Source organism: Pseudomonas sp. NPDC087612 (assembly GCF_044743505.1).
Taxonomy (GTDB): domain Bacteria; phylum Pseudomonadota; class Gammaproteobacteria; order Pseudomonadales; family Pseudomonadaceae; genus Aquipseudomonas.
The window spans coordinates 169,597-284,939 of record NZ_JBIUWO010000001.1; the positions used below are offsets into that span (position 1 = coordinate 169,597).

Below are 115,343 nucleotides of genomic sequence, written 5' to 3' on the forward strand. Positions count from 1 at the left end.
CGAGGGTGTTGACCACCGCGCCATGGCTGAGCATCACGCCCTTGGGCGTGCCGGTGGAGCCGGAGGTGTAGATGATGTAGGCCAGGTCGCCAGCCTGCACCGCCAGCGGTTCGCGCGGCGGCCAGTGGCTGGCGGCCGTGAGGCTGTCGATGGCAATGCGCGGCAGCGCAAGGCCTGCAGGCAAGGCTTCGGTTTCCAGGCAGATGAGCGCAGCAATTTCGGCATCGCGCAAAATGGCTTCGCGGCGCAGGGCCGGTTGGCGGATGTCGATGGGCACATAGGCCGCGCCCATCTGGTTGATGCCGAGCACGGCCATCAGTTGCCAGGCGCTCTTGGGCAGCATCACCGCCACCCGCGCCCCGGGGGCAACATCAAGGGCCTCCAGCGCCGCGCGCACGGCGTCGGCGTGCCGGGCAACCTGACGATAGCTGTAAACGCCGTCGCGATCGCTGATCACCGGCGCATCCGGGCTGCGCAACGCCTGACCGGCAAAGCCGCTGGCGATGTTGCGGTCCTCGGCTTTCACCGCCGACAGATGCGTGACCCGCTGCTGCGCCAAGACGATGTCGCCGCGCTGCTGCCAAAGCTGTGCATCCGCAGACAGGCGCTGCAGCAACGCGACATAGGCCTCGAACATCTGCGCCGCCATGCCGTCTGGCAGGACGCCGACGCGTACGTCCCAGCCAATCTGCAAACCGTCGTACTGGTCGCTGACCTGGCAATCGATCCACACCTGGGGGGTCTGGCTGATCATGTAGCTCGGCGGCTGCAACAAGCGCCCGCTATCCCCCAGCAGGCGCTCGACGCTGCCGATGCCGCTGGTGAACACCACCGGCATCAGGTCGGCGCCACGGCCCTGGACCCGTGCCAGTTCGCGCAACACCTCGACCCCGGTAAAGCGGCTGTGGTCGAGGTCGTCGAACAACTGCGCGCCGATGCGCCGTGCCCGCTGGACGAAGTTGGCGCCACTGGCGCCATTGACCTGCAACAGGCTCAAAGCGGTGAAGTCGCCCAGCACCTGGCCCAGTTGCGGGTGCAGGTCCGGGCGGTTGAGGACGGTGAGGTTGAGGCAAAAATCGGCGCTCTGGCTCCAGCGCCCAATGACCTCGGCGAACGCCGCCAGGGTCACCCCGGCCGCACTCAAACCCTGGGCGCTGGCCAGGGCACAGAGCGCATTCCACTGGGCCACGCTCAAGCTGGCATGGTGGTGCTGGAAGCGCCGCGAGGTGATCCCGGCGTCATCGCTCAAGGGCAGGTCCGGACGCCCCGGCAGGCTCTCCAGGCGCGCCAGCCACCAGGCCTTGTCGCTCTGCCAGGCGGCGCTTTCACGGCTCTGTTGTTCATGCTGCAGGTAGTCGCGAAAGGTCGCCTCCAGCACCGGCCAGTGCCGGTTTGGCTCCAGGTAGCGCTGGCTCAGTTCTACCAGCAGCAGTTGCAAGCTGGCGTAGTCGATCAGGGTGAAATCCACCGAGCAATGCAGAACCGCGCGATCGGCGCCCAGGCTCAGTTCCGGCAGCAGGACCGGCCACTGGTCGAGGGCATGACAGGCATGATCGAGGCGCTCGCGTACCTGCTGCAGGTGCGCATCGAAGGCTTGCGCCGAAGCCTGGCGCAGGTCATGCAACGGCAGGCATTGCCAAGGCACCTGGGCCTGCACGCACTGACGGCTGTTGTCTTGCACCACCGCACGCAGCATCGGGTGGCGCTGCACCAGGGCGTTCCAGGCCTGGTTCAGTTGCTCGCTGTCGACAGTAGCCGGCCAGGGGTATTCAACATACAAGTGGCAGGCATTGCCGCCATAGTCGAAGGCCGGATTGCGCCCCAGCACGTAGGCGCCCTGTACCGCGCTCAGGGCAAAAGGTTGCAGCGCCTGATCGGGTTGCGAGCGCCATTGCGAACGTGGCAACAGATGGTCCATCAACGCCTCGCGCTGGGCGCGGATACGTTCGGCCAGGGCCGGGTCCAGCGCCCCTTGCGGCGCACGAAAATGCAACTGGCCTTCAGTAGCCCAGAGTTCGATCTGGCGCTCACGGCAGATGTGCAACAGGTCATTCAGGCTCATAGCACGCCCTCCTCGACGCTGGCGCTGCTGGCCAACAGGGCGGCCATGCCAGCCAGGGTCGGCTGCAGGTAGAAGTCGCTCATGCGCAGGCTGATGCCCAGTTGCTCGCGCACGCTGGCCAGCAGCCGGGTCGCCAGCAGGCTGTCGCCGCCGAGGCTGAAAAAACTGCCCTGGGCGCTGCGCACCGGGCGTCCCAGCACCGCCTCCCAGCACCCGGCCAGGGGTTGTAGCGCAGGATTGAGCTCGCCCTCCTCTCTGCTGGCCGGCTGTTGGCGCTGCAGCGCTTGCATCATGCAGGCTTGCAGGCGCTTGCGGTCGATCTTGCCGTTGGCGTTGAGCTCCAGGCGCGGCAGGCACCAGAGGTGTTCGGGGCGCATCGCTTGCGGCAGGCGTTGTTGCAGCCAGTGCTGCAGACTGTCGGCGCTCAGGGCATCGGCCGTGGCGCTGGCGCTGAGCAACAGCATCGCCGGGTTCTGCCACAGGCTGTGCAGCTCGGCAAAGCCACTGCGGCCAAGCAGCTGGGCGATCTGCGCAGGGTCAGCCAGCACTGGCCTGCGGCTGTCGAGCAGCGCTGCGCTGACCAGCCTCAGCGGCGAGTCACGCAACAGCTCGGCGAGCAGCAGGCGCCCGCCCGGCTTGAGCAGCGCCTGGGCCAGGTTCAGGCAGTCAGCCGGCTGCGCATAGCTGTGCAAGGCGGCGAAGCTGATCACCAGGTCGTACTGCGCGCACTGCTCGACGGGCAGCAGGCCATCCACCAGCAGTTGGCTGGCAACGCCCGGGCGCTTGCCGGCAGAGGCGGCCAAGAGGCCGGGGCTGGTCTCGAACAAGGTCAATTGCAAGTCAGAGTGGCTCAGGTGATCGAGCCATTGTTCGAGCAACTGGCCACCGCGCACGTCCAGCACCGCGACCTTCAGCGGCCCGGCCTGGGCGCTGCACTGCTGCTGCAGCGCCTGGCTCAAGGCATCGAGCAACTGGCGCCCGGCCGGCAGGTTAAGGGCCATGGCCTGGGGCGCCAGCAGCGGATCGAACAGCACCTGGGCAGCGCCACCCTCGACCGCCAACAGCGACTGCAGCGAAGCGACCATGGCCTGCAGGTCGGCCTCGCGCCAGCCCAGTTGCGCCAGGGCATCACCGAGGCTCATGGCTTGGCTGGGTTGTTCGCCCAACCACTGGCGCCAGGTGTCCAGCAGCGCCGGCGCCGGCAACGCTTGGCCATTGAGCAGGCGTTGCAGCAGCTCGGCGCTAACCCGTGCTTCAGCTTGCAGGGTGTCGTCCAGCATTGAGCGGCCTTGCAGGGCATCCGTGGCCACAGTCACCGGCGCCGGGCTGCTCACCAGCACCGCGCCAAGGCTGGCGACAGTGCCTGGCAGTACCGCCGCGCAGGCGTTGTCGATCAAAGGATGGGCACTCAGCGCCGCCTCGATCTCGCCCAGTTCGATGCGTTGCCCACGCACTTTGACCTGCTGGTCGATACGGCCGAGAAACTCAATGGTGCCGTCGCCCCAAAAACGCCCGCGATCGCCGGTGTGGTACCAACGCCCGCGCTCGTCGCTGCGAAAACGCTGGGCAGTCAATTGCGGGTCGTTGCGATAACCACGGGCAAGGCTGGCGCCGCCGATCAGCAATTGCCCGACCACCTGCTCGGGCACATCGCGGCCGCTGTCGTCGACCACCCGATAGGCCTGGCCGGCCAGAGGTTTGCCATAGGGGATCGAGGTCCAATGACCCGGCACCTCGTCGATGCTGTGCAGGTTCGACCAGATCCCGGCCTCGGTGGCCCCGCCCAGGCCATACACCCGGCACTGCGCCGTGGCATGCCGGCGCAGGCGCGCGGCAAGGTCCAGGGCGATCCAGTCGCCGGACAGCAACACCGCCCGCAGGCTCTGGTAGTGGCAGTCGCTGGCGGCAATGCCCAGGGCCATTTCCAGCAACGCCGGCGCCGAGTTCCACAGGCTCACCCGGTGCTCGGCAATCAACTGCGCCCAGCGCGCCGCATCGCGGGTTTCTTCGGGCTCCAGCAACACCAGGCGCGCGCCCTGCCCCAGCACTCCGAACAGGTCGAACACCGACAGGTCGAAATCCAGCGCTGACACTGCCAGCAGGCAGTCGTCGCGGTCGATGCCAAGTTCGGCCTGCAGCGCGTCGATGGTATTGATCGCCGCGCCATGGCTGACCTCGACACCCTTGGGCACACCGGTGGAGCCGGAGGTGTAGATCACATAGGCACTGGCCTGCGCCGCCACCGCCCGCGGCGCTGCCAATGCTGCGCACTGTTCCAGCTGCGCCAGGTTGAGCCAGCGCAATGACGGGCTATGCGCCGTGGGCGTTGGTGCTTGCTCCGCAATCACCAGGCTGATGCCCGCCGCCGATTCAATCAGGCTACGGCGCGCTGGCGGTTGCGCAGTGTCGACCGGTACATAGCAGCCACCTGCCGCAAGCACGCCGAACACCGCAACGATCTGCCCGAGCCCGCGCGGCAGGCAGACTTCCACCGCCTCGCCCTGGCGCATGCCGGCCTCCAGCAAGCCGGCAGCCACCCGCAGCGCGCGCGTGGCCAGTTCGCCGTAGCTGCAACGCTGGGCGCCACAGATCAGCGCCAGGTCATCCGGGCGCTGGCTGGCGTGGCGGAAAAAGTCGTCCAGCAGGCCGCGCCCCGGGGCCAGCGCCGGTACGCTGTTCTGGCGCTCGCGCCGGGCCTGTTGCGCCAGCGGCAGGAGCACCGGTTGCGGCAGGCTCCAGTCACTGTCGGCAAGGCGCTGCAGCAATTCGATGTAGGCCTGGAACATCGCCGCCAGCACACCCTCGGCGAACAGTTCGCTGATGCTGTCCCAGGCCAGCAACAGGCCGTCGTCAACCCGGTACAGCTGGTGGTCGAGCCATACCTGCGGGGTTTGCGAAAGCATGTCGTCGAGGTCGCCAAACACCTGGCGAAAGCTTGCCGGAACAAACCCCGTCTCGTTGAGGTTGCTGGAAAACACCACCGGCGCCGAGCGCGGATGGCCCTGGCGACGGCCTTCGCGCAACACTTCCAGGGCCGCAAAGGCCGAACGGTCGATGGCGCCGTGCAGGCTGCGCTGAAACTCGCGCACCGCCTCGGCGAAGGGCAACTGCGGCGCGTCCTGGCATTCCACCAGCAGCAAGGTGGTGAAGTCGGCGATCGCCCGGTCGATGTCCGGATGGTCATCATGGCGGTCGAACAACGGCACGTTGAGCAAGAACTTCGACTGCCCGCTCCAGCGCGCCAGCACTGCGTTGAAAGCAGTGGCGAACACACAGGACAAGGTCAGGCCATGGTCGCTGGCCTGGCGCTGCAAACGCTCGGCTTCAGCGGCGCTTAAGACAAACGCCTGGCGACTGAAACGCGGTTCGCGGATTGACTCAGGGGCGCAGGCCAGCGGCAGCGCCGGGCCATCGGGCAATTGCGCCAGGCGCTGGCACCAGTACTCGCGGTCGCGGCCGTAAGCCTCGGCGCGCCGTTGCTGGCGGCGGCTCAGGTAGTCGGCAAAGTGCAGGGTCGGCGGCGCCGGCAGCAACGCCGGCGTTTGGTAAGCCTGGCCCAGTTCGGCCATCAGCAGGCGCAGGCTTTCTACGTCGGCGGCCAGCAGGTCGACACTCAGCCAGACCCGGTCGCGGCCACCCGGCAGTTGCACCAGGCCCACCAGCATCACCTGCCCCGCCTCCACCGCCAGGCACTGGTGCGAGCGCCAGCGGCGCAGTTCAGCCCAGGCCTGCTGCGCGTCATGGGGCGAATGCTGACGCCAGTCCTGGTGGTCGAAGACCTGCGCGGTCGGCGCCGCCAGGATCTGTTGCTGGCCGTCGTTGAAACGGGCGCGCAGCATCGGGTGGCGACGTTGCACCAGGTTCACCGCCGCTTCAAGGCGCTGCGGGTCGATGCTCTGGCAGTCGAACTCGAGCCAGGCGTGACAACTGATATTGCCCAGCACTTCGGCGGCGTCCCGGCCCAGCCAATAGGCTTGCTGCACGGCGCTGAGGCCGAAGCTCTGCGCGCCAGCCGATGCTGGTGCAACGCCAGGCGCCCGCGCAGCTTGCAAGGTTTGCCCGTGCAGCAGCGCCAGCCAGGCGGCCAGGCTCGGTTCAGCGCTCAGCTGGGCAAACTCGACCTGCAGGCCGTGGCTGCGCAGGCGCTCTTGCAGGTACATCAGGCGGATCGAATCAAGCCCGCAGCCGAGCAGGTTCTGCTCGTCGCCCAGGCTGTCGATTTCAGCCACCGAGGCGCCCAGCAACTGGGCGAGGTGTTCGATCAGCCAGAGGCGCAACGGGTTGGCCGAGGGGGTGTCTGCTGTTGTCAGCTCGCGCATGAAAAGCTTCCTGTAGCCCGTAAGAATAAAGTCTGCGTGGCTCACCAAGATGCAAGCCATTATCAAATGAGACTTTATCGCAGGTGGGTTTTCAGGAAGCGCTCAAGGCTTTAGATGCACAGGCCTTTTTATTCGATTCAGAGTCAGCGCGCGTCAGCGGATCTCGCTGGGCGATACGCCATAGCGTTTGCGAAAGGCAATGGAAAAATGCGCCGGGCTGTAGCCCACGCCATAGGCGACGGTCGAAACGTTGCTCTCTTCATCGCTGAGCATGCGGTGCGCTTCGCTCAGGCGATGCTCGTGCAGGTAGCCGAACACACTGGTGCCAAACACCTTGCGAAAGCCTGCGGTGAGCTTGCGCGGGCTCATGCCGACATGGGCGGCCAGGGCATTGAGGCTCGGCGGCTCGAGCAGCGAGCGCACCAGCAGGTCACGGGCGGCGTGCACGCGCTCGACATCCGAGGCGGTGATGCGCAGTTTCTGCTCTGGCTGGGCGCGTTCATCCAGTAAAAACTGGGCACTGAGCGCGGTCAGCTCGAGGGCCTTGCCACCCAGGTACAGCGAGCGGCTCGGGCCCTGCATCGGGCAGGTGGCGATCTGCGTGGCCAGGGCCTGCATTGCCCGCGGCGCCGGGCGCACCATCATGTAGGGGTCGCCGCCCCTGGCCGCCAGCAGCTTGCGCGGGGCCATGCCCAGGTGGCGGTCGAGCGACTCCAGGTCGAGCTGGACGATGGTGTAGCGCAGCGGCGTCGAGGTGCCGTAGATCTGCGACGAGGTGAACTCGCCGTCATTGACGATGGTGCACAGGCTCGGGCCACGGATCGATTGCTCGGCGTGCCCGGGGATCCGGCAGGACAACTCGCCGCTCTGCACCAGGATCAGCTTCAGACCGCGCTCCAGCGGGTCTTCGACCCAGGCCTCGCTCTCGGACCAGAGGGTGCCGGTAACCAGGGTCATGTGCGGTTCCAGGTAGACCGTGCCGGGCTGGTTGCCCTTGGGTTCGGCCTGCTTCTCTGGGTGAGTGGGGGCGATGATCGTAATAGTCATTGGGTTTTCCCTTTTCCTGAGGCCATTACGTGGGGCCTGACCTGAAATAACGGGAGGTTTGTAAACCCTCAACCTCCCTGTTTGAAGCCACTGCGTATTTCATCTAATGAAAAAGTCGCGGCACCGAAAGCCTTGGCGTTGAGAAGCGCTCGGCGAAGGATAATGATAATAGATCTCATTAAGCCATTTGTAGCCAATTATTTCTACAAATAGGAGATTTCATGTCCTTGAACACTTCGACGTCCCTGCCAGATGCCGTAGGCGACGCTCCCGACTGGCCGCCGGCCTTTGCCCAGCGCTACCGCCAGGCCGGCTACTGGCAGGCGCAGACCTTTGCCCAGGCCCTCGACACCGCCGCGGCCCGCAACCCGGCTGCGATCGCCATCAGCGACGGCGCCCTGCATTTGAGCTACGCCAGCCTGGCAGAACGCTGCCAGCGCCTGGCCGGCGGCTTGCGTGCCCTTGGCCTCAACGCCGGTGACAACGTGGTGGTGCACCTGCCCAATGGCAGCGCCTTTGTCGAAGTGTGCTTTGCCCTGTTTCGCCTCGGCGCGCGGCCGATCCTGGCCCTGCCCGCTCATCGTCAGCACGAGATCGGCGGCTTCTGCAGCTTCGCCCAGGCCACGGCCTACATCGGCTGCGATCAGCTCGAAGGTTTCGACTGCCGGCAGATGGCGCGCCAGTTGCGCACTGCCAACCCGCACCTGCGGCATGTGCTGATCGACGGTGACGCCGAAGAGTTCATTGCCCTCAGCACGCTGTACGGCGGCGAAGCAATGGAGCAGGACGCCGGCGATCCCGAGGCGGTGGCCTGCTTCCAGTTGTCGGGGGGGACCACCGGCACGCCCAAGCTGATTCCGCGCCGGCACGCCGAATATCTCTACAACGTGCGCGCCAGCAGCGCGGTCTGCGGGCTCGACGCGCAGACCGTGTACCTTGCCGCGCTGCCCATGGCGCACAACTTCACCCTCTGCTGCCCCGGGGTGATCGGCACCTTGCTCGCCGGTGGCCGGGTGGTGTGCAGCCGCCGCCCCGATCCGGACACCTGCTTCGCCCTGATCAGCGCCGAGCGGGTCACCGTCACCGCCCTGGTGCCGCCGCTGGCCATGCTCTGGCTCGACGCCCAGGCCCAGCGCCAGGCCGATCTGTCGAGCTTGCGACTGCTCCAGGTCGGCGGCGCGAAGCTGCTCAGCACTGCTGCGGCGCGGGTCAAGCCGGTGCTCGGCTGCACCTTGCAACAAGTGCTGGGCATGGCCGAGGGGCTGCTCTGCTACACCCGCCTGGACGATCGCGAGGAATTGCTTCTGCACACCCAGGGCCGGCCACTGTGCGCCGATGACGAGCTGCGCATCGTCGACGAACAGGGCCAGCCTGTACCCGACGGTGTAGTCGGCGAGCTGCAAGTGCGCGGCCCCTACACCATTCGCGGCTACTACCGGCTGCCCGAACACAACGCCAAGGCCTTCACCGCTGATGGTTTCTATTGCAGCGGCGACCGCGTGCGGCGCACCGCCGAGGGTTACCTGGTGGTCGAGGGGCGGGACAAGGACCAGATCAACCGCGGCGGCGAAAAGGTCGCCGCCGAAGAAGTGGAAAACCTGCTGATCAACCATCCCCAGGTGCATGACGCGGCGCTGGTGGCGATGCCCGACGCGGTGCTGGGCGAGTCCACCTGCGCCTTTATCGTCGCCCGCGATCCGGCGCCCTCGGCGTTTGGCCTCAAGCAGCACCTGCGCAGCCAGGGCCTGGCCGCGTTCAAGGTGCCAGACCGCATCGAGTTCGTGGCGCAGTTCCCGCAGACCGGGGTCGGCAAGGTCAGCCGCAAGGACCTGCGCGCAACCCTGCGCCAGGCCTGGCTCGATGCCAACTGTGGGAGCGTCGCCTCGTGATGGCCGGGCTGTTGTCCCAGGGCGAGCGCTGGGTGCGCCCGTATCGATTGACGCCGATGCCGCGCTGGCGCCTGGTGTGCTTTGCCCATGCCGGCGGCAGTGCGAGTTTTTTCCGCGACTGGGCCAACGCCCTGCCCGCCGATATCGACCTGTTGGCCATCCAGTACCCGGGCCGTGAAGACCGCTTCGGCGAAGCCTGCCTGAGCGACATGACCAGCCTGGCCGAGGCCGCGAGCGTTGCGCTGCGTGGCTATGCCGACCGGCCGCTGGCGCTGTTCGGCCACAGCCTCGGCGCGGCGGTCGCCTATGAAGTGGCGGTGCGCCTGGCGCAGCAGACAATCGCCGTCGAGCAGTTGTTCGTCTCCGCCCACCCGGCGCCGCAGTGCCAGCGTGGCGGGCGGTTGCACAGCGGCCCCGACCAAGCGTTGCTCGACGATGTGCGGCGGCTGTCGAGCCGGCCCAACCCGCTGCTCGAAGACCCGGCCCTGTGCCAGATGTTCCTGCCCAGCCTGCGCCATGACTACCAGATCGTCGAAACCTACAGCCGCGCCGCGCCGCAGCCGCTCAACAGCCGCATCACCGTGTTCTACCCCGAGCAGGACCCGGAGATCGACCTTGACGAAGCCCTGGCCTGGCAAGCCGCCAGCCTCCAGCCACTGCACCTGCAGCGCTGGCAGGGCGAGCACTTCTACCTCATCGAGCAGCGCCAGGCGCTGCTCGATGCCCTGGCGGCCAGCCTGCTCGGCCGTCGCCCGCTGACATCACCTGCCCTTGAGGAAGCCCTCTGATGAAATCCCCTGACGCTTGTGAAGGCCTGCCGGACATCCGGATCGCCATCGATTCACTGGACCACCAGATCATCGAACTCATGCGCCAACGCATGGCTTACGTCAAAGCCGCCGCCCGCTTCAAACCGACCGAAAACAGCATCGCCGCGCCCGAGCGCGTCGCCCAGATGCTCCCGCAACGGCGCCAGTGGGCCGAGGACGCCGGGCTCGATGCACACTTTGTCGAAACCCTGTTTGCCCAGATCATTCATTGGTACATCGCCCAGCAAGTCGTGCACTGGCGCAGCATGAGGGTGCCCGCATGAAAGCCCTGACCCGACTGGAAGAGCACCTCGGCGAGCTGACCCAGGTGTTCGAGCAGGCCCGCCAGCGCGCGGTGCTGCAAGCTGAGCCGGTGCTGGCCAGTTACGCCCTGGCGATCGATGCGGTGGACCTGCTGGAGCTGTTTTGCCGGGTCGACCAGCCCTGCGCCGAAGCCGTGTTCTGGCGCGCCGCCGATGGCGGCAGGAGCCTGTTCGGCTGGGGCGTGGCTGCAGAGCTGAGCGGTGCTGGCGAGCAGCGTTTCGCCAGCGTTGACCAGCAGTGGCAGCACTGGCTGCGCAGCGCGGTGATCCACGGCCCGCAGCCGCCGCTGCTGTGCGGGGGGTTTCGCTTCGACCACCAGGTCCAGGCCAGCAGCGCCTGGCAGGGGTTTGGCGACGCCTCGATGCGACTGATGACCTTGCTGCTGATACGCGACGCCGACGCCTGCTGGCTGCTGTGCCAGCAGTTGGTCGGCCCTGCGGACACTGCCCAAAGCCGCTGCGAGCAGGTGCTCAATGAGTGGCACGGGCTGATGGATCGCTACCTGTCGTCGCCGGTTGTCACGCCGCCCGCGCAGCACCGCCGCGACCAGAGCCTGCCGCGCGCCTGCTGGGAGAGCAAAATCGTCCAGGCCCTGGACGCGCTACGCGATACCTCGATGAAAAAGGTGGTGCTGGCGCGCGAAGTGCTCAGCGAGTTTTCCCGGGCCGTCAGCCCGGGACGCACCCTGGCGCGCCTGGCCAGCAACGATCCGGCGGCCTACCTGTTCGCCTTTCGCCGCCAGCAAAGCTGCTTTATCGGCGCCTCGCCGGAACGCCTGGTCAAGCTCGACGGCGGCCGCCTGCAGACCCTGGCGCTGGCCGGCACCAGCCGCCGCGACCCCGACCCGCAACAAGACGCGCAACTGGCACAGGCGCTGCTGGACTGCGAGAAAAACCGCCACGAACATGCACTGGTGGTGCAGATCATCGAAAGCGGCCTGGCGCCGTGGGCAAGCCAGTTGCAGGTACCGGCGACCCCGTCGGTGCAACGCCTGAGTCGGGTCCAGCACCTGAGTACAGTGATCGAAGGTCGCCTGCGCCCGCAAACAAGCCTGCTGCAAGTGGTCGAAGCCCTGCACCCGACACCCGCCGTCGGCGGCCACGAGCGCCAGCAGGCCATGGAGCATATTCGCCACTGTGAAGGTTTTGACCGCGGCTGGTACGCCGCGCCCCTGGGCTGGCTGGACGCGCGGGGCAACGGCGAATTCATCGTCGGCCTGCGCTCGGCGCTGTTGAACGGCGAGCAGGCCCGTCTGTTCGCCGGTTGCGGCATCGTGCCCTGCTCGGACCCGGCCAGTGAATACGAGGAGACCTGCATCAAGCTTGCGGGGATGCAGTTGGCGTTGCAGGCGTGAGTGTGAGTTTGTGAGCTTATCCATTCGCTCTGGCGTTGCTGATGGCCCCTTCCGCCCTTACGGTGGCCTACTTTTCTCTTGGGGAAAGTAGGCAAAACCGCTCGCTCCAGCATACGGCCCTACGCTGCGCTTCGGGTCCCCTCGCTACGGCACCTTCCGGGGCATCGCGGCCTACGACTTGCTACGCCAAGTCTACGTCTCGCGTCTTCGGCTAACGCCGAAGGTGCTACGCACTGCCCCTACAGGCACCTACGCTCGGCCTCCTGAAGTCGCGAAGTTACGGGCGCCGCCTGCACTGGCGTATCTTCGAAGTCAGGTTTGCTGGAGCCAAGCTGATACCAGCCTCGCTACACCAGAATTGCGTTAAGCCCCTATAATTGAGTTGACCGGTAGCCAACCCGGGCACAGCCCCCTTCGGCGATCCGGACTGCCTCTGACATGAACACTACCCTCTTCACCACCTGCCTGCTCGCCCTCTGCCTGGCACTCACGGCCGGTTGCTCGAGCAAACCCAAGGCCAAATACCTGGCCGCCAACGCCGGTTCCAACTGCCACGCCAAAGCCGTGCCCACAGCCGGCGAAGGCGGCCTGGCGTGGGGCCCGACCTTGCAGATCGCCCGGCAGAAATCCATGAACAACTGCATCCGCTACGCCGGGCGCTCCGGCGGCCAGCCCAGGACCTGCAAGGTGGTGCTGGCCGAGTGCAAACGCTAGGCTTTGTACGAAAAGTGCCTGCGCGACGATCATGCGGCGTTGAGAACAGGCTCGGAATGCTCATTTACAACTCGTAAACTCCGCTTCCTCGCCTGTTCTCGCCTTGCCTGATCGCCGCTCGGCGACTTTTCGTACAAACCCTTGCCCCTCTGTAAGCCATACGCTATATAAATTCTTATATAGCGTTGTCAATTTGCTCGCCTGGCTCTAGTATCGGCGGCGTTCTGCCGTTGCGCGTACCCGCTTGATCGATGCGATCAGACGGCTCCGGGGAGGGAGCTGTCGGTCGTTTTGCGCCACGCGCTATATAAAATAATATATAACGATACCAACCAAGGAGCGTCATGACCCCGTTCGCCCCCCGTACCCTGCTGCTCGCCCTGGCCGCCATCAGCGCCGAGGCTGCCGTGGCCGAGCAGAAGAAAACCTTCAGCCTCGGTGAAATCCAGATTTGGGCCCCGCAGGATGAGGCGCTCGCCACCGGCAGCAGCGTCGTCGAGCTCGAAGACATGCGCCTGCATGACCGCGAGACCGTCGACCGCGCCCTGGCCCTGGCGCCTGGGGTCAACCTCGCCTACATGGGCGGGCGCGCCGAGCAGGTGGTGTACGTGCGCGGTTTTGACCGCCTGCAGGTGCCGGTGTATATCGACGGCATTCCCACCTATGTGCCCTATGACGGCAACATCGACCTGGGACGTTTCACCACCTACGACCTGTCGCGCATCGAAGTGGCCAAGGGTTTCGCCTCGCTGCTGTACGGCCCCAATACCCTGGGCGGGGCGATCAACCTGATCACCCGGCGGCCCACCGAAACCTTCGAAGGTGAAGTCGGTGGCGGCCTGGAGCTGACCGACCACGGCAACGTCAACGCCTATCGCAGCTACGCCAACCTGGGTTCCAACCAGGGCAACTGGTGGATGCAGGGTGGCGTATCGTATGTCGACTATGACTACACGATGCTGCCCGACGACTTCGAGCCAACCAACAACCAGCAAGGCAAGGGCCGTCGGGAAAACAGTAACAAGCGCGACGGCAAGTTCAGCTTCAAGCTCGGCTTCACCCCCAACGATACCGACGAGTACGTGCTCGGTTATGTCCAGCAGGAAGGCCGCAAGGGCCAGCCGCCCTACGCCGGCGACCTGCCCGCCAGCGGCCAGCGCAAGCGCTGGTGGGAGTGGCCGCAGTGGGACAAGACCAGCCTGTTCCTGGCCACCAACACCCGCTTCGGCGAGCACGGCCTGAAGACCCGGGTGTTCCGCGACACCTTCAAGAACTCACTGGAAAGCTTTGTCTACAACAACGGTATCCATGGCGCGATGCAGCCGGGGTTCCCGAGCAAATACGATGACGAGTCCACCGGTTTCTCGGTCGAAGGCGACCTGGCCCTGAGCACCGGCAACCGCCTGGGCATCGCTTATCACTTCAAGGAAGATGTGCACCGCTCGCGCGATGGCAGCGACCCGCAAACCCACTTTCGCGACCAGACCCAGTCCATCGCCCTGGAAGATACCCTGCGCCTGAACGACATCTTCAGCGTGGTCGGCGGGGTGTCGTACAACTACCGCAAGAGCCTTGAGGCCGAAAACTTCGGTACCAGCGCCGCCTCGCCCCGGGTCAAGACCCTGTATGACGAGCCGACCGGCAGCGACGATGCGGTCAACAGCCAGTTGGGCCTGTTCATCAACACAGGTCCCTTGCTGGACATCGACCACAACGGCCAGGTGCGCCTGACCGTGGCGCGCAAGAGCCGCTTTGCAACCATCAAGGACCGCTACTCGACCCGCTTTGGCACGGTGATCCCCAGCCCCGATCTGAAGTCCGAACGCGCCACCCACTACGAGCTGGGCTACAGCGGCGCGATCAGCCGCCAATGGACCCTCGACACGGCGCTGTTCGTCAGCAACATCGAAGACTCCATCCAGCAGGTCACCGTCGCCCCGGTCGCCGGTTGCGCAGCGCCCTGCGGCCAATACCAGAACATCGCCAAGGCGCGTAACCAGGGTGTCGAACTGGGCCTGCGCGGCGATCTGGGCAACTGGGAGTTCAACACCAGCTACACCTACCTCGATCGTGAAAACCGCAGCAATCCCGAGCTGCGCCCGATCGATACACCGCGCCACAACCTGTTCGCCTCGGCCAGCCTGAACCTCGACGCCTGGCGCCACACCGCCAGCGTCGAAGCCGCTTCGCGGCGTTACAACATGTCCGATGGCAGCCAGATGAGCGGCGGATACGCGGTGTACAACCTCAAAAGCGGCTATCGCTTGAGCAATGACGTGCGCATCGAAGCGGGCATCCGCAACCTGTTCGATCGCCTTTATGAATACAGCGAGGGGTACCCGGAAATTGGCCGCAGCTACTTCGTACAGTTCAATGTGCCGCTCTAAGGCCTGGCTGCTGGCGCTGCTGCTGGGCGCAGCCAGTGCCCAGGCGGGCGCGCCGCAGCCGCTGGTGGTGCTGACCAGCTACCCCGAGGAGATGATGACGCGCTTCGAAGAGGCCTTCGAGCGCGCCAACCCTGATTATCGCCTGCAGATCCTCTGGCGCCAGGGCTTCGATGCCCTGCCCTATCTGCGCCAGGCCGACCAGGGCGGGGTCGATGTCTACTGGGCACCGTCGCCGGGCAACTTCAAGCGTCTGGCCCAGGACGCCGGCTGGCAGCCGCTAGGGGTCGAGCTGGACGGTTTGCCGCCGCGCATTGGCGGCATCGCCCTACGCGACCGCGCGGCGCGCTACCAGGCCACGGAGCTTGCCGGTTACGGCTTTGCCATTAACCCGGAAGAACTGGCCAAGCTGAACATGCCTGCCCCGCAAGACTGGCCTGACCTGCTCGATGCCCGCCTGCGCGGGCGCGTCGCCTTGCCCGACCCTGCGCGCGTCGGCTTTGCCCCAGTGCTGCTGGATATCGTTTTGCAGGCCTATGGCTGGGATCAAGGCTGGGCGCTGTGGAGCGAGCTCGCCGGGCAATCGCGGCTTGTCAGTCGCGGCGGCACCCTGGTCAGTGACGAGGTCGCCAGCGGGCGTTCGGCAGTGGGTGTGTCGATCGACTTTTTCGTGGCTTCGGCGGTGAGTAACGGCGAAGCGGTCGAGTTTGTCTACCCGGCCCACGGCGGGCTCAACCCGGCGCATATCGCCATCCCTCGCCAGGCCAGGCAGGTCGAGGGAGCGCGGGCCTTCGTGCGCTTCGTGTTGTCGCCTGAAGGGCAACGCCTGCTGGCCGACCCGGACATTCGCAAGTTGCCGGTGCGCCCCAGCATTTATGCCGACTTGCCGGCGGGCTATCACGACCCCTTCGCCGCCGCCCGCCAGGGCGCCTATGCCTACACCGACGACAGCTCGCGCGAGCGCCTGGCGCTGATCACCTCGCTGTTCGAGCAATGGCTTGGCCAACCCCATGAACGCCTCGCCGTGTTGTGGGCGCGGGTGCATGCCGGTGAAGCCCAGGGCCGCGACCTGACCGCGGTGCGCGAGTTTCTCAGCGTGCCGCCTATCGACGAAGAGCAAGCGACGTCGGCGCCGTTGCTGGCACTGTTTGCCCAGCGCCAGGACCATGGCATGCAGCGCCAGCCGGCGAGCGACCAGGATGCCCTCGGCCGCGAGGAAATCGCCTGGCAGTTCCATAGCGCCCGGCAACAGGCGCAAGCCGAGCGCCTGCTATCGGCTATGGGCCTGTGAAGCGCGGTATCTGCTTGCTGATAGGCGCGCTGCTGAGCCTGCCCGCCAGCGCCGCCGTCAGCCGTGAAGCCTTCGCCCAGCCCTTGCCGGGGCTGGACGATGCGCAGCAACTGGAGCGTTTTTTTCACGGCCGCAGCCTGTTCCGCCAGGCCTGGGTGGTGGCGCCTTCACGGGACGAAGCGGTCGATGGCCTGGGGCCGCTGTATAACCGCATCAGCTGCATTGCCTGCCACCCCAAGAATGGTCGCGGGCAGGCACCTGCCAGTGAACAGCAACCGCTGCGCACGATGCTGGTGCGCCTGTCGCTACCCGGGCACGATGCCCACGGCGGACCGCTGCCACATCCGGTCTATGGTGATCAGCTCAGCGAATCGGCTGTTCCCGGCGTGGCCGCAGAAGGCCGGGCGCAGGTGCGTTGGCGCGAGCAGATGGTCACCCTGGCCGATGGGCAGCAGGTCAGCCTGCGCTCGCCCCGGTTGCATTTTAGCGAACTGGCCTACGGTCCGCTGGGTGAAGTGCGCACCTCGATGCGGGTCGGCTCGCCAGTGTTCGGCCTGGGCCTGCTCGAAGCCATCGAGGTCAGCACCCTGCAGGCACTGGCCGACGCGCCCAAGCCCGATGGCGTCAAGGGCCGCGTCAACCAAGTTTGGAGCGTCGAGCGCCAGCGCCTTGAGCCCGGGCGCTTTGGGCTGAAGGCAAACCAGCCGGACCTGCGTCAGCAGATTGCCGGTGCCATGCACGGTGATCTGGGGATTACTTCGCCGCTGTATTCCGAACAGAACTGCACGCCGTTGCAAACGGCCTGTCGCCAGGCCGCCAGCGGCGGCGAACCGGAGCTCGATGCTGTGCAACTGGGCGACCTGCACTTCTACCTGGCCCACCTGGCGCCACCGCCGCGCCGCGACCGGAGCAAACCCGAGGTGCAACGTGGCGAGCAGTTGTTCAGCCAGGCTGGCTGCGCACAGTGCCACCGTCCGCACCTGAGCACGGGCCAGCATCCGCTCTACCCGCTGTTGCCTGCGCGGCAGATCGAGCCTTACAGCGACCTGTTGTTGCATGACATGGGCCCGGGCCTGGCCGATGGCCGTGACGATTACCTGGCCACCGGCCACGAGTGGCGTACCCCGCCGCTGTGGGGCCTGGGCTTGCTCGAACGGATCAACCCCGGCGCCGGCTACCTGCATGATGGCCGGGCGCGTACGCTTGAGGAGGCGGTGTTGTGGCATGGTGGGGAGGCGGCAGTGGCGCGGGAGCGCTTTGCAGGCTATTCGCGGCAGGAGCGCCAGGAGTTACTGGAATTCCTGCGTTCACTGTAGAGGTGCAGTGCCCTTGAGAGCCCTCGCCTCACCCGGAGAAAATTAAGCCGGTCTCGGCCCCGACACAGGTGTTCATAACATTGGGCATCAACACACTGATGGAAAGAAAATTTCTCAGGCTCATCGGTTCAGGTTTGATTCTACCGTTTCCATTCCCATATCCTGCGCGCCATGCTGGGCATGGCCCGATTATTATTGCTGCTAATTTTCGACCCTGCTCATCCGCGTACGCTCATGCCATTGCGATAGCCATTCAGGTACCGGGATGAGCGCGCTATCAAGATAAGAGGACAGGTACTTGTGGTTATCCATCAACCTCACCGGGTCTTTATAATCCTGAGCGGTCAAGAGCAAGGTACGCCAAGCCGTCGCAGCGATGTCCTGCATTTGCCGTACCTGCTGCGCAGTGTAGGTTTCCATTTTCTGGGTGGGCATGATGCGACTTGCCAACATAACCAGATAATCAACTACGTTCTCCGTGAAATCAGCCCGCGCCGTAACCGCCGATGGCACGTCCTCGAACAGTTGGCACAGCCGGCGGCATCCCGCCGGAGTGTAGAGTGGTGAATCCTCAGAGGTTAACCGCCAGTACAAAGAACCGTGTTGATTGCCTGACTGCACCTGCGCACGGGCCACTCCCCTGGCTTGGATAAACGCCTGCAGAGTGCTGTCGATTACCTCAGAATCTAATGACCGCGCCAGTTTATCGATGAACTGAAGTTGGCGCTGGCTCGTCCTTTTTTCCAGCGAATGCCGATAGAGCATCTCCTGCATCCACTCGAACAGCTCGATCTTGTTACGACACCCCTCCAGCGCACGTTCGAGCAACTGCTCTTCGCGTTGCACAAAGTCCAGAGGCGCCGATGCTGACATGAAGGACGTTCTGCTCAACAACGTATTACCCCATAGGCGCGTGAAGGCATCGAGGCTCTGGCAACTTTCCTGGATCGCCGGATCACTCATGCGCCAGCTGGTTTCAAGTAACGAAAGCTGCTTATGAGCCGCATCGGTAAAGGACCGACGCAACCCTTCACTGTGCTGATCGACCATTTTGCGTGAAGCATCCCCGTAGTCAGCCAGAACCTTTTCGAGAAATTCACGGGCCACATCACCTGGCCGCTTGAAGGCAATGTCAACGCACTGTCTGATAAATGCAGACACCTGCTCGGCCTCTTCTTGTGCGTTCCATCGCCGAAGAAAGTCCTGATATTCCTTGTCAGTGAAAACGGGCTCGCTGATCAGCAACTTTGCCTGTTTTGCCAGCAACGTTGCGGGCACGCGCTCACACAGCAAGAGGAACTCTTGAACCTTGCGCTGCAATGCCTCGAAACCCACCTCGTCTGCCTTGATGGATTCAGCTGCAAAACTGTCTTTTTTTGCTTTCAAGCCACTCTCTGCAGATTGCAAAGCCCTCGCAAGTGCACGTTCGGTTGCCGGCGCTTCATGGCGCAAGATGGTTTGTAAAACAATGACTTCCCAGCGTAGCTCGTGGCTGGCGTGCCTTCCTGCCACCTCCCGGTACAAACAGAGTTCCCGGACAATCGCTTTCGCCAACCGCGGGTTACCCGGCATACAGTCAACGACCCTGGCATAGGCCGGCCTGGGTATGAACGCCAAGTTCTGCTCATACAATGACCAGGCCAGGCTTGCTGCCTGCTCGGCCTCTGGTTCCGGCAAATGGAAGCGAATATCAATGATTTTTTCCAGAAACCGCTGGGCATCAGGGCCGAAGGCTTGCGAATGATCCTTGAGCGCTTTGCTGACAACCTCCAGGTCAAACGCCAGGACAAAGACGAACCTTGGCCAGTCCAGCAGCTCTTTCAAGCTCATCAGTACGCTGGGGATCAATTTGGGGTCGATGCGGTCGAGGTCGTCGATAAATACCAGCACCTGAACCGAATGCAGTTCAGCCTGCAAAGCACGCAAATCCTCGGCACCTGGTTGCAGACATTTTGGTAGCCTGGCGAGCAACTTGTGCACTCCCCCGACTGCGGCCGTTGTGACCTCTGCGCCAGGCAGGAGCTTCACCCCCGCGTCGATAACGACCTTCACGACATCGGCCATACCGCCCAGTTTCGCAGCGGCGTCTTTGGCCCATCGGGCCAGCCTGGGTACTTTGATCCGCTGTTTACCCAGCTGGCCAAGCAATGCCTGGTAAAAACTGCCGATCCCGCCTTGCTCGGTGGCATTCCACGCTGAAAATCGCACAATTACCCATTGCCTATCTGCCTGACAGCGTCGGCGATTCTCTTGCCCAGCCTGGCGCTCAATGAAATTCAGCACGCTGGTCTTGCCACTACCCCACCTGCCGCACAAAGCAATTCGTGTCGACCATGCGGGTGTTGCGCTGGCGGCGCGCAGTACCGATCGGGCGATGCTCCAGCGATCGAGCAAATCGTCTTCGCGCCGTTGCGCGGCTCTGTCGTGGCCTTCAACTGCACCTTGTACTTCACGCGTTGGCATTGCTACTCCTATCCCTGCATGGCCTCTAGCCATCAATCGCCAGGAGCATACCCCCGAAACGCTGCCCTTACACTCCTCATATCATTCCCAATGATAATAACCTTCGCCCCATTCGATTCGTCGTTGATAGTTTCAAATCGCAGAATCCGCCCACTATCAATAAATTGGCGGACTCCCCATGGAACAGTCACTCAAACCTTTGCGTTACCCCCTTGCTCTATTGGCTGTATTGGTGATGAGTGCCTGCGGTCGCACCCCGGAGGCCGTGCAGGCGCCGGCGGCGGCCAAGGTCAGCGTGGCCAAGGTGCTGGAACAACCGATCAACGAATGGGACGAGTTCACCGGCCGCCTGGAGGCGCCGGAAACCGTCGAGGTGCGTCCGCGCGTCTCCGGGCAGATCGACCAGGTGGCCTTCACCGAAGGCGCCCAGGTGAAAAAAGGCGATCTGCTGTTCCAGATCGACCCGCGTCCGTTCCAGGCTGAGGTCCGCCGCCTCGAAGCCCAACTGCAACAAGCCCGCGCCACCGCCATCCGCAGCGAAAACGAAGCCCAGCGCGGCGAGCGCCTGCGCAGCAGCAACGCGATTTCCGCCGAGCTTGCCGAGTCGCGCACCAGTGCCGCTGCCGAAGCCCGCGCCGGCGTTGCCGCGATCCAGGCGCAACTGGACCTGGCGCGCCTGAACTTAAGCTTCACCCGCGTCACCGCGCCGATCAGCGGCCGGGTCAGCCGCGCGCAGTTCACCGCCGGCAACATCGTCACGGCTGACGCAACGCCGCTGACCAGCGTGGTCTCCACCGACAAGGTCTACGCCTACTTCGACGCCGACGAGCGCGTGTACCTCAAGTACACCCAGCTGGCGCGCGACGGCCAGCGCGGCCAGAGCACCCCGGTGTACCTGGGCCTGTCCAACGAAAACGGCAACCCGCACCTGGGCCAGATGAACTTCGTCGACAACCAGGTCAACCCCAAGACCGGCACCATCCGTGGCCGCGCGGTGTTCGACAACCGCGACGGGCAGTTCACCCCGGGCCTGTACGCACGCCTGAAACTGGTCGGCAGCGCCACCTACTCGGCGGTGCTGATCAACGACGAAGCGGTCGGTACCGACCTTGGCAAGAAGTTCGTGCTGGTCATGGACAAAGACAACAAGGCCGCCTACCGCGCCGTCGAGCTGGGGCCGAAACTCGAAGGCCTGCGCATCGTGCGCAACGGCCTGAGCAAGGATGACCGCATTGTCGTCAAGGGCCTGCAACGGGTACGCCCGGGCTCGCCAGTCGACCCACAGGACACGCCAATGGCCAGTGACGCGACCATCGCCGCCCTCGCCCAACAACGTCAGGCGCTCGAAGCCAGTATCCAGGGCAAAACAGTGGCCACCCCCAGCGTAAAACTCGCCAGTGCCTCGGCACCGCGCGGTTAAGGGATCAGTCCGATGAATTTTTCCAAGTTTTTTATCACCCGGCCGATCTTCGCCGCGGTGCTGTCGCTGCTGATTCTGATCGCCGGCAGCATCTCGCTGTTCCAGCTGCCGATCAGCGAATACCCGGAAGTGGTACCGCCCACCGTGGTGGTGCGTGCCAACTTCCCCGGCGCCAACCCGAAAGTGATCGGCGAAACCGTCGCCGCGCCGCTTGAGCAGGCGATTACCGGGGTCGAGAACATGCTCTACATGTCCTCGCAGTCCACCGCCGACGGCAAGGTCACTCTGACCGTCACCTTCGCCCTCGGTACCGACCTGGACAACGCCCAGGTTCAGGTGCAGAACCGCGTGACCCGCACCCAGCCCAAGCTGCCCGAGGAAGTTACGCGTATCGGTATTACCGTCGACAAGGCTTCGCCCGACCTGACCATGGTCGTGCACCTGACCTCGCCGGACAACCGTTACGACATGCTCTACCTGTCCAACTACGCCATCCTCAACATCAAGGATGAGCTGGCGCGCCTGGGCGGTGTCGGTGACGTGCAACTGTTCGGCATGGGCGACTATTCGCTGCGGGTCTGGCTCGCCCCGAACAAGACCGCTTCGCGCAACCTCACCGCCAGCGACGTGGTCGCCGCCATTCGCGAGCAGAACCGTCAGGTAGCCGCCGGTCAACTTGGCGCGCCACCCGCACCCGGGGCCACCAGCTTCCAGCTGTCGGTCAACACCCAGGGCCGCCTGGTCAGCGAAGAAGAGTTCGAGAACATCATCATCCGCTCCGGCGCCGATGGTGAGATCACCCGCCTGAAGGACATCGCCCGCGTTGAGCTCGGCTCCAGCCAGTACGCCCTGCGCTCGCTGCTGAACAACCAGCCGGCCGTGGCCATCCCGATCTTCCAGCGCCCAGGCTCCAACGCCATCGAGATCTCCGACGAGGTCCGGGCGAAAATGGCCGAGCTGAAGAAGGACTTCCCTGAAGGCATGGACTACAGCATTGTCTATGACCCGACGGTATTCGTTCGCGGTTCGATCGAGGCGGTGGTCCACACCCTGTTCGAAGCGCTGATCCTGGTGGTGCTGGTGGTCATCCTGTTCCTGCAGACCTGGCGCGCCTCGATCATCCCGCTGGTGGCGGTTCCGGTTTCCTTGATCGGTACCTTCGCGGTAATGCACCTGTTCGGCTTTTCGCTCAACGCCCTGTCGCTGTTCGGCCTGGTACTGGCCATCGGTATCGTGGTGGACGACGCCATCGTCGTGGTGGAAAACGTCGAGCGTAACATCGGCCTGGACCTCAAGCCCCTGGAAGCCACGCAAAAGGCCATGGGCGAAGTGACCGGGCCGATCATCGCCACGGCGCTGGTACTGTGCGCGGTGTTCGTGCCGGCGGCGTTCATTTCCGGCCTTACCGGGCAGTTCTACAAGCAGTTCGCGCTGACCATCGCCATCTCCACGGTGATCTCGGCCTTCAACTCCCTGACCCTGTCGCCGGCCCTGGCCGCGGTACTGCTCAAGGAGCACCACGCACCCAAAGACCGCTTCTCGAAAGTGCTCGAACGCCTGCTCGGTGGCTGGCTGTTCGGCCCGTTCAACCGCTTCTTCGACCGTGCCAGCCATGGCTATGTCGGCGCTGTCGGCCGGGTCATCCGCAGCAGCGGCATCGCCCTGTTCGTCTATGGTGGCCTGATCATCATGACCTGGCTGGGCTTCTCGTCGACGCCTACCGGCTTTGTACCGGCGCAAGACAAGCAGTACCTGGTCGCCTTCGCGCAGCTGCCAGATGCCGCCAGCCTTGACCGCACCGAGGCGGTGATCAAGAAGATGAGCGAGATCGCCCTCAAGCAACCGGGCGTGGCTGACTCGGTGGCCTTCCCGGGCCTGTCGATCAACGGTTTCACCAACAGCCCGAACAGCGGCATCGTCTTCACCCCGCTCAAGCCCTTCGATGAGCGCAAGGACCCGAGCCAGTCGGCCGCCGCGATTGCTGCCGCGCTGAACGCGCAGTTCGCCGATATCGAAGACGCCTACATCGCGATCTTCCCGCCGCCGCCGGTACAGGGACTGGGCACCATCGGTGGTTTCCGCCTGCAGATCGAAGACCGCGGCAACCTGGGTTATGAAGCGCTGTACAAGGAAACCCAGAACATCATCGCCAAGAGCCACAACGTGCCGGAGCTGGCCGGGCTGTTCACCAGCTACCAGGTCAACGTGCCGCAGGTCGATGCTGCCATCGACCGCGAGAAGGCCAAGACCCACGGTGTAGCGATCAGCGATATCTTCGACACCCTGCAGATCTACCTGGGTTCGTTGTACGCCAACGACTTCAACCGCTTTGGCCGCACCTACCAGGTCAACGTCCAGGCCGAGCAGCAGTTCCGCCTTGAAGCCGAGCAGATCGGCCAGCTCAAGGTGCGCAACAACCAGGGCGAGATGATCCCGCTGGCGACCTTCATCAAGGTCAGCGACACCTCGGGGCCGGACCGCGTCATGCACTACAACGGCTTCATCACCGCCGAGATCAACGGTGCCGCAGCACCGGGCTACAGCTCCGGGCAAGCGGAAAAGGCCATCGAGAAACTGCTCAAGGAAGAACTGCCCAACGGCATGACTTTCGAATGGACCGAGCTTACCTACCAGCAGATCCTGGCCGGTAACACCGCGCTGTTCGTCTTCCCGCTCTGCGTACTGCTGGCCTTCCTGGTGCTGGCCGCCCAGTACGAAAGCTGGAGCCTGCCGCTGGCGGTGATCCTGATCGTGCCGATGACCCTGCTGTCGGCGATTACCGGGGTGATTCTGTCCGGTGGCGACAACAACATCTTCACCCAGATCGGCTTGATCGTACTGGTGGGGCTGGCGTGCAAGAACGCCATCCTGATCGTCGAGTTCGCCAAGGACAAACAGGCCGAAGGCCTCGACCCGCTGGCCGCGGTACTGGAAGCCTGCCGCCTGCGCCTGCGGCCGATCCTGATGACCTCGATCGCCTTCATCATGGGTGTGGTGCCGCTGGTGTTCTCCTCCGGCGCCGGTGCTGAAATGCGTCATGCCATGGGTGTGGCGGTGTTCTCCGGGATGATCGGGGTGACCTTCTTCGGTCTGCTGCTGACGCCGGTGTTCTTTGTTCTGATCCGCCGTTACGTGGAACGCAGCCAGGCCCGCAAAGCGGCGCGTGCGCTGAAGCTGGAGACTCATGCATGAACCGCAGTGTGAAATTCTTTATGCCCAGCCTGCTGGTGCTGGCCCTGGCCGCTTGTGCGGTGGGCCCGGACTACAAGGCCCCGGACACCGCGGCGGCGCAATTGAGCGCGGCCAACGAACCGAGCGCCAAGGCCACCTTCGACCGCAGCCGCTTTGAAAGCATCTGGTGGAAGCAGTTCGACGACCCGGTGCTGAACAAACTGGTCAGCCAGTCGCTGGACGGCAACCGCGAACTGCGCGTGGCCTTCGCCCGCCTGAAGGCGGCGCGGGCGATTCGCGACGATGTCAGCAACGACGCCCTGCCCACCGTCACCAGCCGCGCCAGCGCCGACCTGGGCAAGGGCCAGGTGCCTGGCCAGACCGAGGACCGGGTCAACAGCGAACGCTATGACCTGGGCCTGGACATGGCCTGGGAGCTGGACCTGTTCGGCCGCATCCAGCGTCAACTGGAAGCCAGCGAAGCCGAGCAGGATGCCGCCCAGGCCGACCTGCAGCAACTGCAGGTGAGCCTGATCGCCGAACTGGTCGATGCCTATGGCCAGCTGCGCGGTGCGCAATTGCGCGAGAAGATCGCCTTGGCCAACCTCAAGACCCAGCAGGATTCGCGGGGTATCACCGAAACCTTGCGTGACGCCGGGGTCGGTAACGACCTTGATGTGGTGCGGGCCGATGCCCGCCTGGCGGCGGTCGAGGCCAGTGTGCCGCAACTGCAGGCCGAACAGGTACGGGCGCGCAACCGCATCGCCACTCTGCTCGGCCAGCGCCCGGACGCCCTGGCGGTTGACCTGTCGCCGACGCAACTGCCGGCCATCGCCAAGGCGCTGCCGGTGGGCGACCCCGGCGAGCTGCTCAAGCGCCGCCCGGATATCCGCAGCGCCGAGCGCCAGTTGGCAGCGGCCACGGCCAACATCGGCGTGGCCACCGCCGACCTGTTCCCCCGGGTCAGCCTCAGCGGCTTTCTCGGCTTTACCGCCGGGCGCGGCTCGCAACTGGGCTCCTCGGCCGCCAAGGCCTGGGCCCTGGGCCCGAGCATTACCTGGGCGGCCTTCGACCTGGGCAGCGTGCGCGCCCGCCTGCGCGGCGCCAACGCCGATGCCGAGGGCGCCCTGGCCAACTATGAGCAGCAGGTATTGCTGGCCCTGGAAGAGTCGGAAAACGCCTTCAGCGACTACAGCAAACGCCAGCAACGGCTGCTGGCCATGCTGCGCCAGAGCGAAGCCAGTCGCAAGGCGGCCGACCTCGCCTCGATTCGCTACCGCGAAGGCACGGTCGACTACCTGGTGCTGCTCGACGCCGAACGCGAACGCCTGAGCGCCGAAGATGCCCAGGCCCAGGGCGAAGTCGACCTGTACCGCGGCATCGTCGCCATCTACAAGGCCCTCGGTGGCGGCTGGCAGGCCGAAAGCGTGGCTGCGGCGAACTGATTCAACGGCTCCTTTGGTTGGTTTCTGACCGGCCTTTTGCCCCGCTTGCGGGGCTTTTTTATGGCCGATCGCGGGGCAAGCCCGCGATATCTGTAGGAGCGGGCTTGCCCCGCGATAGGGACCCACCCCCTTTTACATTTGACGCCACCGGCCCTGGTGACCCAAGCTCAAGCCTTTGCAGCCGCGACACGCTTCGGATTCACCATGTCGAAACAGCGCCAGTACACGCTTATCAGTCTGACCCTGCTCATCATCCTCGGCCTGGGTGGCTATTTCTGGCGTGACGACAGCCCGGCGCCGACGCCTGCCCTCAAGCACAGCTACACCAAGGCCCTGACCATGGCCCATGACGGCCAGCCCGGCGCCGCCCGGGTGCTCTACCAGCAACTGGGGCGCAATGACCTGTCGCCGATCCGCCGCGCCAGCCTGTACGCCGAACTGCCCAACTACCCCTCGCCGCTGGCATTGAAACTGGCCAGCCGCGACCTGCAGCATGACGAGCCGCTGGTGCGTCGCGCGGCCATCGCCAGTATCCAGACGATGCTGCCCGGCGCCCAGCGCAGCCTGGTGCTCGGGCCGTTGCTCGATGATGAGGAGCAAAGCGTACGCTTTGCCGTGGTCGATGCCCTGCTGGGGCTCAGCGCCGATGACATCGGCCTGTACTTCGGCCCGCTGCAAGAGGTGCTGGAGCAGTATCAGCAGGTGCTGGCGCAGCGCGACGACGATGCCAGCGCGCAGTTGCACCTGGCGCAGCTGTACCTGCATGAAAACAGCTACCAGGAGGCCGCGCAGGCGCTTGAGCGCACCTTGCAGCTGGCGCCGGACAACCTCGAGGCACTGGCCGCGCAGGTGCAGTTGCTGGAGCGCCAGAACCAGACCGACGCCTCGCGCCAGGTGCTGGCCAAGGCCCTGCAACAACGTCCCGACTCGGCCTTTCTACAACATGAACTGGGCCGCTGGCTGCTGCGCCACGGCCAGGACGAATACGCCCTGCTGGCCTTTGCCCGGGCCCTGGAGCTGGAGCCGGACAACAATGACTACCGCTACACCCTGGCCACCAGCCTGCATCAGTTGGAGCAGGTCGACGCCGCGCAAAAGCAACTGGAAACCATCCTTGCCCGGCAACCGGCCAACCGCAAGGCCCGGGTGCTGCTGATCGAGTATTGGAAAGAGACCGGCCAGTTGCAGAATGTGCAGGTGCTGCTGGCCCAGCTGGAGCAGCAGAACCCCGACGATCCGTTGGTGCAGCAAGGCCTGTAGGTTTGCGAACGACCGTCTGACAACCCGGTTGAACCCCTCAACCCAGCCTGTGGTCCAGAGATAGTGCGAACACGGCAGGCACCGGCGGTGCTTGCCTGAGCGTTATCAAAGGAGAACACCCGTGGGCGACGCGTTAGCCAATGCCGAACGAGCGCTGATCCTGGCCCCGGCCCAGCTTAGCCAGCTGGCCCAGCGCCTGCTCGACCAGGCCGGCATCCAGGCGCTGCAAGCGGCCAGCATGGAAGACCTGGGCCTTGCCCTGGAGCAAGGCGTGGGCCTGGCGATCATTGCCGACACTTGCCTGGACGGCAGCGTACGCTCGCCTTTGCACCTTTACCTTGGCAAGCAGCCGGTTTGGTCGGACTTGCCGGTGGTGCTTCTGACGGGGCCGCCAGTCCAGGGCCAGAGCCCGCCGCAAAGCCAGCACGCCGCGCTCGGCAACCTGTTCCTGCTGCAGTATCCATTCGAACCCGACAACCTGCTGGCCCTGACCCATTCCTCGTTGCGCGCGCGGCGGCGCCAGTACCAGGCACGCAACCAGGGCCAGGAACTGGAGCGCCAGAGCCAACGGGTCGAAGAGCAATTGCGCCAGTTGCGCGAAGAAGAACAGTACCTGCGCCAGGCGCAGAAAATGGAAGCCATCGGCCAGCTCGCAGGCGGCGTCGCTCATGACTTCAACAACCTGCTGACTGGCATCGGCGGCAGCCTGGAAATGATCGGCAAACGCCTGCAGCAGGGTCGCCACGACGCCCTGCCCGCCCTGCTCAGCCTCAGCCAGGCGGCGGTCAAACGCGCCGCCAGCATGACCCACCGCCTGCTGGCGTTTTCCAGCCGGCAATCGCTCGATGCCCAGCCCGTGGAAGTTGCCACCCTGCTCACGGCCGAGCGCTTGCAGCCGTTGCTTGACCCGCAGATCAAGCTGCAACTGCATATCGAGGCGGATCTGTGGGCCGTGGAAGCCGACCCGGCGCAGCTGCAGGAAGCCCTCGGCAACTTGCTCAGCAACGCCCACGACGCCATGCCCAACGGCGGGCGCCTGACCGTCAGCGCCAGCAATCAGCGCCAGGACGGCAGCCTGTTCGGTGGCCACTCGCTGGCCGCTGGCGACTATGTGCTGATCAGCTTCAACGACAATGGCTGTGGCATGCCGCAAAGCACCCTGGACCGCGCTTTCGACCCGTTCTTCACCACCAAGCCAATCGGCCAGGGCACGGGCCTGGGGCTGTCGATGGTGTATGGCTTCAGCAAGCAGTCCCAGGGCCATGTGGCGTTGCAAAGCCGCATCGGCCACGGCACCCGGGTCGATGTCTACCTGCCGCGCCACGCCGCTCCCAACCGTGAAAGCGAAGAGCCAGCAACGCCGGCGCTGCCTTGCAGCAATACCCAGACGGTGCTGATCGTCGAGGACGACCCCGCGGTGCGTCAGTTGGTGCATCAGGCGCTGAGTGACCAGGGTTACCCGTGCAAGGTGGCCGAGGATGCCAATGTCGCCCTGGCCATTCTGCAGGCCGGAGAAGCCGTCGACCTGCTGGTCAGCGACGTCGGGCTGCCAGGCATGAACGGTCGGCAACTGGCGGAAATCGGCCGGCAACTGCGCCCGCAACTCAAGGTGCTGTTCATCACCGGTTACGCCGAAACCGCGGTGGCCCGCGGCGGCTTTCTTGACCCCGGCATGCAGATGATCTGCAAACCCTTCGAGTTCGCCCAGTTGACCGCCAAGGTCGCGCAGATGCTTGGCAAGGGCAGCACCTCATGAGCCAGGTGCACCCCAGCACCGCCCTGGCGGCGGCGGCCGTGCAGCGGGTGCGGGTGCTGACGGTCAATGCGCACAAGGGCTTCAGCGCGCTTAACCGTTACTACGTGCTGCCAGAACTGCGTGAGGCGGTACGCAGCGAAAACGCCGACCTGGTGTTCCTCCAGGAAGTGCTCGGCAGCCACCGCCAGCACGCTCTGCGCCACCGCAACTGGTCGGATGTACCGCAATATGAGTTTCTTGCCGACAGCCTCTGGCCAGAATTCGCCTACGGCCGCAATGCGGTGTATCCGGACGGCGAACACGGCAATGCCCTGCTGTCGAAATACCCGATCCGGCGCCACGCCAACCTCGATGTCAGCGTCCATGGCACCGAGCAGCGCGGCTTGCTGCATTCGGTACTGGCCTTGCCCGCCGAGTGCGAGCTGCATACCGTCTGTGTGCACCTGGGCCTGGACGAGCGCCAGCGCCAGCAGCAGTTGCACCTGCTCTGCGAATTACTGCACAGCCTGCCGAACGACGCGCCGGTGATCGTCGCCGGCGACTTCAATGACTGGCGCCAGCGCGCGGATGCAGTGCTGGCCGAATGCGGCCTGAATGAAGTGTTCAGCCAGGCCCATGGTCGCCCGGCACGCAGTTTTCCGGCGCGCTGGCCGCTGTTGCGCCTGGACCGCATCTACCTGCGCAATGCCCGCGCACAGGCGCCCAAGGTCATGGCGCGCAAGCCCTGGACCCACCTGTCCGATCACCTGCCATTGGCAGTGGAGGTGCTCTTGTGAACAGCCAATGGCGACCTGACAACCAGGTGCAACTGCTGATCAACGGCGAGGACTATTTCGCCAGCGCCTTTGCCGCGATCGAGCAGGCCCGGGCGGAAATCCTCCTGGAAACCTTCATCATCTTTGAAGACAAGGTCGGCAAGCAGTTGCAGCAACTGTTGATCGCCGCCGCCCGGCGCGGGGTAAAGGTCGAGATGCTGGTCGACGGTTATGGCACCGCAGACCTGAGCCTTGACTACCTGCGCGAGCTCAGCGACGCCGGCGTGCATTTGCAGGCCTTCGACCCGAGCCCGAAACGCCTGGGCATGCGCACCAATCTGTTTCGCCGCCTGCACCGCAAGATCCTGGTGGTCGATGGCGAGGTCGGTTTTGTTGGCGGCATCAATTATTGCGCCGATCACCTGGCCGATTTCGGACCGATGGCCAAGCAGGACTACGCGGTACAAGTGCGCGGGCCGATCGTCGCCGACCTGCAGCGCGCCACCTTGACCCTGCTGGAGCAACAGAGCGCGCTCAAGCCCGGAACCCGGCGCTGGTGGCAACGCCGGGTGCCGATCGCCGCCGACAGCGAACAGGCAAGCATGACCCTGTGCATCCGCGATAACCAGGATCACCCCAACGACATCGAACAGCACTACTTGCGGGCGCTGAACGGCGCCCGCGAGCGGATCACCATTGCCAATGCCTACTTCTTTCCCGGCTACCGCCTGCTGCGGGCGATCCGCAATGCCGCGCGCCGGGGCGTGAAGGTTACCCTGGTGCTGCAGGGGATGCCCGACATGCCCTGGGTGCGTTTGTGCTCGCGCTTGCTGTACAACTACCTGATCCGCGACGGCGTGCGCATTTTCGAGTACTGCGAACGGCCCTTGCATGGCAAGGTGGCACTGGTGGACCGGCACTGGTCGACGGTCGGCTCAAGCAATCTCGACCCTTTGAGCCTGGCCCTGAACCTTGAGGCCAACCTGGTCATCCGCGACCAGACCTTCAACAGCCGCCTGCATGAACACCTGCAGGAGCTTACCGCCCACCGCTGCAAACCGGTGAGCCTGCAGCGGGCACTGCGTGGCTACTGGTGGCGGGCGCCGCTGATCTTTTTGACCTTTCACTTCATCCGCCGATTTCCGGCCGTGATCGGCTGGCTGCCGGCCCATGTACCACGGCTCAAGCCGCTGTATGACGGCGAGCAACCTGCGGGCAAGCCGACATGAGCAAGCAGCACAAGCACTGGCGCCGTGCCCGCCAGGCGCTGACCCTGGCGTTCTTCATCCTGGTGCCGGTGCTGCTGTTCAGCGTGCTGAAAAACCTCGACTGGCAAGAGGTGTACCAGGCCCTGGCCTCCTATCGCTGGCGCACCCTGGCAATGGCTGCAGGCGTAACCCTGTGTAGCTTTGCCCTGTTCAGCAGCTTCGACCTGCTCGGGCGCTACTACACCGGGCATCATTTGCCGGCGCACCAGGTGTTGCCGCTGGCGTTCGTGTGCTACGCCTTCAACCTCAACCTCAGCGCCTGGGTCGGCGGCATCGCCCTGCGCTACCGTTTGTACAGCCGCCTCGGGCTCAAGGTCGCGACCATCACCCGGATCCTCAGCCTGGGGCTGTTGACCAACTGGGCAGGCTATTTCGCGGTGGCCGGCAGCTTGTTCGTCTGCGGGCTGCCGAAGTTGCCAGCGGGCATGGAGATCGGCAATACCGGCCTGCGCCTGATCGGTGCAGCGTTGTTATTAGCGGTCATCGCTTACCTGCTGGCCTGCGCCTTCGCGACTCGCCGCACCTGGCACTTTCGCAAGCAGCAGATCACCCTGCCAGGCATTCGCCTGGCAGCGTTGCAAGTGGTGATGGGCGCTCTGAACTGGTCGTTGATGGCGCTGGTGGTGTTCATCCTGTTGCCCAAGGGGGCTAGCTACCCGACCGTGCTGGCGGTACTGATGATCAGCAGCATTGCCGGGGTCATTACTCATATTCCGGCCGGGCTTGGGGTACTCGAGACGGTGTTTTTGACCCTGCTGCAAGGCACCTACGGCAAGGGCACGCTGCTCGCGGCGCTGATTGGCTACCGGGCGATCTACTTTCTGTTGCCGTTGCTGGTAGCCACGCTGACCTACCTGATGCTCGAGCGCCTGGCCAGTCAGCGCGCCAGCGGGGAAAGTTCGCAAACCACCGGCTGAACCGGCTCGAGCATCTGGTGTACCTGGTACACCAGGTCTTGCAAGGCGAAGGGCTTGGTCATCAGGGCGATGCCGGGCTCCAGCACCTCCTGGTCGGTCACTTCCTGTTCGGCGAAGCCGGTGATCAACAGCACCTTCTGCTGCGCCTGCAGCATGCGCAGGGCATTGGCCACCTGACGGCCACTGAAGCCGCCCGGCAGGCCGATATCGGTGATCAGCAAGTCAACTGTGCCCAACTGGCGATACTGCTGCAGCGCGCTGTTGGCGTCAGCGGCGGTAAACACCTCGAAGCCCTCCTCCTCCAGCGCCTCCTTGATCAGCAAGCGCAAGGTACTCTCGTCGTCGACCAGCAGGATGCGTTCGCCATTGGCGCGTGGGTAGCACTTGCGCCCCGGCTCGCCGGCCAGCGGCTGCGGCAGCTCGCCCACATAGCGCGGCAGGAGGACCTTAACCCGGGTGCCCTGGCCAGGGCTCGAATCGATCCACACCCGGCCCCCTGACTGACGGACAAAGCCATAGACCATCGACAAGCCAAGCCCGGTGCCCTGGCCGACCGGCTTGGTGGTAAAGAACGGGTCAAAGGCCCGTGCGACGATATCGGCGTTCATGCCGTGGCCGTTGTCCTGCACCTGCAAGGCAAAGTAATCGCCCGGCCCCAGGCTGTCTTCGCCCTCCAGGGCCAGCTCGTGACGTTCGTTAGCGGTGGTGATGCGCAGGCAGCCACCGGCGCCCATGGCATCGCGGGCATTGATGCACAGGTTGATCAGGGCATTTTCCAGCTGATTGGCATCAATCAGTACCCACCAGGGCGCCGGCTCCACCTGGACCTGCAGATCGATATGGCTACCCACGGTTTGCTGGATCAGGTGTTCGATGTCCTGCACCAGTTGGTTGACGCAGGCGGGCTTGGGGTCGAGCGCCTGGCGCCGGGAGAAGGCCAGCAAGCGGTGGGTGAGCGTGGCGGCGCGCTTGGCCGCACCCCGAGCGGCATCAAGGTAGACCTGCAGATTATCCACATTACCCTGGGCAATACGTCGCTCGAGCAACTCCAGGCTGCCGCTGATGCCGGTCAACAGGTTATTGAAGTCATGGGCCATGCCGCCGGACAGTTGCCCGATGGCTTCCATCTTCTGGCTCTGGCGCAACAGTTCTTCAGCATGGCGCAGCGCCTCTTCGCGCTCGCGTTCCTGGCTGATGTCGGTGCCCACGGCGGTAAAACCAAGCTGCGAGGGTACCGCTGCCCAGTTGAACCAGCGGTAGTGCCCATCCTTGTGGCGCAAGCGGCTGATGGTGTTCTCGGTGCGCTGGCCGGCGCGCAGGCGCTCGACCAGCGAGGCGACTTGCGGTTGGTCGTCGGCATGCAGCAAGTCCATGATCGAGGTGTCCAGCACCTCGTCTGCAGCCCAGCCAAGGATCTGGCTCCAGGCCGGGTTGACCGCACTGATGCGCAAATCCGGCAGGACAATCACCATGATGTCGCCGGACAAGTCCCAGAAATGGTTTCGATCAGAGGTGCGCTCCTGCACCTGGCGCTCGAAGGTATTGGCCAGGTGACGCCACTGCTGCGCCGATTCGACGCTGGCGGTGGTTTCGATCACCGTGTCGAGAAAGCCGGCCACCGCCCCGCGCTCGTCTCGAATGGGGCTGTAGCAGAAGGTGAAATAGGCTTGCTCGAGGCTGCCGTTGCGATTGATCATCAACGGGAAGTTCTCGATGAAGATCGCCTCCCCCGACAGGGTACGGAAGACCAGCGCGCCGATGTTCTCCCAGGCCTCGCTCCACACCTCGTCAAACCCGCGTCCCAGTGCCTCGGGCTTGGCCCCGAGGATCGGCTTGAAGGCATCGTTGTAAATGGTCACCAACTGCGGCCCCCAGACCAGGCAACCGGGGAATTTGGACGCCAGCAGCATGTCCACGGCAATGCGCAAGGGCGCCGGCCACAGGTACAAAGGCCCCAGGGCGGTACTGGCCCAGTCGTGGTTACGCACCTTTACACTCATTGATCCTGGCATGGGCAAGCTCGGCTGACGGTGGGGGCCTGAACAATCGGACCTAAACGCCGATATCTTCGTTCCAGAGTTCGGGGCTGTCCTTGATAAAAGCGCGCATCATCTTGACGCAGTTATCATTGTGCAGCACCTGCACATCGACGCCGCGGGCCTTGAGCAGCGCTTCCTCGCCCATGAAAGTCTGGTTTTCACCAACAATCACGCGCTTGATGCCATACAGCAGGATCGCCCCGCTGCACATCGGGCATGGCGACAAGGTGGTGTACAGGGTCGCCTCGCGATAAACCCTGGCCGGCTGGCGGCCGGCGTTTTCCAGAGCGTCCATTTCGCCGTGCAGGATCGCGCTGCCCTCCTGGACCCGGCGGTTGTGGCCACGGCCGATGATCTGGTTGTTGTGGACCAGCACCGAACCGATCGGTATGCCGCCTTCTTTGCGGCCCAGTTGGGCCTCATCGATAGCAGCCTGCATGAACGCATCTACGTCCTGGTTCAAAGTGCTCATCCGTTGGTCGACTCCTGTAGCGATACTGGTTTTCCTCGCAGGCTAGCATACCGCCAGCAGGGAATGGCATCCATGCCAGTCGCTACTATGCTGAACAGGTTTCTCCTCTGCGACCTGGGCAGTCCGGGTCCGTTCCAGTATAGGGAGCGTTGCGATGAGCAAGAAAATACTGGTGGTGCTGACCAATACGGCCAAATACCCGACGCTTAAGCGCGCCACCGGATTGTGGCTGGGCGAGGCGGTACACTTTGTCGACAAGGTCGAAAAGGCCGGCTACAAGGTCGATTACCTGAGCCCCGCCGGCGGCTACGTGCCGGTGGACCCGCACAGCCTGCAGATGGCCGCGGATATCGACTGGCAGTGGTACCAGGACAAGGCGTTCATGAACCGTTTGGGCAAAACCCTCAACCCCGGGGAGGTCAAGTCCCAGGACTACAGCGCCATCTACTACGCCGGCGGCCATGGGGTGATCTGGGACTTTCCAGACAACAGCGAGCTGCAGGACCTGGCCCGGCGCATCTTCGAGGCCGGCGGCGTAGTGGCCTCGGTGTGCCATGGCGCGGTTGGCCTGCTCAATATCAAGCTCAGTGATAACACCTTGCTGGTCAAGGACCGCGAGGTCACCGGTTTTTCCGATACTGAAGAGAAACTGGCCGAACTGGACAAAGTGGTGCCTTACCTCACCGAAACCGAGCTCAAGGCCCGCGGCGGTTTGTACCGCAAGGCAGAAGAGCCGTGGCAGGCCTTCGCCATCGCCGACCAGAAAGACGGACGCTTGATTACCGGACAGAATCCCGCCTCCGGGGGCGCGGTGGCTGACCTGGTGGTGGCCGCACTGAAAAAGCGCTGAGGCGCCTACTTGGCTTGCCGATAGGTACTTCGCCGAGGGTAAACGCGGCCTACATCCGCCGCTGATTGCGCTCTTTATGCTGACGAGTGTCACCCGACCAGGAAGGTCGGGCTCTTGTTCAGCATAGAGGTGCACTCATGGCTCCAACCCGTCTTGCCGGCCGCAGCCTGCTCGAGTTTCTGATAACCCTGCTGATCGGCCTGGCGCCCGTGGCCTGTGGCCTTCTGGTGTTGGCCCTGCAGGTCGAGCGCAAGCAGGAAGAAACCGCCGAGGTGTCTGTGGTCGAGGCTATCTATGCTATCGACCGGGTCTTCGATGCCATGCACGGCTCCAGCAATGCTGTGCTCGGGTTGGTCGGGCAACCCTGCGAGAAAATCCTCCCGACTCTGCGCCAGGAAGCGCTGAGGCAGCCAAGCGTGCGCTCGCTGGTGCTGACCCGGGAAAACCGTGCCTACTGCAGCACCCTGCTCGGCAGCATCGACACGGCAATCGACCCGGGCAGCTACTTCAACCAGCGCCTGCGCCTGGACTCGCGCAACGAAATCACCCCGGACATGCCGGTGCTGCACTACCGCCTGCAGGAATATCCCATGGGCGTCATCGCCATCAGCGATGCGCGCTCCCTGCAAACAGAACTGCAGGGCTTCAAGAACGCCATTGTCCTGGCCCTGCAGTTCGGCAGCGATTTTGTCTGGGCAACCGGCAGTGGCAGCGCCGAGCAGGTACCCAACCATGAAGAAGACAGCCAGCGCATGGTCTCGGAGAAGTACGGCTACACCGTGCACGCCGGCTACCCCAATGGCCATACCCGCAAGATGCTCAGCCAGGCCATGAGCTCTACCGCGCCGTCATTGCTTTTGGTCGGCATTATCACCTCCGCCGTGGCCTACTGGGGGCTGTTCAGGCAACGACGGAAACCGGCGTGAGCTCCATCATGAAAAAAGGCCATTGAGCGTTTGCTCAATGGCCTTTTTCAGTGGCAGGGCAGATCAGTCGGTACTGAGTACACCACGACGGACCTGGTCACGCTCGATCGACTCGAACAGGGCCTTGAAGTTGCCTTCGCCGAAGCCATCGTCACCCTTGCGCTGGATGAACTCGAAGAACACCGGGCCCATCAGGGTTTCAGAGAAGATCTGCAGCAGCAGGCGCTTGTCGCCGGCATCGGAAGAGCCGTCAAGCAGGATGCCACGGGCCTGCAGTTCGCCGACCGGCTCGCCATGGCCCGGCAGACGCCCTTCGAGCATCTCGTAGTAGGTGTCTGGCGGCGCGGTCATGAAGCGCATGCCGAGCTTTTTCAGGGCATCCCAGCTCTCGAGCAGGTTGTCGCTGAGGAAGGCCACGTGCTGGATGCCCTCGCCGTTGAACTGCATGAGGAACTCTTCGATCTGCCCGGCGCCCTTGGACGACTCTTCGTTCAGCGGGATACGGATCATGCCATCCGGCGCGGTCATGGCCTTGGAGGTCAGGCCGGTGTATTCGCCCTTGATGTCGAAGTAACGGATTTCGCGGAAGTTGAACAGCTTCTCGTAGAAGCCGGCCCAGTAGGCCATGCGCCCGCGGTAAACGTTATGGGTCAGGTGATCGATGATCTTCAGGCCCGCACCGACCGGGTGACGATCGACACCTTCGATGAAGTTGAAGTCGATGTCATAGATCGAACTGCCTTCCTCGAAACGGTCGATCAGGTACAGCGGCGCACCGCCAATGCCCTTGATCGCCGGCAAACGCAGCTCCATCGGCCCGGTTTCGATCTCGACCGGCTGGGCACCCAGCTCCAGGGCGCGGGCGTAGGCTTCGTGGGCGTTACGCACACGGAAGGCCATGCCACACACCGACGGACCATGCTCGGCGGCAAAGTACGAGGCGACGCTTTTCGGCTCGTTGTTCAGGATCAGGTTGATACCGCCCTGGCGGTACAGGTGCACGTCCTTGGAACGGTGGGTAGCCACCTTGGTGAAACCCATGATCTGGAAGATCGGTTCCAGGGCGCCTGGGGTCGGCGATGCGAACTCGATGAATTCAAAGCCCATCAGGCCCATCGGGTTTTCAAAGATATCAGCCATGCTCGTTTCCTCATCATCAAAGCGGGTAAATAACGGTCGTTAATTGCTATCGATGTCGAGCAGGCGTGGTGGCGCGCAAGAGATGCCCCTCACACTTCTGGCGAGGTAGTCACCATAGATCAGCTTGAACCCATGACACTTCATATGGACCCATTCTCGGCGGGTTGATTCCCCGAAGGTGGAGAACCTTATTATTGTATGCGTAACGGGATTCTACAGTGCGTAAACCGTTTTGTCCGCACTTTAGTTGACGCCCGAGCGGCGACGAACGGCTATCCTAGGCACACAGCCGTTTTCATTCCCCCGCTTGTACAGGTTAGCCGCCATGCCGCTCACGGTAAAACGCCCCGGACGCTGGACCCTGCGTGCCCTGCTGCCCTGGGCGGTTGGCGCCCTACCGGTGCTGTGCGGGCTGCTGATCATGCACCTGCAGGCCCAGCGTGAGCTGGACGCCCGCAGCCGCGCCACGGCGCAGCAGGTGGTGGCCCAGGTAGAGCTGATCCTCGACAACATTTCTGGCGCGGCCAGGTCGTTGCTGCCCTTGGCCGGAATGCCGTGCATGGAAGAGAAACTGGCCCTGCGCGACCAGGTCACCCGCCGCTCGTTCGTACGCTCGACCAACCTGGTGTACCGCAACGAGCTGTATTGCAGCTCGCTGTTCGGCCCCTACAGCGAACCGGTCAATGCCAGCGACTATGTCGACGGCAAGCTCTGGCTGATGAACGGCAACTCGGTGACTCCTGGCCACCCATTGCTGGTGTATCGGGTCTATGAAGGCGAGCGCGGCGCCATCACTACCGTCGATGGTGACCACCTGCTGACCGCCCTGCGCCTGATCGGCCCGCAGACCCAGTTGCTGCTACAGGTGGGCCGTTACTGGATGGGCAAGGACGGCGTGGTGCATGAAGGGATCGCCCCCGCCGCTGAGGTCGCGCCAGTGCGCCTGACCTCCAGCCACTACCCGTTCTCGATCCACAGCGGTTATGCGCCAGGCAAGGTCGGCCAGGTAATGCGCGATGAATACCCTGCCCTGTTCGGCCTGCTGGTGTTTCTCGGGGTGATTGCCGGTACCGTATGCCGCTGGATGCTGCGCCGTGCCAGCTCCCCACGGGCCGAGCTGCAGCGGGCCATGGAAGCCAACGAGTTCTTGCCGTACTTCCAGCCGGTGGTGCGCAAGGGCGACTACCGCTGGGCCGGCGCCGAAGTGCTGATGCGCTGGCAGCACCCGCGCGACGGTCTGGTGCGCCCCGACCTGTTCATTCCCTACGCCGAGCACAGCGGCCAGATCGTACCGATGACGCGCATGCTCATGCAGCGCACTGCGCAATTGCTGGCGCCGCATGCCGCATTGATGGGCGAGGGTTTTCATGTCGGCATCAACATCACCGCCGATCATTGCCAGGACCTGGCCCTGTACGACGACTGCCGGGCCTTTCTCGGCGCCTTCCCGCCTGGCCGGGTATTGCTGACCCTGGAGCTGACCGAACGCAAGCTTATTGCCCCCAGCGAAGTTACCCAGACGCTGTTCGGCAAACTCCACGAACTGGGGGTGATGATCGCCATCGACGACTTTGGCACCGGCCAGTCCAGCCTCAGCTACTTGCGCCAGTTCAAGGTCGATTACCTGAAGATTGACCAAAGCTTCGTCGCCCTGATCGGGGTCGATGCGTTGTCGCTGCACATTCTCGACAGCATTATCGAACTGTCGGCCAAGCTTGAGTTGGGCATCGTCGCCGAAGGCGTCGAGAACGAAACCCAGCGCGATTACCTGGCGCGCCACAATGTCGATTTCCAGCAGGGTTACCTGTTTGCCCGGCCGATGCCGATCGAGGACTTTGTCGCCGCCCTGGCAGCCCAGGCCGAAACCGCGCCGCAGGTCGCGAAGGTTGCCGGTTAGGCCTGCGCCCTGAGATCATGGCGGGTTCCCCGCTCTGTTTTCTTCTGTAACCGAGGCATTTGTGTCAAAAGGCATCATTACATCGGTCACGGCCTCGTTCCTGTTTGCCGTGATGTACTACTACACCTCGCTGCTCACCCCGCTCGATGGCGAGGAGGTGTTCGGCTGGCGCATGCTCCTGACCTTGCCCTGCGTTACCCTGTTCATGCTGTTTACCCGCGACTGGCCGCTGGTCACCGGCTTGCTCGCGCGGGTTAGGCGCACGCCGCTGCTGTTGCTCGGCCTGCTGGGTACTTCATCATTGATGGGCGTGCAGCTCTGGCTGTTCCTCTGGGCGCCGTTGCACGGACGCAGCCTGGAAGTGTCGCTGGGCTACTTCCTGTTGCCGCTGACCATGGTCCTGACCGGCCGCCTGGTGTATGGCGAACAATTGTCGCGGCTGCAGAAACTCGCGGTAGCCTGTGCGATGACCGGTGTCGGCCATGAGCTCTACCAACACGGCAGCTTTGCCTGGGAGACCTTGCTGGTCGCCGCAGGCTACCCGCTGTACTTCGTGCTGCGGCGCAAATGCGCGACCGATCACCTTGGCGGTTTGTGGGCCGACATGTGCCTGCTGCTGCCGGCGGCGCTGTACTTTGTCATCCAGGGGCCGCTGTCAGCCGAGGACCTGGCCGCGCATCCGGGGCTGTACGGCCTGATCCCGCTGCTTGGGGTGATCAGCGCCCTGGCGCTGATCTGCTATGTGCTGGCCAGCCGCCTGCTGGCCTTCAGCCTGTTCGGCCTGCTCAGCTATGTCGAGCCGGTGCTGCTGGTGGCCGTGGCCCTGCTGCTGGGCGAGACCATCGGCCCCGACCAGTGGCTGACCTACCTGCCGATCTGGCTGGCGGTGCTGGTATTGATCGCCGAAGGCGTCAGGCACCTGCTGCGTCAACGGCGGCGTTCGGTGTAAGGCGCACCTGGCGCACGCGGCGCTCCTCCACCGCGACCACGGTCATTTGCCAGTTGTTCCACACCAGGCTGTCGCCGACCATCGGCAAGCGATCGAGCAGGCTCATGACCAGGCCGGCGAGGGTCTGGTAGTCCTCGGTGGGCTTGGCGGCAAAACCGGTGCGTGCCTGGATCTGGCTGAGGTTAAGGGCGCCGCTGACGACAAAGCCGTGGCCGTCCTCGACGATGCCCGGGCCTTCCACCTCACTGGCATCGGGCAGTTCACCGGCGATGGACTCAAGGATGTCGGTCATGGTCAGCACCCCGGTGAAATCACCGAACTCGTTGACCACGAAGGCTATGTGCGTCGACTGGTTGCGCATCTGCTCCAGGGCGTTGAGGATGCTGAAACTCTCCAGCAGGTTCACCGGCGCCCGGGCCAGGCTCTCGAGGTCAGGCTGATTACCGGCCAACAGTTCCTTGAGCAGCTCCTTCTTGTGCACGAAGCCCAGCGGTTCTTCGATACGCCCGTCTCGAATCAACGGCAGGCGCGAGTAGGACGAATGCATCAGTGCGGTACGAATCACCTCGGCCGGCTGCGCCAGGTCGATGGCATCGACCTCGGCACGCACCGTCATCACTGTCTTGATCGGCCGCTCGGCCAGGTTCAGCACGCCGCTGATCATCACCCGCTCGCGGCGGTCGAACAGCACCTGTTCTTCGCCACCTTCGACCAGATCGGCAATCTCCTCGCCGACATCATCGGCCTCGACCCGGCGCCCGCCCAAAAGGCGCAGGACCGCGTGGGCAGTGCGCTCACGCAGCGGCCGGTGTTGCTGCAGGCTGCGCTTGCGCCGCGCCCGGGCCAGCTGGTTGAACAGCTCGATCAGAATCGAGAAGCCAATGGCCGCGTACAGGTAGCCTTTCGGAATATGAAAGCCCAGGCCCTCGGCGGTGAGGCTGAAGCCGATCATCATCAAGAAGCCCAGGCACAGCATGATCACCGTCGGGTGATTGTTGACGAAGCGGGTCAACGGCTTGCTGGCAACGATCATGATGCCGATGGAGAAGATCACCGCGATCATCATGATCGACAACTCTTCGACCATGCCCACGGCGGTGATCACCGCGTCGAGGGAGAACACTGCATCGAGCACCACGATCTGCGCGACGATCGGCCAGAACGCGGCATGGCGCACACTGCCGGTGTTCTGCGCAACGTGGCCTTCGAGGCGCTCGTGCAACTCCATGGTGGCCTTGAACAACAGGAACACACCACCGAAGAGCATGATCAGATCGCGCCCGGAGAAGCTCTTGCCGAACACCTCGAACAGCGGCGCGGTGAGGGTCACCATCCACGAGATACTGGCCAGCAGGCCCAGACGCATGATCAGCGCCAGCGACAGGCCGATCACCCGCGCACGGTCGCGCTGATGGGGCGGCAGTTTATCGGCGAGGATGGCGATGAACACCAGGTTATCGATACCCAGTACCAGTTCCAGCACAATCAGCGTGGCAAGGCCCAGCCAGGCCGTGGGGTCGGCTAGCCATTCCATGGGCGATCACTCATGTGCGAGAACGGACGGGAAACGTCACAAGGACGGGAGAATGGCCGGGACGGCCGGGTACTGGGAGGCTCCGAGAACGAAGTCATATCAACCTGAAATCAATTGGGGATGTGATCCTACAATTTCAGCAGGCTTTTCTCACAGCGCGAAACTATTTCAAATTCTGTACCCGCCCGTTCCCACAACTGCCTAGATCAACCCACCACCATCGATATCAATGACGCTGGCGGTCATGAAGCCGTTCTCCATGGCCAGCAGATACCCGGCCGCCACTTCATCCGCCGCCCCCACCCGTCCGACCGGCAGGCCCGCGCCGGCGCGGGCGAACATCGCCTGCCGCGACTCGGCGTCCATCCCGGCGTAGGCTTCGGTTTCGGTCAGCCCCGGGCTGACAACATTGACCCGGCGTGGCGCCAGCTCCTTGGCCAGTTGCCTGGCCAGGGCTTCGAGCGCCGCATTGAGGGTGGTCTTGATCATCTGCCCGGCGACGAACTTGCGTGACAGCAACCCCGAGGTCAGGCTGATGCTGGCGTGCGCAGAAAGGTGCGGCAACGCCAGCTGGATCGCCTGCAAGGCGCCCCAGAACTTCACCTCGAAAGCCTCGCGCGCCAGTTGCAGGTCGCTCTGCGCCAGGGGCCTGGCCTGCACGGCGGGGCCAGCGCTGATAACCAGATGATCGACGGTGCCAACGCCGGCAAACAGCGCCTGCAGCGCCCGGGTATCGGTGATATCGGCAACACATGCCTCAATCCCCTCGCCCGGGCTTACCGCCTGGCGGCTGGCAACGATGACCCGTGCACCACGTGCCCTGGCCTGGCGCGCTACCGCCGCGCCGATACCGCTGGCGCCGCCGAGCACCAGCACGGTCTGGTGCAACAAGGATTGATGAGCGTTGTACATGATGATCACTGCCTGTGCTTGAAAGTGATTACATCTTGCTCTGCGAGCAATCAGGGAAAAACCAGGCTGTACGCCAAGCACCTGTAACCATTGCTTGAAGATATCCAGGGTAATTTTCTTCAATACCCGGCCATTCGCCGCGCCTTAGGCTGTGTCGGTCTTCCACTGCTGGATACCCCTCATGAGCCTGATGTTATCAATGGCCGCCTTCGCCCTGGCCGCCTCAATCTCCCCCGGCCCGGTCAATATCGTCGCCCTCAGCGCCGGCGCCCGCCACGGCTTTCGCGCCAGCTTGCGGCATGTCAGCGGCGCAACCCTCGGCTTTATTCTGCTGCTGGTGCTGATCGGCCTTGGCTTGCACGAGTTGCTGCGCCATTGGCCGGCCATGACCCAAGTGTTGCACTGGGCCGGCGTGGTGTTCTTGCTGTACATGGCCTGGAAACTGGCCAGCGACAACGGCGAACTGGGCGCTGGCGGCGCTACGAGCGCACCCTCGGTGCTCGCCGGTGCCACCCTGCAATGGCTCAACCCCAAGGCCTGGCTGGCCTGCGTGGCCGGCATCGGCGCCTATGTCGGCGAGGGCGATAGCAGCCGGTTGTGGCAGTTCAGCGCGATCTACCTGGTAATCTGTTTTCTGTCGATTGCCAGCTGGGCCTGGGCCGGCAGTGCGATCAGCCACTCCCTGAGCAATGCCCAGCGTATGCGCCGGTTCAACCGCTGCCTGGCACTGCTGTTGCTGGCTAGCGCGCTGTACCTGCTAGTGGGCTGAACGATAGTGCCCAGGCGTCGCCGCCAGGTGGCGCTTGAAGGCACGCTGCAAGTGCGCCTGGTCGGCAAAACCTGCCTCCAGTGCCACCTCGGCAATCAACCGCCCGCGGCGCAACTGGGCACGGGCATACTGCACCCGTTGATCGAGCAGGTAGCCATGGGGCGTCAAGCCGAACTGCTGCTTGAACGCACGGATCAGGTAGGACGCGGACAAGCCGGCAGCGCGGCTGATGTCTTCAAGGCGCAAAGGCTCGGTGCAGTGCGCGCGGATGAATTCGGCTGCGGCCAGCAGGCGCGGGTCGCCCTGGCCCAGCGCGCTTGCGCTTTCGCCCAGGCGCAGGCGCAGTGCGCTGCAAAACACTCGCAGTGCCGCCTCTTTGCCAACTGGCGGCTGCTGCTCATCCAGCAGCACGGCAAACAGCTGCAGCAAATCATCGAACAGCCCCGCCTCGGTGCTGCTGACAGCCGCCAGCGGCGAGAAACCCAGGCCCTGCAACCAGGCCCAGTCGATGAACAGCATCAAGTAGGACCAGTGCTCGCCCTCGATAGGGTTGCAGGTGTGCACCACTCCGGGGTTCATCAGCACCACGGTGCCGGCAGCCACTTGCTGCTGGCGATCGCCACTGATGTAGGTGCTGCGCCCTGCGGTAATCGCACCAATCGAGAAACTCTCGTGCGAATGCGCCGCGTAACAGACCTTGCGACCATCGGCGACGCTGCGCACTTCAACGAAGGGCAGCGCCGGGTCACGCCAGAATCGCGAATTTGCGTGCATAGGCTTCAGCCCTCGGCGTCGTGCACCACCACCAGCAACTGGGCCTGCACCGGCCCCAACGAACGCAGGCGGTGCGGGGTCTGGGCGTTGAAATACAGGGCATCGCCACGCTCGAGGATCACCCGCTCGTTCATGAAGTCGACCTCGACCTGGCCTTCATGGACGAACAGAAACTCCTCGCCAAGGTGCTCCTTGAACGAGGCATCGCTGAACTCCGGCGGCGGGCTGATGATGAACGGCAGCAGGCTGCGGCTGCCGATCTGCTTGGCCAGCACCGAATAACCCGGCCCCTGCCCCGACACCGCCTGGCGTTCATGGCTGCGCACCAGGCTGTAACGGGCCTGGCCTGGCTGGTCTTCGGCAAACAGCTCCTCGACATTGACGTTCAAGGCACGCGCCAGCTTCAACGCTGCAGCGATGGAGGGCGTATTCAAGCCGCGCTCGACCTTGGACAGGTAACTCTTGGTCATGCCAGCCGTTTCAGCCAGCGCCTCCAGGGTAATACCCAGTTTTTTTCTCAACAGTTTCAATCGGATAGACATGTGACGCGATTTTCCCAATGCCATGGGCAAGTATTTTCTTGCTAATGACACCTTGTGTCATATAGCCTTGATTGTGTCATGCGGTTGACCACCCCGTCACCTTCCAAGCAACCGGGGCGGGCCAGCCGTGACACTCCATCACGCCACCGAGGATAGCCCCATGGCCAAGACAATGGCACTCCCCAAGGACCAACTGATCCAGCAGGCCCTTAAGCAGATGCAAGGCTCGCTTGCCGATAATACGTGGACTGTGCGCGAAAAGCTGGCACTGACCTGCCGGATTCTGTTCGACAACGGCCACGACTCCGGCCTGGCCGGGCAGATCAGCGCCCGCGGCCCGCAGCCAGGCACCTTCTACACCCAGCAACTGGGCCTGGGTTTCGATGAAATCACCGCCAGCAACCTGTTGCTGGTCAACGAAGACCTGGACGTGCTCGAAGGCCAGGGCATGCCCAACCCGGCCAACCGCTTCCACAGCTGGGTGTACCGTGCCCGCCCGGATGTGCACTGCATCATCCACACCCACCCGACCCACGTCGCCGCCCTGTCGATGCTGGAAGTGCCACTTGAGGTCTCGCACATGGACCTCTGCCCGCTGTACGACGATTGCGCGTTCCTCGAGGCCTGGCCCGGCGTGCCGGTGGGCAACGAAGAAGGCGAGATCATCAGTGCCGCCCTTGGCGACAAGCGCGCCATCCTGCTGTCGCACCACGGCCAGTTGTCGACCGGTGCCAGCATCGAGGAAGCCTGCGTGATTGCCCAGTTGATCGAGCGCGCCGCCAAGCTGCAACTGCTGGCCATGGCCGCCGGCAGCATCAAACCGATTGCCCCGCAACTGGGCCGCGAAGCCCATGACTGGATCTCCCGGCCCAAGCGCCACAGCGCCGCCTTCAACTACTATGCGCGCCAATGCCTGCGGGTACATGGCGACTGCCTGAACTGAACCAAGCCTGTCACTGACCTTGCGGAGTAGATTTCATGTCCAAGACTTTTCACGGCATCATCGGCTACACCATCACCCCGTTCAGCGCCGACGGCGAACAGCTTGACCTCGAGGCCCTGGGCCGCTCGATCGAGCGCCTGATCGAGGGTGGCGTTCACGCCATTGCGCCACTGGGCAGCACCGGCGAAGGCGCCTACCTGAGCGATCTGGAATGGCAGCAGGTAGCCGCCTTCAGCCTGCGCCAGATCGCAGGGAGAGTACCGACCATCGTCAGCGTCTCCGACCTGACCACCGCCGGTGCCATTCGCCGCGCGCGCTTTGCCCAGGAACACGGCGCCGATGCGGTGATGGTGCTGCCGGCCGCCTACTGGAAGCTTACCGAGGAGGAGATACTCGAGCACTACCGGGCCATTGGCGCCAGCATCGAGCTGCCGATCATGCTCTACAACAACCCGGCCACCAGCGGTACCGACATGTCGGTGGAGCTGATCCTGCGCATCGTGCGCGAGGTCGAAAATGTCACCATGGTCAAGGAGAGCACCGGCGACATCCAGCGCATGCACAAGCTGCAGCTACTGGGTGAAGGCAAGGTGCCGTTCTACAACGGCTGCAACCCGCTGGCCCTGGAAGCCTTCGTGGCTGGCGCCAGCGGCTGGTGCACCGCCGCTGCGAACCTGATCCCGGCCCTCAACCAGCAGCTTTACCAGGCCGTCCAGGCCAACGACCTGGGCACAGCCAAGGCGGTGTTCTACCGTCAATTGCCGCTGCTGGAGTTCATCCTCAAAGGTGGCCTGCCGGCAACCATCAAGGCCGGTCTGGGCATGACCGGTTTGCCGGTGGGTGAGCCGCGGCGGCCGGTATTTGCCCTCGACAACGCAGGTCAGGCGCACTTGCAACAACTGCTCAAACAAATGCTGTAGGACGACCGTAACAACCCGGCACTGCAACAGTGCCGGGGACCGGTGCAGAGTCACCCAGCAGTTCCGGAGAAGTCCGACACTGCTTGAAGAAAGCCCATCTGGGGCTGTTGTCCTGCCGTTTCTATCATCGGCTGCTCTAACCCATGACAGGACAGTCACCATGAGCACCCGACGTTTTTCAGGCTTTACGCTGGGCGTACTCGCCTCGGCCGTATTGATTGCCAGCACGGCATTCGCCGCCCCGCTAACTCGCGACAATGGCGCCCCGGTGGGCGACAACCAGAACTCGCAGACCGCTGGCAGTACCGGCCCCACCCTGCTGCAGGACGTGCAGTTGATCCAGAAGCTGCAGCGTTTTGATCGCGAGCGGGTGCCTGAGCGTGTGGTGCATGCCCGCGGTACCGGTGCCCATGGCGAGTTCACCGCCAGCGCCGATATTTCCGCACTGACCCAGGCCAAGGTATTCACCCCGGGAGAGCGAACCCCGGTGTTCGTGCGTTTCTCTTCGGTGGTGCACGGCCTTCATTCCCCGGAAACCCTGCGCGACCCGCGCGGCTTTGCCACGCGTTTCTACACCACCGATGGCAACTGGGACCTGGTCGGCAATAACTTCCCGACCTTCTTCATTCGTGATGCCATCAAGTTCCCGGACATGGTTCACGCCTTCAAGCCCGACCCGCGCACCAACCTTGGCAACGACGCGCGCCGCTTCGACCTGCTCTCGCACATGCCCGAAGCCACCCGCACCCTGACGTTGCTCTACTCCAACGAAGGCACGCCGCTGAGCTACCGGCACATGGATGGCAACAGCGTGCATGCCTACAAGTTCGTCAACCGCGACGGCGAAATCACCTACGTGAAGTTTCGCTGGAAAACCCTGCAAGGGCAGAAAAACCTGACCCCTGGCGAAGTGGCCAAGATTCAGGGGCATGATTTCAGCCACATGACCAACGACCTGGTCAATTCGATCAATCGTGGTGATCATCCGAAGTGGGACCTGTACATCCAGACGCTCAAGCCCGAGCAGCTCGCCGGTTTTGACTTCGACCCACTGGACCCGACCAAGATCTGGCCAGATGTGCCTGAGCAAAAAGTCGGGCAGATGGTGCTCAATCGCAACGTCAGCAACTTCTTCCAGGAAACCGAACAGGTGGCCCTGGCGCCGTCCAACCTGGTGCCGGGCATCGAGCCCTCGGAGGACCGCCTGCTGCAAGGCCGGCTGTTCTCCTATGCCGACACCCAGATGTACCGGGTCGGCGCCAATGCCGCCGGTTTGCCAATCAATCAGCCCAGGGTCAGGATCAATAACGCCAATCAGGATGGTGCCCTCAACAGCGCGCGTAGTGTCAGCGGGGTCAACTACGAGCCCAGCCGCCTGATGCCACGCCCCCCGACCGAGTCGGCACGTTACAGCCAGCAACCCTTGAGCGGCAGCACCCAGCAGCAAGGCATCGAGCGTCAGCAGAACTTCAAGCAGGCCGGCGAGCTGTTCCGCTCCTATAGCGCCAACGACCGCCGCGACCTGATCAATAGCTTCGGTGGCTCATTGGCCAGCAGCGACGACGAAAGCAAGCACCTCATCCTCGCGTACCTGTACAAGGCCGACCCTGCCTATGGCAAGGGCGTGGCCAAGGTTGCCGGTGGCGACCTGGTCAGGGTCAAGCAACTGGCGGCGCAGCTGCGGGACTGAGCATGCGCTGGCGGTAACTGCCCGGGCTTTCGCCGGTCCACTTCTTGAACGCCCGGTGGAACGCACTGGGCTCCTGGAAGCCGGTGTGCTCGGCGACTTCGGCAATACTCAGGTGCGTCTGGCGCAGGCACTCGAAAGCCATGGCCCGACGCACTTCGTCCTTGATCTGCTGGTACGAACGGCCTTCGCGCTCCAACTGGCGGCGAAAGCTGCTGGGGCTCAGGCCCTGGCGTTCGGCCATGGCCAACAGGGTCGGCCACTGGCCGTATTGGCGAGCGCGCAGGTAACGGTACACCTGGGCCACCTGGCCATTCTGGTTGCGGTAGCGAATCACCAGCCACTGCGGTGCGCTGCGCAGGAAGGTCTTCAGCGCCGCCAGGTCCTGAACCACCGGCAAGCGCAAGTACTCGGCAGCAAACTCGATCTCGGTACGGCCACTGCCCAACTGTACATTGGCGCCCCACAGCAACGGGTCATCGTCCTGGGCCGGGCGCGTGTCGGCCAGCGCCGTTCGATCGATGACCACGCGTCGCCCGACCAGCCAGCACGCCAGGCTGATCACCAGGGCGAGAAAGGTTTCCTCGGCGTAGACCCGGGTCAGCGGATCTTCGATGCCAGTGCGCAGGCTGATCACTGCGCGCCCACCCTTGATCGTCAACTGCCCGCGGATATCACGCAGGAACAACGCAAAGTTGTTCAGGCACTGGCGCAGCGCCCTTTCCAGGTTCGGTTCCTGGATCAGCCCGCGGCAGATCAGGGCAAAGCTGCCCAACGGCATGCCATGGCTGTCGAGGTTGAAGAATTCGTCATCAAGGGTTTCGATCAGCAGCAACCACAGGCGTGCAAACGCGGGCGCCGGCACCCGTGCACCAGGCGCTTGGAGCACCACCGGGTCGATTCCGGCCTCGACCAGCAGCGCCGCCGCTCGCGCCGGTTGCGCGCGCAGGGCATGGAGCATGGTATGGACGAAATAGACGGCGACTGTATCGTTTTCCCGCATGGCGGATTCCGCAAGGGTGTGGCAAAAAATACCAGTGTCACTGGACAGTTATGGCATAGGCCCGTACGCAGGCTTTGCCTAGACTCGAAGCCAACCTGAAGGTGGCTGCGGGCAGCATTCTGGCAGACGCCGGGCCTGCCCCGCCACGCTTTCGCACACTGGAGTCGATCATGAATACCCCGGACATCTATGTAGTCAGCGCAGTACGCTCGGCCATCGGCAGCTTCGGCGGCGCCCTCAAGGACCTGCCACTGGCGGACCTGGCCAGCAGCGTGACCCGTGCCGCCATCGAACGTGCAGGCGTTGCCCCCGAGCAGATTGGCCATGTGGTCATGGGCAACGTGATTCCGACCGAGGCGCGCGACGCCTACCTTGCGCGGGTAGCGGCCATGAACGCCGGCATTCCCAAGGAAACCCCGGCGTTCAACGTCAACCGCCTGTGTGGCTCGGGCCTGCAGGCCATTGTCTCGGCGGCGCAAAGCCTGCTGCTGGGCGACGCTGAAGCAGTGGTCGCCGCTGGCGCCGAATCCATGAGCCGCGGCCCTTACCTGCTCCCGCAAGCCCGCTGGGGCGCACGCATGGGTGACCTGCAGGGCATCGACTATATGCTCGGCATCCTTCACGACCCGTTCGCCGGCTTTCATATGGGTATCACCGCGGAAAACGTCGCCGAACGCAATGGCATCACCCGCCAGATGCAGGACGAACTGGCCCTGACCAGCCAGCGCCGCGCCGCCCGCGCCATCGCCGAGGGCCGCTTCGCCAGCCAGATCGTGCCGATCGAGATCCCCAGCCGCAAAGGCCCGGTGCGTTTCGAGGTGGATGAACATGTGCGCGGCGAAGTCACCGCCGAGCAACTGGCCGGCATGAAGGCGGTGTTCAAGAAGGACGGTACGGTCACCGCCGGTAATGCCAGCGGCCTGAACGACGGCGCCGGCGCCCTGGTGCTGGCCACAGGTGACTTCGTCAAGCGCCACAACCTGCAGCCGCTGGCACGCCTGGTGGCCTACGCACACGCCGGCGTCGAACCTGAGCTGATGGGCCTGGGCCCGGTACCGGCGACCCGCAAGGTGCTCGACAAGGCCGGCCTGAGCGTTGCCGACCTCGACGTGATCGAATCCAACGAAGCCTTTGCCGCCCAGGCCTGCGCGGTTGCCGGTGAACTGGGCTTCGACCCGGAAAAGGTCAACCCCAACGGCTCGGGCATCTCCCTCGGCCATCCGGTCGGCGCCACCGGGGCGATCATCGCCACCAAGGCCATTCATGAACTGCAGCGCATCCAGGGCCGCTACGCCCTGGCAACCATGTGCATCGGCGGCGGCCAAGGTATCGCCATCGTCTTCGAACGCGTCTGAGCAAGGATTTAAAAGTGAGTATTCAGAACATTGCAGTAATCGGCGCCGGCACCATGGGCAATGGCATTGCCCAGGTCTGTGCGGTTGCCGGTTACCAGGTCACCTTGATCGACGTTTCCGACGCCGCCCTGGAGCGCGGCCTGGCCACCCTGCGCAAGAACCTCGAGCGCCAGGTCAGCAAGCAGACCCTGGCCGCAGAAGATGCCGAAGCCGCCGTGGCACGCATCCGCACCAGCACCGACTACGCGCAACTGCAACAGGCCGAACTGGTGATCGAGGCGGCCACCGAGAACCTCGAGCTCAAGCTGCGCATCCTCAAGCAGATCGCCGCCAGCGTCAGCGAGCAGTGCGTGATCGCCACCAACACCTCGTCGCTGTCGATCACCCAGTTGGGCGCGGCGGTCAGCCAGCCGGAGCGCTTTGTTGGCGTGCACTTCTTCAACCCGGTGCCGATGATGGCCCTGGTCGAGATCATCCGCGGCCTGCAAACCAGTGACGCCACTTACGCCAAGGCCCTGGCCCTGACCGAAAAGGTCGGCAAGACCCCGATCAGCGCCGGCAATCGCCCCGGCTTTGTGGTCAACCGCATCCTGGTGCCAATGATCAACGAGGCGATCTTCGTGCTCCAGGAAGGTCTGGCCAGCGCCGAAGACATCGACACCGGCATGCGCCTTGGCTGCAACCAGCCGATCGGCCCGCTGGCCCTGGCCGACCTGATCGGCCTCGACACCCTGCTGGCGATCATCGAAGCCTTCCACGAAGGTTACAACGACAGCAAGTACCGCCCTGCTCCGCTGCTCAAGGAAATGGTTGCCGCCGGCTACCTGGGGCGTAAAAGCGGTCGCGGCTTTTTCACCTACTAGGGAGCCCTGCCATGGACGCCGCTTTGCGTTGTGCGAACTTTGAAGAGCGGCGTGACAAGGCCCTGGAGCTGTTCGCCGAGAAGGGTTTCGGCCAGGTCAGCATGCGCGAACTGGCCGCCCACCTGGGCCTGACCGCAGGTTCCTTGTACCACCACTTCCCGAGCAAGCAGCACTTGCTGTTCGACCTCATCGAGGAGTTGTTCGAGGAGCTGCTGGCCACCCTTAACCCGGGGCGGCGCAGCCAGCAGCAGACCCTGGGCGAGGTGATTGCCGCGCACTGGAGCCTGCATGCCGAGCGGCCGCTGCAGTTTCGCCTGGCCGAGCGTGACCTGTGCTGTTTGAGTGTCGAGCAGCAAGCGCGCATCGGCCAACTGCGTCAACAGTATGAAAGCGCCCTGCTGCGCCTGCTGGCGCCCAAGGCAACTCTGCACGGCAAGGCACTGCAAGCCACCGCCCATGTCATCGCCAACCTGCTCAACAGCCTGCCCGGCTGGCTGCAAGCCTCGCAACTGCCCCAGGCCCAGGGCCTGGCGCTGATGGAAAGCATGCTGCTGGGCGGAATCGAGCGGACCCTGCGCGGTGAAAGCCTGAACTCGATGGCCTGACTTACCAGGCGCCATAGGGGATACCGTGGGCGTCGATGTAGGCTTGGGATTCGGGTTCCAGGGGTAGGTAGCCAACGCTGGAGCGCCCCAGGTCCGGTCCCAGTGGCACTATGCGACCGACCGTTCGAGTCACCTTGATGCGCTCAAGGCAAACTCCACGCAGCCAGGTTTGGGCGACACCGCCAGGGGCCAGGCCGATGGTCACGTATGTACGGTAGTTATCGATGACTCGATCATTCAAACGACAATAGGCGCGCTCGGGTTTCAACATGCTGTGGCGCGTTGCCTCAGGAATCTCAATGACTACTTCGTAGGTCTGTGCTTCGGCCAATGATTGCCAGCGAACATAAATCAACTTGGGCAGATCACTGCCCGATACATATTTTCCCGACCCCACTCCCGTGCGCGTTGACCAACCATCCTCAGGCCTGAATGTAAAATCCATTCTGGCGTTCCCGCCCATAACTCGTCTGAACCCGCGGTCCTTGATGTCCAGCACATCGGCAGTCTCAATCCACACGGCCATGTGGGTAGGCGCCACAAAACCCAAGTACCATGGGCCAGCAGGCAGCCGAGTACTGTCTTGACCTGCACACCCTGCAAGCAGCAAAGCAGTGAGCAGCAGCACGACTCGCCAGGTACTACTCATTGGGTAATACCGTGCGTTGACCGTTTGCATTCGGCCTATGGATAAACACCACTTCTGTGCTGTCGCGTACTTGATAACCCAGGGGGTTCCAATGGCTGGACAGATGAATGTATCGAGTACGCAATAATGTCTCTTCATCAGGGGTGAGCCCAGTACTGGCCCGATCGCCTAGCGCATAAGCGGTCAGTTTCGCTGCAATCCCCTGAAGCTCATCGGGCAAGTCCGGTTGATCACCAATTTCATGGAACGGCACACCACTTCGTATGCCAAGTTCGCGCATAATGCGCAAATAGACCCACGATAAATCGGCAAACACATCGCGCTCACATCGAATAAAGGCAAATACACGCTTGTACGGGTGTGCGTCTCGATTGGGAATAAAGGGCAGGTCCACCGACCATGTAACTATGTTCATTTGCAACTTCAGGCGTTCCCACTTCGAGCGATTGCGCAAGTAATCTTCCTGTACTTTTAGATAGGACTGGCTCCGTACGTTGGCCAGGCTACGTAGCTCGACACTGCTACGCGGCCTGGACAGCAAGACTTTTTCTCGCATACGTGGCAGGTAACCTCCACCGACATCAGAGTGCGCACCAGGCACCTCGATATCATTATCGGTTCGGGTCAGAGGGAAATTTTTGCGCCACTCATCCCTTGCCACCAGTTGTACGACCTTATGGGCAACACCTGCCTTGAGGCCCATTTCCACACCAGAGTAGTTAGCGTTCGCCGGACTGAAGTTACCGCGAAGAACCGCAACAATCGCTGCAACAGAATCAAACAGGCCAATAAACTGAATGTTCAAATGACGTTTTGAGTTCCAGTCGAAGTCATCAGAAAGTTTGACGCGCACCGGCCAGCGTGCAGCCAGACCGCCGCGCTTGCCCCTGTGAAGACTGTTAGCAAAGTGCCTCGCCGCGGCGGCGCCTCGGCTGAAGCCAAACAGGTCAAATTGCAGTTCGGATACTTTTGCCTGAGGATTTTCATCAAACCAAATGTTGACCTGATTCAAGACCTCGGCGTGTGCCTGTTCTGCCCGAGCAATCACCCCTGTCCCGTATCGACCGGTTGCCTGAGAAAGAGCGGAATCCTTGCCCCCGCTCGTAGTGCCGACCCCTTCGATATAGACCTTGAGCACCACCTGGCGCCTGCCCTGCTGTTCATCACCCCACACCCGATCCTGATACAACTCATACAACCGCGCGACATTGGTCATGTCATTGCCGTAGCTGTCATCCGGCACACTCCCCTGGCCGTCATAGCCATACCTGGCGCAATGGCGACGCACTTCCTCGGCCTCCTCTGCCAGCTCTACATCGCGGGCAAAACACTGGGCGACGGTGGCGCTGTTGGCGAGGTTGTTACCCGTGCCATCAAAGAACACGCCAATACGCAGGGTGACGCCATTGTCTGCCTCGACCTCTTCCTCCTCTTCTTCGAGGGCAATAGCGGGCGGTAGCGTTCGCCCGGTGGTGGTCAGGCCCATGCGTGCGCGCCGCTGGCTGGCAATCAGCGTGTGGCTGCCATAAGGGCAGGCGCAACGCACCAGGTGACCTTCGCCGGCCACCGCCTGGCCGCTTACCCGGTAGGCCGGGTTGCCCTGGGCAATTTCGCCGGTACGCTGGCAGCGAGGGCAATACACCGGGTCGCCCATGCGGGCGATGGGCCGACCGCCAAGCGGGTGCTTTGCGCAGCCATTGCGTACTTCACCACCGGTGCTGGTGGCGTCTCCCTTGCGAACAATAAAGCGCATGCGCCGACTCCCTGTGGCGACTTACAAGGGTGCTATCGGACGCTTTTTTACTCGGCGGGGAATATCAGCCACCCATGCTGGATGGCGTGGGAAGAGTCAGCAGGCTCCTAGCGCAATTGCTCCTGAATCTGCTCGCGCAAGCTGTTCAGGTCGAACGGCTTGGCCAGGATCGGCGCCTTGAAGGCGATCGGGCTGCCTGATTCGCGAATTTCCGCAGGGTAGCCACTGATGAAGATCACCTTCAGGTCCGGGCGCATCTTCACCGCAGGTTCGGCGATCTGCACCCCGGTGATTCCTCCCGGCAAACGAAAATCGGTGACGATCAGGTCCAGGTGCGGCTTGCTCGCGAGAATCTTGAAAGCTTGCTCACCGTTCTCCGCCACCAGCACGTGGTATCCCTCGCCCTTGAGGTAGTCCTCGAGAATCATGCGAATCACTGGCTCGTCTTCGACCACCAGTACTACGTCTTGCGCATCTTCACTCATGCCAATGCCTTGTTCGATAAAATATTCAGCTGTTTGGCTATACGACCCCGGCCTCAGGCAGAGGTTGCCTGGTGCCGGTCATTTTCCCGCAGCGATTGCGGCAGCGGCAGACGCACGGTAAAGGTCGCGCCCGCACCCTCAATGCTGTGCACGCTGATGCTGCCGCCATGGGCCAGCACAATCTGCTCGGAGATATACAGGCCAAGGCCCAGGCCGGCGCTGCTCTGGCTGGAGGCAACCCGCTCGAACTGCTGGAAAATCCGCTGCTGGTTGTGCTCGCTGATGCCGATGCCGTGGTCGCGCACTTCGACGCAGGCCATGCCGCCTTCCTCGAAGGTGCGCACCTGCACCGGGCTTTTCGCCCCATAGCGCAGGGCGTTGGTCAGCAGATTGGCGACCACCTGCTCGATGCGAAACTCGTCCCATACGCCGGCCAGCGGCACGCCGGCGTTGAACTCGATATGCGACTCGGCAGCTGCGGCCTGGGCCTGGAAGTTCTCGATCAAGCCGCCGACCAGTTGCCCGAGGTCGAACTGGCTTGGGCGGATCGACAGCTTGCCGGTGCGGATCCGCGACACGTCGAGCATGTCTTCGATCAAGCGGATCAGGCTGTTGATCTGCCGCTCGTCGCGCTCGACCATGGCGCGCATCTTGTCCAGGGTAAAGGCATCGGCGTTGTCCTTGGCCAAGTGCAGCTTGCGCAACTGGGTTTCCAGAATCAGGCCGTTGAGCGGCGTGCGCACCTCATGGGAGACGATCGACATGAAGTCATCGCGCATGCGCACCGCGTGCTCAAGCTCCCGGCGGGTCACCTGCAACTGGGCCAGCAGCAGTTCCTGCTCTTCGCGGCTGCGCTCCAGGGCTTCCAGTTGCTGGCCGAGGGCCTTGCGCTGGCGGAACAGGTCGACGAACACCGCCACCTTGCTTTTCACCGCCAGGCTGTCCAGCGGCTTGTGCAGGAAGTCCACCGCGCCGCTTTCATAACCTTTGAAGGCATAGTTCATTTCGCGCCCGGCGGCGCTGACAAACACGATGGGGATGTTCTTGGTCTTCTCGGTGCCGCGCATCAGTTCGGCCAGCTCGAAGCCGTTCATGCCGGGCATCTGCACGTCAAGAATGGCCAGGGCGAATTCGTGTTCGAGCAGCAGCGCCAGGGCCTGGTCGGCGGACTGGGCCTGGTGCACCTCGCGGTCTTCGCCTTTGATCAACGCCTCCAGGGCCAGGAGGTTCTCCGGCAGGTCGTCGACGATCAGCAGTTTTGCTTGTATGTGCCTTAGCATTCTGGGGCTTCCAGGCTGGCGAGCAGTTGCCCGATGCCATTCAAAGGGAGTATGTAGTCGGGCCGATGCAGGGCCAGCGCCGCACGCGGCATGGTCGACACTTGCGCTTCAAGCGGGTCCTGGACAATGGTCCGGCCGCCTTGGCGCTTGATGCAGGCAAGGCCGCGGGCACCGTCCTCATTGGCACCGGTCAGCAGCACGCCAAGCAGGCTCGCGCCGTAGGCATCGGCGGCCGACTCGAAAAGAAAATCGATTGAAGGCCGGGAAAAATGCACGCGCTCTTCCTGGCTCAACGACAGGCTGTGGTCGCGCTCCACCGACAGGTGGTAACCGGGCCCGGCCACATAAATGGTGCCGGGGGCGATGTCTTCCTTGTCGCGCGCTTCGCGCACCGGGCGCTTGAGCCTGCGGGCAAGGACCTCGGCCAGGTGGCTGCGCCGGTCATCCGGCAAGTGCAGCACGCACAGCAGCGGAATGCGAAACGCCGGCGGCAAGGCATGAAACACCGTGAGCAAGGCACTGACGCCGCCCGCCGAAGCGCCCAGGGTAATCGCCTGAACGCCGTTCATGATTTGCGGTAGATCCGTTCGGGCTTGACCAGTGCCTCGAACTTGTCGGCATAGGCCGAAAAGTCCAGGGTTTCCTTGCTGCCCAGCACCAGGAAGCCGCGATGGCACAACGACTCGTGAAACAGGCCAAACGCGCGGTCTTGCAGGGTCTTGTTGAAGTAGATCAGCACGTTGCGGCAGGAGATCAACTGGGTTTCGGAGAACACGCTGTCGGTGGCCAGGCTGTGGTCGGCGAAGGTCACGTTGTCGCGCAGGCTGCTGTCGACAATGGCATTGCCATAGGCCGAAGTGTAGTAGTCGCTGAGCTCGCCGCGCCCGCCGGCCTTGCGGTAGTTGTCACCGTACAGGCGCATGTTGTGCATGCTGTAGATGCCCTGCTTGGCCTTCTCCAGGGAGCTGGGGTTGATGTCGGTGGCATAGATGATGGTGCGCTCCAGCAAGCCTTCTTCACGCAGCAGGATGGCCATCGAATAGACCTCCTCACCGGTGCTGCAACCGGCGATCCAGATCTTGATCGACGGCCAGGTACGCAGCAGCGGCACCACTTCCTGGCGCACTGCAAGGAAGTGCTCGGGGTCGCGGAACATCTCGCTGACCGGGATGGTCAGGAACTGCAGCAACTGCATGAACATGCCCGGGTCGTGCAGCACCCGCTCCTGCAGGGCCGAGACGGTCTTGCAGTCGAACTGGCGCAATGCGTGCTGGATCCGGCGCTTGATCGAGGCGCCGGAGTAATCACGAAAGTCATAGCTGTACTTGAGGTAGATCGCCTCGATCAGCAGCCGTATTTCAATGTCGGTGTTGCGTTCGATACTCAAATTCGCTCCAGTTGCGGCAGCCAGACACGGATCAGCGAGAACAACCGGTCAAGGTCGATGGGCTTGGCCAGGTAGTCATTGGCCCCGGCCTGCAGGCAACGCTCCTGGTCATCCTTCATCGCCTTGGCGGTGACGGCGATGATCGGCAGCTTGCGCCAGCGCGGGTCCTTGCGGATCAGGCGGGTGGCTTCGTAGCCGTCCATCTCCGGCATCATCACGTCCATCAGCACCAGGTCGATGTCCTCGTGCTGCTCCAGGCGCTCGATGGCTTCGCGGCCATTGCGCCCGATCTCGACAATCGCGCCCTTGTGTTCCAGAGCGCTGGTCAGGGCAAAGATATTGCGCACATCGTCATCCACCAGCAGCAGCTTGCGGCCCTCGAAGACCTTGTCGCGGCTGCGCGCGGTCTTGAGCATGCGCTGTCTTTCATGGGACAGCTTGGATTCGACTTTGTGCAGAAAAAGCGTCACTTCATCGAGCAGCCGCTCGGGCGAGCGCGCGCCCTTGATGATGATCGAGCGCGAGTACTTGAGCAGGTCGGCTTCTTCTTCGCGGGTCAGGTTGCGCCCGGTGTAGACGATCACCGGCGGGAACGCGCGGATGTCGTCGTCGGACATGCGCTTGAGCAGCTCATTGCCGAGCATGTCCGGCAGCTTGAGGTCGATGATCATGCAGTCGTAGATATTCTCGCGCAGCAGGTCCAGGGCCTGCTGGGCCATGCCCACCGCGGTGATCTCGATGTCTTCGTCGCCGATCAGGCGGGCAATGCTTTCGCGCTGCAGGTCATCGTCCTCGACCAGCAGGATGTGCTTGAGCTTCTGGGTCAGCTTGGCTTCCAGGCGCGCGAACACCTGCTTGAGTTCTTCGCGGGTGGCAGGTTTGACCGCGTAGCCGATGGCGCCCATGTGCAGCGCCGCCTCGACCCGGTCCTCGACCGAGATCACATGCACCGGAATGTGCCGGGTGCTGGCCTGCTCTTTAAGGCGCTGCAGCACGGTGAGACCGGAATGGTCCGGCAGGCGCATGTCCAGCAGCACCGCATCGGGAATGAAGCTCGCCGCCAGTTCAAAGCCCTCGTCGGCAGCCTGGGCCACCAGGCAGCTGTAGCCCAGTTCGTGGGCCAGGTCGAAGAGGATACGGGCAAAATTCGGCTCGTCTTCGATCACCAGGATCAAGCGGTTGCTGAACGGCGCCTTGTCGCGGTCGTCGGCAAAGCTCGGCGCCGGGCGTGCTAGCGGCGCAGGCGCAACGGGTGCGGGCAACGGCGCGCTGACCAGGCGCGCTGGCTGATGAACGATCTGCACCGGGCTCTGATCGACAATCGGCTCGTAGCGCTCCGGCAGGACCAGGCTGAACACACTGCCCTGGCCCAGGCTGCTGTCGACACTGATCTGCCCGCCCAGCAACTGCGCCAGGTCACGCGAGATCGACAGGCCCAGGCCGGTGCCGCCATACCGGCGGTTGGTGGTGCCATCGGCCTGGTGGAAGGCTTCGAAGATGCTCTGCTGCTGGTCGGCGGCGATGCCGATGCCGCTGTCGCGCACCGAGAAAACAATGCCGGCGCCGGGCTGCCAGCCGATAGTGAGGCTGACTTCGCCGCGTTCGGTGAACTTCACCGCGTTGGACAACAGGTTCTTGAGGATCTGCTCCAGGCGCTGGCGATCGGTGTACAGGGTCGCCGGCACCTGCGGCTCGACCGACACCGTGAAGCTCAGCTGCTTTTCGCTGGCCAGCGGCTCGAACAAGTTGCGCAGGCCTTCGCTCAGGCGCGCCACGTGGGTGGTTTCCGGGCGCACTTCAAGCTTGCCGGCCTCGACCTTGGCGATGTCGAGAATATCGTTGATCAGGTTGAGCAGGTCGTTGCCCGCCGAGTAGATCGACTCGGCAAACTTGACCTGCTCGCCGGTGAGGTTCTCTTCGCCGTTCTCGGCCAGCAGCTTGGCCAGGATCAGCGAGCTGTTGAGCGGCGTGCGCAGCTCGTGGGACATGTTGGCGAGGAACTCGGACTTGTACTTGCTCGAGCGCTGCAGCTCTTCGGCGCGCTCCTGCAGCTCGACCTGGGCCTGGTTCAGTTCACCGTTCTTGCGGTCCAGCACATCGCGCTGCTCGGCCAGGGCTTCGGTGCGCTCGGCCAGTTGCTCGTTGGTCTGCTCAAGCTCGGCCTGCTGGGTTTCCAGGTGCGCCTGGGACTCCTTGAGTACCCGCGATTGCTCTTCGAGCTCTTCGTTGGCGGTTTTCAGCTCTTCCTGCTGCACCTGCAGCTCTTCGTTGAGCTGCTGGGTTTCGGCCAGCACTTCCTGCAGGCGCTGGCGGTAGCGGGCGCTCTCGATCGAAGTGCCCATGTTGCCGGCCACCAGCTCGAGGAATTCGATGTCGCGTTCATCCAGGCTGCGCAAGAAGCCCAGTTCGACCACGCCGTTGATCTGCCCGTCGTTGCTGGTCGGCATCACCAGCACGCTGCGCGGCAAGCCCTGGCCCAGACCGCTGCTGACCTTGAAGTAGTCAGCCGGCAACTCGTCCAGGCGCAACAGGCGCTCCTGCATCACCGCCTGGGCCAGGATGCCTTCGTGGCTGGCGACCCGTTGCTCTTGCCCGGCCTGCTCGGCCGACATACCGTAAGTGGCCACCCGGCGCAGGCCGCCGTGCTCGTCACGGGCGTACATGGCGCCGACAGCACTGCCCAGGTACCCGGCAAAAAAGCGCAGGATGTTGTTGCCGAGCATCGGCAGGGTCAGTTGCCCCAATACCTGGCCGGCCAGCTCGGTCTGCCCGGTACGCAGCCAGGCCTGGCGTTCCAGGCGCTGGTTGGCCCGTTGCTGCGACTCAAGGCTGCTGGCGTAGCTGCCCGACAGCGCCAGCAGGTCGCGGCGCCCCAGGTAGGCCAGCAGGCCGCTGAGCAGGATGACAAACACCAGGTATGCCGAAATCGATACGATGGTGGTGGTATTCACCGTGTCGTTACGGGCCACCCGTAACTGATGCTCCATGGCAATGAACGCGTCGAATTCCTTGCGGATTTCGTCGGTCAGGCGCTTGCCCCGTCCGGAGCCGACGGCCTCGCGGAAATTACCGTTGTCGCGGCGCAGGCTGATCATGTTTGCGGCGAAGGTGTTCCACTCATCCTGCAGGCCCAGCAGGCGCTGCAGGCGGTCAACCTGCTGCGGGTTGTCGGCCACCAGTTGTTCCAGGCCCTTGATGCCGGCAATCACCTGCGGCTTGGCCACCTCATAGGGGTCGAGAAAGCGCTCCTCGCCGGTGATCAGGAAGCCGCGCATGCCGGTTTCCATGTCGATCGACAGTTTCACCGTCTCGTTGGCGTTGTTGATCACCCGGTCGGTGTGTTCGACCCATTGAATGGCCGACAGCAGGTAGCTGATGATCGTCACGAACACCACCGCACTGAGCAGCCCTACCCCCAGAGGCAGGCCGATGTTGCGGGTCAGCAGCTTGCGAAAGCTGCGCTGATCGATTGAGGCTGGTTGAATCATCTCAAGACGCCCGAGCTAAGGAAGCAAACGAAAGAGTGTGGCGGAATTTTCGAGTAATCGTTCTATTTTCCGCGGGAACGGCCATTCTGCCAGCCCTTCCTACTCCGAGTCTAAACGCCTTTGGCCATTCTGGCAGGGCATTTAGCCAGCATTTGAGAGGTGTCGCGCGCAAACGTTCCCTGCTTTTTCAATGACCGCTATGCTGTTCATTCGGGAGGCTTTTTTCAGCGCAGAGGGAACTTCAGGGCGTGCCCGGCTTACAGATAATGAACAGACTTTTGTACAGGAATACCGCCATGCCGCAGACATCCCCGCCCCTGCTCGTCGTTGAAGATGACGATATCGTGCGCATGCTGACGGTCGAGGTGCTTATAGAGCTGGGCTATCAGGTGCTGCAGGCTGCCGATGCAGAAGCGGCACTGAGGGTTTTGAAAGACCCGCAACAATCCCTGGCCTTGATGCTCACCGATGTCGGCCTGCCGGACATGAACGGCAAGGACCTGGCCGTCAAAGCCCGGGAACTGCGGCCGGAGCTGCCGGTGCTGTTTGCCAGCGGCTATGGCGACGTTGACATACCGCTCGGCATGCACCAGATAACCAAGCCGTTCAGCATCGACCAGTTGCGTGACAAGGTGCAGGGTATTCTCCAGGCCATTTAGGGCACCTACCGGCCCGCCCGGAATCTGCTTTAATACGCACCTTTTTTGCCAAGGTCCCCGATGCCCATGCCCGCCCCTGCCCTCAACGTCCTGGTCATCGGCTACGTGTGGCCCGAGCCGCGCTCCTCAGCCGCCGGCTCGCACATGATGCAGATCCTTGAAAGCTTCGTGCAGCGCGGTTGGCGCGTCACCTTCAGCAGCCCCGCAGCCATTGGCGAGCACAAGGCCGACCTGGCGAGCCTGGGCATCGGCGAACAGGCCATTGCCCTCAACGACAGCAGCTTTGACGCGTTTGTCAGCGAACTGGCCCCGGACGTGGTGCTGTTCGACCGTTTCATGATGGAAGAGCAGTTCGGCTGGCGCGTCGAAAAACATTGCCCCAACGCCCTGCGCGTGCTGGAAACCTCCGACCTGCAAAGCCTGCGCGATGCCCGCCAGCAACTGCTGCGCCGGCGCCTGATCGAAGGCCTGGACCCGAATGACTTTCGCGCGCTGTTCAACACTTCCGGCCCCGACCTCTATCGGCAGATGGCCAGCGCCGACCTGACCCTGCGCGAACTCGCCGCCATTTACCGCAGCGACTTGAGCCTGATGATTTCCGATGTCGAGATCGACCTGCTGATCAACGGCTTCGGCGTGCCCGAGCACTTGCTGCACTGGTGCCCGCTGATGCTCGACGCCCCCAGCGAGCCGTTCAAGCCATTTGCCGAGCGCGCACATTTTCTCAGCATCGGCAACTTTCGCCATGCGCCGAACTGGGACGCGGTGCTGTGGATGAAGAACAGCCTGTGGCCGATGATCCGCCGGCGCCTGCCCCAGGCGCAGCTGCACATCTACGGCGCCTACACCCCGCCCAAGGCCACGGCGCTGCACAAACCCGCCGAGGGCTTTCACATCATGAACTGGGCCGAAGACGCCCTTGAAGTGATGAGCAACGCGCGCATTTGCCTGGCGCCGCTGCGCTTTGGCGCCGGGATCAAGGGCAAGCTCACCGACGCCATGCAGTGCGGTACCCCCAGCGTCACCACCCCCATCGGCGCCGAAGCCATGCACGGCGCCCTGCCCTGGCCAGGGGCAATCGCCGAAACCGCCGAAGGCCTGGCCGAAGCCGCCGCCGCCCTGTACAGCGATGAAGCACGCTGGAACCGCGCCCAGCAGGACGCGCTGCGCTTGCTCGGCGCACGCTACGACCGGCGCCAGCACGCCAGCGCCCTGGTCGAGCGCATCGAGTACGCCCTGGCCGACCTCGACCAGCACCGGCTGTTCAACTTCACCGGCGCCATGCTCCGACACCACCAGCACAAGAGTACCCAGTACATGTCGCAGTGGATCGAGGCCAAGAACCGCCTGGCTACAGCGGCCGACGCAGCAGATAAGTGTCCATGATCCAGCCCTTGCGCGCCCGTGCCTGTTCACGGGCGGCGATGATCTGCGCCTTGACCTCCAGTAGCGGCCCGGCAATCAGGACCTGATCGGCGCTACCCAGGTAAGCGCCCCAGTAGATATGCAACTGCGGATCGTCCAGCGCGGCAAAGGCGCACTGGCCGTCGAGCATCACCACCAGGTTGTCGATGCACGGCTGTTCAGCCAGGCGCCGGCCAGGCAGCACGGTCAGCGGCTCGCCGATACGGTTCAAGGGAATACGGTGAGCGGCGGCCAGGGCCTGGACGCTACTGATGCCGGGGATCACTTCCAGCGCCAAAGCCACGCCACGGGCCTGGACCAGGTCGAGAATACGCAGGGTACTGTCGTACAGGGTCGGCTCGCCCCAGAGCAGGAAAGCGCCGCATTCGCCGTCAGCCAGTTCGTTTTCGATCAGGTTGGCGTACAACGCCGCACGCTGCTGGTGCCAGTCCTCGACGGCGCCAACGTAATCGCTGGCAGCGCCATCGCGCAGGGGGTCTTCGACCTGCACCAGGCGATAGCCGGGCTTATCGATGTAACACTCGAGAATGTGCTTGCGCAGTTGCAGCAATTCGTCCTTGACCGCACCCTTGTCGAGCACGAAAAACACCTGGGCCCGGTTCAGCCCGTCGATGGCTTGCAAGGTGATCTGGCGCGGATTGCCCGGCCCGATGCCGATCAACAGCAGTTGTTTCATTGCACGTCGCTTCCATGATTCAGCCAGCCTTCATAGTCGGCTGGCCGAAGCACAATGGCAACGTACTGCGCGTTAGAAAATCGAGAAGTTGTAGCTGACGATCACCCGGGTTTCGTCCATGTCGCGGGCATACTTCTCATAGTTGCTGCGGTAGGTGGAGTTACGCAGTCGCACGCTGACATCCTTGAAGGTGCCGCTCTGGACCTGGTACTTGAGTTCGCTGTCGCGCTCCCACTCCTTGCCCTCGGCCAGGCTGCCCGGGACCTTGATATGGTCGCCGTTGATATAGCGGGTAAAAAAGCTCAGGCCCGGCACACCCATGGCCTTGAAGTCGTAGTCGTAACGCAGTTGCCAGGAACGCTCCTGGGCCGCCGCGAAGTCGTTGACCTGGGCGTAGTTGACCAGGTACGGGTTGCTGCCATCCAGGTACGGCATGGCGTTCTCGCCATACATGCGCTGCCAGCCGGCACTGACCTTGTGACCACCAAGGCTGTAGCCGAGCATACCGCTGAAGGCGCGGTGATCGATGTCACCGGCGCGGGCACGGCCAATGTCATCGCTTTTTATCAGGCGCAGGTCGGCCGACAGGCTGCCGACGCTCAGCGGCTGGCTGGCCACCAGGCCGAAAAAGTGCTGGCGGTAGATGTTTTCAAGTTTGCCTACCTGGTATTGCGCACTGAGGCGGTCATTGAACTTGTAGTCGATCCCGGCCATGTCGAAATGATCGGCCGTGGTACCACAGGCGTAGCGCTTGTTCTTGCAGTGAACACGAATGTCCTCGCGGTCGGTCGAGTCCCGTGCGGTGTACTTGTCCAGGCGCGCCACGGTGAACTTCAGGTCCTTGAATTCTTCGGAACTCAGCATCGCGCCCTGGAACATCGTCGGCAACAGGCGGCCGTCGTTGTACTTGAGCAGCGGCATGTCCGGCATCATCGAACCGACCTTGAGCACAGTCTGCGAATAACGCATCTTGCCGGCTACGCCCATCTTCGCGTACTGGTCTACCGAACCACGCGGATCATGTCCGCTGGAGGGCAACAGACCACTGTTGCTATCGGCCGGACTGGAGTCGAGTTTGAAGCCGAGCATGCCGATGGCATCTACACCAAATCCTACAGTGCCTTCGGTATAACCAGACTGCACATTGAGAATAAAGCCCTGGGCCCACTCTTCGCGTTTCGACGCGCCCTGGTCGGAACTGGTATGACCATCGCGAAAGTCACGATTGAAGTAGACGTTGCGTGCTTCGACTTTGGCGCTGCTGTCTTGAAGAAAACCAGCGGCCTGTGTCGAGACAGCAGCAAACATCGCGAGCAGGCCGACAAGGCTGCGCCCGGGCGCGAGAGGGTATGGGGCAAACATGAGAAGCGAAATCCGAAAGAAAGGCAAAAAACAACCGGCGCCGATCCCGGCGCCGACAATGCTCCCAGCGTCGATGGCAGTCGACGGTGACCGATCATGGTCTCGCAACCGCTCTATTGCGGGCCATTGGACCATGGTCTAAGGCCGCTGGCGGAATATTGACTAGTTCTTTGGTCAAGGTCGGGTGGCAATTAAGAAAGTTCCATAACACACAATATAAAAGTTTAATGTTTACCCACTGCGCGACGACTACTACACTCTTTATTAGTGCGATGTTGTGCCCAACCCGGTGGCGGCTGCGTTATACAGAATGTTGCTATCTACACGCATGCCGGGCCACTGCAGACTTAAAGGAGTGATGACAGTGTCCAGACTTGCAGAGTTCCGCGCCGCCGAAAAGGCCCTTCAGGAACAAATGGCGCAATTGGAGGCGCTGAAAAAGGACGCCGGCCTGAAGCGTGAAATCGAGTTCGAGAAGAAACTTGTCGACCTGATGAAACACTACGACAAGGGCCTGCGCGATATTGTCGCGATCCTCGACCCGAAGGCTACCCACAAAGCCTCGCCCAGTGCACCGAAACAACGCCGTGCGCGGGTGGTAAAGGTTTATGAAAACCCGCACACCGGCGAGTTGATCGAAACCAAGGGTGGCAACCACCGCGGCCTCAAGGCCTGGAAGGAGCAGTACGGGGCCAAGACTGTCGACAGCTGGTTGCGCAGGTGAAAAAACCCTTCACACTTTTTTCACATCGACTGGCTCAGGATGAAGACTGCTAACGGACTAGCGCCCCATACGCCCGCTTCGGCGGGCTTCTAATTCTTGCGCCCCGCCCCACAAAGGCGGGGCGCAAATCGTTTGCGCAATCGCTTCAGTTCCGTATCATGACGCCCTGACTGTTTTGCTGGCAGCGCTGTTGCCAGCCTCAAATGCGGAGAGCCCATGAGCCTGAACCATCTCGACACCCTCCCTGGTGTCACCGCGCAACCGGATGCCGCGACCCACAAATTCGTTTTCAACCACACCATGCTGCGGGTCAAGGACGTTGCCAAGTCCCTGGACTTCTACACCCGCGTGCTGGGCTTCAGCCTGGTCGAGAAGCGCGACTTCCCCGAGGCCGAGTTCAGCCTGTACTTCCTCGCCCTGGTCGACAAGGCGCAGATCCCGGCCGATGCTGCCAAGCGCACCGAGTGGATGAAATCGATCCCGGGCATTCTCGAGCTGACCCACAACCACGGCACCGAAAACGACGCCGGGTTTGCCTACCACAACGGCAACACCGACCCGCGTGGCTTCGGTCATATCTGCATCTCGGTGCCGGACATCCGTGCTGCCTGCGAGCGTTTCGAGCAACTGGGCGTCACCTTCCAGAAGCGCCTGAGCGACGGCCGCATGAAGCACCTGGCATTCATCAAGGACCCGGATGACTACTGGGTCGAGATCATCCAGCCGACCGAGTTCTGATCCTTCTCGCCGGTTCCCACGGTGTGCGCCAGAGCTGTGGGAGCCGGACTTGCCGGCGATCGAGCGCGCAGCGCTCGCAGCCAACTATTACACCTGCAAATCACGTATTACGGTCTAGCTTGCGAGGATCACGCCCCATCAACGGATTGCTGCCGGCGTTTCGCTGAAGCTGACGTTCGTCGGCCCGGATCCAACCGCGCCGCTGCTGTGGTATACCCGAAAAAGCACCCTGACTGAGGCGCTTTCGATACCACAGCAGCGAGGTAAGGACGATGAAAACCCTTCAATGCGAGCATCGCAACCACACCATCACCGCCAGCGTCGAAACCCACCCCGGCATCCCCACGCCCTATAACGCCGGCTGCCTGATCACCGATCCCGAAGGCCACACCAGCCGGCGCTTGTCATTGCCGGTGAAGATGGCCTACCTGGCCGACCTGGAAAACGCCCAGCATGCGGCGCTGGCCCACGGCAAGTGGCTGGTCGATCAGCAACTGGACAGGCGCCAGCAGCGGTTCTGAGGCACCTTCACGGTTCGGCCGCCTGGGCCACGAAGGCGGCCCAGGCCTCTTCGGTCAAACCCAACGCCAGGTTCGCTTCTGCTTGCTCGCGGGCACTGGCCAATGCCCGCATGCGCTGAAGATAATCGTCATCGCGCAGCTCGCCCTGGCTGTCCATGATCGCCTCCAGCTGGTTGCGATAAGGCAGGTCGAGGGCTTCGAACTGCGCCTTGTGTTGCGCCTTGAGGTAGTCGAGCCAGAAGTCCCGGGTACTGATGAACTGCTGCAACGCCTGCGTCTGTTCAAGACCCTCGATGCGCTGGCGGGCGCTGGCGATCTCGCCCTCGTCAAGCGGCGCCAGAGCCGCAGACAACATGCTCTGCGGCTTGCTCGGCAAGTCCAGGGCCTCGCCCAGGGCAATGCGGTAGGCCAGGCTCAGCTCGACGACATCGACAACTGCACCCGCGTTTGCTCGCGCCTGCGCCTGCTCGGTAACCAGCAGGTCCAGTTGCTCCTGGCGAAACAGCCGCCGGCCCAGGCTCAATAGCCGCTGTGCCAGAGGCTGATCGGTCGCCAGGTGCGAGGCGATGTACACCGACGCGCGGATTTCCAGGGTGGCAAAACTGAGGGTAACGCTGTCACCGCAGGTGATCGGTGAGGCCGCAAGCTCGAACAGCGACTCACGTAATTCGGGCGCTTTGCTGGCAGCATCGAGCAAAACCCATACTCGTTCCCCCAGGTCAGCAGGCGTGCGCTGAAACTCGGCAGTGGCGCTCAGGTCTGCGAGCAGCCTGAACAAACCTGTCGCCTGCGGTTCGTCGGCCAATGCCTGCCAGGTAGTCAGCGCCTGGGCGCTGTCGCCGGCCGGCGCCGCTTGCAGCCACAGGCGCCGCGCCTTGCTCACTGGCGACTGATGACTACGGCGGCTGGCCAGGCGAATACCGGTGCGCTGCTGGTACTGCTCAAGCTGTTCAAAGGTTGCCTGCGACAGCGGGTTGTCATGCAGCGCCAGCCCGCGGTTGATCCAGCCCGGGGCGTCGAGCACCGCTTGCGGCAGGCTGTCGATCTGGTTGTTGCGCAGGTCCAGGCGGTAGCCGTGATAGCGGTTCAACAGCCCGTGCGGCCAGGCTTGCAGCCCGGTGTTGCGCAGTTGCACCTCCTCCAGGCGCGACAAACGTTCAAGGTCCAGCAAGGGTCCCACAGGATTGTCATTGAGGTTGAGGATGCGCAGTTGCGACAGCCCGGCCAGTTGCCGGGCCGCCTGCTGGTCGAGTTCGATGTGATTACCCGGTGCCAACAAGCGCGCCAGCGCCGGCATAGCACTCAGGGCGTCGGGCAAACGGGTCAGGGCGTTGTTGCCCAGGTTCAACTCGCGCAAGCGCTTGAAGGGCAGCAGGAAAGCCGCCGAGGCGTCGCCCAGGCCCATGTTGTGCAACTGTAGATCGACCACATGGTCAAAATTGACCTCGGCCGGCCAGCCAGGCAAGTCGCCGGTGTACAGCCCTTCAAGGCTCAGGCTGTAACCGATGACGCTGTGGTTGGACCAACATTTGGGCGACAGCTTGCGCCAGGCACGGCGGATCAGCAGCGCCGCCTGCTGACGGCTGCGGCGCAGGGCCTGGCCCGCTTCATCGGCGGCTACTGACTGGCTCCAGGCCCGCAAGGTGCCGTCGAGCAACTGGTATTCACGCTGATAGGCTGTGATGCGCGCCGCGACGTCGACACCTCTGCGCTGCAGTGCGTCGACAAAGGCATCGGCGTCGGTATCCGAGAGCCCCGGGTACAGCTGGCGGATATCCCGCACCTGGGCCGCGCGGCGCCCACCGAACAGGCCGCGACCACTCAAGGGATAGCCGATACGCCCATCGGCCAAGCGCTGTGGCGGGTTGAACCAGGGGCGTTGCCTGGGCGTCGATTGCAGCCACTGCCCAACCTTGCCGCGGTGCAGATGCAACAGCTCGCCAAGGCGGCTGCGCAGCGGCGTGTCCAGCGCCGCCTGTTCAGAGGCAGACAGCGCGTTGCTCAAGGCACTGAACAGATCAGCATAAAACTCGCCAGCGTGCTCCCCAGCCTGACGATACAGCTGATATCCCGACTCCAGCCTGACGATCTGTACGCGACGGCTGCCGGTCGCTGCCGCGGCCGGGACGAGTCTGGGCCCTGACAGGCTGCCTTCGAACACCTCGATAGCCAACGCCTGCGGCCAGCCGGGCAGTTGCCCAAGCAAGGCCAGGATCAACCTGTCGCTGTCGCGGCTGCGCACCGATTGCAAGTACAGCCCTTCGACGGCGCGGCTGATCCGTACATCGTGCAACGGCGCCCGTATGCGGTTGGCCATCGCCAGAGGCACCCGCCATTGCTCCACCAGGCGACCTAGTTCAGCGTCACTGGCCGCCTCGAGCAGATCACCGACGAGGCTGCTGGGCAGCTCGGGAAAATCCACCTGCACCACGGATTCGGCGATGCCCGCCAGGCGCGTACGCAGGCCATAGCAATGGCTGAACAGCGCCTGGCGCAGCATCCTTGCGTGCCGGGCCAGCACCCCCGGCGCAGTGCTGGCGGTAGTGTCAGCGGGCAGGCGCGACACCAGGTAGTCACGCATCTGCGCCTCTGTGGTGTCCAGCGGAGCCCCTGCCGCAAGTTGCTCGATAAAGCGCTCGATGTCCTGATCCAGACGCCAGCGCAACAGGCAGTCGCGCAGCAGGCCTGGAGCCGCCAGGTTGTCAAGGTGCAAGCGGCGTAACTGCCCGCCATCAAGGCCGCTCGTGGTCAGAATCTGTTCTTGCGCCGGCTCCGCCAGCGTTGCCAGCTCAGGTAGCAGGCGCTTGAGCATGAACCGCGTGTCTTGCCACTGCAGCGGGTTCTCCCCGCCATGGCGCCACCCTCCCCGAGCGTTGCCCTGCAGGACCGGCGAATAGCGTTCGCCCCCCTCGGGATGGACGATGCGCCATTGCCCCAGAGCGCTGTCGTGCTGCACTGCGTAAACCCGGTCGTCCAGGGTGAGATAAGGGCCCGGGTCGCCGCCAATGAGCCCTTGGGCATCAGCCGTGTCCGGTTCGATCCGGGCCTGGTAACCCGCCAGGTCGGGCTTCCACAAACGCGCCTGGCCTTGCCGGTTACTGACCGGTACCAACGCCTCGATGAAGGCTGCGTGGCGCAGCGCCTTGCTCACCAGGTGCACGCCGGCGCCAGCGGCCGCAAACAACGCCAGGTTCTCGACCACGTCGGTCAGGTGTTCGAGGGCCTTGTCGCTGTCGCCCTGCAGCCAGTCCTCAACCCCCTCGAACAGTTGCGAGGTCAACTGCGCTGCAGCCACGCCGAGCATTACCGCGCCCAGTACCGGCACAAACAAACCGGCAACATTGAGCAACAACAGGCCGGCGTTCTCGTAGGCATGCAGGCGTTCCACCCGCTGTTTTTCATCTTCGTCATCGGTAGGCACGGCCAGGGTGCGCGCATCGTTGCGGATCTTCGCCAGCTGTTGGCTGGCAAGGGTACTGAACAACGGCCCGGCGAAGGCTGACAAGCCCATGCTTATTGCCAGCGGCGCTCCCGCCGCAGCGCGCTGGCGCTGCTCACCCAGGGTCGCGGCAAATGCCAGTTGCTCGGCCTGGGGCACGAAGCGCGTGAACCAGCGCGCGTAGCCGGGCGATTTCAAGCGCACTCCCAACTCACCCAGCATATCTTCCCGGGCACTGAACTGAACCAACGGACGTTGTGGGTCACCGGGGATGTACAATAGCCAGTTCAGTTGGCCAAGGCGCACCACACCCGGCGATGTATTGAAGGCCGACTCCGGCAGTAGCTCGAAGACCACCATGCCATTGAGCCTCACCCCACCCAAACGCACCTGCAGGGGGCGGATGACCGGGTCATCGCCCGGCTGCAGAAAATCTGCATGAATATGCTGCAGGAGTGCCGTGAAGCCGTACTCATCGAGCGCGCCACTGAGTACCGCGAGCAACGCGGCGACTTCCAGGTCGTGGTAGTAACTGCGCCGCAGCATTTGCGTGAACTCGTCGGTCAGCACCTGATCCAGATGCAGCTGGTAGCGGCCACCCAGGTCGAGTGTGCGGCACAGTGCGGCGAAAGACTCGGGAGTCAATTGCGTCGAGGCGGCCAGCGGTTGTGCAAACTGCAGCCGCGCTTTGCCGGCAAGCCCACCGCTGGCCGCCTCGGCGGCGCTGAAGTTCTGTAGCGCAGCCTGCAGCAGGCTGTGACTGGAGACCACTGCCGTCGAGCCCTGACGCGGTAAAGAGAGCAAGGTGGAGGTCAGGCTCAGGTGCCGAGTATGGACAAAATGGTTGAGCTCGACATCCAGGTTGGCACCGGTGTGTGTCCGCAGTTGCTGGCGCAGCAAGCTACGGGCAAAGCCGTCGAGCGGCTCAATGGTCGAGAGCACCGCAGCAACCCTGGTGCGTTGCTGCTGGCTTAGTTGCAGCGCCCGGCTCAGGGCCCGCAAACGCTGTGCCGGCGCCTGTTGCAGCCAAGTGGGCAGATAGTCGTGCACCTGGCTGTCAATGCCGGGCGCCTGTCCCTGATGGTTAGACGCGATCATTGCTGCGCCTCCTGCGCCAGGGCACGGCGGGTCAGTTGCAGGATCAGCTCGGCACGCGCCGCTTCGCGTGCGGCGCCAATGTCGTTGCTGCGCTGCAGGTATTGCTGGTCGGTGAGTTCGCCCTGCATCGCCGCCAGATCCTCCAGTTGCTGGAAAAATGGCTGGTCTACCGCCTCTAACGCGTGCTGCTCATGTTGCTTCAAAAACCTGACCCAGAAGTCTCGCGCTGCTACCGAAGCCGCCAGGCGTGGCGAGCGCTCGGCCAGGCGGACCTGGTCGCGCATGGTGTTCAAGGCATGCCGATCGACGCCAGCGACAAAGCGATAAGCCATGCTCCGTGGCTGCCCGACCAGTTCCAGCTCGTCGGCAAGCCCGGTGCGAAAAGCCAGCAGGACTTCGATTTCGTCCGGGGCCATGCCCATCGAGCGACGCAGCTGGATTTCCTCGGCGCTCAAGCGATCCACTTCATCCAGGCGAAACAGCGAACGGGCCAGGATCAGCAACGGTTGCTGGCGACTGGCCCCGCTAAGGCCGCGGGTCGCGGTGAGTTCATGGGCGCGCACCTCCAGGGTGCTGAAGTTCAGGGCGACGCTGTCCGAGCAGCTTCGCGGCGCGCGGGCCAGGGCGAACAGTGCTCTGCGCAAGCGGGTGTGCCGATAGCAGCAATCGAGCACCTCCCAGACGCGACGCGTGAGGTCCTGGCGCCGACGCCTGAAGTCAGCCGTCTCACGCAGGTCACCGAGCAGGCGAAACAGGTCAGCCGAGCCTTCCTCGCCCTGCAGTACCCGCCATTGCTCGGCGCGCTGCACGCGTACCTCATCTTGCGACCCAGTCAGCCACTCCTCCTGCAGGTTGTCGAACCGCGCATGACTGAAGCCGGCGACCGCCGGCAGCAACCCGGCGCGTTCGAACGCCAGCAAGCGTTCACGGCTCTCGGCGTTGAGCGGGTTGTCGTGGAAGTTGATGCGTTCGAGGATGCGCCGCGGCGCGTTGAACAGGCCCTCCTGCAACACCACAATGGGGTTCTCGCGCAGGTCGGCGCTCTCCAGCGCCGGGCGGCTGAGCAAGCCGGCCGGGACCGTGGTGATGGCAGTATTGCGCAGGCGCAACAAGCGCAAGCGCGACAAGGCGGTCACATCCGGCGGGGACGCCAGCGGATTGTGATCCAGGTCGAGCACCTCCAGGCGGCCCAGCGATGCCAGCAGACGATTGTCGGCAGGGGTCCAGGCAATCCGGTTGTGACTGAGGTTCAGCCAGGTCAGATGATTCAACCCGTCAATGCCTTCAGGCACTCGGGCGAGATCAACGTGCACCACATCCAGCCAGCGCAATGCACTAAAGCGCTGGAGAAAGCCTGGCGGCAACTCGGTGATCTGCAAGTCATTGAGGGTAATCTCCGCCACATGAGCGAAGCTGATGCTCTCGGGAAGCTGCGGCAATGCACCTATCGGCTCGTGCTCGAGCAGCAGGCGATAGTCGGCGCCGCGATTGCGCACCCGCGCCGTCTGCCGGCGCCAGCAACGACGCAAGCGCGCGGCGACCCGTTCGCGGGCCGCGCCGCGGATCGGGTCGGCCGCTTGCCAGCTGTAGAGGGTTTCGTTGAGGGTTGCCAGCTCCTGATGCAGCGCCTGCAAGCCGCTCCACAACTCGCGGCCAGACACCCGCAACTCGGTGAGGAACTCGCCAATCTCGGCGTCGCTGAACGTGGGGTACAACTCACGCACGGCGCGATTGACTGCCTGCCGCCCGCCCACCCCACGCCCGCTCAAGGGGTAACCAATGCGCCCGTCGGCCAGGCGCTGCGGCGGGTGAAACCACTGCCCCGGCTCGCTCAGGCCGATAATGCCAGCCACCTCCTCGCGTCGCGCACCGCTCAGGGCCGCCAGCGTAGCGCTGCTGGCCCGGCCCGGGCTCTGCAGGTGGACAGCTTCCAGGGCGCGGTTGATGCGCACTTCGCGCATCAGCAGGCGAGCCTCTTCCAGCATCGCCAAGGGCACTTTCGAGGTGTCCAGCAGGCTCTGCAGGTGATCGGCCCGGGCGTGGCTGCAGATCTCTTCAGCGACCACCAGCGGTAGCCCGGGAAAGTTGCGCTGGAGGATCTGCGCCCCGGCGCTCGGCTCCTGGCGCGAATGGGCATAGAGGAAGTCGAAGGCGTCGGCACGGCGTTGTTCAAGGTGCCTGGACAGGCGCGCGAGCAGTTGCTGGCGCTCGCTCAGGCCCTCGCCCGGGCTTGTCAGCAACGTCAGCTTGTCAGTCTCCTCCAGCGCCAGCAGAACCTGGTCCAGCCAGTCGCCACTGGCCGAAGGCACAGGGCTCAATTCGATGGTCCGCGGCGACGTCGGTGTTGCCTGGCCGAAGCGCTCCTCGCCCAGGGTCACCAGCAGTTGTTCTGGCCAGCCGTCAAGGGTGGTCAACGCCCGCAGCAGCACAGGCGCCGGCTGGCCGACGTTACCCACGCTCAGGCTACTGAGCGTTGAAGCAAGCTGATGATCGAGCCGAACTCGCTCAAGGGCATCGACCAGGGTCGCCGGTGGCGCTTCACCGTGCACCTGCCACTGCCTGATCTGTGCTTGCTGGGTGCCGGTGATTGCCAGCACCCGCTGCAGTTGCGCGTCCGAGGCCTGCTGCCATTGCCCGCCGAAGCGCTTGAGCATTGCCTCACTGCCCTGCCAGTGCTGCGGGCTGTCCCAGGCTGGCCGCCAGCCCGTGGCGCCGACCGTCTCAAAGCGATGGGCGAAGGCATTGTCCCGGTACGTCTGCAGGTCGGGGTTCCACAGGCGCTGACGCTGGTCGGCCAGTTCGACCGGCACCAGGCCATCGACAAAACCCGACCGCTGCAGCGCCTTGACCAGCACCTTGCCGCCCGCCAGCAGCAAGGCGTTGGCCGCCAGGTTTTCCGCCACCCCGAGCATGTGGTTCATGGCGCCTTCACGGTCGCCCTGCTGCCAGTCTTCATAGCCGTGATAAACCTCGCCCAGCAGCTGCGCGACGGCAACCCCGAGCATCACTTCCCCGAGCCCGGGGACAAAAAAGGCTGCCAGGTTGGCCAGGGTCAGGCCAATCTCCTGGTACTCCTGCAGGCGCTGGCTGCGCTCTGTGCGGTCTTCATCATCGGTGGGCACTGCCAGTACTCGGGCGTCATCCTCGATTTTTGCGATGCGCGCAGCAGACAGCGTGGCCAGCAGTGGCCCGGCAAAGGCAAAGTGACGACCATCAAGCTCGATCGCCGAGCCCGCCGTGGCTTGCCTGAGCAGCCGCGTCAGGGTGATCACGAATGTCGCACGATCGCGTTCGCTGACAAAGCGTTGAAAGAACTTCCCGTACCCTGCTTGCGCAAAGCGTGTGGCAAGCGCCGAATACGCCGCACTCCACGAGTTGTAGTGTTTGACCGGGTGCAGCGGATCATCCGGCACATACAAGACCACCCCCAGAACATCGGAATAGCCATTGGGATCGAACAGTTGCTCGCGCATCTCAAACGCCACCACCCCGACCAGACGCTTGCCCAGCAGATTGAGGTGGTGGGGAAAACTGCTCAAGGTGGCATTGGGCACCAGCGGCCTGAGCGCCAGGACGCGCAACAGACAGTCATGGCTGGCGGCGTCGAGGTCGCCCTTGATCCAGGCCTGGTTGAGGGCGACGGCCAGGCCGCTGCGGGTAGCCTGCTCCAGGGTCTTGCTTACCTGCCTGGCCACCTCGCCAGCAGGGCTTAGCAGCGCCTTGAGGTGAGCCTGGTACTGGCCACCCAGGTCCAGTTCCCGGCACAGGCTGGCGAACGCTGCCACCGACAGCGGCTGCACTACGCCCTTTTCGTCGATGATCGCGGTCAGTTCGTCATGGCTACCCTCCACCGTTTCTTCAGCCGCAAAATTGTGCAGCGCGGCATGCAATAGGCTCTGGTAAGTGGTCTGCACGCGAAAAACCGGCGGCAGTGACGCTTGCGGCAATCCTTCGAGGACACGCCGAACCAGGCGCAAGCGCCAGGTGCGCACATCTACCCGTTGGGCAAAGCGCGCACTCAGCGCTGCGCTCAACAGTGGCGCGGCAAAATCTTCAGGAGACTGCAGCGAGTCCAGCAGTGCCTGCATCGGCACCTGGGCGCGCTGACTGTCGCCCATGCTCTGCTGCAAGGCTTGCACCGCGGCCAACGGCGCATCCCGTAACCAGCCTGGCAGGCGCTGGGCGATAAAGCTGTCGATCGAGGCATCGTCGTGGTCGTTCATGCTGACTTCCTGGTGTTGGAAAAGTCAGCAGCAGACCCTGGCCAAGGTCTGCGCGGGTGCTATTTAAGTAGTGTGGCCCGCTGCGCTGCGCCTTCGTTGTCGGCCGGCGACGCCAACCCGTAGTCACCCTGCTCGTTCCAGTCGTCACCGAACATTTCTGCCGGGTGCATGGTACGGTCGGCGCCGTTGCCGCAAGCCAGGGCATTGGCCGCGCAGTAGCGGTCACAGCCCCAGCAGATGCGCTCGGGGTGCTTGGGGCTGACAGGAAAGGGCTTGGCCATGAAGTGCCTCAGGCGGCAATGGGCGAGCGTTCACGCTAGCGCCCAGTGCCGGGCTTGCCCTTGATACAGATCAAGGGCGCTGATCCAGACGGGCATCAAACCTTGAAGCGCGCCACGGTCTGGCTCAGGCTGCCGGCCATCTGCGCCAGGTCCTGGCCGGCGCTGTCGGTGTGTTGCGCCCCCAGCAGCACCTGTTCGGACAGGTTGCGAATGCCCACCAGGTTGCGGTCCACCTCGCGGGCTACCAGGGCCTGCTCTTCGGTGGCGCTGGCGATCATCAGGTTGCGCTCGTTGATCTGCGAAATCGACTGGGTGATCGCCTCCAGTGCTTCGCCGGCACGCTGGGCCACATCCAGGGTGGTGTGCACCAGCTCGCTGCTGCTGAGCATGGCGGTCACCGCTTCGCTGGTGTCCTGCCGGATGTTGCCGATCATCTGCTCGATCTCCTGGGTCGACACCTGGGTACGATGGGCCAGGGCCCGCACCTCGTCGGCGACCACGGCAAAGCCGCGCCCGGCATCACCGGCGCGGGCTGCTTCGATGGCGGCGTTGAGCGCCAGCAGGTTGGTCTGTTCGGCGATGCTGCGGATCACATCCAGCACCGTGCTGATGTCCTGCACACGCCCGGCCAGTTGCTGGATGCGCGCGGAGGTATCGCTGACGCCGTCGGCCAGGGTGCTGATCGAGGCGACCGTCTCGCGTACCTGTTCACGGCCACGCTGGGCGGTTTGTTCGGAGACCTTCGAGGCTTCGCTGGTACTCACCGCATTGCGCGCTACTTCGTCCACCGCGGCGGTCATCTCGTTGACCGCGGCTGCTGCCTGTTCGATTTCCAGGCCCTGCAGCTGCAGGCTGCTGCTGGTCTGGCTGCTGACCGCGCTGAGTTCCTCGGAAGAACTGGCGACGCGCTCCACCGAAGCTGCGATGTGCTTGACCATGCTGTTCAGGCTCTGCTGCATCTGCTGCATGTTAAGCATCACGCTGCCGTCGGCACTGCCATGGGTCGGCACGGCGATGGTCAGGTCGCCCTCGGCGATCCGGCTGAGCACCCGTGCGGCGGTATCCGGCTCGCCGCCCAGCGGCCGGGTGACGCTGCGGGTCACCAGCAGCGCAGCGGCGATCACCGCCAACAGGCACAGCACGACCAGGCCGAGCATGTTCAGCCGGGCGTCGTTGTACAGGGCCTGGGCAGCCTGTTCGCGCTCGACGAAGATCTGCCCCTGCAAGGCCATCAGGCTTTCCAGGTGCTGGTATACCTCGTGCTCGGCGGGTACCACGTTTTGCTTGAGCTGGGTCATTGCCGCCTGCGCGTCACCCTGGCGGATCAGTGTCTGTACCTGGGTAAACGCCGCGACATAGGTTTCGCGGCTGGCTTTCAGCGCCGCGTAGGCGGCCTTGCCCTCGGGCAGGTAGAACAGCGGCTCAAGCGTTGCCAGGGCCTGGCTGATGCGCTGCTTGGTGGTGTCGATGGCCTGCTGCACCTGCAGGTTGTCCTTGTCGAGCAACAGGTCGCGGGTGTTGCGTGCGTTGTCGCGCACCCCGGTGGCGATGACCATGATCGGTTCGATCTTCGGCCAGTCCTGTTTGACGATCACCACCGCCTGCTCTTTGAGCGTGGCCAGGTCATGCAATGCATAAAAGGCCAGGCCCAGAAGCGCCAGGGGCGCGATGGCAAAACCAATGAGGATACGTTGTGCTGTGGTCAATCTGGTCATTTCAAAGCCTTACTAGTCGCGTACTTCAAACGCGGGAAACAGCGTGTGGAGGGTGTCCCACAGCTCGGGTAGCAATCTGTGTGCCGAAGCACCGGGCAGCTGCGGGTCGAGCATGCGTGCCGTGCGTACCCGCTGCACGACGAAGCGTTGGACCCCAAGCGCATTCAAGCGCCGGGCCAGGGTGAGGAGTCGCGGTGGATCGATCAGGTGCCAGTGCACCGTGGTGCGGCATTCGTAGTCGACGCCGCTGGCCAGCAAGTAATCCAGGCTGCGCCAGTTGGCCTGGCCACTGCCGCGCACGCCGGTAACCAACTGGCAGTCTTCGGCCAGCGCCTTGACGTCAAAGCCGACCCAGTCGGCCCCAGGCAATGCCCGGGCAAACGCCTCGGGCTTGATCCCGGCACTGTGCAGGCCGATGGCAAAACCCATGGCCCGCACCTGGGCCATGGCCTCGGGCAGGCTGTCCTGCAAGGTTGCCTCACCGCCGCTGAACACCACGGCATCGAGCAGGCCGCGGCGACGCTGCAAAAACGCCAGTACCTGCGCCCAGGGCAGTTCATCACGGCCCCGGGGCGGGATCAGTTGCGGGTTGTGGCAGTAACGGCAGCGCCAGGCGCAGCCCTGGCAGAACAGCACACAGGCGAGCTTGCCGGGGTAATCGAGGGTGGTCAGGGGCACCATGCCCCCGACCCGCAGCGCTCGGCTCATGGATGCCCGGCCGTTGCCGCGCCCTCATTGAAGTGCAGCCGCTCGTGGTGCTCGGACTGTTTGCCGGGGTTGAACGCCGACACCGGGCGGTGATAGCCCATGACCCGGGTCCAGACTTCGCACCGTTGGCGTTTCGCCGTCGGCAGGGTTTGCTGTGCAGTCATGATGAAGCTCCTTGCTGTTGAGGGTAAAACGGGTCAATGCACGCTGCCCTGCTGCTGGGCCAGCAGCAGCGCTTCGTCGCACTTGGGGCAGAACTCGTGTTCGCCATCCAGGTAGCCATGCACCGGGCAAATGGAAAACGTCGGGGTGATGGTCAGGTACGGCAGCCGGAAGCGCTCCAGGGCCCTGCGCACCAGTTGCTTGCAGGCCTGGGCCGAGGAGATCCGCTCGGCCATGTACAGGTGCAGCACGGTGCCGCCGGTGTACTTGCATTGCAGCTCGTCCTGCAGTTCCAGGGCCTCGAACGGATCGTCGGTATAGCCCACCGGCAGTTGCGAGGAGTTGGTGTAGTACGGCGCCTGGCTGCAGCCGGCCTGGAGGATGTCGGGGAAGCGCTTGAGGTCTTCCTTGGCGAAGCGGTAGGTGGTGCCCTCGGCCGGGGTGGCTTCGAGGTTGTACAGGTGGCCGGTTTCTTCCTGAAAGCGCACCAGGGTGGCGCGCACATGGTCCAGCAGGTTCAGGGCGAAGCGCCGGCCCTGGGCGGTGTGCAGGCCCATCTGCTCGTCGCTGAAGTTGCGCAGCATCTCATGCAGGCCGTTGACGCCGATGGTCGAGAAGTGATTGCGCAGGGTGCCCAGGTAGCGCTTGGTATAGGGGTACAAGCCCGCATCCATGTGGTGCTGGATCACCTTACGCTTGACCTCCAGGCTCTCCATGGCCAGCTCCATCAGCGCATCCAGACGCTGCAACAGGCCGCTGATGTCGCCCTTGTACAGGTAGCCCAGGCGCGCGCAGTTGATGGTCACCACCCCCAGCGAGCCGGTCTGCTCGGCCGAGCCGAACAGGCCGCCGCCACGTTTGAGCAGTTCGCGCACATCCAGTTGCAGGCGACAGCACATCGAGCGCACCTGGTTGGGCTGCATGTCCGAGTTGAGGAAGTTCTGGAAGTACGGCAGGCCATAGCGCGCGGTCATGGCGAACAGGCGCTCGGCGTTGTCGCTGTCCCAGGGAAAGTCGTGGGTGATGTTGTAGGTCGGGATCGGGAAAGTGAATACCCGGCCCTTGGCGTCGCCGGCCTGCATCACTTCGATGTAGGCACGGTTGAGCAGGTCCATCTCCGCTTGCAGCTCGCCGTAGGCAAAGGGCATTTCTTCACCGCCGATCACCGGGATCTGCTCGCGCAGGTCCTGCGGGCAGACCCAGTCGAAGGTCAGGTTGGTAAACGGCGTTTGCGTGCCCCAGCGCGACGGCACATTGAGGTTGTAGATGAACTCCTGGAGGGCCTGGCGCACCTCTTCATAGCTCAGCCGGTCCTTGCGCACGTAGGGCGCCAGGTAAGTGTCGAAGGAGCTGAAGGCCTGGGCCCCGGCCCACTCGTTCTGCAGGGTGCCGAGAAAGTTGACCATCTGCCCCAGGGCGCTGCTCAGGTGTTGGGGCGGGCCGGCCTCGACACGCCCGGGCACGCCATTGAGGCCCTCGTGCAGCAGGCTGCGCAGCGACCAGCCGGCGCAGTAGCCGGCGAGCATGTCGAGGTCGTGGATATGCAGGTCGGCCTCGCGGTGGGCGCGGCCGATGGCTTCGCTGTAGACCTCGTCGAGCCAGTAGTTGGCAGTGACCTTGCCGGAAACGTTGAGCACCAGGCCGCCAAGGGAGTAACCCTGGTTGGCGTTGGCCTGCACCCGCCAGTCTTCGCGGTTGAGGTATTCGTTCATCGAGGTGGCTACTTCGACCAGGGTCTTGCGGTCACGGCGCAGGCGTCCGTGCTGTTCGCGGTAGACGATATAGGCGCGTAGCGAAAGGAAATGCCCGGCGTCCATCAGCACCCGTTCGACCCGGTCCTGGACCTGCTCGACGTGCAGTTTCGAATAGCCCTGCAGATGCGCCAATACCGCGTCGAGCAAGCCCTCAGCCTCGGCTTCGGCATATTCGCCAGTGGCCTTGCCGGCGGCGATCAACGCCTGGCGGATCTTGTCGGCGTCGAAGGCCACCTGGCTGCCATCGCGCTTGTGCAACCGCTTGTGCCCCACCCTGATCAGCGTGCTGTGCATTTTCCCTCCGGACACTACATATAGATGTTTATTGATTTGAAAACACAATATGCAGTGCAGGCTACGGGTAAAGCGGATGAAAGAAATTGATCGATATCAAGGTTGCCAGGTTGTGCAATCAGCCTGGGCTGCTGCGCAGCCATCGCTGGCAAGCCAGCTCCCACAAAGTTCGGTGTACACAGTCCCTGTGGGAGCTGGCTTGCCAGCGATGAGGCCAGAACAGCCAGCCTCACCCGCCGCTCATGTTCATGAAGCGCAACATCTGCACCTCACCCTGCGCATCGAACTCATGGCGCAACGGCTTGCGGCGCAACGCCTGTTGCAGCGCGCTGACAATCGGCTGGTCATCCAGCGGATAGCGCCGCAACAAGCCGCGCAGATCCAGCGAATCCTCTTGCCCCAGGCACAGCAGCAAGCGCCCTTCCACGGTCATCCGCACCCGGTTGCAGCTGGCGCAGAAGTTGTGGCTGTTGGGCGAGATAAAACCGATGCGCGTTGCCGGGTGCCGGGCCAGGCGCACATAGCGCGCCGGCCCGCCGCTGTGCTCGGCGCTGTCGAGCAAAGCGTGGCGGCTGGCAATCAGCGCCCGTACCTCGTCGCTGGCGCAAAACGACTCAGCGCGCGCACGGCCGACCTCGCCCAAGGGCATTTCCTCGATGAAGGTGATGTCGATGCGCTGGTCGATGGCGTACTGCAGCAGCGCCAACACCTCATCGAAGTTGCGCCCCTTCATCACCACGCAATTGAGCTTGATGCCTTCGAAACCGGCCTCGCGCGCCGCCTCGATGCCGCGCAGCACCTGATCCAGATCGCCCGTGCGGGTAATTGCCCGAAAGCGCTGGCCATCGAGGCTGTCGAGGCTGATGTTGATGCGCTTGACCCCGGCCTCTACCAGCGGCCGGGCCAGGCGCTGCAGCTGCGAGCCATTGCTGGTCATCACCAGTTCACGCAGGCCGGGCAAGGCGGCAATGTCACGGCACAGCTCGACGATACCCGGGCGAATCAGCGGCTCGCCGCCGGTCAGGCGGATCTTGCCCACGCCCTGGCCGACGAACAGCGTGGCCAGGCGCCGCAACTCTTCGAGGGTCAGCACCTGCTGGCGCGGCAAGAAGGTCATGTGTTTGGCCATGCAGTACACACAGCGAAAATCACAACGATCGGTCACCGACATGCGCAGGTAATCGATCTGCCGCCCGAAGCCGTCCTGCATCACAGTGCTCATCAGCGTCCCCTTATTGCACCAGCGGTGAATCGGCGCCCTGCAGGCGGATGCCACGAATATCGGCGGCGCCGATCAGGGTTTGCAGGTACTGCACCAGCGCCTTTTGCCACACGCCCTGCTGCAACTGGGTGCGGATCGCCGTGGCCACTGCCTCGTAGGGCAAGGCCTGGCCTTCGATGCGCTGGTCGACACTGACCAGGTGCCAGCCGTAGCGGCTTTCCAGCGGCTTGAGCGCGAGGCCCGGCGCCAGGGTGAACAGCTGGCGCTCAAGCTCCGGCACCGTCTGGCCCTTGCTGATCTGCCCCAGCTCCCCCCCCTGGGCCTTCGACGGGCAGGCCGAGTACTTTTGCGCAAGCTCGGCGAACTGCTCGGGGAACTGCAACAGCCGCTCGTGGAGGATCTCGGCCTGCACCAGGGCCAGGCTGCGCGCCTCGGCATCGTCCGGCGCGCATTCGAGCAGGATGTGCCGCACCGCGAGCAGCGGCGCGCTGTGAAAGCGCCCGCGGTTGCTGTGGTAGTAGCGCAGGCAGGTGGCTTCGTCACAGCTGGGCACCTGCACTTCGCGCTCCAGCAGTAACCGCGTGGCCGCTTCCTCCTGGTTCTCGCCGGCGCCCACCTGCAGCGCCAGCCCCAGTTCGGCGACCCGCTGCTGCATCAGCTCGCGGATCACCAGGGCGCGGGCGGCCATGTACACGGCCTCCTCGCGATCGCTGGCCGGGTGGTATTGCAGCTCCTGGGCCAGGGCCTGCTGGCTGATGACCACGTCATTGACGCTGATGACCGGCCACTGCTGTTCACTGCTGGCAATCAGTTGCGCTTCGCTTGCGTGCGTCATGGCGACCTCCTCAGGCTTTCTGCCGGACAATTTGATAGCGCCGGCCCAGGTACCACACCGGCGCGCTGACGATGTGCACCAGGCGGGTGAAGGGGAACAGCACGAACAGGGTCAGGCCCAGCAGCACGTGCAGCTTGTACACCAGGCTCACCGGGGCAATTGCCGCCGCCGCTTCAACCGGACGCAGCAGCACTGTGTTCTGCGCCCAGTCGGCGAGCATGACCATCACCGAGCCGTCCATATGGCCGGTGGAGGCGACGATGGTCAGCAGGCCGAGTACCAGTTGCGCGAGCAATACCAGCAAAATCAGGATGTCCGAGGTGCTGGAGGTGGCGCGTACCCGCGGCTCGGTCAGGCGCCGGTGCAGCAGCATGATCAGGCCGATCAGGCACAGCAGGCCGAAGAACCCACCAGAGACCATCGCCAGCAACTGCTTGTGCTCGGTGCTGATCACATGGTGATAGACCGACGCCGGGGTCAGCAGGCCGACGAAGTGCCCGGCCAACACGAACAGCACGCCGACATGGAACAGGTTGCTCGCCACGCGCATGCCGCGCTTGTCGAGCATCTGGCTGGAGCCGGCCTTCCAGCTGTACTGCGAAAGGTCAAACCGTGCCCAACTGCCGAGCAAGCAGATCGCCAGGGCGACATAGGGATAGACCCCGAACATCAACAGGTTCCACTTAGACATTACCCACCTCCCCGGCCGGCGCAGCGGCCTGGCCTTGATGCTGAAAATCGACCCAGTGCAGCGGTACCGCGCTTTCTTCCCGGGCCTTGCCCGGGGCGCTTGGCAGTGAGCTGCAACGCTCTTGCTGCTCGGCCTTGAGAAAGTCCACCGCCTCCTCTTCCCAGATCTTGTCCAGGGCTTCGAGAGAATCATCGCGTTGCTCGGCGGCGACTTGCTCGCGCAAATCAGCCACCGCCTGGTGCGGCTCGGCGCCGGCAATCTGCAGCAACGCGCGAAAACAACTGGCGTAGGCGCTCTCGCGCTCCTCCAGGCGTGCGGCAAGCAGCGCCAGCAGGTGCGCGACATCGGCCAGGCCCTCGCGGGCCTCGAGGTCTTCGCGGGTCGACAGGTATTCCAGGTACAGCGGGATGTAGTCCGGCAGCTCCTTGACGCCAATGGCAAAGCCCGCCGCTTGGTACTGGGCGAGCATGTCGACCATGGCCTGGCCACGGTCGCGGGACTCGCCATGCACATGCTCGAACAACAGCAGCGACAACGAACGGCCACGGCCAAACAACGCGCCGTAATGCTCCTGGCCATCCATCAGGTCGTTGTTGCAGATCAGCTCCAGCAGCTCGAACAGCGCGCCGCGCTGGCGCGGGCTGATTTCCCGCGCCTGGATGATCGCCTGCTCCAGCTCGTCGCGGCCGGCCACCAGGGCTTCGTTCGGGTAATCGAGCAGCAGCGAAATCACTTTAAGGATGCGCATGCTCATTCCTCCCACAGCTGTACGGTTTTGAGGATGTCGCGGCGGTTGGCCTTCTTCGCCCCGAACAGGTTGGTGTCGGAGCTGCCGCTGCAACCGCTGCCGAAGCTGAAGCCGCAACCGGAGCGCTCGGCGAAGGCGTCGCTCATGGCCTCTTCGCGGTGGGCACTCGGTACCACGTAACGGTCTTCGTAGTTGGCGATGGCCAGGTAGCGGTACATCTCCTCGACCTGGTTGACGCTCAAGCCGACGTCCTCCAGCACCTGCAAGTCCTGGACGCCTTCGACCTGCTCGGCACGCTTGTAAGCGCGCATGGCCAGCAGGCGCTTGAGGGCGCGTTTGACCGGCTTTTCGTCACCGGCGGTGAGCAGGTTGGCCAGGTAGCGCAATGGGATACGCAGGCTGTCGACGTCCGGGATTACCCCGTTCATGCCCACGGTGCCGGCAGCTGCGGCGTTCTGGATCGGCGACAGCGGCGGCACGTACCAGACCATCGGCAAGGTGCGGTATTCCGGGTGCAGCGGCAGCGCCAGCTGCCAGTCGACGGCCATCTTGTACACCGGCGAGCGTTGCGCGGCATCGATCACCGACTGCGGTACGCCGTCCTCCAGGGCCTGGCGGATCACCGCCGGGTCGTTGGGGTCGAGGAAGATCTCCAGCTGTTTCTCGTACAAGTCGTGCTCGTTGGCGGTGCTCGCCACTTCCGCGATGCGGTCGGCGTCATACAACAGCACGCCGAGGTAGCGGATACGGCCCACGCAGGTTTCGGCACACACGGTGGGCATGCCGGCTTCGATGCGCGGGTAGCAGAAGATGCACTTCTCGGATTTGCCGCTCTTCCAGTTGAAGTAGATCTTCTTGTACGGGCAGCCACTGATGCACATGCGCCAGCCGCGGCATTTTTCCTGGTCGATAAGGACGATGCCGTCCTCTTCGCGCTTGTAGATCGCCCCGCTCGGGCAGGACGCCGCGCACGCAGGATTGAGGCAGTGCTCGCACAGGCGCGGCAGGTACATCATGAAGGTGTTTTCGTACTCACCGTAGATGTCGGCCTGGATCTGGTCGAAGTTCTTGTCCTTGCGCCGCTTGGCGAACTCGGTGCCGAGGATCTCCTCCCAGTTCGGCCCCCATTCGATCTTTTCCATGCGCTTGCCGGACACCACCGAGCGCGGCCGCGCGGTCGGCTGGTGCTCGCCCAGGGGCGCGGTGTGCAGGTGCTGGTAGTCGAAGTCGAACGGCTCGTAGTAGTCGTCCAGGCTCGGCAGATCGGGGTTGGCGAAGATGTTCGCCAGCACCCGGAACTTGCCGCCGATGCGCGGGTTGATCGAGCCGTTGGCGTTGCGCTGCCAGCCGCCCTTCCACTTGTCCTGGTTTTCCCACTCTTTCGGGTAGCCGACCCCGGGCTTGGATTCAACGTTATTGAACCAGGCGTATTCCATGCCTTCGCGGCTGGTCCAGACGTTCTTGCAGGTGATCGAACAGGTGTGGCAGCCGATGCATTTGTCCAGGTTGAGGACCATGCCGATTTGTGAACGGATCTTCATGACAGTGCTCCTTATTCCATCTCGGTCGGCAGCGGACGGGGCAGCTCATCGCCGCGCGAGCCGTCGAGCCAGTCGACCTTGGCCATCTTGCGCACCACGACGAATTCGTCGCGGTTGCAGCCGACCGTGCCGTAATAGTTGAAGCCATAGGCCTGTTGCGCGTAGCCGCCGATCATGTGGGTCGGCTTGAGCACCACGCGAGTGACCGAGTTGTGGTGGCCGCCGCGGGTTTTGGTGGTCTCGGCGCCAGGCACGTTCACGATCCGTTCCTGGGCGTGGTACATCATCACCATGCCCTCCTTGACCCGTTGGCTGACCACCGCCCGCGCAGTCAGCGCGCCGTTGGCGTTGAAGCACTCGATCCAGTCGTTGTCCTCGATGCCGGCCTTCTTCGCATCAATCTCCGAGAGCCAGACGATCGGCCCGCCACGGCTCAGGGTGAGCATCAGCAGGTTGTCGCTGTAGGTGCTGTGGATGCCCCACTTCTGGTGCGGGGTGATCCAGTTCAGGACGATCTCGGTCTCGCCGTTGCTGCGCTTGTCTTTTACCCCGGCGATGGTGCGGGTGTTGACCGGTGGCCGGTAGCTCATCAACTGCTCGCCGAACGCCTGCATCCACGGGTGATCCTGGTAGAACTGCTGGCGGCCGGTGATGGTCCGCCACGGGATGTTCTCGTGGACGTTGGTGTAGCCGGCGTTATAGCTGACGTGATCGTCCTCGAGCCCCGACCAGGTCGGGCTGGAGATGATCTTGCGCGGCTGCGCCTGAATGTCGCGAAAGCGGATCGCTTCGTGGGCCTTGGACAGCGCCAGGTGGCTGTGGTCGATGCCGGTGAACTGCGACAGCGCCGCCCAGGCCTTGACCGCCACGTGGCCATTGGTTTCCGGGGCCAGCGAGAGAATCACCTCGGCGGCGTCGATGGCAGTGTCGATCTTCGGCCGGCCCTGGCTGATGCCTGCCTCGACTTCGCGGTAGTTCAGCTCACCGAGAAACTTCACTTCTTCATCGGTGTTCCAGTTGATGCCCTTGCCGCCATTGCCGAGTTTTTCCAGCAGCGGGCCAAGCGAGGTGAACTGCTTGTAGATGTTCGGGTAGTCGCGCTCGACCACCTGCAGGTTCGGCGCGTTCTTGCCCGGCTGCGGGGCGACGCCGGCGGTTTTCCAGTCGGTGCCGCCAAACGGCTGGGCCAGCTCGCCGACGCTGTCATGCATCAGCGGCACGGTGACCAGGTCCTGCTCGACGCCCAGGTGCCCTTCGGCCATGGCCGAGAAGGCCTTGGCGATGCCCTTGTAGATCTCCCAGTCCGAGCGCGATTCCCAGGCCGGGTCAATGGCCGCCGACAGCGGGTGGATGAACGGGTGCATGTCCGAGGTGTTCATGTCGTCCTTCTCGTACCAGGTTGCGGTCGGCAGGACGATGTCGGAATACACGCAGGTCGAAGACATACGAAAATCCAGGGTAGTCACCAGGTCGAGCTTGCCGATGGCGCCGTCGTCGACCCATTCGGCCTCTTGCGGCTTGCAGTCGCCGACCTGGCCGATGTCTTCGTTCATCACCCCGTTGCGGGTGCCGAGCAGGTACTTGAGCATGTACTCGTGGCCCTTGCCCGAGGAGCCGAGCAGGTTGGACCGCCAGATGAACATGTTGCGCGGGAAGTTGACCGGGTTGTCCGGCTGCTCGCAGGCAAAGCGCAGGCTGCCTTCGTGCAGGCCCTTGACCACGTAGTCCTTGGGCGCCATGCCGGCTGCGGCGGCGTCGCGGCAGATGTGCAGCGGGTTGGTGTTGAGCTGCGGCGCACTGGGCAGCCAGCCGGCGCGTTCGGCGCGGATGTTGTAGTCCAGGGCGTGTTCGGGGAACTCGCGCTTGTCGGCCAGCGGCGAGAGCACGTCGTGCATGCTCATCTTCTCATGACGCCATTGCGAGCTGTGGGCGTAGAAGAAACTGGTGCCGTTCATCTGCCGTGGCGGCCGGCTCCAGTCCAGGCCGAAGGCCAGCGGCAGCCAGCCGCACTGCGGACGCAGTTTTTCCTGGCCGACGTAGTGGGCCCAGCCGCCGCCGGTCTGGCCGACGCAACCGCAGAGCATGAGCATGTTGATCAGCCCGCGGTAGTTCATGTCCATGTGGTACCAGTGGTTCATCGCCGCGCCGACGATGATCATCGAGCGGCCACGGGTCTTGTCGGCGTTGTCGGCAAACTCGCGGGCGATCTGGATGGCTTTCTCGCGGCTGACGCCGGTGATCTGCTCCTGCCAGGCCGGGGTGCCGGGCACGCTGGCGTCGTCGTAGTCGCGGGCCACATTGGCGCCGCCCAGGCCACGGTCGATGGCAAGGTTGGCCGCCGACAGGTCGAACACCGTGGCCACCTTGACCTGGCTGCCGTCGGCCAGGGTCAGGCTGCGCACCGGCACGCGGCGATACTGCACGGCGTCGCCGGCGACATGCTGGAAATGCTCGTGGCTCTCGCCGGCAAAGTACGGGAAGGCCACTTCGGCGACGTCGCCACCGATCAGGCTCAGGGTCAGGTCGATCTCGCGGCCTTCGCCGCCTTCACGGGCAAGGATGTTCCACTTGCCCTGCTCGCCCCAGCGGTAGCCGATCGAACCCTGGGGCGAGACCAGCTCGCCGTCGGCGTCCAGGGCAATGGTTTTCCACTCGGGGTTGTTGTCCTGGCCAAGGTTGTTTGCCAGGTCCGAGGCGCGCAGGAAGCGGTCCGGCTGATAGCCGTTGCCCGGCGCGGTGCCGAGCATCGGCTTGAGCAGCACCAGCACCGGCAGGTCGGTGTAGCGCTTGGCGTACTCGGTAAAGTAGGCGCTGGGCCGGTCGAGGTGAAATTCCTTGAAGATCACATGGTTGAAGGCCTGGGCCAGGGCGGCGTCGGTACCCTGCTTGGGGTTGAGCCACAGGTCGGTGAGCTTGGCCACTTCCGAATAGTCGGGGGTGATGGCCACGGTCTTGGTGCCTTTGTAGCGCACCTCGGTAAAAAAATGCGCGTCGGGGGTGCGGGTCTGCGGAACGTTGGAGCCCCAGGCGATGATGTAGTTGGAGTTGTACCAGTCGGCCGATTCCGGCACGTCGGTCTGCTCGCCCCAGACCATCGGCGAGGCCGGCGGCAGGTCGCAGTACCAGTCGTAGAAGCTCAGACAGGTGCCGCCCAGCAGCGACAGGTAGCGGGCACCGGCGGCGTAGCTGACCATCGACATCGCCGGGATCGGCGAGAAGCCCACCACCCGGTCGGGGCCGTATTGCTTGATGGTGTAGACGTTGGCGGCGGCGATGATCTCGGTGACTTCATCCCAGCTGGAACGAATGAAGCCGCCCATGCCGCGCTTGCTCTTGTAGCTGTCGGCCTTGGCCTGGTTCTCGACGATGCTGGCCCAGGCTTCGACCGGCGCCAGGCTCTGGCGCGCCTCACGCCACAGTTTGAGCAGCGGCTTGCGGATCTTCGGGTACTTCAGGCGGTTGGCACTGTAGATGTACCAGCTGTAGCTGGCACCCCGCGGGCAGCCGCGCGGCTCGTGGTTGGGCAGGTCGTTGCGGGTACGCGGGTAGTCGGTCTGCTGGGTTTCCCAGGTGATCAGGCCGTTCTTCACGTAGATCTTCCACGAGCAGGAGCCGGTGCAGTTGACCCCGTGGGTGGAGCGCACGATCTTGTCGTACTGCCAGCGCGAACGGTAGACGTTCTCCCAGTCGCGCGACTCTTTGCGAGTTTCGCCATGACCGTCGGCGAACTCGCCCTGCTTGCGATTGAAGAACCGCAGTTGATCCAGTAAATGACTCATGGTGCTTTCCTCTCAGGCTTGCGGCTGCGGGGTTCTGCGCCCCGCCCGGGCAAGGTGTGAATTCGGGGTTCTGTCAGCAGGGGGTCGCAGCGCCTTTGCGTGCGTACCACCACCAGGTCACGACGATGCAGCTCAGGTAAAAGCCGACGAACAGGTAGAAGGCCATCTGCGGGCCACCGGTCAGGGCCATGGAGGTGCCGAAGGTCTTGGGGATGAAGAACGCGCCGAAGGCGCCCATCGCCGAGCTGAAGCCCAGCACTGCGGCCGATTCCTTGCCGGCGTTCTTCAGCGCCTGTTCGCGGGCAGCGGCGCCTTTGCCGCTGGCGGCCTGTTCGTGCAGGGAGCGAAAGATCACCGGGATCATGCGGAAGGTCGAACCGTTGCCGATGCCGGTGGTGATGAACAGCAGCATGAACATGCCGAGAAAGCCGTAGAAGTTGCTGCTCTCGCCCTGGGCGGGGATGAACGCCAGCACGCCGAAGACCATGACGATCATCAGCACGAAGTTCCACAGGGTCACCCGTGCGCCGCCGAGCTTGTCGGCCAGCCAGCCACCGAGCGGGCGCACCAGGGCGCCAACCAACGGGCCGAGGAAGGCGAAGGTCAGGGCGTTGACCTGCGGGAAGGCGGTCTTGATCAGCAGCGGAAAGGCCGCGGAAAAACCGATGAACGAGCCGAAGGTTGCCAGGTACAGCCAGCACATCAGCCAGTTGTGCTTGCGCTTGAAGATCACCGCCTGCTCGCTGAACGAGGCCTTGGCGCTGGACAGGTCGTTCATGCCGAACCAGGCCAGCACCGTGACCAGGACAATGAACGGCACCCAGATGAAACCGGCGTTCTGCAGCCACAGCTGACCACCATCGGCCAGCATCTGCGGCTGGCCACCGAGGGCGCCGAACAGGCCGAAGGTGATCACCAGCGGCACACAGAACTGCATCACCGAAACGCCGAGGTTACCCAGCCCGGCGTTCAGGCCCAGGGCAGTGCCCTGCTGCGACTTGGGGTAGAAAAAGCTGATATTGGACATGCTCGAAGCGAAGTTGCCGCCGCCAAAGCCGCACAGCAGCGCGATGATCACGAACACGCTGTAGGGGGTGTTCGGGTCTTGCACGGCAAAGCCCATCCACAGCGACGGTGCCAGCAGCGAGGCGGTGCTCAGGGCAGTCCAGCGCCGGCCGCCGAAGATCGGCACCATGAACGAGTAGAACACCCGCAAGGTCGCCCCCGAGAGCCCGGGCAAGGCGGCCAGCCAGAACAACTGGTCAGTGCTGAAAGTAAAGCCGATGGCATTCAGGCGCACGATCACCGTGCTCCACACCATCCACACGGCAAAGGCCAGCAGCAGTGCGGGGATCGAGATCCACAGGTTGCGGGTGGCGGTCTGCTTGCCGCTTTGCCCCCAGAACGCGGGGTCTTCCGGGCGCCAGTCGTGAATCACCGGGCCTTGGTCAGGCTGTTTAAGAACCGACATGGTCTTCTCCTTGGGCAATGCTGGAAAACGGGGGCGTTACGGCTGCGGGCTGTCTGCCCAGCAGCGGGCGCTTGCGGATTTCGCTGAGGTACATCCAGGTGAGCGAGACCCAGACCACGCCGTACATCAACATGAAGCAGGAGGAGCGCACGCCGGTGAGGTCGACCAGCGCGCCGAACAGGATCGGCAGAATGAAGCCGCCCAGGCCGCCGGCCAGGCCGACAATGCCGGACACCGCGCCCATGTTGTGCGGGTAGTCGTTGGCGATGTACTTGAACACCGAGGCCTTGCCGAAGGCGAAGGCGATGCCCATGACGAACAGCAGCACGGTGAACAGCGCAGGGTTCAGGCCGATGTGAAAGTCCAGCGGGCCGTTGATGGTCTGCACCTGCAGCTGGGTTTGCGGGTACGAGAGCAAGAACAGGCAGATCCAGCTGACCCACAGCACCCACCAGGTCACGCTCTGCGCGCCCCAGCGGTCCGACATCCAGCCGCCGACGGCGCGCAGCACGCCACCCGGCAGTGAGAAGCAGGCGGCCAGCAGCGCCGCGCTTTGCAGGCTGAAGCCGTATTCCTGGACGTAGTACTTGGTCATCCATAGCGCCAGGGCCACGTAGCCGCCGAAGACGATCGAGTAGTACTGGCAGTAGCGCCACACCGCAGGCTCGGCCAGGGCCTTGAGCTGCTCGCCAAGGCTCGCGCCGCTGGCGCTGCGATGGGCCTTGTTGTCGGCACTGAGCAACCAGAACAGCAGCGCGGTAATGAACAGGATGGCGCTGAACACCTTCGGCACCAGCTGCCAGCTGCCGGCGGCAATCAGTGCCGGGGCGAGGAACTTGGTGACCGCGGCGCCTGCGTTGCCGGCACCGAAAATGCCCATGGCCAGGCCCTGGTTGTCTTGCTCGAACCACTTGGCAACATAGGCGATGCCCACCGAGAACGAGCCACCGGCCAGGCCGACGAACAAACCCAGGACCAGGAACTGCCAGTACGCCGTAGCGTGGCTGATCAGGTACAGCGGCAGCACGCAGGCGAGCATCAACAGGAAGAACACGCTGCGCCCGCCAAAGCGGTCGGTGAGCATGCCCAGCGGCAGGCGCACCAGCGAGCCGGTCAGTACCGGGGTGGCGGCCAGCAGGCCGAACTGGGTTTCGTTGAGCTGAAGCAGGTCCTTGATCGGCACGCCGAGCACGGCAAACATCATCCAGACCATGAAGCAGACGGTGAAGGCCAGCGTACTCATGCCCAATACCAGGCCTTGGCGTATTCGCGGTTGAGTCATCTCGGGTCTCCAGTCAGGTAGCCATGGCCGGCAGACTAGAGAGGCAAACCCCGATAAAACTTGACCCCGATCAAAGAAGCCCTGGCGCCCCTGGGCCTATGCTTGTACTGCCTACCTCCAACGAGGTAGCGCCGAAAAACCTCTAAACCCTTTGTTTATCAGGGCCTTGTCAAGTTTCTCAGCGCCATCGCAAGAAATCTGACAGTTGCAAACTCTTTAGAGGTAGAGCGCCAGGGAAGGCTGCGAAACGATCAGCTGCAACACCCTGGAGTGCTCCATGTACCGCTTTCCACTCATCGCCCCCGGCCGCCGTCCATGATCGGCTGGCTGCGCAGCTCGTTGCCCGCGCGCGCCGGCCTGGCGGTGATCCTGATTGCCGTGCTGGCCCTGGCCAGCTCGCTCAGCGCCGGCCTGATCGCCTGGTTCAGCCAGGGCGATGCGGCGGCGATCAATACCGCAGGCTCGGTGCGCATGGAGACCTACCACCTGAGCTGGAAGCTCGCCGCCGGTGCCGAGCCTGCCGAGCTTGAGCGCATCCGCGACAGCCTGCAGCAACGGCTCAACAGCCCGGCCCTGCAAGCGGTGCTCGAAGACGGCAAGAACCTTGAACTGCAGGCCAGCTACCAGCGCTTGCAGGACTACTGGCAGCACACCCTGTTGCCAGCCTTGCAGCGCGACGACGCCGCCACGTTTCAGGCCAGCACCCTGCCCTTCGTCAACCAGCTCAACCAGTTCGTCAGCCTGCTGCAGCGCCAGAGCGAGCATAAGCAGGGCTGGCAGCAAGTGATCCAGGGCGCGGCGCTGTTCACCACCATGATCGTCCTGCTGTTCGGTCTGTATGAACTGCAATACAACGTCATCACGCCGTTGAAGGAACTGGTCGATGCCACCCAGCGCTTTCGTCGCGGCGAGTTCCAGGCGCGGGTCAATCACCAGTCGGCAGACGAGCTCGGCGAGCTGGCTACCAGCTTCAACGCCATGGCCGAAACCATCGAGCAATCCCATCGCACCCTGGAAAGCCAGGTGCAGCAGAAAACCCTCAACCTGCAGCAGGCCAACGCCGCCCTTGAACTGCTGTACCAGAGCAGCCGCAGCCTGGCCACGCGGCTGGCCAACGCCGAGGGCCTGGATGAGCTGATCCGGCGCTTTCAGCAGCGCTTGCCGGGCCTGCGCCTGTCGCTGTGCCTGCAAGGCCAGTTGCAGGCCCCGGCCCAGCAACTGCTGGCCCTGCATGGCGCCGCCAGCCGCAAGATCTGCGCCAGCAGCGACTGCGCCAGTTGCCAGCGCCACCAGCGCACCCTGCGCCATACCTTCAGCATCAGCAACCAGGGCAGCACCCTCGGTGAGCTGAAGGCACACTTTATCGACGGCCACGAGCCGCAAGCCTGGGAAACCGAGCTGATCCAGGCCCTGGCCAACCTGATCGGCACCTCGCTGTCGCTCAAGCGCCAGCGCGAACAGGACCATCGCCTGGTGCTGCTCGAAGAACGCGCGATCATCGCCCGCGAGCTGCACGATTCGCTGGCCCAGGCGCTGTCGTACATGAAGCTGCAGGTCAGCCGCATGCAAACCCTGATGCGCCGTGGCGAGCCGGTGGCAACGCTTGAGAACGTCACCGCCGAGCTGCGCGAAGGCCTTAACAACGCCTACCGGCAGTTGCGCGAACTGCTCACCACTTTCCGCTTGCAGATCCATGACGCAGGCCTGGTGCAGGAACTCAAGGACACCGCCGAGGAGTTCTCCCGCCGTGGCGAGTTCCAGGTGCACCTGCACGTCGACAGCCTGGCCTTCGAGCTTTCGGCCAGCGAACAGATCCACATTCTGCAGATCACCCGCGAGGCGCTGTCCAACTGCCTGCGCCATGCCCATGCGCAGAACGCCTGGCTGCAATTGCGCCAGCACGGCGAGCAGGTCTGCCTGTCGATCGAGGACGATGGCCGTGGTTTCAACGCCACCCACGACCTGCGCGAACACCACGGCCTGAACATCATGGACGAGCGGGCGCGCAGCCTGCGCGGCCAGTTGCAGATTGTTGGCCGGGCGCCGCAAGGCACCCGGGTACAGATGGAATTTCGCCCGGAATTTCTCGGGCACTTGAACGAAGGTAACCCTGTATGAACCCCTCCCCGCGCTACCGGATACTGCTGGTCGACGACCACCCGATGATGCGCCATGGCATTCGCCAGATGCTTGAACTGGAAGACGACTTCGAGATCGTCGGCGAGGCCAGCCACGGCGAACAAGCCCTGGCCCTGATCGCGCCGCTGCAACCTGACCTGCTGCTGCTGGACAACAACATGCCGCAGATGAACGGCATCGAAACCCTGCGCCATCTGCGCAGCCAGGGCTTTGCCGGCAAGGTGCTGCTGTTTACCGTGTCCGATGCCGAAGACGATATCCGCGCTGCCCTGCGCCTGGACGCCGACGGCTACCTGCTCAAGGACATGGAGCCGGAGCTGTTGATCCAGTACATCCGCGATGCCATGAACGGCGCCCTGGTGATCAGCCCGGGGCTGACCCGGGTCATGGCTCAGGCCCTGCGCTCACCGCCGCGCCAGGCCGACGTCGAGCTCACCGAACGCGAACGCCAGGTGCTGAAAACCATCGCCAGCGGCTACAGCAACAAGGTCATCGGCCACAAGCTGGGGATCACCGAAGGCACGGTCAAGGTGCATGTGAAGAACCTGCTGCACAAGCTCGGCCTGCGCTCGCGGGTGGAGGCGGCGGTATGGGCCCTTGAACACCTGCGCCACAGTGCCTGAGGCGGCGACTGCCCCTTTGGAGGTAGACCGGCAGAGGCATAGGCCGCCGGCGCCACGGGTTCTACCATAGGCGTCAGCGGAGGTACGCCATGCTGACCCACCCTTCTAGCGTTCTGCTTTTACGTCGCCATCACCTGTTCAGCCAACTGCCGGAGAAAGTCTTCGAAGCCGTCTGCAGCCTGGCCATGCTCCGGCGCCTGGGCTGTCATGACACGCTCATGCACCAGGGCGACCCGGCCAAGCGCTTCTTCTTGCTGGTCAGCGGCCAGATCAAGCTGTACCGGCTCAGCGCCGAGGGCCAGGAACACCTGGTGGAGATCATCCAGCCGGGCCAGACCTTTGCCGAGGCGCTGCTGTTCAGCCAGGCGCGCAGCTACCCGGTGACGGCCACGGCGCTCAAGGATTGCCTGCTGATCAGCATCGACGGCGGCCACTACCGCAATGCCCTGGAAGACCAGCCGCAGGTGTGCCTGGCGATTCTGGCGAGCATGAGCATCCACCTGCATCAGCGCCTCAAGGACATCGACACCCTGACCTCGGCCAGCGCCAGCCGGCGGGTGATCAATTTTTTGCTGCAGGAGTGCGACCCGGACAGCGGCCGGGTCGAGTTGCAAGTGTCCAAGCGCCTGGTGGCCTCCAAGCTGGGGATCCAGCCGGAGACCTTTTCGCGCACCCTGCACCGCCTGGTGGAACGCGGCCTGATCGCCATGGAGCGGCGCAGCATCCAGATCCTCAACACCGATGATCTGGCCGGCTACACGGGCTAGCCCGCGCGCCGGCGCTGCCCAGAGCTTGCCGCCAGGCCCTTGCCGGCGCGTTCCAGGTTGCGCCACAACCACACCGGCAGCACCTCGGGGTCGAGGCTGTCGATCAGGTTTTTCAGGGTCAGGCCCAGCTCGGTGTCGCCCTCGATCACCAGGCGGCGGCGAAAGAACAGGGTGTCCGGGTCTTCCTGCCGGCTGGCCAGCAACAGGAACTCGCGCCAGTTGCCGCGAATGGTCACATCGGCCCTGGCCCGCTCGGCGATCTGCAGGCCCTCGCGGTTGCGCGTCAGGTACCAGGTCAGGTCGAGGTCAGGGATGCGCAGGCACAACCAGCGCCCGCGCAACAGGTCGAACTCGCCGTCGCGCAAGGGCTCGGCCAGGCAGCGGTTGAGCGCCTGCTGCAAGGCCACGCGCTGGATCACAAAGGGCACCTTGCGCACCAACGGCAGGACCTTGTCGGCGCCTTTGAGCAGCCATTGCGTACGGTTCAGCACAGGCCCACCTCCTCGACCCGCAACATGCCCGCCTGGCCATGCCAGTAGCCGTTGCAGCCGTCGACACAGAGCGGCGGCGCCTCGCCCTGGCGCACCCGGGCAAAGGCCTCGATCACCTCGGCCATGCCCTGGGCGCGCGGGCTCAGGCGCAGCAGGTCGGCGCCGCAGGCTTGCAACCCGGCATAGTCGGCCAGCAGGTTGGTGGCTTCGGCGGACATGGTCTGGATGCCGTTGAGGGTGAACAGCGCCTGGCCTTCCTGGCTGCTCAGGGCCAGGCCATCGGGGTAGTTGATGCAACAGAACTGGCAGTCATCCTTGGGCCGGTTTTCCGCCCGCGCGGTAAAGCAGCGCGCCGAATAGGCCAGCGGCAGGTGGCCATAGGCGAAGACTTCGACCTCGGGCAGTTCACGGCCCAGTTCAACGGCCTGGTCGAGCACCGCGCGAATCAGTGCTGCCGAGCACTCTACCGGCGGCACCCAGCGGATCATCCCGCAATCGAGCAGCTTGGCCAGGGCATGGCCGTTATAAAGGTTCAGCGCCGGCCCGGCCACGAACGGCAGCTTGCGCTCGGCCAGGTACTGCACCGCGCCCATGTCGTTAGCCTCCACCAGCAGCTCGCCGTTGTCGCACAGGCGGCGCAGGCTGGAGAGCTCGGACGCGGCTTCGATCAGGGTCAGGCTCGACAGCACGATCTGCGCCGGGCTGCAGGCCTGCAGCTCGCGGCCCAGGCCCAGCCAGTGGTCGAGGTTCATCGCCCGGCGTTTCGAGCAGACGGTTTCCCCCAGGTAAATCACATCCAGGGGCAAAGCCGACATTTCGCTGTAGAAACGCCCCAATTGTTCCTTGTCCCAGTAGTACAACACGGGTCCCAGGCTGAGCTTCATGTGCAGTCCCTCATTGCCATGATCGATGGTAAGCACCCAGGGTGGTCTGGCTGCCTTCGGACAAACCGGCCAGCACCTGGCGCCACTGCGCCTTGACCGTGAAGCGTTGCGGCGCCAGGCGGTGGGCGTCGAGCGCGGCGCGCCAGACCTGGGTGACCTGCTCGACATACGCCGGGCTGCGCTGACGGCCTTCGATCTTGACCGCCTCGACGCCCATGGCGGCGAGCTCTGGCAGCAGGTCGAGGGTGTCGAGGCTGGTGGGCTCTTCCAGGGCGTGGAAGCGCTTGCCACCGACCATAAAGCGGCCCTTGCACAAGGTCGGGTAGCCGGCGGGTTCGTCAGCTTGATAGCGGTCGATCAGCACCTCGCTCAGGCGCGCGCTGAGGCCATCGGCATCTTCGCTCCAGCGCACCGCCTTGGCCGGCGAACACACGCCGCACAGGTTCGGCGACTCGCCGGTGATGTACGAGGACAGGTGGCAGCGCCCTTCGGCCATGATGCACAGGCTGCCGAAGGCGAACACCTCGATCGGTACCGTGGTGCTGGCAGCGACCTGACGCACCTGGGCCAGCGACAGCACCCGCGGCAGCACGGCGCGGCGAATGTTGTAGTGCTGGGCGTAGAAAGCCAGGGCGCTGGCGTTGGTGGCCGAGCCCTGGACCGAGAGGTGCAGGTTCAGCTGCGGGTGGCGCTCGGCGGCGTAGCCGAGCACCCCCGGGTCGGCGGCGATCAGGGCATCGACACCATGGTCGGCGGCGCGGTCCACCGCCCGCTGCCAGCGCTCCCAACCCAGCGGTTGCGGGTAGGTGTTGACCGCGACATAGAGCTTGCGATTGTGCTGGCGGATATGGCCGACGGCGGCGTCGAACTGCTTGTCGTCCATGTTCAGGCCGGCGAAATGGCGGGCGTTGGTGTCATCGCGAAAGCCGACATACACCGCATCGGCGCCTTGGCGCACCGCGGCTTTGAGCGCAGGCAGGTTGCCTGCCGGGCAGACCAGTTGCATGGGTTTTCCTCATCAAAGAAACCTATCTCCACTGGCCTGCGCGGTTGACACAGGCCCGGAGCACTGGAAAAAGCGCTGCCAGTCTAGCCAGCGCCTCCAGCAGAACCTTGACGGCAATCAAGTCCGCTCACTGCATCAGCTCGGCAAATGACAAAAACTGTACGCTGTCGTGTTTGTGCACCTGTTGCTCGCACTCCACCAGCGCCAGGCCGTCGGCCCAGCAGGCGGCGCTGAGCATCGCCGAACTTTGCTGCGGGTGCAGTTGCACGCTGGACTGGCCGTTGGCCTCGGGCAACAAGCGCGCCCGCAGGTACTGGCGGCGCTTGTTACGCTGCAGCCAGTCAAAACCCGCCGGCAGCGCCACGGGCTGTGGCAGCACGTCACGCACGCCCTGGGCGCGCAGCAGCAAGGGCCTTACCACCACCAGCGCGGTGATCAGCGCCGCGGCCGGGTTGCCCGGCATGCCGATCCACGGCCGCCCCGCCACCGCGCCAAAGGCCAGGGGCTTGCCCGGCTGGATCGCCAGGCGCCAGAAATCGACACGGCCCAGCGCCTGGATGGCTTGCTTGAGGTGATCTTCCTCGCCCACTGACACGCCGCCAGAAGTCAGCAGCAGGTCGCACTCGGCCGCCGCCAGGTTCAGCGCGTGCTTGCTGGCCGCCAGCTCATCGGCCATCACCCCGTAGTCATGCACCTCCACGCCCCAGCCTTGCAACAGGGCCGTCAGGCAATAGCGGTTGCTGTTGTAGATCTGCCCCGGGGCCAGCGGCTGGCCGGGTTCACGCAGCTCGTCGCCGCTGCTCAGCAAAGCGACGCGCAAGGGCCGATGGACCTCGACCCAGGCCAGCCCCGAGGCGGCCAGCAGGCCCAGCTCCTGGGCGCGCAGGCGCTTGCCGGCCTGCAGCAGCAGATGACCTTCGCGCACCTCTTCGCCGGCCTTGCGCACATGCGCGCCAAGGCTTGCGGCCGGCAGCCAGACCTGCTCGCCGTCAACCCGGCACAGCTCTTGCAGGGCCACCGTGTCGGCGCCTGGCGGCAAGGGTGCGCCGGTAAAGATGCGCACCGCCTGGCCTGGCTGCAATGCAGTACTGGCCTGCTGGCCGGCAGCGATGCGCCCGGCCAGGGTCAGGCAACCGCCCGCCGCAGGCAGGTCGGCGGCCCTGAAGGCAAAACCGTCCATGGCGCTGTTATCCCAGCCCGGCAGGCTGCGCGGGGCGTGGATATCGGCCGCCAGCACCCGGCCCAGGGCCTGCTCCAGCAAAACCATCTGCGCCGCCGGTGGTGGCGGCGCCTGTTCGAGCAAATGGCGGATGGCCTGGTCGACCGGGATCAACTTGCCGCTGTCGCACACGCGCCCGCTCATGGCCGCGTCCCACAGGCGTCGATGGCCTGCTCGGATTGAGCCTTGAGATGCGGGGCGAAATTGCACGGGCCGGTGCGGCTGTCGAGCTGGCTATTGAGGATCTGCGTCCAGGCCGTGCGACAGGCGCCGGGCGAGCCCGGCACGCAGCACACCAGCACGCCATTGCTCATGCCGGCCAGCGCGCGCGACTGCAGGCTGGACATGCCGATTTCGGCCAGCGACACCTGGCGGAACAACTCGCCAAAGCCCTCGACGTGTTTGTCCAGCAACGGCAGCACCGCCTGCGGGGTGTTGTCGCGGGCGGTAAAGCCGGTGCCGCCGGTAGTCAGTACCACCTGCACCTTGGGGTCGGCGATCCAGCGCGAGAGCGTGGCGCGGATCTGGTAGATATCGTCCTTGACCAGGTCGCGTTCAAGCAGCACATGCCCGGCCGCCTGCAGCAGGTCGACAAGGGTCTGCCCCGAGCTGTCGGTATCAAAGTTGCGCGTGTCGCTGATGGTCAGCACAGCGATGTTCAGGGGTTCAAACGTGCGTTGCGCCAGATGGGCCATGGCCTGGGCTCCGGTGAGATAGGGATGGGCCCAAGCCTGAACCTAAAGCCTGGGCGAACCTATTCCTCCTTGGAGGTATCTCTTCGGACTCAGGGCGCCAGGCGCTGGCGCGTCCATTGCCCGCCCTGATGGCGGTAGTCGAGGCGGTCGTGCAAGCGGTCGGCACGGCCTTGCCAGAACTCCATGCGTTCAGGCTTCAGGCAATAGCCGCCCCAGTGCTCGGGGCGGCGCAGGGGTTGTTCGACGAAGCGGCGAATGGTCTGCGCGAGCATTGCCTGCAGCGCGTCGCGGTCGGCCAGCGGCCGGCTTTGCGGCGACGCCCAGGCGCCCAGGCGGCTGGCTTCGGGGCGCGAATCGAAGTAGGCATCGGACAGCTGCGGGTCAAGCCGCGCCACCGGCCCTTCAATGCGAACCTGGCGCTCCAGCCCCGGCCAGAAGAAAGTCATCGCCGCATAGGGATTGGCTGCCAGTTCCTGGCCCTTGGCACTCTGGTAGTTGCCGAAGAAGGTAAAGCCCTGCTCGTCAACGCCCTTGAGCAGCAACACCCGGCAATGCGGGCGGCCGGTGGCGTCAACCGTGGCCAGGTGCATACTGTTGGCCTCCACCGGCTCGCGCTCGGTTTCGCGGGCCTGTTGCAGCCACTGGGCAAAGAGGCTCAGAGGCTCCAGCGGCGCTTCGGCTTCCTGCAGGCCACCGAGGGTGTAGTTGCGACGCATCTGGGCAAGGGACAACGGCATGGCGATGATCTCCTGGTTAGGTGTGCGCAGTCTGTAAGCAGCGCCCCGCCCGCACCTTGACCGCCATCAACGCCAGCGGCGTTACTTGAGGCGCAAACGCCTGGCCAGTTTGTGCAGGTTGCTCGGGTCGAGCGCCAGCAGCCGCGCGGCGCTGGCCCAGTTGTCGCCGCTCAGGCGCAGGGCCTGGGCAATGGCCTGGCGCTGGCAGGCGTCGACGGCTTCGCTCAGGGAACTGAACGCCAGCGCCGGTGGTGCCCCCTGCTCTGCCACTGGCGCGGCTGCCGGCGCACTGTCGAGGTCGAGCACCTGCGGCTCCAGGGTAATGATCAGGTTGCGGCTGCCCTCGCGGCTCAGTTGCTTGAGCGCGGCGCGGCTGATTACATGCTCAAGCTCGCGCACATTGCCCGGCCAGTGGTAAGCCAGCAGCGCCCGCTCGGCCGCCGGCGACAGGCGCAAGCCGCGCAGGCCCAGGCGGGTGCGGTTGAGCTCAAGGAACTGCCCGGCAATCATCAACACATCGTCGCCGCGCTCGCGCAGCGGCGGGATCGGCAGCGGATACACCGACAGCCGATGGTAGAGGTCGGCGCGAAACAGACCGTCGCGGATGCTGTCGGGCAAGTGCCGATTGGTCGCGGCGATGATGCGCACATCCACGTGCAGCGGCTTGTCGGCGCCCAGGCGCTGGATCTCGCCGTTCTGCAACGTGCGCAGCAGCTTGGCCTGCACGCTCAACGGCAGTTCGCCGACTTCATCAAGAAACAGCGTGCCACCGTTGGCCGCATCGAAGCGCCCGGCGCGGTCGCTGCTGGCGCCTGAAAACGCACCTTTGACATGGCCGAACAGCTCACTCTCGGCCAGGGATTCGGGCAAGGCCGCGCAGTTGACCTGGATCAGCGGCTTGTGGCGGCGCCGCGATAAACCATGCAAGCGGCGGGCGAACAGCTCCTTGCCGACCCCGGTCTCGCCCAGCAGCAACACCGGCAGTTCGGCGTCGGCGAGCAGTTCGATCTCGTTGAGCAGCTGCTGCAGCACCGGGCTGTGGCCAAGAATCTCGCTCGCTTCCAGCGGCGCACGCAGGTCCTGTGGTTCGTTGCGCGACAGGCGCAGGCTGCGATTCTCCTGTTCCAGGCGGGTCACCCGCAGCGCCGCTTCGATCTGCAAGGTGCAGCGTTTGAGTTCATCGCGGGCAGCGCTGTCGAAGGTCCCGGGGCGCAGCGCATCGAGGGTAATCGCGCCCCAGACCTGACCCTCGACATACAGGCTCACACCCATGCAGTCGTGCACGGCCAGGGGTTCGTGCACGGCGCTGTCGAGCAGGCCATCGTAAGGGTCCGGCAGGCGGCTGTCGGGTTCGAACCAGGTTGGCTCGCGCGAAGCCATGATCGCTGCCAGGCGCGGATGCCGGGCGATCACGAAGCGCCGGCCGAGGGCTTCGTGGACCAGCCCGACCGTGGCCTGCGGGCGCAGGCTGTCGCCCTCCAGGCGCAACAGCCCGACCGCGCCGCAGTTGAAGTACTCGCGCAGGGTTTGTACCAGGCGCTGCAAGCGCACGGCATTGGGCAGTTCGACGATCAGGTCAGCAGCCAGGCTTTCACGCAGCATGGTAGTCATTACCCTTTGTGGTTATTTGCACCCTGAAACATGGGGGTAGATTTCACCACAGCCCCGGCGCCGGACCTTGATTTCGGGCAAGTAAAGCTGGCATGGGCGATGCAATCACCCTGGGATCCTTAGCAAGCAGAGCAGGCCCCCCTGATGAACCCGACCGAACTGATCGCCCATATCCTCTCCCGCTACCACGATCGTCACCGTGAGCAACTGCCGGAACTGATCCGCCTGGCCCGACGCGTCGAGCAGGTCCATGGCGGCCACGCCCAGTGCCCCAACGGCCTGGCCGACCACCTGCAGGACATGCAACAGGAACTTGAAGGGCACATGCTCAAGGAGGAACAGGTGCTGTTCCCGATGTTGCAACGGGGCATGGGCCGCCAGGCGGGTGCGCCGATCCAGGTGATGCGCATGGAGCACGACCAGCATGGTGAGGCGCTGGAGCGCTTGAGCCTGTTGACCAACGACATCAGCGCGCCAGAGGGTGCCTGCACTACCTGGCGCACCCTGTACCACGGGCTGGAGGAGTTCCGCGAGGATTTGCAGCAGCACATCGAGTTGGAGAACGATGTGTTGTTCACCAACGCCCTGGCTTGATGGCTGGCCTTTGGATCTGCATGCACCAGACCTGTGGGAGCGGGACTTGCCCGCGATCGAGTGCGCAGCGCTCGTAATCCAGACGCCCCCTACTGTGCTGGCTGTACCGGCCTCATCGCCGGCAAGGCCGGCTCCCACAATAGACCGGCATGCACCGGACCTGCAGGAACCGGCCTTGCCAGCGATCGAGCGCGAAGCGGTCGTGATCCAGCCACATCTAATGTGCTGACTGCACCGGCCTCATCGCCGGCAAGGCCGGCTCCCACAATAGACCTGCATGCACCGGACCTGTAGGAGCTGGCCTTGCCAGCGATCGAGCGCGAAGCGGTCGTAATCCAAACGCCCCTTAATGTGCTGGCTGTACCGGCCTCAACGCCGGCAAGGCCGGCTCCCACAATAGACCGGCATGCACCGGACCTGCAGGAACCGGCCTTGCCAGCGATCGAGCGCGAAGCGGTCGTGATCCAGGCGCTAGCTGATGTGCTGACTGCACCGGCCTCATCGCCGGCAAGGCCGGCTCCCACAAAAGACCTGCATGCGCCGGACCTGTAGGAGCTGGCCTTGCCAGCGATCGAGCGCGAAGCGGTCGTGATCCAGCCACATCTGATGTGCTGACTGTACCGGCCTCATCGCCGGCAAGGCCGGCTCCCACAATATGGACTGCATGCACCGGACCTGTAGGAGCTGGCCTTGCCAGCGATCGAGCGCGAAGCGGTCGTGATCCAGCCACATCTAATGTGCTGACTGCATCGGCCTCATCGCAATCTGCATGCAGCGGACCTGTAGGAGCTGGCCTTGCCAGCGATCGAGCGCGAAGCGGTCGTAATCCAGACGCCCGCTAATGTGCTGACTGTACCGGCCTCATCGCCGGCAAGGCCGGTTTCCACTGAGGTCGCAATCCCGGCAGACCCGCGATCGGGCGCAGGCTATTGCCAGTAGAACATCGCCTTGGCCAGCACCACGATCAGCAGCATGTGCCCAAGGATGCTCCAGCGAATCCCGCGCGCCCTGCCCTCGCTCAGGCGCCCGCGGGTCAGCCAGTACGCTAGCAACAGGTAATGGCCGATGATGCTCAGGGCCAGGACGATCTTCAGGCTCAGCAGGCTGGCAAAGCTGCTGGCCAACGGTTCGCTCAAGGCTGCGCGGTGATGCCAGGCCAGGCCAAGCCCCGCGCCGTACAACAACAGCACCACACCATGCAGCACCTTGCGTGAACGCACCGACAGCGCCTGGTCTACCCCGGCCAGCGCCGCAGCCGGCACGTGGCGGCGCACCGCCTGCCAGATGAGCAGTTCAAAAAACAGCGTGCCGATAAAGGCGATGGCCGCCAGTAGATGAACCACCAACAAATACGGATACAGCATCCTTCGCCTCCAGGCGCTTAACCAGGGTGCCCGTCAACCCGGGCGCGCAACAGCATCGGCGCATAGCGCCAGGCATACAAGGCAAACGCCAGCACCCAGCACACGCCCGCCAGCCACAAACCGCCCAGTGGCAGCCACAGCACCAGCAGCACCCGGCTGACCGCCGCCAGATTGAGCAGGATGAACGCCAGGGTCATTCCCGCCGGCGGCTGCAACGCTCGCCCGGTATGGCCAAGGCTGACCCGGGCGATCATCGCCAGGATCAACCCGGCCATGGCGCCGAGGGTCAGGCAATGCACGGCCAGGCTCGGATTCAGCGCCACGCCGAAATGCCACAGGGCCATGCCCAGGCAGGCCAGCACCAACCAGGTATAGGCCAGGTGCAGCGACCACAGCAGCGGCACCTGCCAAAGCCCTCGATCATGCCAGCGCCACAACCGCACGATATGCCCGAGCGCCAGTGCCGCGAACAGCAAGCCAATGCCGGCATTGACCTGCAACGCCGGCCCTGCCGCAGACAACAGCGCCACCAGCGCCGAGCCCGCCAGCAGCAGCCCGTCGAGCCAGGGCCAGGGCGTGACCGCCTGTGTGCGGCCCAAGCCGCGCTGGGTGAAGAATGGAATCACCCGCCCGCCAATCAGCCCCATCATCGCCCCGACCAGCCAGATGCCGCCGAGCACGCCCTGGCGCTGCCAACCGTCGTGCTCTTGCACCAGGCCATACACCGACAGGCCATCGACCGCCGTCAACAGCAGCAACACCATCACGATCGGGTAATTGCGTTTTTGCCGCACCTGCCACAGGGTGCGCCCCATCAGCACCGCCACCAGCAGCGGGAAGCCCAGTTCCAGCAGCGCCAGCAACGGCCAGGGCGCATTCACCAACCATGCCACCCGCCCGGCCAGCCAGAGTAACGCCAGGGCTGCCAGCGGCTTGCCGCTCAGGCCCGGTTGGCCGGTCCAGGTTTGCACCGCCGTAAGCAAAAAGCCGGCGATGATCGCCAGGCCAAAGCCGAACACCAGTTCATGCCGGTGCCAGGCCAGCCAGCCGCCGGCCGGCTGCCAGTTACCCAGCGAGCCGTTCAAGGCCGCCAGCCACAAGGGAATGGCCACCAGCGCCAGGGCGCAGCCAGCGAGGAACAACGGGCGGAACGCCAGGCGCAACAGCGGCGCGATGGCCAGCGCTTTACGGCGATCAAGTACTTGCATCAAGCCTCTCCTTACCTTGTTACCGACAGCTCAGCGTGAGCCGTCGGACTTGAGCAAGGTAGTGCAAGAGCCATGCCCCTCGCGGTTTGCCGGGCGCGGGCTCGGACATGGGCTGAAATCGGGGTAACAATGACCCTGCCAGGGTTGTTTCTACCCTGGTCATCCAGGGTATTTTCGACCCTCAAAAGAATAGTTGGCCAGGCTCAAAGACCGGCATCGTGATCGACCCATTGCTGCTGTTCGAACAGCTGGCAGATGGCATCCACGTTCACCCGCCCGGCGGGCAATATGCTGATGTGGCGCGCCGAGACCTCGACCAGCCCTGTCCGGCGCATGGCCTCCAGCTGGCGCCAGGCACTGGCGAAGTACTGGCGAAAATCCACGCCGTAGCGGGCCTCGATGGCCTGGATATCCAGCTCCAGGTCACAGGCCAGGCGCTCGCTAACGCCCTGGCGCAGTTGCTCATCGGCCTCGCAGCGCCAGCCGCGGCACGTAGGCAACTGATCGTTGCGCAACGGCTGAAGGTAGTGCGCCAGGGTCAGGGCGTTCTGCGCATAGAGCGCGTCGAACTGGCTGATCGCGCCCAGGCCCAGACCGACATGGTCGCAATAGCCGTGGCGGGTAAAGCCCTGGCAATTGCGCCGCAAACGCCCGCGTTCCTGGGCAATCGCCAGGTCGTCGTCGGCGCGCACGAACTGGCCCAGGCCGATGTGTTGGTAACCTGCAGCCAGCAACTGGGCAAAGCACAGGCGCCGCATCAGGGCTTTGTCCTGCTCGCTGCAGGGTGCCTGCCGGGCGCATTGGGCGTAGCGCGCCGGCGGCTGGCTGTAGTCGAAAACTTGCAGGCGGTCGGGCTCAAGCTCGATCAGGGTGGCAAGCTTGCGGGCAAAGCTGTCCGGGGTCTGCCAGGCATGGCCATAGCCCAGGTCAACACTCACTGAGCGAAAATCAAAGGTGCGCGCGGCATCGATCAGCGAATGGATCGGCGCCGGGTTCTGCCAGTCGGCAGCCGACAGCACGCCGCCCTGGCCACAATCGGGCACACCGATACTGACCTGGTTGAAACCCAGGTCGCGCAACAGCCCCATGGTCGCCCACCGGGTGTGGTGCAAATCGACTTCAACAGCGTAGTCACCCAGTTCGTGTGGCAAAAAACTGAAGCGTTGGCGCAGTTGCTCCATCAACCGCTGCAACACCTCAAGGCCTGGAGTGGCACCGCTCAAGCGGAACTGCTCGATGCTCTGGTCGGCCCCCAGGTGGCAGCCGACCAGGGCGATCTCCCGTTGCAGGCCGCGCAGGTAGGCGTCCTGCTCCAGCTCATCGAGCCCTCCCGCCAGTTGCACGCTTAGCGACAATGGCCGGTGCTGCTTGCGGCTCGCGCGCAGGGCGCGCAACACGTCCAGCGAACCGATGCCGGTGTGGAACCTGCGGGTATCGGCATGCCCGCCGGGCTCGCCCGGCCATTGCCCGTACGCGCTGACGGGTTGCGGGTGGCGATGGTGTAAATCAGGCATGGCGGGCTCCCAGGCGGGCTGCGGAGCCTCAGTGTCTGCCCTGAGCGGCGCGCAGGCCTTGATTTGCATCAAGCGCGGCGCGGGGCGCACGGCTATGACTCATCATCGACCGCCAGGCCGCGGCGCGCCTCGAGCAAGGTCCTGGGCAAGGCAAACCCGGCGAAACTGCGCTGGGTCACCGGGTTGTTGGCCTTCTGTACCTCGACCCGGTAGCGCATCAGGCCATCGGCGACGGCAAAGGTCAGATCGACGCTGGTGTCGGTGCGGCCGTTGAGCTGGGCGCGGCTGAGCAGGCGAAACAGCGACCAGGGCCCACGATAGCTGAGGCTGGCGGTGTTACCGCTGCTGTTCACCAGCGTCAGCTGGCTGGCACTGGCACTGCCCAGGTCATTGGGCCAGACCAGCCCGGTGCGCTGCGGCGCGCCATGGCGGTACGGGACCAGTTGGCCATCGATGCTCAGCAGGCTGCTCAGGCGACTGCTGCTCAAGGCCAGGGGTTCGATGCTCAATTGCACCGCCAGGTGGCCGCGGTTGTTGAAGAAGGTGTCACGGATGCGTTCGGCATGCTGCAGTTGCTCCAGCACATCGCTGCGCACCAGGTAGCCACCCAGGGCATCGGAGTACAGCGCGTCGAGGTTGTCCTTGAGGAATACGCTCAGGTACTGGTCCTGAAACTGCTGCAAGCGCCCCTTGGGGCCGAAGAAGCTCTCGAAGTCTTCCAGCGAGGCATCCTCGCCAGCAGGCCTGAACGGGTAACGATTGGCCAGGCGCTCATGGTAGAAACTGTAGACCTCGCTGTCCCAGCGCTTTTCCAGCTCGCCCAGGGCGGCGATCATCAACACCTGCGCGGTCTGGTCGGCAAGCTTTCTGGCCTGCTGGTTGAGCGGTTCGGGCAAGCCGGCGGCGATACGCTGCAGGTTGGCAATCGGGTCGGCGCCGCCCAGCGCGAAGCGCTGCAACACCGCTTTCAATGCGGCCTTGCCCGGGTCGGGGCTGTCGTGCACGGTCTTGGCGTAGTCGTACACCGCACTGACCGCACGCAGGGTTTCGTCATAGTAGGACGGCCGGTCAGCCTGGGCCGTGATCAACTCCGCCAGGCCGGAAAATGCCCGGCGGATCGCCACCGCCTGGGGCGGCCCATCCGTTGCCGTTTGCGCACCGGCTAACGGCTCAACTTCGGCCACCGGCAGCGACGCAAAGATCACCGTATTGTCGCGCAGGGTTTCCAGCAGGCGGCGCACCGGTGCGCCGGGCCCGGTTACCTGCTCAAGCACTGCCACGCCGTGGCCCAGGTCACGAAAATCGACGATCGAAACCTGGTTCAGTGCCCGGCGCCAGCTGTCCACATAGTCGGCGTGGTACAGGGCGCGAACGCGCTGGCCGAGCACCTCGCGGTCATGCTCGGAGTAATCCAGGCGCTGACGCTCGCCGAGTACCCATTGGTCGATCATTGCCAGCTCGATGAGGTTACGGCTACCCGACTCGAAGTAAGCCTTGTAGCCTTTGGCCGTGAGCAGCGGAGCCAGCAACAGGCTGTCGCCCTCACTGGCGGACGGCACCTGGTAGATGATGTCAAAGGCCGGGCCCACTTCGCTGCGCAGGTCCAGCGCCGGCTGCAGACGCGCCTGCGCCTGGCGCTTGAGAGCCAGATAAACCCGCTCGGCCATGGGCCGCTGACGCAAGGCCTGTTGCACCTGGGCGATTTTTTCGTGGTGCTGCGCCAGATCGGCGTCGGCGTACTTCAGCGCGTAGTCGAGGTGGCGCATCAGGTCGGCTTGCACCTGCCCCTGACCGGGGTAGGCGCGCTGCCATTGCCGAGCTGCCCACTGCTCGACAATGGCCGCCTGGCGATTGCCTCGATCTTCAATCATGCGGTACACGCGCAACGCCTGCAGTTGCTCGTCACTGCCGGTAGGCGCAGCAAAGACAGCTTCCAGGGCGCGGCTGGCGAGGGCCGGCAAAAAGCGCTTGGACAGCAGCTTGAGGTAGGCTTCGTCCACCGTCGGGCCAATCTTCTTGCCCTGGTACAGGCCCATGTCGGACAGCAGCGGCCAGGCCTGACGATAGTCGCCGTACACCGACACCGCGTCACGAATCTGGTCCAGCGGCGCCAAAAGATTACGGCCAGTGGTGTCGACCTTGGCATCGATATCCCGTGCACTGAACTCCTGGCTTTTGGCCAGGACGCTGGCCGCCTTGTCACGGTTCACGCTGAAGTACAGCTGCCACAGTCCCACCGCCAGCAAGCAGCCCAATGAAGCGACGGCAAACCCGGCAAGCAACAGCCGGCGCTTGCTGCGGGCGACCTTGATATTGTCGCCGGCCAGCCCCGCCTCCGGGTAGATGACGCGCTGGAACAGCTGCTGGGCGAAATAGACCACCTTGCCGCCGGCAGGCTTTACCTCGGCTGCCGGCGACGGCAGTTGATAGGATTTGCCGGCCTCGTCGACGAAGGCGTTGCTCAGCGTACCCTGCTGGTACACCGAGGAAAAGTACACCCCCCGTACCAGTGCCGGCGTGGTGAAGCAGTCACTGCCGAGCATCTCGGCGAAAAAACCCAGCAGTGCCGGACGCAGGCCGGATAACTGGCGCATCAGCGCCACCAGCCGCTGACGCTCGCTCAACGAATGGGCCTGGGCGCAACTGTCGAATACCTGCGCCCCCAGAAGCTCGACAAACCTGTCGTAACCGCTGGCCAGCTCTTGCTGCCAGGCATCGAAGTCGTCCACTGCCGCCAGGCTGAAGGTGAAGCCCAGCAATGCTTCACGCCCGCTCGGCGAAAGCCGGGCAAAGCACTCTTCGAAACCTTCCAGCAGGTCGACCTTGCTCAGGGTCACATACACCGGCAGGCGGGTGCCCAACTGCCGGGTCAGTTCATACAAGCGTGTGCGCAGCAAGTTCGCCTGGGCCTTGCGCTGCTCCGGCGCCTGGGTCAGCAAGCTTTGCAGGTCAATCACCAGCACCACGCCATTGAGGGCGCGACGGCTGCGGGTGCGGGCCAGCCAGTCGAGCAGATGCAGCCACAGCCGCTGGTGAGTACCGACGGGGAGCCCCTGCTGAACGCTGTCTTCGCCCTCGGCACTGGCTTCGTGGGGCAATGGCCCTTCAGGCTGGCTGAGCAGTTCGCCCGGCGGGTCGAACAGCACTGCCTCGTCCCCTATCCACCAGTCGATCGGGTACGCCAGATCGGGATCCTGCTGGGCGCTGGCGCCCGCGCGGGTGACCTGAGACAGGGCGAAGCTCTGGTTGGAGCGGGTAATCAGGCTGGTCTTGCCGGCATTCTGCGCCCCGAGCACCAGGTACCAGGGCAGTTGGTACAGCGAGCGGCGGCGCTCCATGTTGTTGAGCAGGTGATCGAGGCTGCGCGCCAGCGCCCGCTCCTGGGCCTGTACATGGGGCAGGCAGGGGTCGGCCTGGCGCGCCGCCTGCTGTTGGCGCTCGGCCTGAAACGCCTGGTATCGCCGGCGTACCCGCCAGGCCCAGGCCAGCAGCGGCGCTACCAGCACCACGACACTGGCCGCCACGCGCATGGGCAGTGGCGCCAGCGGTCGATGGTCATTCCAGACCCATTGTGGGCCCAGCCACCAGATTGCGCCCAGCACCAGCAGCACGCCCAGCATCACCAGCAACGTCAGTGACCGGTTAAACTGGCGCAGCATCGGCAGCCGCCAACGCTTGAGGTGACTCCAGACCCTATCCATATTTTCGCTACTCCTTGACTGCAGTGATCAGCGGGTCGGCGCCAGAGCGCTGTGCCACCTTCAGGTACAACTGTGGCTCCCAGCCCTGTGCGCTGGTCTCGCGCATTACCCGGGCAACGCCGGCATACAGATCGTCCGCCAGCCACGCCAGACCGCGGGCCGCCAACAGGTCGGCGGCAATCACCGTGGCATAGCAGCGCTGGCGTGGGGCCTGCTGCTCGGCTTGCAGTTCCTGCAAGCGCAACAGCACGACCTCGACGCCTTCGCGATCAAGCTGGGCAATCAGTTCGTCGCGCAGCCCGGCGAACTCCTGCACCGGGCTGTGCGCCGCCTCGGGCTGATCGGCGCCGCTGATCCAGGCCAGGGTCTGGGCATCGGCGAACGGCGTGCCGTCGCTGAAGCACAAGCTGGTCAAACCCGGTAAACGGCAGGCGAAGCGTTCGCAGGCCTGGCGAATGGCGCCCGCCACTTCGTCCATGGCCAGGCGCGAAGCCACGCTGGCCGCCAAAAAGCTGCCGCGCAACCAGTAGGGTGAGGCGCCAACACTGCGCTCGATGCGCATCAGCAACGCGGGCTCGACGTTGTTGGCGGCCAGGGCGTCGTGGTAGCTGTCGACGATATCCCGGGGCACCGCGCTGAGTTCGCTGCGCCGCTCGCGGGTGACCGACGGCGCGGTGCGCACAGGGGTCCACAAGGCGAAGCGCCGCAACTGATAGCCCACCGGGTCGTAGGGGTCCTGCTGGTTGATCTGTTCAGCCATGTTCAGCAAGGCCCGGCGCTGTTCACGCTCATTGCCCACCGGCGCCGTGCTTGCGAAGAACGCCGGGCTCAGGCCGGCATCGGCAGCTACCGCGCGACCTGCCGGGGCCGGCAGGCAGCGTTCGCGGTACTTGCCCAGTTGCAATTGCAGCGCTTCGATCGCTGCGGGCTCGAGCCGCGTGGTGTCGATGCCGTCCAGCAAGCTGGCCAGGGCCTGTTCGGCGTCGGTCTGGTGAACCTCGGCAAAGCTGCTACGCTGCAGGCTCGGCAGGGCCTGGCCGAGCCCCTCGAGCAGGCGCAGCACCTGCTTGCGCTTGTTCAGGTAGCCGGTCGGCCCTGGCACCGGGTGAGCACTGTCCCAGTAATGCTCGACCATGCCCGCCAGCAGCGTCAGGGCAGCGCTCCAGTGCCCCCACTCTGCGGTGCGCAGCCACACCACCTGCAGATGGCCGAGAATGCGCAGGTGCTTGCACTGAGTGGCAAGGTACTGACGCGAGGCTTCATCGATGTATGGCCAGTCGATAGTGTTCTCGCGCAGGCCGCCCAGCTTGACCATTTCCTGGTCGATGGCCTGGAAGGTTTCATCTTCCACATCAAAATAACCGGCGGGCCGGTCGGCCTCGATGGGCGCCAACAACTGCGTGAGAGCGCCGGCCGCAAGGTCGATCACCAGCGACATAGCTGGCGCTCCTGCTCGATCAGCTCACCCAAACCTTGCGCATCGAAAACCAGCCCGTCCAGTGCCGGGTAATCGCTTTTCACCCTCAGGCGCTGGCCGCCGCCCATGCGCCGCAGCAGGGCAATGGCTTGCAGCCCGCGCCCGGCGTCAACCACCAAACCGGCATCGTCGAGTACTTGCCACGGGTAGGCATCGGCCACCGGCTGGCCGTCCTTGAGCAGTTGCAGGCGGATACGGTTGGGCCCGGGCGGCTCATCCAGCACCAGTTGCACCCGGGAAATATTCGCCTCGCAGCTGATCGCAAGGTAAGGCCGCGGCGGCGCGACGCCCAGCGCCGGCGCGGAAATGATCATCCGCTGGCGGCTGTCATCATCGGCTTCGGGCCAGAGCGATGCGAGGAAGCGAAAGTCGTCCGCGGCGCGGCGCTGCTCATTGCGCTGCACCAGGTCGACGACAGCCGGTACCAGGCCTACCCGCGAAGCCGGGCTCGCCACCGGCGCCGGGCCCGGTGGCGTACCGGCGGCTTCGTCGAAACAGGCCAGGCGCTTGAGCGGCGAAACGATCGAGGTGCAGTCCGGCGCCGCCAGCGCACTGGCTGGCAGCAATACCGCTACGCACAGGCCCAGCCACCTGTATTGCCACTCCTTGCCCATAGCGCCCATCGCCACTCCTCAGCTGCAACTCATGCAAGTTTGCCGATAGTTGTTCAATCGAATAAAACGCATTTAAAGCATCGCTCAATTAAAAAATGAAATGCAAGCTGCAACAGGTAAAAAATCAGCAAATCGCCAAATACAGGAAGAGCAAGTAAGAAATATAAACACAGTCTTAAACGCAAATCAGAACATTGGCGAATTGTCCTACGCATTAATCAGAACATTTTAGGAAACATCCGACATGACAAAGGGTATTGGATCCATTCCTAATATAAATGACCTACAGCCTGAAATGGATATTCCCATGTCTAAAATGCACGGTTCCGTCGCCCCCAAAGAGCGCATCAATATCAAATATGTGCCCGCTACCGGTGATCAGCAGGCAGAAGTCGAACTGCCGCTGAAACTGCTGGTCACCGGGGATTTCCTGGGCCGCGGCGATACCTCTAGCCTCGAGGAGCGCCGCCCGGTGCGCATTGACAAGGACAGCTTCAACGCCGTGCTGGCCGAGGCTGAGGTGGGTTTGCAGATGGCAGTACCGTCAACACTGTGCGCCGACCGCGACAATGACCTGAACGTGCACCTGCACTTTCGCTCGATCAATGACTTCGGCCCGGATGCCATCGCCCGGCAAGTACCGGAGTTGAACAAACTGCTGCAACTTCGCGAAGCACTGGTCGCCCTTAAAGGGCCGATGGGTAATGTACCGGCCTTTCGCAAGCACTTGCAAAGCCTGCTCAGTGACGAAGCCACTCGCCAGCGCCTGGCCCAGGAACTCGACCTGGTACTGGATGCAACAAATACGGTTACCGACGCATAACAACCGCGTAACTAACACTGACTCCCCTGCCCTGCATCCCAGTTATGAACGGAGAACCCACCATGCCCAAGGAAAGCGCTGCAGCCCAGGTCCTGACGACCGATGAACACGCCTCGCTGCTCGATCAACTACTGGCCAACACCACGATCCGCCCTGCCCAGGAAGGCTACGCCATCGCCCGCCAGGGGGTGGCCGCCTACATCAGCGAGATCCTGCAAAGCGGTGATCACCAGCAACCGGTGAACAAACACCGGGTCGACCAGATGATCAGCGAAATCGACCAGGCCTTGAGCCGGCAAATCGACCAGATCCTCCACCAGCCGCAGTTCCAGCAACTGGAATCGGCCTGGCGCGGTTTGAAGCTGCTGGTCGATCGCACGGATTTTCGCGAGAACATCAAGCTCGAGGTGTTGCATATCACCAAGGAGGAGTTGCTCGACGACTTCGACAATGCCGGCGACATCACCCGCAGCGGCCTGTACAAGCACGTCTACAGCGCAGGCTTCGGCCAGTTCGGTGGCGAGCCGGTGGCAGCGATGATCGGCAACTACACCTTCGGCCCGTCGTCGCCGGATATCAAGTTGCTCGGCTACGTGGCAGCGGTTGGCGCCATGGCCCATGCGCCGTTCGTGATGGCCGCAGGGCCTGAGTTTTTCAACCTCAAGAGTTTCCAGGAGCTGGCCGCGGTCAAGGAAGTCAACGACATCTTCGAAGGCCCGGCGCATGCCAAATGGCGCGGCCTGCGGGACATGGAAGACGCCAAGTACCTGGCCGCGACCCTGCCGCGCTTTTTGTTGCGCTCGCCCTGGCACAGCACCGAGAACCCGATTCGCAGCTTCTGCTACGACGAGGGCATCGACGCCAATCACGATCACTACCTGTGGGGCAACACGGCGTTTTTAATGGCTTCGCGCATCACCGAAAGCTTTGCCCGCTACCGCTGGTGCCCGAACATCATCGGCCCACAATCGGGCGGTGCGGTCGATGACCTGCCGGTGCACCTGTTCGAAGCCATGGGCCAGTTGCAGGCCAAGATCCCCACCGAAGTGCTGATTTCCGATCGCAAGGAATTCGAGCTGTCCGAAGCCGGCTTCATCCCCCTGACCATGCGCAAGGACAGCGACAACGCGGCGTTCTTTTCGGCCAACTCGGTGCAAAAACCCAAGACCTTCCCCAAGACCCGCGAAGGCCAGCAAGCGCAGACCAACTACAAGCTGGGCACCCAGCTGCCCTACCTGTTCATCGTCAATCGCCTGGCCCATTACATCAAGGTGCTGCAACGCGAGCAGATCGGCAGCTGGAAGGAGCGCCAGGACGTCGAGCGCGAACTGACCACCTGGCT

The 115,343-nt window shown here is 64.0% G+C and carries 84 protein-coding genes and 2 pseudogenes (2 of these 86 only partly in view); 38 read left to right on the forward strand and 48 right to left on the reverse strand.

The window, feature by feature from the left end; translation table 11 throughout:
* From ACIOVF_RS00730 to ACIOVF_RS00740, 3 genes are all read right to left on the reverse strand, one after another.
* Window positions 1–2,062, reverse strand: partial view of an amino acid adenylation domain-containing protein gene (locus tag ACIOVF_RS00730; RefSeq protein ID WP_401286612.1) — the 5' portion only. Its footprint begins 3,344 nt before the window's first position; 2,062 of the gene's 5,406 nt are visible here — the first part of the coding sequence; it begins with the start codon at window positions 2,060–2,062; its stop codon lies off the left edge, out of view.
* Entirely contained in the window at window positions 2,059–6,381 is a 4,323-nt protein-coding gene (locus tag ACIOVF_RS00735) for an amino acid adenylation domain-containing protein (RefSeq protein WP_401286615.1), read from the reverse strand. The genes ACIOVF_RS00730 and ACIOVF_RS00735 overlap by 4 nt, the downstream gene beginning before the upstream one ends.
* A 153-nt stretch (window positions 6,382–6,534) precedes the next feature.
* Window positions 6,535–7,428: a helix-turn-helix transcriptional regulator gene (locus ACIOVF_RS00740; RefSeq protein WP_045198130.1), complete on the reverse strand. Its 894-nt coding sequence runs from the start codon at window positions 7,426–7,428 to the stop codon at window positions 6,535–6,537.
* A 227-nt stretch (window positions 7,429–7,655) separates the two neighbouring features.
* On the opposite strand from ACIOVF_RS00740, the gene ACIOVF_RS00745 reads away from it, so the two are divergent.
* From ACIOVF_RS00745 to ACIOVF_RS00780, 8 genes are all read left to right on the forward strand, one after another.
* Complete coding sequence (locus tag ACIOVF_RS00745) at window positions 7,656–9,317, forward strand: (2,3-dihydroxybenzoyl)adenylate synthase (RefSeq protein WP_401287561.1); 1,662 nt, start codon at window positions 7,656–7,658, stop codon at window positions 9,315–9,317.
* Complete coding sequence (locus ACIOVF_RS00750; protein WP_195884301.1) at window positions 9,317–10,105, forward strand: thioesterase II family protein; 789 nt, start codon at window positions 9,317–9,319, stop codon at window positions 10,103–10,105. The genes ACIOVF_RS00745 and ACIOVF_RS00750 overlap by 1 nt, the downstream gene beginning before the upstream one ends.
* Complete coding sequence (locus tag ACIOVF_RS00755; RefSeq protein ID WP_045198124.1) at window positions 10,105–10,410, forward strand: isochorismate lyase; 306 nt, start codon at window positions 10,105–10,107, stop codon at window positions 10,408–10,410. The genes ACIOVF_RS00750 and ACIOVF_RS00755 overlap by 1 nt, the downstream gene beginning before the upstream one ends.
* A complete protein-coding gene (locus ACIOVF_RS00760; RefSeq protein WP_401286620.1) occupies window positions 10,407–11,804 on the forward strand; it encodes an isochorismate synthase in 1,398 nt (465 codons plus the stop codon). The genes ACIOVF_RS00755 and ACIOVF_RS00760 overlap by 4 nt, the downstream gene beginning before the upstream one ends.
* A gap of 438 nt (window positions 11,805–12,242) precedes the next feature.
* Window positions 12,243–12,518, forward strand: coding sequence for a hypothetical protein (locus tag ACIOVF_RS00765; RefSeq protein WP_093381997.1), 276 nt, complete (start codon window positions 12,243–12,245; stop codon window positions 12,516–12,518).
* Between the two features lie 344 nt (window positions 12,519–12,862).
* Window positions 12,863–14,905: a TonB-dependent receptor plug domain-containing protein gene (locus tag ACIOVF_RS00770; protein WP_401286623.1), complete on the forward strand. Its 2,043-nt coding sequence runs from the start codon at window positions 12,863–12,865 to the stop codon at window positions 14,903–14,905.
* Window positions 14,892–16,193, forward strand: coding sequence for an ABC transporter substrate-binding protein (locus ACIOVF_RS00775; protein ID WP_401286626.1), 1,302 nt, complete (start codon window positions 14,892–14,894; stop codon window positions 16,191–16,193). Before ACIOVF_RS00770 ends, ACIOVF_RS00775 begins: the two co-directional genes overlap by 14 nt.
* Window positions 16,194–16,207: 14 nt before the next feature.
* Window positions 16,208–17,509, forward strand: a complete 1,302-nt coding sequence (locus tag ACIOVF_RS00780; RefSeq protein WP_401286628.1) for a di-heme oxidoredictase family protein — start codon at window positions 16,208–16,210, stop codon at window positions 17,507–17,509.
* A 201-nt stretch (window positions 17,510–17,710) separates the two neighbouring features.
* On the opposite strand, the gene ACIOVF_RS00785 is transcribed toward ACIOVF_RS00780, so the two are convergent.
* A complete protein-coding gene (locus tag ACIOVF_RS00785; protein WP_401286631.1) occupies window positions 17,711–19,972 on the reverse strand; it encodes a P-loop NTPase fold protein in 2,262 nt (753 codons plus the stop codon).
* 178 nt (window positions 19,973–20,150) lie between these two features.
* Here ACIOVF_RS00785 and mexE point away from each other — a divergent pair, with 178 nt between their 5' ends.
* The 8 genes from mexE to ACIOVF_RS00825 all read left to right on the forward strand — a co-directional run bounded on the left by mexE (window position 20,151) and on the right by ACIOVF_RS00825 (window position 31,964).
* Complete coding sequence (gene mexE / locus ACIOVF_RS00790) at window positions 20,151–21,392, forward strand: multidrug efflux RND transporter periplasmic adaptor subunit MexE (RefSeq protein WP_401286634.1); 1,242 nt, start codon at window positions 20,151–20,153, stop codon at window positions 21,390–21,392.
* 12 nt (window positions 21,393–21,404) lie between these two features.
* On the forward strand, window positions 21,405–24,584 hold the full coding sequence (locus tag ACIOVF_RS00795) for an efflux RND transporter permease subunit (protein ID WP_401286637.1): 3,180 nt from the start codon (window positions 21,405–21,407) through the stop codon (window positions 24,582–24,584).
* Window positions 24,581–26,008 (forward strand): efflux transporter outer membrane subunit, encoded by a 1,428-nt coding sequence (locus ACIOVF_RS00800; RefSeq protein ID WP_401286639.1) that lies wholly within the window; start codon window positions 24,581–24,583, stop codon window positions 26,006–26,008. The genes ACIOVF_RS00795 and ACIOVF_RS00800 overlap by 4 nt, the downstream gene beginning before the upstream one ends.
* Window positions 26,009–26,212: 204 nt before the next feature.
* On the forward strand, window positions 26,213–27,268 hold the full coding sequence (locus ACIOVF_RS00805) for a tetratricopeptide repeat protein (protein ID WP_045198106.1): 1,056 nt from the start codon (window positions 26,213–26,215) through the stop codon (window positions 27,266–27,268).
* A 121-nt stretch (window positions 27,269–27,389) separates the two neighbouring features.
* Entirely contained in the window at window positions 27,390–29,024 is a 1,635-nt protein-coding gene (locus tag ACIOVF_RS00810) for an ATP-binding protein (RefSeq protein ID WP_045198104.1), read from the forward strand.
* Window positions 29,021–29,800 (forward strand): endonuclease/exonuclease/phosphatase family protein, encoded by a 780-nt coding sequence (locus ACIOVF_RS00815; protein ID WP_401286644.1) that lies wholly within the window; start codon window positions 29,021–29,023, stop codon window positions 29,798–29,800. Before ACIOVF_RS00810 ends, ACIOVF_RS00815 begins: the two co-directional genes overlap by 4 nt.
* Entirely contained in the window at window positions 29,797–31,008 is a 1,212-nt protein-coding gene (gene clsB / locus ACIOVF_RS00820) for a cardiolipin synthase ClsB (RefSeq protein ID WP_045198102.1), read from the forward strand. Before ACIOVF_RS00815 ends, clsB begins: the two co-directional genes overlap by 4 nt.
* A complete protein-coding gene (locus ACIOVF_RS00825) occupies window positions 31,005–31,964 on the forward strand; it encodes a lysylphosphatidylglycerol synthase domain-containing protein (protein WP_401286647.1) in 960 nt (319 codons plus the stop codon). Before clsB ends, ACIOVF_RS00825 begins: the two co-directional genes overlap by 4 nt.
* On the opposite strand, the gene ACIOVF_RS00830 is transcribed toward ACIOVF_RS00825, so the two are convergent.
* Both ACIOVF_RS00830 and ACIOVF_RS00835 read right to left on the reverse strand, forming a co-directional pair.
* Entirely contained in the window at window positions 31,925–33,952 is a 2,028-nt protein-coding gene (locus tag ACIOVF_RS00830; RefSeq protein WP_275559782.1) for a PAS domain-containing sensor histidine kinase, read from the reverse strand. The two genes, ACIOVF_RS00825 and ACIOVF_RS00830, sit on opposite strands and share 40 nt — an antisense overlap.
* A 64-nt stretch (window positions 33,953–34,016) precedes the next feature.
* Window positions 34,017–34,475 (reverse strand): nucleoside deaminase, encoded by a 459-nt coding sequence (locus tag ACIOVF_RS00835; protein WP_045198096.1) that lies wholly within the window; start codon window positions 34,473–34,475, stop codon window positions 34,017–34,019.
* Between the two features lie 154 nt (window positions 34,476–34,629).
* On the opposite strand from ACIOVF_RS00835, the gene ACIOVF_RS00840 reads away from it, so the two are divergent.
* On the forward strand, window positions 34,630–35,325 hold the full coding sequence (locus tag ACIOVF_RS00840; protein ID WP_045198093.1) for a type 1 glutamine amidotransferase domain-containing protein: 696 nt from the start codon (window positions 34,630–34,632) through the stop codon (window positions 35,323–35,325).
* Window positions 35,326–35,462: 137 nt separating this feature from the next.
* Window positions 35,463–36,251, forward strand: coding sequence for a CSS-motif domain-containing protein (locus ACIOVF_RS00845; protein ID WP_401286652.1), 789 nt, complete (start codon window positions 35,463–35,465; stop codon window positions 36,249–36,251).
* Window positions 36,252–36,314: 63 nt separating this feature from the next.
* Here the strand turns inward: ACIOVF_RS00845 and hppD are convergent, their stop codons facing one another.
* The gene (gene hppD, locus ACIOVF_RS00850) at window positions 36,315–37,391 is read right to left on the reverse strand and encodes a 4-hydroxyphenylpyruvate dioxygenase (RefSeq protein ID WP_045198088.1); all 1,077 of its coding nucleotides are present in this window, start codon (window positions 37,389–37,391) and stop codon (window positions 36,315–36,317) included.
* Between the two features lie 325 nt (window positions 37,392–37,716).
* Here hppD and ACIOVF_RS00855 point away from each other — a divergent pair, with 325 nt between their 5' ends.
* Both ACIOVF_RS00855 and rarD read left to right on the forward strand, forming a co-directional pair.
* Window positions 37,717–39,288: an EAL domain-containing protein gene (locus ACIOVF_RS00855; RefSeq protein WP_401286655.1), complete on the forward strand. Its 1,572-nt coding sequence runs from the start codon at window positions 37,717–37,719 to the stop codon at window positions 39,286–39,288.
* A gap of 61 nt (window positions 39,289–39,349) precedes the next feature.
* On the forward strand, window positions 39,350–40,237 hold the full coding sequence (rarD, locus tag ACIOVF_RS00860; protein ID WP_093381935.1) for an EamA family transporter RarD: 888 nt from the start codon (window positions 39,350–39,352) through the stop codon (window positions 40,235–40,237).
* On the opposite strand, the gene ACIOVF_RS00865 is transcribed toward rarD, so the two are convergent.
* Entirely contained in the window at window positions 40,200–41,771 is a 1,572-nt protein-coding gene (locus ACIOVF_RS00865) for a TerC family protein (RefSeq protein ID WP_093381928.1), read from the reverse strand. The two genes, rarD and ACIOVF_RS00865, sit on opposite strands and share 38 nt — an antisense overlap.
* 201 nt (window positions 41,772–41,972) lie before the next feature.
* Complete coding sequence (locus ACIOVF_RS00870) at window positions 41,973–42,683, reverse strand: SDR family oxidoreductase (protein ID WP_258715140.1); 711 nt, start codon at window positions 42,681–42,683, stop codon at window positions 41,973–41,975.
* Window positions 42,684–42,864: 181 nt separating this feature from the next.
* On the opposite strand from ACIOVF_RS00870, the gene ACIOVF_RS00875 reads away from it, so the two are divergent.
* Window positions 42,865–43,452, forward strand: a complete 588-nt coding sequence (locus tag ACIOVF_RS00875; RefSeq protein WP_401286660.1) for a LysE family translocator — start codon at window positions 42,865–42,867, stop codon at window positions 43,450–43,452.
* Here the strand turns inward: ACIOVF_RS00875 and ACIOVF_RS00880 are convergent.
* Together ACIOVF_RS00880 and ACIOVF_RS00885 are read right to left on the reverse strand one after the other, a co-directional pair.
* The gene (locus ACIOVF_RS00880; protein WP_401286663.1) at window positions 43,441–44,226 is read right to left on the reverse strand and encodes a helix-turn-helix domain-containing protein; all 786 of its coding nucleotides are present in this window, start codon (window positions 44,224–44,226) and stop codon (window positions 43,441–43,443) included. The two genes, ACIOVF_RS00875 and ACIOVF_RS00880, sit on opposite strands and share 12 nt — an antisense overlap.
* Window positions 44,227–44,231: 5 nt before the next feature.
* On the reverse strand, window positions 44,232–44,768 hold the full coding sequence (locus ACIOVF_RS00885) for a helix-turn-helix domain-containing protein (RefSeq protein ID WP_045198076.1): 537 nt from the start codon (window positions 44,766–44,768) through the stop codon (window positions 44,232–44,234).
* A gap of 160 nt (window positions 44,769–44,928) precedes the next feature.
* Between ACIOVF_RS00885 and ACIOVF_RS00890 the strand changes: the two genes are divergently transcribed.
* From ACIOVF_RS00890 to ACIOVF_RS00900, 3 genes are all read left to right on the forward strand, one after another.
* The gene (locus tag ACIOVF_RS00890) at window positions 44,929–45,711 is read left to right on the forward strand and encodes an aldolase (RefSeq protein WP_045198075.1); all 783 of its coding nucleotides are present in this window, start codon (window positions 44,929–44,931) and stop codon (window positions 45,709–45,711) included.
* Window positions 45,712–45,746: 35 nt separating this feature from the next.
* Window positions 45,747–46,631, forward strand: a complete 885-nt coding sequence (locus ACIOVF_RS00895; protein ID WP_045198073.1) for a dihydrodipicolinate synthase family protein — start codon at window positions 45,747–45,749, stop codon at window positions 46,629–46,631.
* 160 nt (window positions 46,632–46,791) lie between these two features.
* Complete coding sequence (locus ACIOVF_RS00900) at window positions 46,792–48,321, forward strand: catalase (protein WP_401286667.1); 1,530 nt, start codon at window positions 46,792–46,794, stop codon at window positions 48,319–48,321.
* On the opposite strand, the gene ACIOVF_RS00905 is transcribed toward ACIOVF_RS00900, so the two are convergent.
* Window positions 48,290–49,321, reverse strand: a complete 1,032-nt coding sequence (locus ACIOVF_RS00905; protein ID WP_401286670.1) for an AraC family transcriptional regulator ligand-binding domain-containing protein — start codon at window positions 49,319–49,321, stop codon at window positions 48,290–48,292. The genes ACIOVF_RS00900 and ACIOVF_RS00905 overlap by 32 nt on opposite strands.
* Before the next feature lie 170 nt (window positions 49,322–49,491).
* Here ACIOVF_RS00905 and ACIOVF_RS00910 point away from each other — a divergent pair, with 170 nt between their 5' ends.
* Genes ACIOVF_RS00910 through ACIOVF_RS00920 form a run of 3 tightly spaced genes read left to right on the forward strand, consistent with a single transcriptional unit; the run spans window position 49,492 to window position 52,144 of the window.
* A complete protein-coding gene (locus ACIOVF_RS00910) occupies window positions 49,492–50,676 on the forward strand; it encodes an acetyl-CoA C-acyltransferase family protein (protein WP_045198067.1) in 1,185 nt (394 codons plus the stop codon).
* 14 nt (window positions 50,677–50,690) lie between these two features.
* Window positions 50,691–51,539: a 3-hydroxybutyryl-CoA dehydrogenase gene (locus ACIOVF_RS00915; RefSeq protein ID WP_045198065.1), complete on the forward strand. Its 849-nt coding sequence runs from the start codon at window positions 50,691–50,693 to the stop codon at window positions 51,537–51,539.
* An 11-nt stretch (window positions 51,540–51,550) separates the two neighbouring features.
* A complete protein-coding gene (locus ACIOVF_RS00920) occupies window positions 51,551–52,144 on the forward strand; it encodes a TetR/AcrR family transcriptional regulator (protein WP_045198063.1) in 594 nt (197 codons plus the stop codon).
* A gap of 1 nt (window position 52,145) precedes the next feature.
* On the opposite strand, the gene ACIOVF_RS00925 is transcribed toward ACIOVF_RS00920, so the two are convergent.
* The 7 genes from ACIOVF_RS00925 to ACIOVF_RS00955 all read right to left on the reverse strand — a co-directional run bounded on the left by ACIOVF_RS00925 (window position 52,146) and on the right by ACIOVF_RS00955 (window position 61,186).
* A complete protein-coding gene (locus ACIOVF_RS00925; RefSeq protein WP_401286674.1) occupies window positions 52,146–52,793 on the reverse strand; it encodes a DUF2931 family protein in 648 nt (215 codons plus the stop codon).
* Window positions 52,786–54,546 carry a PAAR domain-containing protein gene (locus tag ACIOVF_RS00930; protein ID WP_401286677.1) on the reverse strand — a complete coding sequence of 587 codons (1,761 nt, stop codon included), beginning with the start codon at window positions 54,544–54,546 and terminating at the stop codon, window positions 52,786–52,788. Before ACIOVF_RS00930 ends, ACIOVF_RS00925 begins: the two co-directional genes overlap by 8 nt.
* Window positions 54,547–54,653: 107 nt before the next feature.
* Entirely contained in the window at window positions 54,654–55,031 is a 378-nt protein-coding gene (locus ACIOVF_RS00935) for a response regulator (protein ID WP_093381910.1), read from the reverse strand.
* 53 nt (window positions 55,032–55,084) lie between these two features.
* Window positions 55,085–56,311, reverse strand: coding sequence for a hybrid sensor histidine kinase/response regulator (locus ACIOVF_RS00940; RefSeq protein WP_045198057.1), 1,227 nt, complete (start codon window positions 56,309–56,311; stop codon window positions 55,085–55,087).
* Window positions 56,305–56,880 carry a chemotaxis protein CheB gene (locus ACIOVF_RS00945; protein ID WP_195884329.1) on the reverse strand — a complete coding sequence of 192 codons (576 nt, stop codon included), beginning with the start codon at window positions 56,878–56,880 and terminating at the stop codon, window positions 56,305–56,307. The genes ACIOVF_RS00940 and ACIOVF_RS00945 overlap by 7 nt, the downstream gene beginning before the upstream one ends.
* On the reverse strand, window positions 56,877–57,698 hold the full coding sequence (locus ACIOVF_RS00950; RefSeq protein WP_045198052.1) for a protein-glutamate O-methyltransferase CheR: 822 nt from the start codon (window positions 57,696–57,698) through the stop codon (window positions 56,877–56,879). Before ACIOVF_RS00950 ends, ACIOVF_RS00945 begins: the two co-directional genes overlap by 4 nt.
* Complete coding sequence (locus tag ACIOVF_RS00955; RefSeq protein ID WP_045198050.1) at window positions 57,695–61,186, reverse strand: response regulator; 3,492 nt, start codon at window positions 61,184–61,186, stop codon at window positions 57,695–57,697. Before ACIOVF_RS00955 ends, ACIOVF_RS00950 begins: the two co-directional genes overlap by 4 nt.
* A gap of 296 nt (window positions 61,187–61,482) precedes the next feature.
* On the opposite strand from ACIOVF_RS00955, the gene ACIOVF_RS00960 reads away from it, so the two are divergent.
* Entirely contained in the window at window positions 61,483–61,845 is a 363-nt protein-coding gene (locus ACIOVF_RS00960) for a response regulator (RefSeq protein WP_401286682.1), read from the forward strand.
* Between the two features lie 66 nt (window positions 61,846–61,911).
* Window positions 61,912–63,231, forward strand: coding sequence for a glycosyltransferase (locus ACIOVF_RS00965; RefSeq protein WP_082075442.1), 1,320 nt, complete (start codon window positions 61,912–61,914; stop codon window positions 63,229–63,231).
* On the opposite strand, the gene cobF is transcribed toward ACIOVF_RS00965, so the two are convergent.
* Window positions 63,197–63,946, reverse strand: coding sequence for a precorrin-6A synthase (deacetylating) (gene cobF, locus ACIOVF_RS00970; protein WP_401286685.1), 750 nt, complete (start codon window positions 63,944–63,946; stop codon window positions 63,197–63,199). The genes ACIOVF_RS00965 and cobF overlap by 35 nt on opposite strands.
* A 72-nt stretch (window positions 63,947–64,018) precedes the next feature.
* Window positions 64,019–65,308, reverse strand: a complete 1,290-nt coding sequence (locus ACIOVF_RS00975) for an OprD family porin (RefSeq protein WP_093381901.1) — start codon at window positions 65,306–65,308, stop codon at window positions 64,019–64,021.
* Between the two features lie 364 nt (window positions 65,309–65,672).
* Between ACIOVF_RS00975 and ACIOVF_RS00980 the strand changes: the two genes are divergently transcribed.
* From ACIOVF_RS00980 to ACIOVF_RS00990, 3 genes are all read left to right on the forward strand, one after another.
* Window positions 65,673–66,032 carry a histone-like nucleoid-structuring protein, MvaT/MvaU family gene (locus ACIOVF_RS00980; RefSeq protein ID WP_045198039.1) on the forward strand — a complete coding sequence of 120 codons (360 nt, stop codon included), beginning with the start codon at window positions 65,673–65,675 and terminating at the stop codon, window positions 66,030–66,032.
* 216 nt (window positions 66,033–66,248) lie between these two features.
* Window positions 66,249–66,770 carry a lactoylglutathione lyase gene (gene gloA, locus ACIOVF_RS00985; protein WP_123566119.1) on the forward strand — a complete coding sequence of 174 codons (522 nt, stop codon included), beginning with the start codon at window positions 66,249–66,251 and terminating at the stop codon, window positions 66,768–66,770.
* A 272-nt stretch (window positions 66,771–67,042) separates the two neighbouring features.
* A complete protein-coding gene (locus ACIOVF_RS00990) occupies window positions 67,043–67,291 on the forward strand; it encodes a hypothetical protein (RefSeq protein WP_045198034.1) in 249 nt (82 codons plus the stop codon).
* 7 nt (window positions 67,292–67,298) lie between these two features.
* Here ACIOVF_RS00990 and ACIOVF_RS00995 read toward each other — a convergent pair whose 3' ends face one another.
* From ACIOVF_RS00995 to ACIOVF_RS01060, 14 genes and pseudogenes are all read right to left on the reverse strand, one after another.
* The gene (locus ACIOVF_RS00995) at window positions 67,299–71,828 is read right to left on the reverse strand and encodes an NEL-type E3 ubiquitin ligase domain-containing protein (RefSeq protein WP_401286690.1); all 4,530 of its coding nucleotides are present in this window, start codon (window positions 71,826–71,828) and stop codon (window positions 67,299–67,301) included.
* Entirely contained in the window at window positions 71,825–76,051 is a 4,227-nt protein-coding gene (locus tag ACIOVF_RS01000; RefSeq protein WP_401286692.1) for an NEL-type E3 ubiquitin ligase domain-containing protein, read from the reverse strand. Before ACIOVF_RS01000 ends, ACIOVF_RS00995 begins: the two co-directional genes overlap by 4 nt.
* Window positions 76,052–76,110: 59 nt before the next feature.
* Complete coding sequence (locus ACIOVF_RS01005; RefSeq protein ID WP_258593742.1) at window positions 76,111–76,332, reverse strand: DUF3079 domain-containing protein; 222 nt, start codon at window positions 76,330–76,332, stop codon at window positions 76,111–76,113.
* A gap of 95 nt (window positions 76,333–76,427) precedes the next feature.
* A complete protein-coding gene (locus tag ACIOVF_RS01010; protein ID WP_401286696.1) occupies window positions 76,428–78,047 on the reverse strand; it encodes a methyl-accepting chemotaxis protein in 1,620 nt (539 codons plus the stop codon).
* Between the two features lie 12 nt (window positions 78,048–78,059).
* Entirely contained in the window at window positions 78,060–78,755 is a 696-nt protein-coding gene (locus ACIOVF_RS01015) for an anaerobic ribonucleoside-triphosphate reductase activating protein (RefSeq protein ID WP_401286699.1), read from the reverse strand.
* Window positions 78,752–80,965 (reverse strand): annotated as a pseudogene (locus ACIOVF_RS01020) (ribonucleoside triphosphate reductase). The gene ACIOVF_RS01015 and the pseudogene ACIOVF_RS01020 overlap by 4 nt, the downstream one beginning before the upstream one ends.
* A 229-nt stretch (window positions 80,966–81,194) precedes the next feature.
* Window positions 81,195–82,187, reverse strand: coding sequence for a GTP 3',8-cyclase MoaA (gene moaA / locus ACIOVF_RS01025; protein ID WP_401286702.1), 993 nt, complete (start codon window positions 82,185–82,187; stop codon window positions 81,195–81,197).
* A gap of 10 nt (window positions 82,188–82,197) precedes the next feature.
* Window positions 82,198–83,022, reverse strand: coding sequence for a peptidylprolyl isomerase (locus ACIOVF_RS01030; protein ID WP_401286705.1), 825 nt, complete (start codon window positions 83,020–83,022; stop codon window positions 82,198–82,200).
* 10 nt (window positions 83,023–83,032) lie between these two features.
* Entirely contained in the window at window positions 83,033–83,713 is a 681-nt protein-coding gene (narI, locus tag ACIOVF_RS01035) for a respiratory nitrate reductase subunit gamma (RefSeq protein WP_401286708.1), read from the reverse strand.
* Window positions 83,706–84,461, reverse strand: a complete 756-nt coding sequence (narJ, locus tag ACIOVF_RS01040; RefSeq protein WP_045198015.1) for a nitrate reductase molybdenum cofactor assembly chaperone — start codon at window positions 84,459–84,461, stop codon at window positions 83,706–83,708. The genes narI and narJ overlap by 8 nt, the downstream gene beginning before the upstream one ends.
* A 2-nt stretch (window positions 84,462–84,463) precedes the next feature.
* Window positions 84,464–86,002, reverse strand: a complete 1,539-nt coding sequence (narH, locus tag ACIOVF_RS01045; protein WP_401286711.1) for a nitrate reductase subunit beta — start codon at window positions 86,000–86,002, stop codon at window positions 84,464–84,466.
* An 11-nt stretch (window positions 86,003–86,013) separates the two neighbouring features.
* The gene (locus ACIOVF_RS01050; protein ID WP_401286714.1) at window positions 86,014–89,781 is read right to left on the reverse strand and encodes a nitrate reductase subunit alpha; all 3,768 of its coding nucleotides are present in this window, start codon (window positions 89,779–89,781) and stop codon (window positions 86,014–86,016) included.
* Between the two features lie 73 nt (window positions 89,782–89,854).
* Window positions 89,855–91,252 carry a NarK family nitrate/nitrite MFS transporter gene (locus ACIOVF_RS01055; protein WP_401286717.1) on the reverse strand — a complete coding sequence of 466 codons (1,398 nt, stop codon included), beginning with the start codon at window positions 91,250–91,252 and terminating at the stop codon, window positions 89,855–89,857.
* Entirely contained in the window at window positions 91,239–92,534 is a 1,296-nt protein-coding gene (locus ACIOVF_RS01060; RefSeq protein ID WP_401286720.1) for a nitrate/nitrite transporter, read from the reverse strand. The genes ACIOVF_RS01055 and ACIOVF_RS01060 overlap by 14 nt, the downstream gene beginning before the upstream one ends.
* A 315-nt stretch (window positions 92,535–92,849) precedes the next feature.
* Here ACIOVF_RS01060 and ACIOVF_RS01065 point away from each other — a divergent pair, with 315 nt between their 5' ends.
* From ACIOVF_RS01065 to ACIOVF_RS01075, 3 genes are all read left to right on the forward strand, one after another.
* Window positions 92,850–94,652 carry a HAMP domain-containing protein gene (locus ACIOVF_RS01065; protein ID WP_401286723.1) on the forward strand — a complete coding sequence of 601 codons (1,803 nt, stop codon included), beginning with the start codon at window positions 92,850–92,852 and terminating at the stop codon, window positions 94,650–94,652.
* Window positions 94,649–95,296: a two-component system response regulator NarL gene (gene narL / locus ACIOVF_RS01070; protein WP_093381868.1), complete on the forward strand. Its 648-nt coding sequence runs from the start codon at window positions 94,649–94,651 to the stop codon at window positions 95,294–95,296. Before ACIOVF_RS01065 ends, narL begins: the two co-directional genes overlap by 4 nt.
* An 89-nt stretch (window positions 95,297–95,385) precedes the next feature.
* The gene (locus tag ACIOVF_RS01075; RefSeq protein WP_401286728.1) at window positions 95,386–96,063 is read left to right on the forward strand and encodes a Crp/Fnr family transcriptional regulator; all 678 of its coding nucleotides are present in this window, start codon (window positions 95,386–95,388) and stop codon (window positions 96,061–96,063) included.
* Here the strand turns inward: ACIOVF_RS01075 and ACIOVF_RS01080 are convergent.
* The 7 genes from ACIOVF_RS01080 to norR form a co-directional block, all read right to left on the reverse strand.
* Entirely contained in the window at window positions 96,060–96,554 is a 495-nt protein-coding gene (locus tag ACIOVF_RS01080; protein ID WP_213604185.1) for an SCP2 domain-containing protein, read from the reverse strand. The two genes, ACIOVF_RS01075 and ACIOVF_RS01080, sit on opposite strands and share 4 nt — an antisense overlap.
* Complete coding sequence (locus ACIOVF_RS01085) at window positions 96,548–97,438, reverse strand: U32 family peptidase (protein ID WP_401286733.1); 891 nt, start codon at window positions 97,436–97,438, stop codon at window positions 96,548–96,550. Before ACIOVF_RS01085 ends, ACIOVF_RS01080 begins: the two co-directional genes overlap by 7 nt.
* A gap of 10 nt (window positions 97,439–97,448) precedes the next feature.
* The gene (locus ACIOVF_RS01090; RefSeq protein ID WP_258663429.1) at window positions 97,449–98,444 is read right to left on the reverse strand and encodes a peptidase U32 family protein; all 996 of its coding nucleotides are present in this window, start codon (window positions 98,442–98,444) and stop codon (window positions 97,449–97,451) included.
* A 127-nt stretch (window positions 98,445–98,571) separates the two neighbouring features.
* On the reverse strand, window positions 98,572–99,807 hold the full coding sequence (glp, locus tag ACIOVF_RS01095) for a gephyrin-like molybdotransferase Glp (RefSeq protein ID WP_401286737.1): 1,236 nt from the start codon (window positions 99,805–99,807) through the stop codon (window positions 98,572–98,574).
* On the reverse strand, window positions 99,804–100,358 hold the full coding sequence (gene moaB / locus ACIOVF_RS01100) for a molybdenum cofactor biosynthesis protein B (protein WP_195884351.1): 555 nt from the start codon (window positions 100,356–100,358) through the stop codon (window positions 99,804–99,806). Before moaB ends, glp begins: the two co-directional genes overlap by 4 nt.
* An 89-nt stretch (window positions 100,359–100,447) precedes the next feature.
* Window positions 100,448–101,095, reverse strand: a complete 648-nt coding sequence (pdxH, locus tag ACIOVF_RS01105) for a pyridoxamine 5'-phosphate oxidase (RefSeq protein WP_213604179.1) — start codon at window positions 101,093–101,095, stop codon at window positions 100,448–100,450.
* Window positions 101,096–101,176: 81 nt separating this feature from the next.
* Complete coding sequence (gene norR / locus ACIOVF_RS01110) at window positions 101,177–102,697, reverse strand: nitric oxide reductase transcriptional regulator NorR (RefSeq protein WP_401286741.1); 1,521 nt, start codon at window positions 102,695–102,697, stop codon at window positions 101,177–101,179.
* Between the two features lie 168 nt (window positions 102,698–102,865).
* Here norR and ACIOVF_RS01115 point away from each other — a divergent pair.
* Window positions 102,866–103,300, forward strand: a pseudogene (locus ACIOVF_RS01115) (hemerythrin domain-containing protein); the annotation flags it as partial.
* A 926-nt stretch (window positions 103,301–104,226) separates the two neighbouring features.
* Here ACIOVF_RS01115 and ACIOVF_RS01120 read toward each other — a convergent pair.
* From ACIOVF_RS01120 to vasI, 6 genes are all read right to left on the reverse strand, one after another.
* The gene (locus ACIOVF_RS01120; RefSeq protein WP_045197982.1) at window positions 104,227–104,664 is read right to left on the reverse strand and encodes a membrane protein; all 438 of its coding nucleotides are present in this window, start codon (window positions 104,662–104,664) and stop codon (window positions 104,227–104,229) included.
* Between the two features lie 17 nt (window positions 104,665–104,681).
* Window positions 104,682–105,872, reverse strand: a complete 1,191-nt coding sequence (locus ACIOVF_RS01125) for an NnrS family protein (protein ID WP_045197980.1) — start codon at window positions 105,870–105,872, stop codon at window positions 104,682–104,684.
* 203 nt (window positions 105,873–106,075) lie between these two features.
* Window positions 106,076–107,386: a coproporphyrinogen III oxidase gene (locus tag ACIOVF_RS01130; RefSeq protein ID WP_401286745.1), complete on the reverse strand. Its 1,311-nt coding sequence runs from the start codon at window positions 107,384–107,386 to the stop codon at window positions 106,076–106,078.
* 92 nt (window positions 107,387–107,478) lie between these two features.
* Window positions 107,479–111,087: a type VI secretion system membrane subunit TssM gene (tssM, locus tag ACIOVF_RS01135; RefSeq protein ID WP_401286748.1), complete on the reverse strand. Its 3,609-nt coding sequence runs from the start codon at window positions 111,085–111,087 to the stop codon at window positions 107,479–107,481.
* 7 nt (window positions 111,088–111,094) lie between these two features.
* Complete coding sequence (gene tssA, locus ACIOVF_RS01140) at window positions 111,095–112,525, reverse strand: type VI secretion system protein TssA (RefSeq protein WP_401286751.1); 1,431 nt, start codon at window positions 112,523–112,525, stop codon at window positions 111,095–111,097.
* Complete coding sequence (gene vasI / locus ACIOVF_RS01145) at window positions 112,513–113,187, reverse strand: type VI secretion system-associated protein VasI (protein ID WP_249744425.1); 675 nt, start codon at window positions 113,185–113,187, stop codon at window positions 112,513–112,515. The genes tssA and vasI overlap by 13 nt, the downstream gene beginning before the upstream one ends.
* A 298-nt stretch (window positions 113,188–113,485) precedes the next feature.
* Here vasI and tssB point away from each other — a divergent pair, with 298 nt between their 5' ends.
* Complete coding sequence (gene tssB, locus ACIOVF_RS01150; RefSeq protein WP_045197973.1) at window positions 113,486–114,001, forward strand: type VI secretion system contractile sheath small subunit; 516 nt, start codon at window positions 113,486–113,488, stop codon at window positions 113,999–114,001.
* Between the two features lie 62 nt (window positions 114,002–114,063).
* Window positions 114,064–115,343: the 5' portion of a type VI secretion system contractile sheath large subunit gene (tssC, locus tag ACIOVF_RS01155; protein WP_401286756.1), read on the forward strand. Its footprint extends 199 nt past the window's final position; only the first 1,280 of its 1,479 coding nucleotides appear in the window; its start codon is at window positions 114,064–114,066; its stop codon lies beyond the right edge, outside the window.

Bases quoted from the DNA above. Each gene is read 5' to 3' on its own strand.
- ACIOVF_RS00735 (WP_401286615.1), bottom strand. From the start codon at position 6,381: ATGCGCGAGCTGACAACAGCAGACACCCCCTCGGCCAACCCGTTGCGC.
- ACIOVF_RS00740 (WP_045198130.1), bottom strand. From the start codon at position 7,428: ATGACTATTACGATCATCGCCCCCACTCACCCAGAGAAGCAGGCCGAA.
- ACIOVF_RS00750 (WP_195884301.1), top strand. From the start codon at position 9,317: ATGGCCGGGCTGTTGTCCCAGGGCGAGCGCTGGGTGCGCCCGTATCGA.
- ACIOVF_RS00755 (WP_045198124.1), top strand. From the start codon at position 10,105: ATGAAATCCCCTGACGCTTGTGAAGGCCTGCCGGACATCCGGATCGCC.
- ACIOVF_RS00760 (WP_401286620.1), top strand. From the start codon at position 10,407: ATGAAAGCCCTGACCCGACTGGAAGAGCACCTCGGCGAGCTGACCCAG.
- ACIOVF_RS00765 (WP_093381997.1), top strand. From the start codon at position 12,243: ATGAACACTACCCTCTTCACCACCTGCCTGCTCGCCCTCTGCCTGGCA.
- ACIOVF_RS00770 (WP_401286623.1), top strand. From the start codon at position 12,863: ATGACCCCGTTCGCCCCCCGTACCCTGCTGCTCGCCCTGGCCGCCATC.
- ACIOVF_RS00775 (WP_401286626.1), top strand. From the start codon at position 14,892: ATGTGCCGCTCTAAGGCCTGGCTGCTGGCGCTGCTGCTGGGCGCAGCC.
- ACIOVF_RS00785 (WP_401286631.1), bottom strand. From the start codon at position 19,972: ATGCCAACGCGTGAAGTACAAGGTGCAGTTGAAGGCCACGACAGAGCC.
- mexE (WP_401286634.1), top strand. From the start codon at position 20,151: ATGGAACAGTCACTCAAACCTTTGCGTTACCCCCTTGCTCTATTGGCT.
- ACIOVF_RS00795 (WP_401286637.1), top strand. From the start codon at position 21,405: ATGAATTTTTCCAAGTTTTTTATCACCCGGCCGATCTTCGCCGCGGTG.
- ACIOVF_RS00800 (WP_401286639.1), top strand. From the start codon at position 24,581: ATGAACCGCAGTGTGAAATTCTTTATGCCCAGCCTGCTGGTGCTGGCC.
- ACIOVF_RS00805 (WP_045198106.1), top strand. From the start codon at position 26,213: ATGTCGAAACAGCGCCAGTACACGCTTATCAGTCTGACCCTGCTCATC.
- ACIOVF_RS00815 (WP_401286644.1), top strand. From the start codon at position 29,021: ATGAGCCAGGTGCACCCCAGCACCGCCCTGGCGGCGGCGGCCGTGCAG.
- ACIOVF_RS00825 (WP_401286647.1), top strand. From the start codon at position 31,005: ATGAGCAAGCAGCACAAGCACTGGCGCCGTGCCCGCCAGGCGCTGACC.
- ACIOVF_RS00835 (WP_045198096.1), bottom strand. From the start codon at position 34,475: ATGAGCACTTTGAACCAGGACGTAGATGCGTTCATGCAGGCTGCTATC.
- ACIOVF_RS00840 (WP_045198093.1), top strand. From the start codon at position 34,630: ATGAGCAAGAAAATACTGGTGGTGCTGACCAATACGGCCAAATACCCG.
- ACIOVF_RS00845 (WP_401286652.1), top strand. From the start codon at position 35,463: ATGGCTCCAACCCGTCTTGCCGGCCGCAGCCTGCTCGAGTTTCTGATA.
- hppD (WP_045198088.1), bottom strand. From the start codon at position 37,391: ATGGCTGATATCTTTGAAAACCCGATGGGCCTGATGGGCTTTGAATTC.
- ACIOVF_RS00855 (WP_401286655.1), top strand. From the start codon at position 37,717: ATGCCGCTCACGGTAAAACGCCCCGGACGCTGGACCCTGCGTGCCCTG.
- ACIOVF_RS00865 (WP_093381928.1), bottom strand. From the start codon at position 41,771: ATGGAATGGCTAGCCGACCCCACGGCCTGGCTGGGCCTTGCCACGCTG.
- ACIOVF_RS00870 (WP_258715140.1), bottom strand. From the start codon at position 42,683: ATGTACAACGCTCATCAATCCTTGTTGCACCAGACCGTGCTGGTGCTC.
- ACIOVF_RS00875 (WP_401286660.1), top strand. From the start codon at position 42,865: ATGAGCCTGATGTTATCAATGGCCGCCTTCGCCCTGGCCGCCTCAATC.
- ACIOVF_RS00880 (WP_401286663.1), bottom strand. From the start codon at position 44,226: ATGCACGCAAATTCGCGATTCTGGCGTGACCCGGCGCTGCCCTTCGTT.
- ACIOVF_RS00885 (WP_045198076.1), bottom strand. From the start codon at position 44,768: ATGTCTATCCGATTGAAACTGTTGAGAAAAAAACTGGGTATTACCCTG.
- ACIOVF_RS00890 (WP_045198075.1), top strand. From the start codon at position 44,929: ATGGCCAAGACAATGGCACTCCCCAAGGACCAACTGATCCAGCAGGCC.
- ACIOVF_RS00895 (WP_045198073.1), top strand. From the start codon at position 45,747: ATGTCCAAGACTTTTCACGGCATCATCGGCTACACCATCACCCCGTTC.
- ACIOVF_RS00900 (WP_401286667.1), top strand. From the start codon at position 46,792: ATGAGCACCCGACGTTTTTCAGGCTTTACGCTGGGCGTACTCGCCTCG.
- ACIOVF_RS00905 (WP_401286670.1), bottom strand. From the start codon at position 49,321: ATGCGGGAAAACGATACAGTCGCCGTCTATTTCGTCCATACCATGCTC.
- ACIOVF_RS00910 (WP_045198067.1), top strand. From the start codon at position 49,492: ATGAATACCCCGGACATCTATGTAGTCAGCGCAGTACGCTCGGCCATC.
- ACIOVF_RS00920 (WP_045198063.1), top strand. From the start codon at position 51,551: ATGGACGCCGCTTTGCGTTGTGCGAACTTTGAAGAGCGGCGTGACAAG.
- ACIOVF_RS00925 (WP_401286674.1), bottom strand. From the start codon at position 52,793: ATGAGTAGTACCTGGCGAGTCGTGCTGCTGCTCACTGCTTTGCTGCTT.
- ACIOVF_RS00930 (WP_401286677.1), bottom strand. From the start codon at position 54,546: ATGCGCTTTATTGTTCGCAAGGGAGACGCCACCAGCACCGGTGGTGAA.
- ACIOVF_RS00935 (WP_093381910.1), bottom strand. From the start codon at position 55,031: ATGAGTGAAGATGCGCAAGACGTAGTACTGGTGGTCGAAGACGAGCCA.
- ACIOVF_RS00940 (WP_045198057.1), bottom strand. From the start codon at position 56,311: ATGCTAAGGCACATACAAGCAAAACTGCTGATCGTCGACGACCTGCCG.
- ACIOVF_RS00945 (WP_195884329.1), bottom strand. From the start codon at position 56,880: ATGAACGGCGTTCAGGCGATTACCCTGGGCGCTTCGGCGGGCGGCGTC.
- ACIOVF_RS00955 (WP_045198050.1), bottom strand. From the start codon at position 61,186: ATGATTCAACCAGCCTCAATCGATCAGCGCAGCTTTCGCAAGCTGCTG.
- ACIOVF_RS00960 (WP_401286682.1), top strand. From the start codon at position 61,483: ATGCCGCAGACATCCCCGCCCCTGCTCGTCGTTGAAGATGACGATATC.
- ACIOVF_RS00965 (WP_082075442.1), top strand. From the start codon at position 61,912: ATGCCCGCCCCTGCCCTCAACGTCCTGGTCATCGGCTACGTGTGGCCC.
- cobF (WP_401286685.1), bottom strand. From the start codon at position 63,946: ATGAAACAACTGCTGTTGATCGGCATCGGGCCGGGCAATCCGCGCCAG.
- ACIOVF_RS00975 (WP_093381901.1), bottom strand. From the start codon at position 65,308: ATGTTTGCCCCATACCCTCTCGCGCCCGGGCGCAGCCTTGTCGGCCTG.
- gloA (WP_123566119.1), top strand. From the start codon at position 66,249: ATGAGCCTGAACCATCTCGACACCCTCCCTGGTGTCACCGCGCAACCG.
- ACIOVF_RS00990 (WP_045198034.1), top strand. From the start codon at position 67,043: ATGAAAACCCTTCAATGCGAGCATCGCAACCACACCATCACCGCCAGC.
- ACIOVF_RS00995 (WP_401286690.1), bottom strand. From the start codon at position 71,828: ATGATCGCGTCTAACCATCAGGGACAGGCGCCCGGCATTGACAGCCAG.
- ACIOVF_RS01000 (WP_401286692.1), bottom strand. From the start codon at position 76,051: ATGAACGACCACGACGATGCCTCGATCGACAGCTTTATCGCCCAGCGC.
- ACIOVF_RS01005 (WP_258593742.1), bottom strand. From the start codon at position 76,332: ATGGCCAAGCCCTTTCCTGTCAGCCCCAAGCACCCCGAGCGCATCTGC.
- ACIOVF_RS01010 (WP_401286696.1), bottom strand. From the start codon at position 78,047: ATGACCAGATTGACCACAGCACAACGTATCCTCATTGGTTTTGCCATC.
- ACIOVF_RS01015 (WP_401286699.1), bottom strand. From the start codon at position 78,755: ATGAGCCGAGCGCTGCGGGTCGGGGGCATGGTGCCCCTGACCACCCTC.
- moaA (WP_401286702.1), bottom strand. From the start codon at position 82,187: ATGAGCACTGTGATGCAGGACGGCTTCGGGCGGCAGATCGATTACCTG.
- ACIOVF_RS01030 (WP_401286705.1), bottom strand. From the start codon at position 83,022: ATGACGCACGCAAGCGAAGCGCAACTGATTGCCAGCAGTGAACAGCAG.
- narI (WP_401286708.1), bottom strand. From the start codon at position 83,713: ATGTCTAAGTGGAACCTGTTGATGTTCGGGGTCTATCCCTATGTCGCC.
- narJ (WP_045198015.1), bottom strand. From the start codon at position 84,461: ATGCGCATCCTTAAAGTGATTTCGCTGCTGCTCGATTACCCGAACGAA.
- narH (WP_401286711.1), bottom strand. From the start codon at position 86,002: ATGAAGATCCGTTCACAAATCGGCATGGTCCTCAACCTGGACAAATGC.
- ACIOVF_RS01050 (WP_401286714.1), bottom strand. From the start codon at position 89,781: ATGAGTCATTTACTGGATCAACTGCGGTTCTTCAATCGCAAGCAGGGC.
- ACIOVF_RS01055 (WP_401286717.1), bottom strand. From the start codon at position 91,252: ATGTCGGTTCTTAAACAGCCTGACCAAGGCCCGGTGATTCACGACTGG.
- ACIOVF_RS01060 (WP_401286720.1), bottom strand. From the start codon at position 92,534: ATGACTCAACCGCGAATACGCCAAGGCCTGGTATTGGGCATGAGTACG.
- ACIOVF_RS01065 (WP_401286723.1), top strand. From the start codon at position 92,850: ATGATCGGCTGGCTGCGCAGCTCGTTGCCCGCGCGCGCCGGCCTGGCG.
- narL (WP_093381868.1), top strand. From the start codon at position 94,649: ATGAACCCCTCCCCGCGCTACCGGATACTGCTGGTCGACGACCACCCG.
- ACIOVF_RS01075 (WP_401286728.1), top strand. From the start codon at position 95,386: ATGCTGACCCACCCTTCTAGCGTTCTGCTTTTACGTCGCCATCACCTG.
- ACIOVF_RS01085 (WP_401286733.1), bottom strand. From the start codon at position 97,438: ATGAAGCTCAGCCTGGGACCCGTGTTGTACTACTGGGACAAGGAACAA.
- ACIOVF_RS01090 (WP_258663429.1), bottom strand. From the start codon at position 98,444: ATGCAACTGGTCTGCCCGGCAGGCAACCTGCCTGCGCTCAAAGCCGCG.
- glp (WP_401286737.1), bottom strand. From the start codon at position 99,807: ATGAGCGGGCGCGTGTGCGACAGCGGCAAGTTGATCCCGGTCGACCAG.
- moaB (WP_195884351.1), bottom strand. From the start codon at position 100,358: ATGGCCCATCTGGCGCAACGCACGTTTGAACCCCTGAACATCGCTGTG.
- pdxH (WP_213604179.1), bottom strand. From the start codon at position 101,095: ATGCCGTTGTCCCTTGCCCAGATGCGTCGCAACTACACCCTCGGTGGC.
- norR (WP_401286741.1), bottom strand. From the start codon at position 102,697: ATGCTGCGTGAAAGCCTGGCTGCTGACCTGATCGTCGAACTGCCCAAT.
- ACIOVF_RS01120 (WP_045197982.1), bottom strand. From the start codon at position 104,664: ATGCTGTATCCGTATTTGTTGGTGGTTCATCTACTGGCGGCCATCGCC.
- ACIOVF_RS01125 (WP_045197980.1), bottom strand. From the start codon at position 105,872: ATGCAAGTACTTGATCGCCGTAAAGCGCTGGCCATCGCGCCGCTGTTG.
- ACIOVF_RS01130 (WP_401286745.1), bottom strand. From the start codon at position 107,386: ATGCCTGATTTACACCATCGCCACCCGCAACCCGTCAGCGCGTACGGG.
- tssM (WP_401286748.1), bottom strand. From the start codon at position 111,087: ATGGATAGGGTCTGGAGTCACCTCAAGCGTTGGCGGCTGCCGATGCTG.
- tssA (WP_401286751.1), bottom strand. From the start codon at position 112,525: ATGTCGCTGGTGATCGACCTTGCGGCCGGCGCTCTCACGCAGTTGTTG.
- vasI (WP_249744425.1), bottom strand. From the start codon at position 113,187: ATGGGCGCTATGGGCAAGGAGTGGCAATACAGGTGGCTGGGCCTGTGC.
- tssB (WP_045197973.1), top strand. From the start codon at position 113,486: ATGTCTAAAATGCACGGTTCCGTCGCCCCCAAAGAGCGCATCAATATC.